The 106,487-nt window shown below is 39.5% G+C and carries 94 protein-coding genes and 8 tRNA genes (1 of these 102 only partly in view); 31 read left to right on the top strand and 71 right to left on the bottom strand.

Annotation, left to right across the window (positions count from 1 at the left end):
• Positions 1–279: 279 nt before the first annotated feature.
• From J4N24_RS11995 to J4N24_RS11975, 5 genes are all read right to left on the bottom strand, one after another.
• Positions 280–354, bottom strand: a tRNA-Val gene (locus J4N24_RS11995).
• 57 nt (positions 355–411) lie between these two features.
• Positions 412–486, bottom strand: a tRNA-Val gene (locus J4N24_RS11990).
• A 107-nt stretch (positions 487–593) separates the two neighbouring features.
• Positions 594–1,106, bottom strand: a complete 513-nt coding sequence (locus J4N24_RS11985; RefSeq protein WP_207533917.1) for a glutathione peroxidase — start codon at positions 1,104–1,106, stop codon at positions 594–596.
• A gap of 138 nt (positions 1,107–1,244) precedes the next feature.
• Complete coding sequence (locus tag J4N24_RS11980) at positions 1,245–2,885, bottom strand: NAD+ synthase (protein ID WP_207533916.1); 1,641 nt, start codon at positions 2,883–2,885, stop codon at positions 1,245–1,247.
• A gap of 24 nt (positions 2,886–2,909) precedes the next feature.
• Positions 2,910–3,572: a porin family protein gene (locus J4N24_RS11975; protein ID WP_207533915.1), complete on the bottom strand. Its 663-nt coding sequence runs from the start codon at positions 3,570–3,572 to the stop codon at positions 2,910–2,912.
• A gap of 113 nt (positions 3,573–3,685) precedes the next feature.
• Here J4N24_RS11975 and gldB point away from each other — a divergent pair, with 113 nt between their 5' ends.
• Positions 3,686–4,714 (top strand): gliding motility lipoprotein GldB, encoded by a 1,029-nt coding sequence (gldB, locus tag J4N24_RS11970; protein ID WP_207533914.1) that lies wholly within the window; start codon positions 3,686–3,688, stop codon positions 4,712–4,714.
• A 27-nt stretch (positions 4,715–4,741) separates the two neighbouring features.
• Here gldB and J4N24_RS11965 read toward each other — a convergent pair whose 3' ends face one another.
• The 10 genes from J4N24_RS11965 to J4N24_RS11920 all read right to left on the bottom strand — a co-directional run bounded on the left by J4N24_RS11965 (position 4,742) and on the right by J4N24_RS11920 (position 12,186).
• Complete coding sequence (locus J4N24_RS11965; RefSeq protein ID WP_207533913.1) at positions 4,742–4,939, bottom strand: hypothetical protein; 198 nt, start codon at positions 4,937–4,939, stop codon at positions 4,742–4,744.
• 99 nt (positions 4,940–5,038) lie between these two features.
• Positions 5,039–6,034 (bottom strand): aldo/keto reductase, encoded by a 996-nt coding sequence (locus tag J4N24_RS11960; RefSeq protein WP_207533912.1) that lies wholly within the window; start codon positions 6,032–6,034, stop codon positions 5,039–5,041.
• Positions 6,035–6,257: 223 nt separating this feature from the next.
• On the bottom strand, positions 6,258–7,142 hold the full coding sequence (gene atpG / locus J4N24_RS11955; RefSeq protein ID WP_207533911.1) for an ATP synthase F1 subunit gamma: 885 nt from the start codon (positions 7,140–7,142) through the stop codon (positions 6,258–6,260).
• A gap of 111 nt (positions 7,143–7,253) precedes the next feature.
• Entirely contained in the window at positions 7,254–8,828 is a 1,575-nt protein-coding gene (atpA, locus tag J4N24_RS11950; RefSeq protein WP_207533910.1) for a F0F1 ATP synthase subunit alpha, read from the bottom strand.
• Positions 8,829–8,928: 100 nt separating this feature from the next.
• Positions 8,929–9,474 (bottom strand): ATP synthase F1 subunit delta, encoded by a 546-nt coding sequence (gene atpH / locus J4N24_RS11945; protein WP_207533909.1) that lies wholly within the window; start codon positions 9,472–9,474, stop codon positions 8,929–8,931.
• Positions 9,475–9,524: 50 nt separating this feature from the next.
• Positions 9,525–10,034: a F0F1 ATP synthase subunit B gene (locus J4N24_RS11940; protein WP_207533908.1), complete on the bottom strand. Its 510-nt coding sequence runs from the start codon at positions 10,032–10,034 to the stop codon at positions 9,525–9,527.
• Between the two features lie 105 nt (positions 10,035–10,139).
• Complete coding sequence (gene atpE, locus J4N24_RS11935) at positions 10,140–10,352, bottom strand: ATP synthase F0 subunit C (protein WP_207422113.1); 213 nt, start codon at positions 10,350–10,352, stop codon at positions 10,140–10,142.
• A gap of 39 nt (positions 10,353–10,391) precedes the next feature.
• Entirely contained in the window at positions 10,392–11,537 is a 1,146-nt protein-coding gene (gene atpB / locus J4N24_RS11930; protein ID WP_207533907.1) for a F0F1 ATP synthase subunit A, read from the bottom strand.
• Between the two features lie 14 nt (positions 11,538–11,551).
• A complete protein-coding gene (locus tag J4N24_RS11925; RefSeq protein ID WP_207533906.1) occupies positions 11,552–11,893 on the bottom strand; it encodes a hypothetical protein in 342 nt (113 codons plus the stop codon).
• Between the two features lie 44 nt (positions 11,894–11,937).
• Positions 11,938–12,186, bottom strand: coding sequence for an AtpZ/AtpI family protein (locus J4N24_RS11920; RefSeq protein ID WP_207533905.1), 249 nt, complete (start codon positions 12,184–12,186; stop codon positions 11,938–11,940).
• A 220-nt stretch (positions 12,187–12,406) separates the two neighbouring features.
• Between J4N24_RS11920 and porW the strand changes: the two genes are divergently transcribed.
• The 3 genes from porW to uvrC are packed head-to-tail and all read left to right on the top strand — an operon-like array spanning position 12,407 to position 19,381.
• Positions 12,407–15,238, top strand: a complete 2,832-nt coding sequence (gene porW, locus J4N24_RS11915; protein ID WP_207533904.1) for a type IX secretion system periplasmic lipoprotein PorW/SprE — start codon at positions 12,407–12,409, stop codon at positions 15,236–15,238.
• A 1-nt stretch (position 15,239) separates the two neighbouring features.
• A complete protein-coding gene (locus tag J4N24_RS11910) occupies positions 15,240–17,501 on the top strand; it encodes a transglycosylase domain-containing protein (RefSeq protein WP_207533903.1) in 2,262 nt (753 codons plus the stop codon).
• A gap of 56 nt (positions 17,502–17,557) precedes the next feature.
• Positions 17,558–19,381 (top strand): excinuclease ABC subunit UvrC, encoded by a 1,824-nt coding sequence (gene uvrC / locus J4N24_RS11905; RefSeq protein ID WP_207533902.1) that lies wholly within the window; start codon positions 17,558–17,560, stop codon positions 19,379–19,381.
• Positions 19,382–19,412: 31 nt separating this feature from the next.
• On the opposite strand, the gene porN is transcribed toward uvrC, so the two are convergent.
• The 8 genes from porN to J4N24_RS11865 form a co-directional block, all read right to left on the bottom strand.
• Positions 19,413–20,417: a type IX secretion system ring subunit PorN/GldN gene (gene porN / locus J4N24_RS11900; RefSeq protein ID WP_207533901.1), complete on the bottom strand. Its 1,005-nt coding sequence runs from the start codon at positions 20,415–20,417 to the stop codon at positions 19,413–19,415.
• A 13-nt stretch (positions 20,418–20,430) separates the two neighbouring features.
• Positions 20,431–21,951, bottom strand: a complete 1,521-nt coding sequence (gene porM / locus J4N24_RS11895; RefSeq protein WP_207533900.1) for a type IX secretion system motor protein PorM/GldM — start codon at positions 21,949–21,951, stop codon at positions 20,431–20,433.
• A gap of 61 nt (positions 21,952–22,012) precedes the next feature.
• On the bottom strand, positions 22,013–22,819 hold the full coding sequence (porL, locus tag J4N24_RS11890) for a type IX secretion system motor protein PorL/GldL (protein WP_207533899.1): 807 nt from the start codon (positions 22,817–22,819) through the stop codon (positions 22,013–22,015).
• 57 nt (positions 22,820–22,876) lie between these two features.
• Positions 22,877–24,202 carry a T9SS ring complex lipoprotein PorK/GldK gene (gene porK, locus J4N24_RS11885; protein ID WP_207533898.1) on the bottom strand — a complete coding sequence of 442 codons (1,326 nt, stop codon included), beginning with the start codon at positions 24,200–24,202 and terminating at the stop codon, positions 22,877–22,879.
• 333 nt (positions 24,203–24,535) lie between these two features.
• Positions 24,536–25,303, bottom strand: a complete 768-nt coding sequence (locus tag J4N24_RS11880) for a uroporphyrinogen-III synthase (protein WP_207533897.1) — start codon at positions 25,301–25,303, stop codon at positions 24,536–24,538.
• Positions 25,304–25,311: 8 nt separating this feature from the next.
• The gene (locus J4N24_RS11875) at positions 25,312–26,328 is read right to left on the bottom strand and encodes a DUF4271 domain-containing protein (RefSeq protein ID WP_207533896.1); all 1,017 of its coding nucleotides are present in this window, start codon (positions 26,326–26,328) and stop codon (positions 25,312–25,314) included.
• On the bottom strand, positions 26,328–27,983 hold the full coding sequence (locus J4N24_RS11870; protein ID WP_207533895.1) for a BamA/TamA family outer membrane protein: 1,656 nt from the start codon (positions 27,981–27,983) through the stop codon (positions 26,328–26,330). Before J4N24_RS11870 ends, J4N24_RS11875 begins: the two co-directional genes overlap by 1 nt.
• A gap of 139 nt (positions 27,984–28,122) precedes the next feature.
• Entirely contained in the window at positions 28,123–29,913 is a 1,791-nt protein-coding gene (locus J4N24_RS11865) for a PAS domain-containing protein (RefSeq protein WP_207533894.1), read from the bottom strand.
• A gap of 203 nt (positions 29,914–30,116) precedes the next feature.
• On the opposite strand from J4N24_RS11865, the gene J4N24_RS11860 reads away from it, so the two are divergent.
• On the top strand, positions 30,117–30,344 hold the full coding sequence (locus tag J4N24_RS11860; protein ID WP_207533893.1) for a hypothetical protein: 228 nt from the start codon (positions 30,117–30,119) through the stop codon (positions 30,342–30,344).
• Between the two features lie 532 nt (positions 30,345–30,876).
• Here the strand turns inward: J4N24_RS11860 and J4N24_RS11855 are convergent.
• The 4 genes from J4N24_RS11855 to J4N24_RS11840 form a co-directional block, all read right to left on the bottom strand.
• The gene (locus J4N24_RS11855; protein WP_369806227.1) at positions 30,877–31,896 is read right to left on the bottom strand and encodes a PorP/SprF family type IX secretion system membrane protein; all 1,020 of its coding nucleotides are present in this window, start codon (positions 31,894–31,896) and stop codon (positions 30,877–30,879) included.
• Positions 31,897–31,912: 16 nt separating this feature from the next.
• Complete coding sequence (locus J4N24_RS11850; protein WP_207533892.1) at positions 31,913–38,515, bottom strand: CLIPPER-2 domain-containing protein; 6,603 nt, start codon at positions 38,513–38,515, stop codon at positions 31,913–31,915.
• 410 nt (positions 38,516–38,925) lie between these two features.
• Complete coding sequence (locus J4N24_RS11845; RefSeq protein ID WP_207533891.1) at positions 38,926–41,469, bottom strand: ABC transporter permease; 2,544 nt, start codon at positions 41,467–41,469, stop codon at positions 38,926–38,928.
• A 2-nt stretch (positions 41,470–41,471) separates the two neighbouring features.
• Positions 41,472–42,161, bottom strand: coding sequence for an ABC transporter ATP-binding protein (locus tag J4N24_RS11840; RefSeq protein ID WP_207533890.1), 690 nt, complete (start codon positions 42,159–42,161; stop codon positions 41,472–41,474).
• A 147-nt stretch (positions 42,162–42,308) separates the two neighbouring features.
• Here J4N24_RS11840 and J4N24_RS11835 point away from each other — a divergent pair, with 147 nt between their 5' ends.
• The 3 genes from J4N24_RS11835 to J4N24_RS11825 all read left to right on the top strand — a co-directional run bounded on the left by J4N24_RS11835 (position 42,309) and on the right by J4N24_RS11825 (position 44,660).
• The gene (locus tag J4N24_RS11835; protein WP_207422095.1) at positions 42,309–42,971 is read left to right on the top strand and encodes an arylesterase; all 663 of its coding nucleotides are present in this window, start codon (positions 42,309–42,311) and stop codon (positions 42,969–42,971) included.
• A 90-nt stretch (positions 42,972–43,061) separates the two neighbouring features.
• A complete protein-coding gene (locus tag J4N24_RS11830) occupies positions 43,062–43,427 on the top strand; it encodes a hypothetical protein (protein WP_207533889.1) in 366 nt (121 codons plus the stop codon).
• 354 nt (positions 43,428–43,781) lie between these two features.
• Complete coding sequence (locus J4N24_RS11825; RefSeq protein ID WP_207533888.1) at positions 43,782–44,660, top strand: DUF4349 domain-containing protein; 879 nt, start codon at positions 43,782–43,784, stop codon at positions 44,658–44,660.
• A gap of 42 nt (positions 44,661–44,702) precedes the next feature.
• Here the strand turns inward: J4N24_RS11825 and J4N24_RS11820 are convergent, their stop codons facing one another.
• From J4N24_RS11820 to J4N24_RS11810, 3 genes are read right to left on the bottom strand one after another with little or no spacing between them, the layout of a single operon-like run.
• Positions 44,703–45,548 (bottom strand): transglutaminase-like domain-containing protein, encoded by an 846-nt coding sequence (locus tag J4N24_RS11820; RefSeq protein ID WP_207533887.1) that lies wholly within the window; start codon positions 45,546–45,548, stop codon positions 44,703–44,705.
• On the bottom strand, positions 45,538–46,287 hold the full coding sequence (locus J4N24_RS11815; protein WP_207533886.1) for a proteasome-type protease: 750 nt from the start codon (positions 46,285–46,287) through the stop codon (positions 45,538–45,540). The genes J4N24_RS11820 and J4N24_RS11815 overlap by 11 nt, the downstream gene beginning before the upstream one ends.
• Positions 46,288–46,346: 59 nt before the next feature.
• Entirely contained in the window at positions 46,347–47,357 is a 1,011-nt protein-coding gene (locus J4N24_RS11810; RefSeq protein ID WP_207533885.1) for an alpha/beta hydrolase, read from the bottom strand.
• 205 nt (positions 47,358–47,562) lie between these two features.
• Between J4N24_RS11810 and J4N24_RS11805 the strand changes: the two genes are divergently transcribed.
• Positions 47,563–47,868: a YgaP family membrane protein gene (locus J4N24_RS11805; RefSeq protein ID WP_207533884.1), complete on the top strand. Its 306-nt coding sequence runs from the start codon at positions 47,563–47,565 to the stop codon at positions 47,866–47,868.
• A 48-nt stretch (positions 47,869–47,916) separates the two neighbouring features.
• Here the strand turns inward: J4N24_RS11805 and J4N24_RS11800 are convergent, their stop codons facing one another.
• Complete coding sequence (locus J4N24_RS11800) at positions 47,917–48,747, bottom strand: alpha/beta hydrolase (protein WP_207533883.1); 831 nt, start codon at positions 48,745–48,747, stop codon at positions 47,917–47,919.
• 229 nt (positions 48,748–48,976) lie between these two features.
• Between J4N24_RS11800 and J4N24_RS11795 the strand changes: the two genes are divergently transcribed.
• On the top strand, positions 48,977–51,172 hold the full coding sequence (locus tag J4N24_RS11795; protein ID WP_207533882.1) for an LruC domain-containing protein: 2,196 nt from the start codon (positions 48,977–48,979) through the stop codon (positions 51,170–51,172).
• Positions 51,173–51,225: 53 nt separating this feature from the next.
• Here J4N24_RS11795 and J4N24_RS11790 read toward each other — a convergent pair whose 3' ends face one another.
• From J4N24_RS11790 to J4N24_RS11775, 4 genes are all read right to left on the bottom strand, one after another.
• Positions 51,226–51,369 (bottom strand): hypothetical protein, encoded by a 144-nt coding sequence (locus J4N24_RS11790; protein ID WP_207533881.1) that lies wholly within the window; start codon positions 51,367–51,369, stop codon positions 51,226–51,228.
• A gap of 113 nt (positions 51,370–51,482) precedes the next feature.
• Positions 51,483–52,337: an HAD-IIA family hydrolase gene (locus tag J4N24_RS11785; RefSeq protein ID WP_207533880.1), complete on the bottom strand. Its 855-nt coding sequence runs from the start codon at positions 52,335–52,337 to the stop codon at positions 51,483–51,485.
• A gap of 24 nt (positions 52,338–52,361) precedes the next feature.
• A complete protein-coding gene (locus J4N24_RS11780) occupies positions 52,362–53,399 on the bottom strand; it encodes an aminoglycoside phosphotransferase/kinase family protein (RefSeq protein ID WP_207533879.1) in 1,038 nt (345 codons plus the stop codon).
• A 28-nt stretch (positions 53,400–53,427) separates the two neighbouring features.
• Positions 53,428–54,786, bottom strand: a complete 1,359-nt coding sequence (locus tag J4N24_RS11775; RefSeq protein ID WP_207533878.1) for a glutamine synthetase family protein — start codon at positions 54,784–54,786, stop codon at positions 53,428–53,430.
• A 53-nt stretch (positions 54,787–54,839) separates the two neighbouring features.
• Here J4N24_RS11775 and J4N24_RS11770 point away from each other — a divergent pair, with 53 nt between their 5' ends.
• Positions 54,840–55,301 carry a gamma-glutamylcyclotransferase family protein gene (locus J4N24_RS11770; RefSeq protein WP_207533877.1) on the top strand — a complete coding sequence of 154 codons (462 nt, stop codon included), beginning with the start codon at positions 54,840–54,842 and terminating at the stop codon, positions 55,299–55,301.
• 56 nt (positions 55,302–55,357) lie between these two features.
• On the opposite strand, the gene J4N24_RS11765 is transcribed toward J4N24_RS11770, so the two are convergent.
• Together J4N24_RS11765 and J4N24_RS11760 are read right to left on the bottom strand one after the other, a co-directional pair.
• Positions 55,358–56,368 (bottom strand): glutamine synthetase beta-grasp domain-containing protein, encoded by a 1,011-nt coding sequence (locus J4N24_RS11765; protein WP_207533876.1) that lies wholly within the window; start codon positions 56,366–56,368, stop codon positions 55,358–55,360.
• Between the two features lie 343 nt (positions 56,369–56,711).
• Positions 56,712–57,434: a hypothetical protein gene (locus J4N24_RS11760; RefSeq protein ID WP_207533875.1), complete on the bottom strand. Its 723-nt coding sequence runs from the start codon at positions 57,432–57,434 to the stop codon at positions 56,712–56,714.
• Between the two features lie 244 nt (positions 57,435–57,678).
• Here J4N24_RS11760 and J4N24_RS11755 point away from each other — a divergent pair, with 244 nt between their 5' ends.
• Positions 57,679–57,933, top strand: a complete 255-nt coding sequence (locus J4N24_RS11755; RefSeq protein ID WP_207533874.1) for a hypothetical protein — start codon at positions 57,679–57,681, stop codon at positions 57,931–57,933.
• Between the two features lie 42 nt (positions 57,934–57,975).
• Here J4N24_RS11755 and J4N24_RS11750 read toward each other — a convergent pair whose 3' ends face one another.
• The 7 genes from J4N24_RS11750 to J4N24_RS11720 form a co-directional block, all read right to left on the bottom strand.
• Positions 57,976–58,284, bottom strand: coding sequence for a hypothetical protein (locus J4N24_RS11750; RefSeq protein ID WP_207533873.1), 309 nt, complete (start codon positions 58,282–58,284; stop codon positions 57,976–57,978).
• A gap of 130 nt (positions 58,285–58,414) precedes the next feature.
• A tRNA-Glu gene (locus tag J4N24_RS11745) sits at positions 58,415–58,486 on the bottom strand.
• A gap of 27 nt (positions 58,487–58,513) precedes the next feature.
• Positions 58,514–58,589: transfer RNA gene (locus J4N24_RS11740), tRNA-Met, on the bottom strand.
• Between the two features lie 43 nt (positions 58,590–58,632).
• Positions 58,633–58,704, bottom strand: a tRNA-Glu gene (locus J4N24_RS11735).
• A gap of 26 nt (positions 58,705–58,730) precedes the next feature.
• A tRNA-Met gene (locus J4N24_RS11730) sits at positions 58,731–58,806 on the bottom strand.
• 43 nt (positions 58,807–58,849) lie between these two features.
• A tRNA-Glu gene (locus J4N24_RS11725) sits at positions 58,850–58,921 on the bottom strand.
• Positions 58,922–58,947: 26 nt separating this feature from the next.
• Positions 58,948–59,023: transfer RNA gene (locus J4N24_RS11720), tRNA-Met, on the bottom strand.
• A gap of 110 nt (positions 59,024–59,133) precedes the next feature.
• Here J4N24_RS11720 and era point away from each other — a divergent pair.
• The 3 genes from era (at position 59,134) to J4N24_RS11705 (ending at position 61,771) form a co-directional block, all read left to right on the top strand.
• Positions 59,134–60,012 (top strand): GTPase Era, encoded by an 879-nt coding sequence (gene era, locus J4N24_RS11715; RefSeq protein WP_207533872.1) that lies wholly within the window; start codon positions 59,134–59,136, stop codon positions 60,010–60,012.
• A gap of 164 nt (positions 60,013–60,176) precedes the next feature.
• Positions 60,177–61,478 (top strand): ribosome biogenesis GTPase Der, encoded by a 1,302-nt coding sequence (gene der, locus J4N24_RS11710; RefSeq protein WP_207533871.1) that lies wholly within the window; start codon positions 60,177–60,179, stop codon positions 61,476–61,478.
• Between the two features lie 65 nt (positions 61,479–61,543).
• Positions 61,544–61,771 (top strand): hypothetical protein, encoded by a 228-nt coding sequence (locus J4N24_RS11705; protein ID WP_207533870.1) that lies wholly within the window; start codon positions 61,544–61,546, stop codon positions 61,769–61,771.
• A gap of 26 nt (positions 61,772–61,797) precedes the next feature.
• On the opposite strand, the gene J4N24_RS11700 is transcribed toward J4N24_RS11705, so the two are convergent.
• On the bottom strand, positions 61,798–63,420 hold the full coding sequence (locus J4N24_RS11700) for a S41 family peptidase (RefSeq protein WP_207533869.1): 1,623 nt from the start codon (positions 63,418–63,420) through the stop codon (positions 61,798–61,800).
• 251 nt (positions 63,421–63,671) lie between these two features.
• On the opposite strand from J4N24_RS11700, the gene J4N24_RS11695 reads away from it, so the two are divergent.
• The 4 genes from J4N24_RS11695 to J4N24_RS11680 all read left to right on the top strand — a co-directional run bounded on the left by J4N24_RS11695 (position 63,672) and on the right by J4N24_RS11680 (position 68,584).
• Complete coding sequence (locus J4N24_RS11695) at positions 63,672–64,772, top strand: vWA domain-containing protein (RefSeq protein WP_207533868.1); 1,101 nt, start codon at positions 63,672–63,674, stop codon at positions 64,770–64,772.
• A gap of 55 nt (positions 64,773–64,827) precedes the next feature.
• Positions 64,828–66,339: a sigma 54-interacting transcriptional regulator gene (locus tag J4N24_RS11690; RefSeq protein ID WP_207533867.1), complete on the top strand. Its 1,512-nt coding sequence runs from the start codon at positions 64,828–64,830 to the stop codon at positions 66,337–66,339.
• Between the two features lie 51 nt (positions 66,340–66,390).
• Positions 66,391–67,653, top strand: coding sequence for a metallophosphoesterase (locus J4N24_RS11685; RefSeq protein ID WP_207533866.1), 1,263 nt, complete (start codon positions 66,391–66,393; stop codon positions 67,651–67,653).
• Between the two features lie 301 nt (positions 67,654–67,954).
• Positions 67,955–68,584 (top strand): UbiA prenyltransferase family protein, encoded by a 630-nt coding sequence (locus tag J4N24_RS11680; RefSeq protein WP_242691596.1) that lies wholly within the window; start codon positions 67,955–67,957, stop codon positions 68,582–68,584.
• Positions 68,585–68,596: 12 nt separating this feature from the next.
• Here J4N24_RS11680 and J4N24_RS11675 read toward each other — a convergent pair whose 3' ends face one another.
• From J4N24_RS11675 to J4N24_RS11665, 3 genes are all read right to left on the bottom strand, one after another.
• On the bottom strand, positions 68,597–69,283 hold the full coding sequence (locus tag J4N24_RS11675; RefSeq protein ID WP_207533864.1) for a response regulator transcription factor: 687 nt from the start codon (positions 69,281–69,283) through the stop codon (positions 68,597–68,599).
• A 73-nt stretch (positions 69,284–69,356) separates the two neighbouring features.
• Positions 69,357–71,030 (bottom strand): sensor histidine kinase, encoded by a 1,674-nt coding sequence (locus J4N24_RS11670; RefSeq protein WP_207533863.1) that lies wholly within the window; start codon positions 71,028–71,030, stop codon positions 69,357–69,359.
• 6 nt (positions 71,031–71,036) lie between these two features.
• Positions 71,037–72,941 carry a S9 family peptidase gene (locus tag J4N24_RS11665; protein WP_242691595.1) on the bottom strand — a complete coding sequence of 635 codons (1,905 nt, stop codon included), beginning with the start codon at positions 72,939–72,941 and terminating at the stop codon, positions 71,037–71,039.
• Positions 72,942–73,099: 158 nt separating this feature from the next.
• Here J4N24_RS11665 and J4N24_RS11660 point away from each other — a divergent pair, with 158 nt between their 5' ends.
• From J4N24_RS11660 to rfbC, 3 genes are read left to right on the top strand one after another with little or no spacing between them, the layout of a single operon-like run.
• Positions 73,100–74,956, top strand: coding sequence for a tetratricopeptide repeat protein (locus J4N24_RS11660; RefSeq protein ID WP_207533862.1), 1,857 nt, complete (start codon positions 73,100–73,102; stop codon positions 74,954–74,956).
• Between the two features lie 27 nt (positions 74,957–74,983).
• Positions 74,984–75,286, top strand: coding sequence for a DUF4286 family protein (locus J4N24_RS11655; RefSeq protein WP_207533861.1), 303 nt, complete (start codon positions 74,984–74,986; stop codon positions 75,284–75,286).
• A gap of 2 nt (positions 75,287–75,288) precedes the next feature.
• Positions 75,289–75,837 carry a dTDP-4-dehydrorhamnose 3,5-epimerase gene (gene rfbC, locus J4N24_RS11650; protein WP_207533860.1) on the top strand — a complete coding sequence of 183 codons (549 nt, stop codon included), beginning with the start codon at positions 75,289–75,291 and terminating at the stop codon, positions 75,835–75,837.
• Positions 75,838–75,909: 72 nt separating this feature from the next.
• Here the strand turns inward: rfbC and J4N24_RS11645 are convergent, their stop codons facing one another.
• The 20 genes from J4N24_RS11645 to J4N24_RS11550 all read right to left on the bottom strand — a co-directional run bounded on the left by J4N24_RS11645 (position 75,910) and on the right by J4N24_RS11550 (position 95,778).
• On the bottom strand, positions 75,910–76,743 hold the full coding sequence (locus J4N24_RS11645) for an OmpA/MotB family protein (protein ID WP_207533859.1): 834 nt from the start codon (positions 76,741–76,743) through the stop codon (positions 75,910–75,912).
• 9 nt (positions 76,744–76,752) lie between these two features.
• On the bottom strand, positions 76,753–77,415 hold the full coding sequence (locus J4N24_RS11640; protein WP_207533858.1) for a DUF2461 domain-containing protein: 663 nt from the start codon (positions 77,413–77,415) through the stop codon (positions 76,753–76,755).
• Positions 77,416–77,799 carry a DUF983 domain-containing protein gene (locus J4N24_RS11635; protein WP_207533857.1) on the bottom strand — a complete coding sequence of 128 codons (384 nt, stop codon included), beginning with the start codon at positions 77,797–77,799 and terminating at the stop codon, positions 77,416–77,418. It abuts the gene before it with no gap.
• 5 nt (positions 77,800–77,804) lie between these two features.
• Positions 77,805–78,080: a hypothetical protein gene (locus J4N24_RS11630; RefSeq protein WP_207533856.1), complete on the bottom strand. Its 276-nt coding sequence runs from the start codon at positions 78,078–78,080 to the stop codon at positions 77,805–77,807.
• Between the two features lie 11 nt (positions 78,081–78,091).
• On the bottom strand, positions 78,092–78,631 hold the full coding sequence (locus tag J4N24_RS11625; RefSeq protein ID WP_207533855.1) for a DUF420 domain-containing protein: 540 nt from the start codon (positions 78,629–78,631) through the stop codon (positions 78,092–78,094).
• A gap of 13 nt (positions 78,632–78,644) precedes the next feature.
• A complete protein-coding gene (locus tag J4N24_RS11620) occupies positions 78,645–79,346 on the bottom strand; it encodes an SCO family protein (RefSeq protein WP_207533854.1) in 702 nt (233 codons plus the stop codon).
• A 3-nt stretch (positions 79,347–79,349) separates the two neighbouring features.
• The gene (locus J4N24_RS11615) at positions 79,350–79,700 is read right to left on the bottom strand and encodes a cytochrome C oxidase subunit IV family protein (RefSeq protein ID WP_207533853.1); all 351 of its coding nucleotides are present in this window, start codon (positions 79,698–79,700) and stop codon (positions 79,350–79,352) included.
• A 19-nt stretch (positions 79,701–79,719) separates the two neighbouring features.
• Positions 79,720–80,424 carry a cytochrome c oxidase subunit 3 gene (locus J4N24_RS11610; RefSeq protein ID WP_207533852.1) on the bottom strand — a complete coding sequence of 235 codons (705 nt, stop codon included), beginning with the start codon at positions 80,422–80,424 and terminating at the stop codon, positions 79,720–79,722.
• Between the two features lie 10 nt (positions 80,425–80,434).
• Positions 80,435–81,010 (bottom strand): cytochrome c oxidase subunit 3, encoded by a 576-nt coding sequence (locus tag J4N24_RS11605; protein ID WP_242691594.1) that lies wholly within the window; start codon positions 81,008–81,010, stop codon positions 80,435–80,437.
• An 11-nt stretch (positions 81,011–81,021) separates the two neighbouring features.
• Positions 81,022–81,903: a heme o synthase gene (gene cyoE / locus J4N24_RS11600; RefSeq protein ID WP_207533850.1), complete on the bottom strand. Its 882-nt coding sequence runs from the start codon at positions 81,901–81,903 to the stop codon at positions 81,022–81,024.
• Positions 81,904–81,907: 4 nt separating this feature from the next.
• On the bottom strand, positions 81,908–82,975 hold the full coding sequence (locus J4N24_RS11595; protein ID WP_207533849.1) for a COX15/CtaA family protein: 1,068 nt from the start codon (positions 82,973–82,975) through the stop codon (positions 81,908–81,910).
• A gap of 75 nt (positions 82,976–83,050) precedes the next feature.
• Positions 83,051–84,934 (bottom strand): cytochrome c oxidase subunit I, encoded by a 1,884-nt coding sequence (locus J4N24_RS11590; protein ID WP_207533848.1) that lies wholly within the window; start codon positions 84,932–84,934, stop codon positions 83,051–83,053.
• Positions 84,935–84,954: 20 nt separating this feature from the next.
• Positions 84,955–86,313: a cytochrome c oxidase subunit II gene (locus J4N24_RS11585; RefSeq protein ID WP_242691593.1), complete on the bottom strand. Its 1,359-nt coding sequence runs from the start codon at positions 86,311–86,313 to the stop codon at positions 84,955–84,957.
• A gap of 11 nt (positions 86,314–86,324) precedes the next feature.
• Positions 86,325–87,551, bottom strand: a complete 1,227-nt coding sequence (locus J4N24_RS11580) for a quinol:cytochrome C oxidoreductase (RefSeq protein ID WP_207533847.1) — start codon at positions 87,549–87,551, stop codon at positions 86,325–86,327.
• Positions 87,552–87,568: 17 nt separating this feature from the next.
• Entirely contained in the window at positions 87,569–88,156 is a 588-nt protein-coding gene (locus J4N24_RS11575) for a c-type cytochrome (RefSeq protein ID WP_369806226.1), read from the bottom strand.
• Positions 88,149–88,685, bottom strand: coding sequence for a DUF3341 domain-containing protein (locus J4N24_RS11570; RefSeq protein ID WP_207533845.1), 537 nt, complete (start codon positions 88,683–88,685; stop codon positions 88,149–88,151). Before J4N24_RS11570 ends, J4N24_RS11575 begins: the two co-directional genes overlap by 8 nt.
• Positions 88,686–88,692: 7 nt before the next feature.
• On the bottom strand, positions 88,693–90,156 hold the full coding sequence (nrfD, locus tag J4N24_RS11565; RefSeq protein WP_207533844.1) for an NrfD/PsrC family molybdoenzyme membrane anchor subunit: 1,464 nt from the start codon (positions 90,154–90,156) through the stop codon (positions 88,693–88,695).
• A 30-nt stretch (positions 90,157–90,186) separates the two neighbouring features.
• The gene (locus J4N24_RS11560) at positions 90,187–93,204 is read right to left on the bottom strand and encodes a TAT-variant-translocated molybdopterin oxidoreductase (RefSeq protein WP_207533843.1); all 3,018 of its coding nucleotides are present in this window, start codon (positions 93,202–93,204) and stop codon (positions 90,187–90,189) included.
• Positions 93,205–93,245: 41 nt separating this feature from the next.
• Positions 93,246–94,568, bottom strand: a complete 1,323-nt coding sequence (locus J4N24_RS11555) for a c-type cytochrome (protein ID WP_207533842.1) — start codon at positions 94,566–94,568, stop codon at positions 93,246–93,248.
• Positions 94,569–94,803: 235 nt separating this feature from the next.
• A complete protein-coding gene (locus tag J4N24_RS11550; protein WP_207533841.1) occupies positions 94,804–95,778 on the bottom strand; it encodes a deoxyhypusine synthase family protein in 975 nt (324 codons plus the stop codon).
• A 106-nt stretch (positions 95,779–95,884) separates the two neighbouring features.
• On the opposite strand from J4N24_RS11550, the gene J4N24_RS11545 reads away from it, so the two are divergent.
• Positions 95,885–97,018, top strand: a complete 1,134-nt coding sequence (locus J4N24_RS11545) for a BamA/TamA family outer membrane protein (protein ID WP_207533840.1) — start codon at positions 95,885–95,887, stop codon at positions 97,016–97,018.
• On the opposite strand, the gene J4N24_RS11540 is transcribed toward J4N24_RS11545, so the two are convergent.
• Positions 97,015–97,800, bottom strand: coding sequence for an O-methyltransferase (locus J4N24_RS11540; RefSeq protein ID WP_207533839.1), 786 nt, complete (start codon positions 97,798–97,800; stop codon positions 97,015–97,017). The genes J4N24_RS11545 and J4N24_RS11540 overlap by 4 nt on opposite strands.
• Positions 97,801–97,989: 189 nt before the next feature.
• On the opposite strand from J4N24_RS11540, the gene J4N24_RS11535 reads away from it, so the two are divergent.
• Positions 97,990–98,853: a transglutaminase-like domain-containing protein gene (locus tag J4N24_RS11535; protein WP_207533838.1), complete on the top strand. Its 864-nt coding sequence runs from the start codon at positions 97,990–97,992 to the stop codon at positions 98,851–98,853.
• A gap of 60 nt (positions 98,854–98,913) precedes the next feature.
• On the opposite strand, the gene prfB is transcribed toward J4N24_RS11535, so the two are convergent.
• Positions 98,914–99,991 (bottom strand): peptide chain release factor 2 gene (gene prfB, locus J4N24_RS11530; RefSeq protein WP_207533837.1). Its coding sequence is split into 2 segments (ribosomal slippage): positions 98,914–99,930 and positions 99,932–99,991, totalling 1,077 coding nucleotides; the frame shifts between segments, so codons are not numbered across the junction.
• A gap of 70 nt (positions 99,992–100,061) precedes the next feature.
• Here prfB and J4N24_RS11525 point away from each other — a divergent pair.
• The 7 genes from J4N24_RS11525 (at position 100,062) to J4N24_RS11495 (ending at position 106,342) form a co-directional block, all read left to right on the top strand.
• Positions 100,062–100,784, top strand: a complete 723-nt coding sequence (locus J4N24_RS11525; protein WP_207533836.1) for a COG3650 family protein — start codon at positions 100,062–100,064, stop codon at positions 100,782–100,784.
• A 73-nt stretch (positions 100,785–100,857) separates the two neighbouring features.
• Entirely contained in the window at positions 100,858–102,504 is a 1,647-nt protein-coding gene (gene pgi, locus J4N24_RS11520) for a glucose-6-phosphate isomerase (protein WP_207533835.1), read from the top strand.
• Between the two features lie 130 nt (positions 102,505–102,634).
• Positions 102,635–103,192: an RNA polymerase sigma factor gene (locus J4N24_RS11515; protein WP_207533834.1), complete on the top strand. Its 558-nt coding sequence runs from the start codon at positions 102,635–102,637 to the stop codon at positions 103,190–103,192.
• Between the two features lie 15 nt (positions 103,193–103,207).
• Positions 103,208–104,425 (top strand): hypothetical protein, encoded by a 1,218-nt coding sequence (locus J4N24_RS11510; RefSeq protein ID WP_207533833.1) that lies wholly within the window; start codon positions 103,208–103,210, stop codon positions 104,423–104,425.
• Positions 104,403–104,966 (top strand): YceI family protein, encoded by a 564-nt coding sequence (locus J4N24_RS11505; RefSeq protein ID WP_207533832.1) that lies wholly within the window; start codon positions 104,403–104,405, stop codon positions 104,964–104,966. Before J4N24_RS11510 ends, J4N24_RS11505 begins: the two co-directional genes overlap by 23 nt.
• A 1-nt stretch (position 104,967) precedes the next feature.
• The gene (locus J4N24_RS11500) at positions 104,968–105,891 is read left to right on the top strand and encodes a DUF5777 family beta-barrel protein (protein ID WP_207533831.1); all 924 of its coding nucleotides are present in this window, start codon (positions 104,968–104,970) and stop codon (positions 105,889–105,891) included.
• A 10-nt stretch (positions 105,892–105,901) separates the two neighbouring features.
• Positions 105,902–106,342: a Rieske 2Fe-2S domain-containing protein gene (locus J4N24_RS11495; RefSeq protein ID WP_207533830.1), complete on the top strand. Its 441-nt coding sequence runs from the start codon at positions 105,902–105,904 to the stop codon at positions 106,340–106,342.
• A gap of 11 nt (positions 106,343–106,353) precedes the next feature.
• Here the strand turns inward: J4N24_RS11495 and J4N24_RS11490 are convergent, their stop codons facing one another.
• Positions 106,354–106,487 carry the final stretch of a glutaminyl-peptide cyclotransferase gene (locus J4N24_RS11490; RefSeq protein ID WP_207533829.1) on the bottom strand. It continues 904 nt past the right edge of the window, so only the last 134 of its 1,038 coding nucleotides appear in the window; its start codon lies beyond the right edge, outside the window; it ends in the stop codon at positions 106,354–106,356.

Below are 106,487 nucleotides of genomic sequence, written 5' to 3'. Positions count from 1 at the left end.
TTCTCCTCTAAATGAATTTCAAGTCCTGACTCTTTCTGTAGGACCTGCTTTAATTCAAAGAAATCTAATAATCCTTTAGGTAATAGAAGGGTAGCTAATTGTAAGTATGGATCTTGCAAGAGAGTACTATTTATGTTTTTACTACTTGCAAAAAAACACTTTTTATTTATTCCCCCCAAGAATTCCGCTTGATCCTTGATCCCTTATAAAAAGACTTGTGTTTTTTCATAATGCCAGAACACTATAAAATGAAAAAAGCCGCATCTCTGCAGCTTTTCGTGGGAGATACTGGGTTCGAACCAGTGACCCCCTGCTTGTAAGGCAGGTGCTCTGAACCAGCTGAGCTAATCTCCCTTCGGGTATGATGTCTTAGAAAGAAAAACCCTTCAATCGCTGAAGGGCTAATTTCGGTGGGAGATACTGGGTTCGAACCAGTGACCCCCTGCTTGTAAGGCAGGTGCTCTGAACCAGCTGAGCTAATCTCCCTTATGAATCCGTAATAGTAGATTTACTATCCCGTTTTCATGCTGCAAATATAGAGTCATAAATTAGTTATCCAAAATTAATTTTAAAATAATCTACAACCCGCTTTTTTACAGATATTTAGTTAATTCCGGAGATGTTGGCTTAACATTAGACCGGAATCTATGGATCAATTTGCCGTTCTCATCGATCAGGAATTTCTCAAAATTCCATTTGATATCACCCGTGAAATCAGGATTTTCAACAGAAGTCAGATATTTGAATAGAGCGTCAATATCATCTCCTTTCACACTTACCTTCTCTGCTAAAGGAAAGGTAACTCCGTAGTTCTTTTGACAAAACTCCTTAATCATAGGATTTGACCCAGGCTCCTGGCCCCCAAAGTTGTTTGCAGGAAAGCCGATCACTACTAATTTACCTTTGTACTGTTGCGACAATTTCTCCAACTCTGCATATTGAGGAGTGTAGCCACATTTAGAAGCTGTGTTAACGATTAATACCTTTTTTCCTTTGAAGCTTTTCAGGTTCAAGTTCTTGCCATCAATGGTCTTAATCTTAAAATCGTAAACTGACTTCAATGGCGCCGCAACCAAAGTAAGCATTAGTACTAAGAGAAATTTCATAGCTTTTTTCTTTCAAAGTTAGCATAAAAAAGCCCCACTCTAGGCGAGGCTTACTTGGTAAACAAAAATTTACAACAAACAGATTTAAAAATTCTTACTTCTCCCCTCGGGAAGTCGTTAGAAAAACATCGGTTAATATCAGGAGAGATACTTTCCGACAATTGGCATTCTTCTACCCATCCCGAAAGCCTTAGGAGACACCCGCAATATCGGCGGTGTCTGGTATCGCTTAAACTCCGCCTTATTTACCATTTTTATTACGCGCTTAACCAATTCTTCATCAAATCCAGCAGCAATAATATCTCTTGAGCTTTTCTTTAACTCAATGTATTGATAAAGCAGCTTATCCAGCACATCATAGTCTGGCAGTGAATCACTATCTTTCTGGTCTGGGCGAAGCTCCGCTGACGGCGGTTTCACAATACTATTTTCGGGAATAATCTCACGCTCTCTATTGATGAATCGGGCAAGTTCATAAACCTGCGTTTTATAAACATCACCTAAAACCGAGATTGCTCCTGCCATATCCCCGTACAAAGTACCATATCCCACGGCCGACTCACTTTTATTAGAAGTATTAAGGAGCACATATCCGAACTTGTTAGAAAAAGCCATCACAATTACTGCCCGACTTCGAGCCTGTATATTCTCCTCTGCAACGTTAAATGGTAAACCTCTGAAAGAGGGCTCAAGCACCTGCTCAAAAGCATCTGTGATTTCCTTTATCGCAACCACCTCATGTTTACAACCCAATGCCTCCACCAAATCCAACGCGTCCTTTATAGAATGATCTGTGGAGTATTTTGATGGCATCAGCACAGCTAAAACATTTTCCGCACCCAATGCTTCCGCTGCTAAGGCACATACTACAGCAGAGTCAATACCACCCGAAAGACCTAAAACTGCTTTATCAAATCCTGACTTATAGAAATAATCTCTAATACCAAGAATAAGAGCATCGTAGATTTGTTTTACGTCAGGCGAAGGGCTATAGTCAATAGGAGCCAATCCCTTAATTTCTTTGTCTTCGAATTCGTAAATCTTAAGATCTTCCCTGAAGTAAGCCAACTGATCCAACATCTCACCCGCTTCATTAAATACAAAAGATCCTCCATCAAAAACAATCTCCGTTTGAGCTCCTACCTGGTTCACATATAATAAGGGCAGCTGATACTTTTTTGAATTATCACTAAGTACTTTAAACCTGTTATCATCGTGATTATAAGAAAAAGGAGAAGCTGCAATATTGATCATCAAATCAGGCTTCTCTTTTATCAGTTCTTCCATAGGAGAAGAAATGTAAAGTGGATTATCATTAATGTTCCAGAGATCTTCGCATATGGTCAAAGCTATTTTAACACCTCTATAATCTACACACCTGAACTCAATATTAGGTTCAAAATAGCGATATTCGTCAAAAACATCGTAAGTGGGCAGCAACGCTTTATTTATAACTTGCTTAACTTCCCCGTCAACAATAAAATAAGCGGAATTGAATAGATCCTTTCCTTGAATTCTAGGATTTTTTGTAGGAGCACCAATAATACAAGCTGTTCCTTTTGTTGCTGAAGCTATTTGAGCAATACTATTTTCGCATAGCTCAATAAATTCTGTAAATTCTAAAAAATCTCGCGGAGGATATCCACAAATAGCAAGTTCTGCAAAAACTACCAATTCTGCACCTTGGGCTTTCGCCTCTTCAATGGCTTTGATAATCTTAGCCGTATTGGACTCGAAATTTCCGATATGGTAGTTTAACTGAGCGAGGGCTATCTTCATAATCTCTTGTTATATTATATCTAATTAGAACAAAACTCCCAGGGTTAAGGCCAGGTAGGAGTTGCGAATTGAAGGCTTCTTCGATAAAATATCTGTAAAACCATTATTAAACGTAACACCAGTAATAAACTTTGAGTTTTCATTATAATCCCATTGCACACCCGCTCCTGCTACTAATCCTAAGCGAACTTTGTTATCATTATCAACACTCTGATTTTTTAAATCATCAGTCACCACCGTAGCCGTCCTTGTTTTCACATCACTTTTAGCTTTAATATTAAAACCGGTGCTCAAACCGAACTGTCCGTAAAAACTTCTTTCAGCAACAGAATTAGTTTTTAACTTAATGGTCAATGGGACCTCTATGTATTGGATGTCGAAGGATCGTGTGGCGGCCGTAGATCCTTCTGTAAATCCGCCGTTCTCTTCAGTTTTTGCATTAATACTTGTTATAGCAAATCCTGTAGAAAAAAAGTAATTACGTGCAAAACCAAAGTCTCCTATCAGGCCATAAGAAAACCCAATCTTACTGGATTTTGATGCATACGTTGAAGGTGCATCATTGAATCTTGCCCAACCAATATTAGGACTTGCTGTAAAGCCCAACTGAAAATTTTTCTCTGTATCCTGGGCTTTAATAACCAGTGGCAATAGCAAGACAAGGAGAGTTAATAATTTATTTTTCATTCTATTTTTCAATATACTTTTAACCATAGTACTAGAACTTTCCCAGATAAATTAAATTATCTGCTGCAAACATAGCTTTTGTTATTTTCGTTCACTAAATTAAATTACAGGAAATGGTAAGAGTAATTCAAATCTGCTTGTTTTTTATCGCTGGCCTTTTTTTAATTTCGGCCTGTAAAAACGAAAGAAAAGTTGATGTTTCAGCTATTAAACTTGACATAAAAGTAGAACGATTTGATAAAGACTTTGCTTCGATTTCCCCGCGCAACCTGGCCACACAAATTCCCCTACTGCAGGAACGTTATGACCCTTTTTTTTCTGATTATATGCAGAACATGCTTAGTGTTGGTAACACGGCAGACACTAATTATTATTCAAACTTACGCACTGTTATTAACAACCCAGATTATAATGCTTTAAAGGCTGAAGTCCTGAAAACATTTCCGGATTTGGGGGATACAGAAAAAAAGCTTACCCAAGCTTTTAAACATGTTAAATATTATTATCCTGAAAAGAAAATTCCAAAGTTTATTAGTTTTCTCTCTGGCTTTGCGGTTCAAGTTCCTATCGGAAATAACTATGTTGGTATTGGTCTTGATATGTTCCTTGGTGCAGACTCAAAATTTTATCCTGCTTTAAGACAAAGTATACCACTCTACATTTCTAGAAAATTCACACCTGAAAATATTACCCCCCGCGTTATGGAAACGTATACACGCGAAGAGTTGTTTCCTGAACCTGACAATCTAAAAACCTTTTTAGACCGGATGATCTACAATGGAAAAATACTTTACTTTATGGATGCTACCATGCCGGAGATCGCTGACTCAAGTAAAATTGGGTATACCTCTGCTCAGATGGAATGGTGCAAGGGATATGAAGCAGGGATATGGGGATTTTTTCTGGAGAATAACTTGTTATACGAGACAGACTACATGAAAATCCAGAAGTATTTAACTGAAGCCCCCTTTACTCCTGGAATTGGAGAGAAAAATGATTCTGCACCGAAGTTGGGAATATTCTCTGGGTGGCAAGTTGTAAAGAATTATATGGATGAGAACAAGGAGGTAACTTTACAGGAGTTGATGGCGGACACAGACTATCAGAAGATCTTAACAAGATCGCGGTATAAGCCAAAGTAGAGGCCTGCTAACAGGCCTTTACTTATTTTATTTCAAGATTTTATTGACTGCACTAAGACAGATAACTACTCCAATAACTAGTATTATATTCGAAATAATATCGATAAATCTGATAGTACCTATAAAGCGAATTAATACACCCGCCATTGTTACAATAATACCCAAAGCAAGTGTAGAGTAATAGCTTGGGTTGTTTGCGTTATTTGTTTCTTTAATATCTGCCATTTTTATCTCTTAGTTGACGCGAAATTACAAAACAGAATCTAATATGTGAAAAATAAAAGCCCCTTTATGTGAACCTGTTGAAATTCCCGGGCTATTAAATTAGATAGCTAATTCAAGGTCAGCCAGGGCCGTAGTAATAAGACTATACTCCTCCTGAGAAAGCGAAAAACTCATCGTCTTAGCATTCTCAACTGCCTGAACCGCGTTCCTTGCTCCAACCAGCGCCACTGTAATTCCTGGTCTCTCCACCGTCCATCGTAATACCAGTTGCCCAAGTGTTACTCCCTTGTCGTCAGCAAGCGGCTGGATCTTATCAAGGAAGATATTTATTCTCTTAATGTTCTCATCTTGGAAGAATTTGTGACTAGCCCTATGATCACCTTCGGAAAACTGGTGCCCTGGCTTGATTTTACCAGTTAACAATCCCCTTTCCAAAGGGCTATAAGCTAAAATAGACTTGTTGTTAGCCAGGCAATAGGGCAACACAACTTCCTCTATTTTACGATTTACCATACTATAAGGAATTTGATTAGAAACGATGTTAAGAACACTATTTGCCAATTTCAATTGTTCGTCGCTATAGTTGCAGACACCTGCATACCTAACTTTTCCTTGTTGAATTAAAGTAGAAATAGCTTCCATTGTCTCCTCAATAGGAGTTGTCGGATCTGGCCAGTGAATTTGATAAAGATCTATATAATCAGTACCTAAAAGTTTTAAACTTGTTTCACATTCTTTAATAATATGATCCTTACCAGCGTACCTATAAATATCGATATCTTGCCCCTGGTTGTTCTTGCTTTTGAAATAAAACTCACCAATAGGTGCATCCCATCTTAAACCATATTTAGTAAGTATCTGCACGCGATCCCGCGGCAGTCCTTTTATTGCCTCACCAACGATTTCTTCACTTAGCCCCTGTCCATAAACTGGTGCTGTATCAATAGAAGTAACTCCCTCGGTGAAAGCCGAACGAATAGCTTCAATTGCCTCAGCCTTTTCTGTTCCTCCCCACATCCATCCCCCTGCTGCCCAGGAGCCGAACGTTATTGCCGATAGCTCTAAATCAGAATTGCTAATTTTCCTATGTTGCATACTCATATTTTTGGTTGAACATGAACAACAATATTAAGTTTAAAAAATAAATATCTTAAAGGATGCGATAAGATATTTCCCATCCATTAAAACTTTTGGAAGCTGAACTCCTACATATAGGATAAAAGTTCTTCGAGGCTCCTTTTGGAGAGTTGAGCAGACATACTCACACAAAAAAAGCCCCTGCATTCGCAAGGGCTCCTAACACCGTAAAAATTTTGTTTTATCCGTTAGATAATGCTGCAGCACCACTTACTATCTCAGTAAGTTCGGTAGTAATAGCAGCCTGACGAGCTTGGTTATAAGAAAGCTTTAAGCTTCTTAATAATTCCCCTGCGTTATCAGTTGCTTTGTCCATAGCTGTCATCCGCGCGCCATGTTCAGAGGCATGAGAATCCAAAATAGCCTTATAAAGCTGAATCTTGATAGATTTGGGAATAAGCTGATTAACAATTTCCTCCTGAGAAGGCTCCAGAATGTAATCAACGTTATTGGAAGATTTCTTCACTTCCTGTTGTGCTTTAGGTATTGGAAGAAGCTGCTCAGTAATTAACTCTTGTACAGCAGCATTTCTGAAGTGATTATAGATCACCTCTACTCTGTCAAAATCTCCTTCTACAAAGCCTTTCATAATTGCTTCAGTAATTTTTGAAGCATTTTCGAAAGTTAAATTGCTATATAATTCATTATTGTTTCCAATAATATTGTATTTACGCTTCTCGTAGAAGTCCTGAACTTTTTTTCCAACAGCAATTATGCTTAAGTTACCCTTTCTGTATTGATCAGCGTATTTGCTTGAAATAAGCTGATTAGCAGTTTTGATAACATTGGCATTGAAAGCTCCCGCTAAACCACGATTTGAAGATACAACTACAATAAGAACTTTATTAGGTTCGCGTTCCTGTATATAAGGAGACGAAGCTGCTTCAAGATTTGCAGAAAGATTTGCCAGAATATCCTTCAACTTATTAGCATAAGGACGTAACTGAACAATTGCATTTGTAGCTCTCTTCAACTTAGCAGCCGACACCATTTTCATAGCTTTGGTGATCTGTTGAGTTGAACTGACCGATACAATCCTGTTTCTTACTTCTTTTAAATTAGCCATTGTTTTTTGAGATGCGAAACGTGTAAAATGAGTCGCCTTTTTGACTTATAAAGTGATAAATTTGAGGAGCCGAATTTCCTATTTTCAAACTCCTCAAATCTCATGTCTATCTTAGTATCTTGCTGAAAGCTCTTTCGCTACAGTTTCAAGAACTCCTGTAATTTGATCATCAAACTTACCAGCTTTTAAAGCTTTCAAAGTTTCTGGATGGCGAAGTTCTAATTGTTGAGTATATTCAGCTTCGAACTCTTTCACTCTATTTACAGGCACAGAACGTAACAAACCTTTGATACCACAATAGATGATTGCAATTTGTTTCTCAACAGTGACAGGTGAAAACTGACCTTGCTTAAGGATCTCCACGTTACGAGCACCTTTGTCAAGAACAAGCTTTGTAGCAGCGTCAAGATCTGAACCGAATTTAGAGAAAGCCTCTAACTCACGGTATTGGGCCTGATCCAGCTTCAATGTACCAGCTACTTTCTTCATCGACTTAATCTGGGCGTTACCACCTACACGAGATACAGAGATACCTACGTTGATCGCTGGACGAACACCGGCGTTGAACAAGTTAGACTCAAGGAAGATCTGACCGTCAGTGATCGAAATTACGTTAGTCGGAATATACGCAGAAACATCACCTGCCTGAGTTTCGATAATAGGAAGTGCTGTTAATGAACCGCCTCCTTTTACCAAATGTTTAATAGAATCAGGAAGGTCGTTCATATTACGGGCAATCTCGTCAGACGCATTGATCTTTGCAGCACGCTCCAATAAACGACTGTGAAGATAGAATACATCTCCAGGATATGCTTCACGTCCAGGAGGACGTTTTAATAATAGGGAAACCTCACGGTAAGCAACAGCCTGTTTAGATAAATCATCATAGATGATTAAAGCAGGACGTCCTGTGTCACGGAAGAATTCACCGATAGCAGCACCAGAGAATGGAGCAAAGAACTGCATTGGAGCAGGATCTGCTGCAGAAGCCGAAACAACTACCGTGTATGGCATAGCGCCATTTTCTTCAAGTGTACGCACGATTTGAGCTACGGTAGAGTTTTTCTGGCCAATAGCAACATATATACAAAATACTGGCTGCCCAGCTTCGTAAAATTCTTTTTGGTTGATGATCGTATCAATACAAACGGCAGTTTTACCGGTTTGACGGTCTCCAATCACAAGCTCACGTTGACCACGACCAATTGGAATCATTGCGTCGATAGCTTTGATACCAGTTTGAAGAGGTTCAGTTACAGGCTGACGGTAGATAACACCAGGAGCTTTGCGCTCGATTGGCATCTCGTATAGTTCTCCCGCTAATGCACCTTTTCCATCGATGGGCTGACCTAATGTGTTAACCACGCGGCCAAGCATACCGTCACCCACTTTAATTGAACCAATACGGTTAGTACGTTTAATAGTATCACCTTCCTTAATTCCGGAATACTCTCCCAGCAATACGACTCCCACGTTATCTTCTTCAAGGTTCAATACGATACCTTGTAAGCCGTTTTCAAATTCAACCAATTCTCCTGATTGAACTTTAGTGAGACCGTAAACACGGGCAATACCATCGCCCACTTGTAGAACAGTTCCCACCTCCTCAAGCTCGGCCTCTGATTTAAATCCCGACAATTGCTGGCGCAGAATAGCCGAAACTTCGTCTGGTCTTACCTCTACCATAGTTTTATTTATAAATTTTAATTTTTAAATCTTGAATACTTTTCTCAATAATAAAATGATCAGGGTCATAACCCGATCAAAACAACTTCCCAGCTGCTACTTAGATCTTACGACCGAATTCTTTCTTAAGCTGATTTAACCGGCTTGAGATCGTTGTATCGATCTGCCTGTCGCCAACTTTAAGAACGAAACCACCAATAAGATCAGGATTGATCTTTGTCTCTAACTCTACAGCCCCACCGTTAGGTAATGATTGCTGAACAACCTGAGTTATTTCCGCTTTAACAGCTTCGGATAAAGGACTTGCCGAGGTAACAGTAGCCCTTACAGTTCCTTTAATTCTGTTATATTCGTTTATAAATTCCTTTGCAGTCGGGAATAAAACGGACGAACGTCCTTTACTAACTACGATTTTAAAGAACGATAATACTACAGGATTGAACCCGCTGAATAATTCGTTTAGAATACCTAACTTCTTATCAGTATTGATAATAGGATTCCTAAGAATCGCCTGTAGCTGACTACTAGAACTAACCACAGAGATAAATGTATTAATATCGAGTTTAATCAGTTCTAATGAATTCTGCTCCTTTGCAAGGTCTATTAAAGATTTCGCGTATCTGGAGGCTACTTGAATTTCAGACATAATTTTATCTTAAATTAGAATATCATAGAATGATACTCCTGCTTTCGCGATTAGTTTAATTTAACCTCTTTTAATAAGTCAGAAACCAAGGCTTCCTGTTTGCTTTGATCGGCAAACTCGCTGCGAAGGATCTTCTCTGCAATCTCAATAGACAAGGATGAAACCTGGTTTTTCACCTCTGCTAATGCAGCAGCCTTTTGACCTTCTATTTCAATTCTTGCCTTTTCAATCATTTTTGCGCCTTCGGCTTGTGCAGTAGCACGAGATTCAGCAATCATTTTTTCTCTTAGTTCTTTGGCTTCCTTAAGAATCAAGTCGCGTTCAGCGCGCGCTTCTTTTAATAAAGACTCGTTCTCACTTGTTAATCTAGCCATTTCTGCTTTTGCATTCTCAGCTGCTTGTAAAGCCGATTCAATGTGGCGCTCTCTCTCATGGATAGCTCCCAGAATTGGCTTCCAGGCTAGCGCTCTTAACAATACAAATAGTATCACAAAAGCAAGTGTTGACCAAACAACAAAACCAATGTGGTGATTTAATAAACCTTCGAATAATTTATCCATTGTTTTCTATCGAAATAAAGTTCTGACTTAGAGAATAAAGAGCCGTTCGCTAACCAACCGTTATCGAACGGCTCTAAAATTGAGTTCTTGCTTCAGAAAACGAAATTATCCGTTTCCTAATAGAGCAACTACCACACCGAATAGCGCAACACCCTCGATAAGAGCAGCAGCGATAATCATAGCAGTTTGAATTTTTGAAGCAGCTTCAGGCTGACGAGCAATACCTTCCATTGCTTTACCACCTAATTGGCCGATACCTAAACCAGCACCTAATACTGCCAAACCTGCGCCAATCGCAGCAATTGAACCACCTACCATAATTGATATATATTTATTTAATTAAAAAATGATTTCAGATTAGTGATGATGCTCATCTACAGCAGTTCCTATAAACAATGCAGTAAGCATTGTAAAAATGAACGCCTGAAGGAAGGCAACCAATAACTCAAGAACATCCATGAACAAAACGAAGGCAACAGATACCGGCGCCAAAGCAATTGATTTGAAAATAAAGATCAAGGCAATTAAGCTCAATACAATAATGTGACCAGCAGAAATATTCGCATACAAACGGATCATCAACGCGAATGGCTTAGAAATAACACCTATGATCTCTACAGGAATCATAATCGGGTATAACCACCAAGGAACATCAGGAAGAAGAATGTGCTTCCAGTAATATTTGTTACCATTTAAATTAACAACAACTAGTACTATAAACGACAGAACAAAGGTCATGAAGATATTTCCAGTTACGTTAGCACCTCCTGGAAAAAGTGGAATCAGACCAAGCAAGTTATTGATCCAGATAAAGAAGAACAACGTTAATAACAAAGGCATGAACTTGTTATACTTATAGCCGATGTTAGGACGGGCAATCTCATCTCTTACAAATAAAATAATTGGCTCGATAAACGACTGCAAACCCTTTGGAGCTTTTCCTTCTCTTTTCTTATAAGAAGATGATACAGATGAAAATATAATAATAAGCAAGGCTACCGAAATCCAGATCGCCAAAATATTTTTGGTAATGGAAAAATCATAAACTTTTGCAGAAGCCTCTTTATCAATAGCTCCACTAGCGTTTACTGCAAAGATCTTGTCTTCAATAAGCTTGTAAGTATAAAACTTTCCTTCGTACGCTTCTTCGCCGTGATGAAATGCAGAAGAGGAAAACGATTCAATCCCTTTATCTGTATATAATATAACAGGAAGACCAATTGAAGTATGACCCCAAAGATGCCATGTATGAGAATCAGCAATGTGTTCCATAATGACAGTAGTCGGATCAAACTTTTCGTCTGCACCGTGTGCGGCTTCATGACCTGCAGCTTCAGCGCCAGCTTCGTGCTCCGCAACGTTCAAGATTGTATCGGGTGCTTTTCCGAGTGATGTATCAGCCTGAGCTTTTACAGCAGTCTGATAGTTAACAAAAATTAAAAAAAGAGCAAAAACAGCACTAAATCTAATTTTTTTTGAGTTCAAAATGCGGCTTAAGGACATTTATTGCGAGTTTTTTATGTTTTGTTTTGGTCGCGCAAGTTACATAACAAGCCATAAACTTCAAAGGCAGTAAACAAGAAATATAAAGAAAAAAACTGAATTGCAAATGAAACGCCGTTTACGTTGATTTTCAGGAGGTAAGCTAATACAAACCCCATACTAAAGAGCATCTTAATAGTAATAGAGCCGATAATGGTAAATGTACCAGTTTCAGGTCCTTTTCGAATACCAATGAGGGATACGGAGTAGGCAATGAGCGTAATAAAAAATTGAAAACCAAAAATCACCCAGAATTTAGGAACAAGAACAGCAGTTTTTCCGCCAATATGCCCGACAGTATAAAAAACAACAGCCAAAACGACGGCTATTATTGAAAAAAATAGAGAAAAACGGAACAAACTCAAGGATTTAACTTCTTAATTGAACGAATCACCAGGTACAAGGAGCAAAAAACCCCTAGCAAACTCAAAAAAGCGGTCCATAAAGGTGTTTTTGCATTTCGACGTTCATCTATTTGATACCCTACGAAGGCAAAGACTCCAATGACGGCAAACATCTGAAATCCCATAGCCGAATATTTTGCATAGGCACTAAAATATTTCCGCTGTTTGCCCAGGCCCTTTTCTTCGTTAGTTTCATCTGTTTGCATAAGCCCGCTGAAATGTCTTCATCAAAAATAACAATTTAACGTACATTTAGTTGTCATTTAATTTCCATTCATACTTAAAACTATCCTTAAACGTACCCTTTTTATTATTTTTCAGTAATAAGAGTATTTGCGTAAATAGTATCTTTAACCACATCTGCTTAGGGATAATATTTTTCACAAAGCTTTGTTATTGTATTAGTTTAGTCAAACCTGAATAATTTTGAAATCTGTCTATTTATCTGTAGCCGTAATTCTTTCTTGGCTGCTTACGCTGAGCGGATGCAGCTCTTCCAGAGACACAACTGCAAGCCGGGGTATGCAAAATCTTACTTCAAGATATAATATCCTCCATAATGCCAATATTTTGCTTGAGGAGAGTGTCCGGAATATGGAGGCTGCTAACCAAGACGACTACAGTCAGCTTATATCGGTCTATAAAGAACCTGACGAAGCAGCAGCTCAGGCTATATCTTCAGATCTTGATTCGGTGATAGGGAAGGGTAAAAATATTGTTGAAGATAAATTGTACAGTCATTATGTAGATGATGCTTATTTTCTGATTGCAAAGGCCAATTATTATAAGGCCCGTTTTTTCTCCGCAGCTGAATTCTTCACCTATGTTTACAATAGCTACCCTGATGAAGCTGAGCTGAGGTTACAGGCCCTTACCTATCAGGCAAGGTCCCTTATTCAACTGGATAAACTGCAGGAAGCGAGAGAATCGTTAGATTCAGCCCTGAAACACATTGACGATTCAAAGAAAACAATGAAACATGGGGCTGACGTTTACGCAACAAGAGCTCAATACCTGATAAAAACAGGTAAAGAAGCAGAAGCAATCGGTATGCTGCAAAAAGCGTTGGATGCTAAAGGTGTTAAACGAAACAAATTACGTTGGACCTATGTATTGGCACAATTGCAGGACCGTAATCAGCAATACGCTGAAGCTTACAAGAACTATACTTCAATTGTAAAAAGCAATGCTCCTTTTAATATGGCATTCAACGCGGGCTTAAATCGCATCGCTATAGAGGACGCCAGGAGTGGTGAGCAAGTAGATAAAGTGGCCAGATTGAAATCGCTTCTTAAAGACGAAAAAAACAGAAATTTCATTGATCAGATCTACTATAGGATTGGCGATGTTTATTTAAGCAGAAATCAAACTAACGAAGCGATAAAAAACTATAATACCGCCATTCGGTTAAGTGCTGCTAATCAAAATCAAAAAGGCCTATCCTACCTCCGTATTGCTGATATTTACTTTAAGAATGGAGACTATGTAAGCGCTAAGAGTTATTACGATAGTACACTTACGGCACTTTCTCCCTCTTTTAAAGGTTATGATCTGATCCGTAGGAAGGCAAATAATCTGCAACTCCTTGCCAGTCGCTTCCGGATTATCGGGAGAGAGGATACGCTGCAGATCCTGGCCAGATTACCAGAAGGTGAAAGAGAGGCGCGGATTGGCGCACTTGTCAGGGAGCAGACTGAAAAGACCCAGTTCCTAAGTAATAATAATTCTGCTCCTGAAACCATGGTTGCCGCGTTGGATCGTCCGGAAATAGCAGGAACTGCTCAGGAAGGAAAGTTTTACTTTAATAATACCTCGGCGATAAGTCAAGGTTTAACTGATTTTAAAAGGCGTTGGGGGAACCGTTCATTAGAAGACAATTGGAGGCGTAGCAGTAAAACAGCTGCTGAACAAATTACAAGCGTTATGGGTGATCCCGACGCAAGCCCATCCAACTCTTCAAGTGCTGCCAACCCAGCCTCTGTTACTCCTGCAACACCTGAAGCAATAAGAAATTCATATGTCGGCAGTTTGCCTTTAACAGAACCGGCCTTGCAGCTGTCTAATCAACGTATTGCTGATGCATACTACGACATTGCGAGTTTCTATCGAGATGAACTTAAGGACAATGCAGAAGCCATAAAAACCTTCGAAGAGCTTCTTAAAAGGGTGCCTGAAAGCAATTATAAACTATCTATCTACTACAATTTGTATCGTCTCTATTCCGATAACAATCAACAGAAATCGGAGGAATACAAGAATCTGCTTCTTACCAAATACCCAGAATCTCCATTTGCAAAAGTTATTGCTGATCCTGACTATAGTAGAAAAACTTCAGAAAAAGAGTTTGCATTGAATGAAGCCTATAATAAGGTATATGCTTTATATTTAGAGAAGAAATATCAGGAAACGCAGTTAAATATTGCAAAAACTGAAGCTGAGTTCGGCAAAAGTGTTCTTTCGCCTCAGCTTTCATATTTGAATGCTTTAACTATTGGCCATCAACAAAGGTTACCAGAGTTTGAGCAAGCTCTAAAAAGCCTTGTTAACGCTTATCCTGACGATAAACTAATAACTCCTTTAGTTAAGCAACACTTATCCTATATAGATAACAACAGGATTTTGTTTGCTAAGCGGCCAACCGCCCTAACAGATTTTAATCCATTTGAGCCGGTAGTAATTGAACCATCTACGCAACAAGCAGCAGTTGTTTCAAATAACCCAGCACCTGTTAATGCTCCGGCAGCTACAACAATAAAGTCGGCCCCTGTAAAAGTAATTGAAGCGAAACCGATGACAGAGCCAGCGCCTGCGGTAAAAGAAAATTCAACAGCTCAACCATCAGCTAAACCTGTTGTAACGACACCTCCGGTAAAAGTTCTAAATGCAAAACCTTTATATGACTTACCCCTCGTTGCAGAATATTATTTTACCATTCACGTTACAGACCCTGCAGCAAATCTTAGCTCCTCTCGATTTGGGATTGGCCAATTCAACAGGTCTAACTTCTCAGATCAGCTCATAAAGCATCAGTTGAAGCTAGTGAACAACGAAGTTCAGTTGATCTTCGTTGGCCCTTTTGACAATCGAGACGCGGTAAAAGCTTATGAAAGAGGTATTCTGCCGCTGATTAAAGATATAATGAAGGTACCTGCTGAAAAATACAATACTTTTGTGATCACAAAAACCGAGTTGGAAAGACTTACCGACAACTCTAAGATTAATGCATATTTAGACTTTTATAAGAACAGCAGCAGATAAAATGCAAAAAAAGACAAACACTTTAGCCAAAGAAGATATAACGCGGTATACTATCACTTTTTGGAAGATAGTTATTGGTTGTATAGCTTTTGGTATCATTCTACTTTTCAGCGTTGGTTTGGGCTTATTCGGAGAACTTCCTTCATTTCGCGATCTTGAAAATCCCAAGAGCAATCTGGCATCGGAAGTAATTTCTGATGATGGTGTGGTTCTTGGAACTTATTTCGTGCAGAACAGATCAAACGTTCGTTACGACCAAATCTCACCTCACGTTATCAATGCCCTGATAGCAACAGAAGATATCCGCTTTTACAGTCATTCTGGTATCGACTTTAGAAGAACCTTCAGCATTCTCTTTTATAACCTTATTGGTAAAAAGCAAGGTGGCAGTACTATTACACAACAGCTTGCCTTGAATATGTTTCAGGAAGAAGGCCGGGCGCGAAATCCTTTTAAACGCTTCATTCAAAAGTTACAGGAATGGATCATTGCCATCAAGCTGGAACGAAACTATACGAAGGAAGAGATCATCACTATGTATTTGAACACAGTGGATTTTGGTTCTTACAACAGTTTTGGAATCAAGGCGGCAGCCAGAACATATTTTGATACAACTCAGGATAAGCTTAGCGCCGACCAGGCTGCTGTATTAGTAGGTATGCTGAAAGGAACATACATCTACTCTCCTATAAGAAACCCTGAGAACGCTCTGAAAAGAAGAAATACCGTCTTGGCGAACATGCATAAAGCGAATTTCTTAAGTGATGCTGAAACTGCAGAGCTTCAGGCCAAACCCTTGATCCTTAAATTGAATCCAACTTCGCATAACGAGGGCTTAGCTGCTTATTTCCGCGGTTTTTTAAAAAAAGACATCCAAAGGATATTTAGAGATCAAAAGATCACCAAAGCAGATGGAACTCCTTATGACCTGGACAGGGACGGTCTAAAAATCTATACTACCATCAATTCGAAAATGCAGCGTTATGCAGAAGAAGCACAACGTCAATACATAAAAGAGTTACAGGTACAGTTTGTTAAGCAATTTAAAGGCAGAAATCCTTTTAAGTTCGAGGAGGCGGACATGGTGATTGAACAAGCTGTGAAGCGCTCAGACCGGTACAGGGTACTAAAAGAAGAAAACCTGACAGAGGGCGAGATTTGGGAGAACTTTAGAAAACCAGTAAAAATGACGGTATTCAGCTGGAATAAAAAAGGATCGAAAGATACAACAATAAGTCCTTTAGATTCCATAAAGTACTATAAGCTCATCCTGCGTAACGCTGTGATGTCTATGGAATCAAGTGGCCAGAACGCCGGCTACATCCGGGCATGGGTAGGTGGTATTAATTACGAATACTTTAAATATGACCAGGTGAAGATGGGAGCGAGACAGGTAGGTTCAACCGCCAAACCATTCACTTATGCGGCAGCTATTAATGCTGGTTATTCTCCATGCTATAAGGAGCCTAATGAGCCCATTACTATTAACGGTTGGACTCCAAGGGCACATAAGCCAATTCCTGGCTATATCACGCTTAAAACAGCCTTGGCACATTCAGAAAATTGGGTAACGGCACGAGTAATGAACCATGTAGGGCCAACAGCAGTTTCTACCCTAACAAAAAAGATGGGAATAACCACTGATGTTCCCAATTTTGAATCTATATGCCTTGGCTCCTTTGATGCCACCCTATACGACATGGTAGGAGCTTACAGCGTTTTTGTAAATCATGGAATATGGAATGAACCTACTTATCTTCTCCGCATAGAAGATAAGAACGGAACTCTGATATATGAACAAAGCAGAAAAGTTGTTGAAGCTTTGAATCCGCAAACGGCATATGTAATGACAGATATGCTAAAAGCAGTTGTTCAACAAGGAACCGGATTGAGATTAAGAGGACCCAGATACAGAATTCTAAATCCAGTGGGAGGAAAAACAGGAACAACACAGAATAACTCGGATGGTTGGTTTATTGGTATTACCCCTCAGCTTGTTACCGGAGTTTGGACAGGAGCAGAAGATAGGGCAATTCACTTCCTTTCTATGAATCAGGGAGAAGGAGCAAACTCAGCTCTTCCTGTTTTCGCTTTGTATATGAAAAAAGTATATGCAGATCCTTCACTTCATTATTCGAAGGGTGACTTTGAACCACCTCCGGGAGGTTTAAACATCACTATAAATTGCGACGCTTATGCTCCGAAGCCAGCTGCAGACTCAACAGCAACCGCTGCACCACCAGCTGAAGATCCAAAACCATAAATTTAAAGGGACAGCCGAACAAAGCTGTCCCTTTACTTGTGTGAATGATAACGTGAATGGAAAAATTTAATCACCGCGAAGCTTTAAAACAAATTCCGCCTCGCCCGGGCGTCTACCAATATTGGGATGCTGCTGGCGAACTTATTTATATTGGAAAAGCTAAGAACCTAAAAAACAGGGTTTCTTCCTATTTCAACAAAGACAATTATAAGATCAATGCGAAAACGAAAGTTCTGGTAAGTAAGATTGCGAACATTACCTTCACTATCGTTGATACCGAAATTGATGCATGGCTATTAGAAAATAGCCTAATTAAAAAGCATCAGCCAAGGTATAATATTATGCTTAAAGATGACAAGACTTATCCATGGATTGTCATAAAGAACGAGCGGTTTCCAAGGATCTACTGGACACGGAGAATTGTTAAGGACGGCTCAAAATACCTTGGTCCGTATGCCTCAGTTAGCATGATGCATACCATACTTGACCTGGTTAAGGAAATTTATCCCTTACGCACCTGTAACCTTGATCTTTCACCAGCAAACGTCGCTGCTGGGAAATATAAAGTATGCCTTGAGTATCAGATCGGAAATTGCAAAGGTCCGTGCCAGGCTTTACAGTCGCCCGAAGACTACGATCAGGGGATAGAGGATATAAAGGATATCCTGAATGGAAAAACAGGACTCGTAATAAGGAAGGTAAAATCTGCTCTGGAAGCAGCTGTTGCTAGCCTGGATTTTGAACTTGCTCACCGGCTGAAGCGCCAGTACGATCTTCTGGAAAAGTATCAAAGCAAGTCTACCATTGTTAACTCATCTATATCTGACCTGGATGTATTCAGCATAGCGTCTGACGAAAAACACGCCTTTGTCAACTTCTTGAAGATCATGAATGGAACCGTTATTCAAACGCAAACGCTGGAAATGAAAAAGCGCCTCGATGAAACGGATGAAGAATTGCTTACTTTCGCTATCTCTGAATTTAGAAGCAGGTTCAACAGTCACTCGAAGGAAATTGTAGTTCCCTTTGAAATCGAAATTGATGATCCAGGTATTAAATTTACAGTACCCAAACTGGGTGAGAAGAAGAAACTCCTTGAGTTGTCTCAGAAGAACGTGACTTTTTTCAAGCGCGAGAAACTGGAACAGTACGAGAAGCTGAATCCTGAACATAGAACAGACCGTCTTCTTAATCTTATGATGAAAGATCTGCGTTTAAATCAGTTGCCTAAGCATATTGAATGCTTCGATAACTCTAATTTCCAGGGTAAATATCCAGTGTCAGCAATAGTTGTCTTTAAAGACGCAAAACCCTCGAAAAAAGATTACAGGCATTTTAATGTAAAGACAGTAGAAGGCCCGAATGACTTTGCAACGATGGAAGAGGCTGTATATCGACGTTATAAGCGAATGCTTGAGGAGGGGGATACTTTGCCTCAGTTAGTTGTTATTGATGGAGGCAAAGGACAGCTTTCAGCTGCCATGAAAAGCTTGAAATTATTGGGTATAGAGAATCAGCTAACAGTTATTGGTATAGCGAAGCGCCTGGAAGAGCTCTTTTACCCAGGTGATCAGTACCCACTTTACCTGGACAAAAAGTCGGAAACCCTGAAGATCATTCAGCAGTTACGCGATGAGGCGCACCGCTTTGGAATTACTTTCCATAGAGCCAAACGAAATAAAGGAACGTTAGTGACAGAACTGGACAGGATACCTGGTATCGGAAAAACTACTTCAGAGAAGCTTCTTAAACAATTTAAATCAGTAAAAAGAGTAAGAGAAGCCACCGAAGAAGAATTACTAACGGTTGTAAATAAAAAACAAGCAGAAGCTTTAAGAAACTATTTTGAGCTAAATAAAAAAGCCCCGGCAGAATCTTAATCTACCAGGGCTTATTCTTATCAGCACTTACTTAGTACGACCACAAATCGTGTTCATAATCCATAAGTTCCTTTTTAACTCTGTCTGATTCGTACAGTCGATCTATGCCTTGCGCATAATCTTTAATCCTTAAATCGTCTACGTTAGATTCTTTAACAATGTAGCTAGAGAATAAACGTTTCATAAACACATCGTCAAAGCTTAGTCCAGTTGCATCGTTCATTCGGCTTACAACTTCCTTAGTAACAAAGATCTGGCGAGCTTCAGGAAAATAGATCCAAAAAGCAGGTTGTTCACCAAGATCCTGTCCTGCCGCTTTAATCTTTACCATCGGAGCAATACCGACGATACGCGGTTCAAAGATAGATCGCTGTCTGTCGAAAACCCAGTCTTCCTTAATCTGGAATTTGGTAACGCTGTCAGGATTAAATTCTCCAGCCTGCATGTGACTTCCAATTTGTTCACCAGTCTTAGGATCCAGGTCAGGTATCACAACACTATCAGCAAACTTCGCCATTGCCTCTTCTGGCTTAAGGATATTACTAAATTCATCACCACCGCGATCCTCTTTAGTCGGAGTTGCACTGTAAGCTGTTAATTCTCCTGCCATTACAGCATTCATAATCACATCGATCAACCTTGCTTTTGGTGATGCATAAATTGCATTCATCTTCTCTCTTAAGTCAATTTCCCTCCAGATACGTTTTTTAAACATAACGTCTGATTCACGGAGATTGGCGTAAGGAGTAACGCTTGCTTTAAATATATTATCCTTTTTGTAATATCCGTCTAACGGCCTTTCTATCTGAACTTTAGAACTTGCCTTAGGAGCTGCACCCTGTTGTGCCGGCTCTGCTGCCAGTACACTGTTCTCTGTCGAGGCAACAGCACGTGTAGAAGCCTTAGCTTTAGACGCCGTTGAACGGGTCTTAGTAGTGGCAGGCTTCTTTTTAGAAGCAGTTCTAGGTTTAGCTTGTTGTGCGAAAACACCAACACTTATCATTACCGAGAGCAAAATCAAGCTTATCCTCTTCATAAAACTTCCTTTTTTAGTTTGCACTTAATGCGATTGAATTTAATTGACGTTGTGAACCATCCGGACCAACTGCAACAATACCATCGAAGATAACTTTAGATCCAGGGGTGATAGTGTTGATAGCAGACTGCATAGCTCCGCTCAAAGTATTTCCAGATGTCTGTAATACGACAGCGTCTGCCCTAGGTTTCACGATTATTAGATTAAATCTGGTTACAGAGAAGTTAGCGTCAAACTCAAATCCTTCTAGTACTGCAAAAACTTTATTTTGAGCTTTAATCGCAACCGTAGGTAAGCTACCACCGGTTTTACCACCAAACTTTGCAACCGGGTCAGGAATACGTTTCACACGGAACCTTGAACTACCGATATTCTGGGTTTTTCCACCAATGTTAGCAGAAACGTTAACTGTAGCCTCTCCAGGAGAACTTACTTTTACAGTATAGCTGCCACCAGATCCTGAGATACTACCACCTGACATCGAAACATTAATGCTTTCTTTAGGAATACCAGGAGCCGATACAGAAACCGGGTTAGGAACTCCAATATAGAAAACGTTCATTTTGTCAGGAGACACAACAGCTGAAGGTCTTGCAACCTGATATTTTTGCTCAGGTGTCTCGTAATATTTGATCGATCCGTCAGTTTGTTTCACTGCAATCTTACCTTTCCAGGTAAACATACCTTCACGACCAGTGTTTACTGAATAAACGCCTCTTCCGTCTTTCACCTGTAAAGATGACCCATTTACAGAGATTGAAGGATTTGCCTTTGAATCATAAGCAGTTAAAAAAACTTCTGCAGTATAAGGCTGTCCCTGGATCAAGTAAGAAGTAGGAGCAACGGCTACGGCTGCGAATTTGTCAAGATTAACTACAGCCTGATCCATCTTACCAAAGATCTTCTTCACAACGTCAGACTCAGCGTTCTTAACGTCAGATTGCAATTTAGTAAGGATAGTCATCGCTGCAGTTAAAGGTGTACCTTCACCAAAATTAACCTCCGCCCAATCTTTGTTACCTTTTTCAGGATTTTTAGCTTCCAATGAAAAAGTAACGCTCTGACGTTCTTTGGCGTCTAACAGCGCCAGAAGCTTTTCTCTTGTCTCATTTACTTTTTTCTGAAGCTCTTCACCTTTTTTCTTATTTACCATAATACCAGGAGCGATATCAAGGTTAGAACGTTCAACCAGGTCTCCTGTCTCAGGGTCGATTCCCTGACCAGCAGTAGTAAACTCCTGTTTTAGTCCTTCAATGTAAGTATTAAGTTCTGCAGCAATGGATTGAGCTTGCTTAGCCTTCTCGTATAATGGTTTTGCACGAACCGGCTCCTCCTTCAACTTTGTTGCTTCAAAAGAGCTAAATAATTGCGTAACGCTTACATCAACGTTCTTCCGCGATGTTTCTAAACTATCGTTAATGTTTTTAAATGCATTTAATATAGTATCGGAAACGTTTAGTGCGAGCATAGCGAGCAATACCAAATACATGATATTGATCATCTTCTGCCTTGCTGTTTCTTTTCCTCCAGCCATTTTTTATTTCAAGCTTGTTTTTCTGAAAATTTAAATTAATAAAACCAATTTAAAATGCGCGTTAAACGCGAGGCTGATTCATTGCAGAAAGCATATTTCCGTAAACAGAGTTCAATGAAGCAAGGTTCTTAGCCAAACGGTTCACTTCATCTTTGAATTGTTTAGAATCGTCTAATGACTCATTGAAGTTTTGCATGGTCAAAGACAAGTTCTGATAGAATTTATTCATTGATTTCAAATGAGCACTTGAATCTTGTAACTCAAGTTCATAAACTGCATTTAATGCTGATAAATTCTTAGCAAGATTGTTTACCTGCTCATGATATGCTTTAGAATCAACATTCGTATTCGCCATTTCAGCCAGATTAGCTGTTGCTTTATCAAAAGCAGAGCTTAATTTATCAAAGCCCGCACCGGCAGTTTTAATTTTGTTAGAAAACTCAACTGTTGCCGCAGCAGCGTCAGCAGTATTAGAAATTGCAGCTACTTTATCACTGAAAGTACGTAAGCCAGTACCAAGGCTATTAATTAATTCAGGACCAATTTTAGCATCAGCTAACATTTTATCAAGAGCAGCAGTGTTTCCTGTTTCAACTTGTTGTTTTGGACGAATTGAAGCCTTAGGCAATTCTCCATCATAATCATCTGCTAATTCAGGATATACTCTGTGCCAAGCAGGATCTGGTTTTGGAGGGAAAAATCCTGTTAAGAAGAATAGAAATGCCTCTACACCAAGACCTGCACCAATCATAATGTTACCCCAAACCCCACCTAAGTGAAGGATTTTAAATAACGCACCAATAATTACAATGGTAGCTCCCCAGGAAATTGCAACGTGCAACCAATCGAATTTTTTCTTTCCAGCCATGTTTTTTTTTAAAAGAATTAAGGATAATATAAGTGTTATTTGTTATATGCTATTTTGCTAATGCTTGTCTCTGATGTCTCTTCCTGTGAACGCAGTTACACAACGGAAGCCGATGTAAGATTTTGCAGTATCTTGGTATTCGTAAGATTTAGTAGAGTTTTGCAGAAAGTATCCGATATCTTTCCAGGATCCGCCTTTAATAACCTTCCTTTTTAAAACCTCTGGATCATTTGCCTTAGCTTCGTAGTAAAAAGTCGGACTTAAATCGTGAGTAAAGGTTGATGATGATTCATCGTATGCTGAAGACGTCCATTCTGCTACGTTACCTGCCATATTGTACAAGCCGAAATCATTAGGAAAGTAAGATTTAACATTTACCGTGTAAGCTCCACCATCATCAATATAGTTACCCCTACCTGGCTTAAAGTTTGCCATCAAACAGCCTTTTGCATTCCTGATATAAGGACCTCCCCATGGATAATCATTTCCGATCCTTCCTCCGCGAGCTGCGTATTCAAATTCTGCTTCTGAGGGCAGTGAAAAAGGTAATCGGCTCAATCTTGGCATACCTTTACTCTGAGCGTAATTAGCATAGAGATTTGTACGCCATACAGTGAACGCTCGTGCTTGTCGCCAGGTAACACCTACAACAGGATACTCTGCAAATGCAGGGTGAGAGAAATAGCCTTCTACCAACGGTTCGTTCTGAGCATAAGAAAAATCTGCCAGCCAAACCAGAGTATCCGGATAGATGGCTACAGTATCTCTATAAATATTATCTGAACGTTTTCTATTCTTATCTCCTCTATGATTAGCAGCTTCTCTTTGAAGCATTATTGCAAAGTCATATTTTAGCAGACGCACATCAACTTCATTTCTACCGAAGATCTTGTCTTCTCCCTGGTAGTACATGTTCTGTAACTTAGAAGCATTAGTATTGCCCTTCTTTTTACTACCCCATATGGTAGCACCGTTACCAACCTTTTTCCAATCAATGTATTTAGTACCATCAGCGTTAGCGGTTGCACCCTTACCTTTTGATTTGATGTAAAATTGATCATCTTTCAGGTAATCGGTGATTGCTATAGAATCTCTTACCCAGTTAACAAACTGATGATACTCACTATTAGTTATCTCAGTTTCGTCCATAAAGAATGCCGGTATTGTAACCTGCTTATTTTGGGCTATCTGAGCAAAAGTTATATCCTGATCGGTTTGACCCATCACAAAAGTTCCTGCTGGTACATAAACCATACCCAAAGGAATTTGTGTTGTAGGAAGCCGCTTTTGACGTACTCCCACCAATTCTCCATTACTTGCTCTCCCGCACCCACTTACTGCCGCCATTATCACAGCAAGAGCTATAAAGTAAATTTTTCTCATTGTCACTTAGATAGTATACCTTGCAAAAAACGTTTCTAATATATTGAAAAAACTTATCTACAACCTAAATTTTTAACTTCAGCGCTAGTAAACACTGTTCTCAATATACTTATCACCGTAATGCACAAGTACCACCTGTTACGAGGTTGTGCGATGCAAAGTTTCTTGAATTTTACTTTTTTTATTAATAACATCTTTATCCTTAAGTGTTAAAGATATAAAACTTGAAATAAGAGCCGAAAAAAAAAGACTATTAAACGTTGAGAATGAGCCTGTAATGCAAATAGCCCTACAAGTAGAGCTATTTGAAATAAGTATTACTTAAAAGAAATTTTATTTATTAACCAACTTAATATACTGCTCAATAGCCATAGTCATGCTAGGAGCATTTGGTGTAGGTGCCGGAATATCAACAATAAGCTCTCTTTCTGCTATTGCCTTTTGAGTGCTGGCCCCAAATGCAGCTATACGAGTATTATTCTGCTCAAAATCAGGAAAGTTCTTATACAGAGACTGAATGCTGGAAGGACTGAAAAAAGCGATGACATCATAAAAGACCTCTCTCAGGTCAGACAGGTCACTACAAACAGTTCTAAATAATACAGCCGGAGTGAAATTGTATCCGTTTTCCTGAAGGAATTTTTGAGTTTCCTCCGCTGCTACATCTGAGCAAGGATACAGGAAACGCTCGGAAGCATGCTTCTTTAGAACTTCAGCTAAATCAGCTGCCGTTTGCTTTCCAAAAAATATCTTTCTCTTACGATATTGGATATACTTCTGAAGATACAGCGCAATTGTTTCAGACAAGCAAAAGTACTTTAGCTCCGAGGGTACCTCATATCTCATTTCTTCGCAAATGCGAAAAAAGTGATCAGCTGCGTTACGGCTAGTGAAAATCACTGCGGTAAAATCAGGAAGATTAATTTTCTCTTTCCTGAACTCTTTTGCCGGCACACCCTCAACGTGTATAAAAGAGCGGAAATCTACCTTCACATTATATTTCTTTGCAAGATCATAATAAGGAGATTTTTCAGTATCCGGTTTAGGAAGGGTTACTAGGATACTTTTTACTTTCTTTTTTCTTGCATCAATTGATTGCATACTGTCCTTTAGAATCTAAGAGCTTTAATTAGTACTAATAATGGGCAAATTTCGAGGGCACAAAGATAGATAAATAAATAGATTAAAGGAAACTTGTAGTTAGATAAAATATTTGTGATAGCCCTGAGAAATTGAAAAAAGTAAATAAGTATCAGCAATATAAGTGATACGTAGATATAAATAATACCGAATCGCCCTGCTGTGAGACTTAAAGCAATAACCACCGGTAAAAAAAGCAGGCCAGCGTTAAAATAAGTCAGAAACAAAATTGAAATATATTCACTTGCGATTTTCTCACCCTTGAATATAAAACCCAGACATTTAATCAGCAATACTTTCAAGGTGTAAAAAGCGATCACCATAACTGATAGCCGCAAGAACCAGTTTACTCCTACATAATCGTACGACAACTGGTAATACCGGCAGCACTGGTATAAGAACATGCCTATGATAAAGCCAAACAATAAATACAGGAATACAAAAGGCCATGAGCTGAAAAATTGCTCTTCCTTATTGATCTGACCAAGGATCCTGTTGCTGTAGAATGCGTGTATAATGGATGTCGACTCTTTTGTAAACCGGCTTTTAAGTATCGCAAAGAATACCAGGAGGATAAATAAGAATCCAATCACCCAGAGATCTCCCTTCTTCTTCAACTTCCCTTCGTCGTATTTCTGTATCTTTTTGGGAAACCTTGAGGCCCACTCCTTAAAGTTAAAGTCTTTAACAAGATATAACTTAAGCAGGCTGTCAACAAACCTGTTTGGTCTCTCCGGGTCAGGCCTTTTGATATTAACCATTGCCAGTGAATCGCCCACTGCCCGTATTGAGTCTTCTACCCTTCTGATCGAGTCTTTACGTTCCAGCCACCGCGCCAGATAGGCAGAATCCCTGAAAACGAACCTTCGACCTGAGGGGGCTTGCGGAGCCTGCTCAGAGGTACGTTGAAGAGAATCAGTTTGAGCTGAGATCTTAAAGACGCTAAGAACAATCAACAGAAACAGTACAATAACCTTTTTAAACATTAGAACAAAGTAACCAGGCCGAAGTGAATTTTTCCGCTTTGCAAATTTAGTGGATTATCTTTTTGATTTCCTAAAGCGTAACTGAGGGAAAATAATCCTGTTTTAACCCGTAGGTTAATACCCGCCCCAAAACCAAGGGGATAATCTTTAGTAGCAGACGAAACAGTCGACCTCCTTAAAATTCCCTGATTGATAAACGCAAACAGATAAGAAGTATTTTCAACCAGTAACCGATATTCGGCATTGAAATAGGAATAAGAGCTAGCCAGTAACGATTGCTCGTTAAATCCCCTCAGGCTGCTAAAACCTCCTATCCTGTAGAGCTCGTTATCAAAAAGATTCTTCCCTATCAGAATACCGGTTTCATTGTTAAACCTGAAAATGCTTCTCACCGAAATAGGGTAATAAGTATCTGTCCTTGAGTTTATTCTATACTGCCTGCTCACCCTATTTACATTATCAAAACCAGTCGACATGCCTGTAACTCTTCGTTTACCTGACTCTAAACTCAAAGTGAAAGACATTCCCCGGGTAGGTGAAATGGTCGAGTTCAGGCTTTGATGTAAGAAACCCAAGCCATAGGTAGTTGAACCAGTATTGCCAAAACTAGAAGAAGAGTTATTTACCGTATCTGCATCTATTGTTGAACCCGACCGATTTTGGAGAAGTAGTGATATACTGCCACCCGGTAGTCTGTAATTGAAAGAGGCCCGTGAATGGATGTTTTGAAAATCAACTCCTTGTTTATACAAATCAAAACCTAAAGCCAGCCCGAAAGGCGTAGAAAACAGCTCGCTGAGATGAAGTCCCAGGTTCAGCTCTTTACTCTTCTGAGGCAATCCTTTATAGTTGAAATCGAATTGCTCTGCTCTTCCGAAAGGATTCTGCAAATAAAGCTTCAAGTCTCCTACAAACTTAAGCCTGCCAGAATTATCATCGGGTAAAAAACCTAACACTCCATCAAATTGATTGGTTGATTGCTTCTCCAAAAATAAAGTAACCCGGGCTTTATTACCTGAAAACTTTAACATAGGAGACTTTACAGACCTTATAAATGGTAAGTTCTTCAGGCGATCTTCCATTCTATCCATAGAGCTTTGACGAAAAGCTTCCCCTTGTTTCACATCTAAAAAAGATTCAAGATACCGTCGTGACACTTTTGAATCTCCCGCTATCTGCAAAGAATCGAAAACAACAAAGTTACCCCTCTCTACCCGCAAAGCGCCTGCAAGTGTTGACACTCCCAATTGTACGCTGTCTAGCCTTAGTATAGCAAAAGGATATCCTCGTTCAGAATAAACCATTACCAGTTTTTGGAACAACTTTTCCAAATCATCAGGAATAAAATTAACCTTCTGAAAGTCCTTGTCAGAATAACCCGCCTGGGTAAGATAATTTGCTGGTATATTACCTCTGGAAATCCTGGTGATCTGAAAAATGTTATTGGGAGTAATCGCAGCAATCACCTTCCTGTTGTTCCATTCAACTTTACTTACCTCTGCCATTAAATATCCCTCTCCTCTCACTTCAGCTAATACCTCCTGGATCTTTCTTACTACTGAAGCACTATCTGATAATGATAACTCTCCAATTTTACTTAAAAGCCGAAACCCGGGATCATTGCTTTTAAAGCTGAGGGAATAGGTTTGAGACATCAGCAAAGGCTGAGAAACGAAGAATAGAAGAAGCAAACATATAAATCGCTTCGATCCTTTAATGGTGTACAATAAGCAGATTTTCAAGTCTTGCCAATTCAAGCCTAATAATAAAGATTTTTGCTATAAATAATAGAAATCAATGATAGGTTTTACGCGCAATCTGACGCGTAATCTCATCGAGCTCGCAGCCGCTTAGCTCCAGAAGTTGAATAAGTTCTTTAAGATCACCATGCTCTGCTGCTTTTATCGTTTCTATTAAAGCCAGAATGTTAGCCAGCGGTTTCCGAATATAGTGTGAGTTGATACGGGCGATCTCCCTCAAAACATTATTTTGTTTAAGGATCTGCTGCTGATGTTCTTTAATCTCCGTATGGTCTTGCATAGCTCCACACATTCTGATAGGCTTACCCGAAGCGTTGCGCAAAATAAAACCAGCCTCCTTGATATGAGCATAAGAACCATCCGCTTTCAAAAAACGGTACTCCGCATTCCATAATCGATTTGTTGGGTTGCTCAGGCAGGTCTCTAATGAAGAAACTACTTCTGACAAGTCTTTAGGATGCACCTTTTCTTCCCACCATTCTAATCCTGTTACCGAATCCCGGTAGCCAAAAATTTTTTCCAGTCCTTCTCCCCAATAAAGTTCATCGCTTAATATATCCCAATCATAGATAGCGTCCTTTGAAGCTTGGGTTACGAGCTTATATCGCTGTATATTCATCTCTAGATACTCACGGGTCTGGTGGCTTTCGATAATTATCTGAGTAAATGTAGCAACACGTCTTATAAGCTCATCTTCTACCTCTGAGGGCGTTTTTTTATTATTATAAAATACCGCAACCGTTGCCAAAACGTCATCCTTCTGATTAACGATAGGATACGACCAGCAAGAAGCTATGCTATTTTCTCTGGCAAAATCTTTAAAGAGTTCGTTAGCATTAGAATAGTTTATATCGGGAATACCAGAACTTTTTTTATAATAAGCAGCTGTCGAACATGTACCCACAAAATCCGGAGCTATGGGAAACCCCTCCTGAAATAAGGCGATAAATCGGGGGACTTTAGGTGAAGACAAAGGAAAAATCAAACTTTGCTTCTTATTCACCAGGCTTACTGATAAACGCATTTCCGGGTAAACCTTCGTTAATTCACTAAGGTAGAAGTCGATGATGTGCTTTAGACTGAAATCAGAGATGGTATTCATCTTTAGTACACTCTTCTCCAGTTTTAGATTGAGCTCCTGTAATTTGCTGTCGCTAATATCTTTGAAGAAAATAGTCAGGTTATTCTCGAAAGGATAAGCCGAAACCTCGAACCAACGATTAATGGACCTGGTAAAACCAGCAACTTTAACATGAGTATTTTCACAAAAAGCTTTCTCGTAAGCTTTGAAAAAAATGCTTGCTTCCAGCCTGAAAAAGAGCTTCCGTAGGGAATGACCCTTAATTACTTTACCTTCCAGCTGAAGGAGCTCTACTGCTCTTTCATTATAATCTAAAATATTATACTCTCTGTCTACCAGTATGAAGCCATCGAGAAAATTTTCGCTAAGGTTCTTTATCCTGGACAAAGCAGCAATTTGAACTTCTGAATTTAATCGCTTTTCCTCTGTAATATCGCGGACGGAGGTATAGAAGAATTTATCTTCAGGATTAAAACTGCGGTGCCATGCTAGCCATCTGTATTTACCATCGGCATACCTAAACCTATTTTCTACTCTGGAAGAGATAGTATTGACATTTGATTGGAGAGCAGCAGGTAGACTATCTTCAGAATGAAGGAACGAAATAATAGGCTGAGAACAAAGTTCTTCTTCTGAATATCCTAATGCCCTTTGAAAAGCAGGATTAACAAGTTTGAAGTATCCGTCCAGGCCTTCTACACACAACATATCATTCGAAAAACGGAAAAACTTGTCTGCTTGCATCGCTAGGGCGTATCTTGGTTGTATTATCCTTTTCGTTTCTGTCCTAATCTGAAGTATAGAATTAGGACAAAGTCTAATTCTGGCAACCCGTGCTTACGCAGCGACCCATTTCAGGTTACAAATATTTGAACGGCAGGCTTTATATTCAATCATCACAGTGGATTATATAAAACAAGGGCACTCTTTGAAGTGTTGTTAGCCATATGGAAATATTCGACATCCAAATAATGCTTAAGGACGGGAGCCTGGCCCCTTATCAAGTTCAAAACGAGCGTGATTCTGATATATTTAAAGTATTTGAACAAGAGAAACATGTTGCAAGCTTTACGGCATCCAGAGATGGAAGCTGGAATTTAAATGAAAATCCGGGAAACATTGACGAAGATCTTGAGCATCGGCTCGTTAATCAATTGAACGGCTTAAGATATTAACTCACGAAGCAGCGTAACTAGCGTAATTGCAAGATACTGGCAGGCTTCCTAAGCTTCAATGGAATTCTTATCAGAGCATGATCTTCTGGGACTTTCTACAAGGATAGGAAGCCGGCGGTCTTCCATTTTTAATTTTAAAGAAACATCCAAAGATAAGAACGCTTCATAGCTTGCCTAAGTTTTAACCCTATCTGAACCATATCTTCACCGTATTTTGACCGACTCTCGTTCGACTCGAGTGGTACAAAATACTAACAAAGAAGCCTTCACATACATTTCGTACAGGTTAAATAAGACCTTATATTATCCATGATGTACTGGGCCTTTCTACTGGCGGACAATCCAACGATGGTTAGAGAGAGCTTCGCGCCTGATTGAGAGACCCAATCGAAAAATTACTAGTTCTCCTGGAAAGATGGAGATGGAAAGTTAGAATATGCGAAAAGCCTATTGAATAAAGTGGCAGTAAAGGCGGCCTTTATCCAATGGGCTCTTTTGAGATTATAAGGCTTTCACCTCGATATGAAGGAGTTTAAAAATACCTGGGACTTAGCGATCGGAAAATCCTTCTTGGGAAAGTAATACCCAGGGTAATTTCATGCGAACCGTTTTGAATTTTACTCAATTCATTTAAGTTGTAATCGTAAGAATATCCCAATCTCAGATTATCAATAAGAAAGAGTTGAGCCACCGCTGAAACAGAGTTCGTCTCACTTAGGCTCTGGTTCTTAGCATAATCTTTTTCCCAAAGTTTTAAACCTTGGCGGTAAGAGCCACCGATCCAGAACCTATCCCGGAAAATAAACATAGAATTTATATCAAGACTTGTAGGTCCTTTAAAGTCCTCCTTAATCAAAACGCTAGGCCGGATCTTAATGTCTTCATTTATCCCTAAAACAGTACCTGCAATAAAATAGAGATGTTTATCATGCTTTATTACAGCCGCGTTGTCGGTCTCGTTACCCATTAATTTGGATGCAAAGTCAAAATCAGCGAAGATATCCATTAAAGATATTCCAACATATGCTTTATTACTGGAATAATAAATTCCAAAGCGAGCATCAGGTATAAAGCTATGAGTAGTTCCCTGCGACACGTATGAATCGGTACCATCAATAGCACTCAACTTGTTGTAATCAAGTCCGTATTGAGACAAACCAACTCCTAAACCGAAAGCAAGACGGCTTGATCCCTCATCATTTAATTGCAGACGGTAAGAGTAATTGACATAAGCAGAGTTAGCACTTTGGGGTCCCAGCTTGTCGGACGTAAGTTGAAGACCTATGCCCATCCTCTTTGTTTCCGGGTCAATCAAACCATCGATGGATACCTGGCCAGTCTTAGGCGCATCTTCAATTCCCATCCACTGAGCCCGCAGTCCCATTTGCCCAAACCACTCCTCCTTGTAACCAGCATAAGCAGGATTTACACTTAAAGAATTAAAAATATATTGAGTAAACTGAATGTTCTGCTGTGCTTTTACATTATCAATGGCAAAAACCAGCACTGCAGCTGCAGTTAAAACAATTCTGACAATAGTTTTATTTATCACCTCTAATTCCTCCCAATTAACGTTTTATTAGAACCCATCCTTTTTTAACATCAGTATTGCTACCCTTTTTCAGCTTAACCACAAAATAGTACGTACCGGCGTTTAGTCCCTCACCTGTCCATGTGCTTTGATAGTTGGGGTTCCTGTACACTTCATTTCCCCAGCGATTGTATATAGTAAGATCAGCGCTGTCATAATCTTCTGCTCCTACGATCACAAAAGTGTCATTCTTACCGTCACCATTCGGCGTAAATACATTTGGAAGAATATATCCAATTACCTTGATGCTGACTAGCGCAACATTAGTGATGTTCCCCATGTCATCCTTTACCTGATAAGTGAATTGATCCCTGCCAATGTACCCTCCTTCAGGCGTATAGGTAACAGAACCGTCAGGATTTACCTTAAGGGTTCCGTGAGTTGGGTTTGCAACAATTACCACTGAGGCAGGGTCAAGCTTAAGACTTTCGTCGCTCGTGTCGTTATCAAGGATCTTAATTATAAGATCTCTCGAGTTCTCTACTTCTCCATGATCAGCTACTGCAACAGGATCATCGATTCCTACTTTAACCTCTGTTGGATCACCAATTACCGGAGTAAGCGGATTATCTGAAGGAACAGGTGCCAGCGAGGGACCTGTTGGAGGGGTACCTGTAGCATAAGCTATATTAGAAACCTTTCTTGCATCAATATCTGCCTGAGTAACAATATGAGCAGCAGTGATAGCCGTGGAAGTAGCTCCCGGAGCTAGCGAGGCAATAACGCCTGGGGATGAAATTGCTGCATTCGGATCTGTCACGGTCACATTTGTTAGAGTAACATTTCCGGTATTGGTAACCTTAATAAGGTAATTAATAGAGGATCCCAGGATATAAGGGCCTTTTCCTGTGATCTCTTTTGTCACACTTATTGATGGAGTTGGATCAATAGTGATATCTGTTGGTTCCGTTGCCGGCGTAGAAAGATCTGAATCAGAAGGCTGAACTACAGGAGGGCCTACCGGAGGTGTACCTGTTGCAACGGCTACATTACTAATCTTACCCGCGTCGATATCCGCCTGAGTAATAGTATAAGTTGTTGTAATCACCGACGTGGCTCCTACTGCCAGACTTGCTATCGTTCCTCCTGAGGAGATCGGTGCCTTTAGGTCCTCTACCTTTACTGGAGAAAGCGTAACATTTCCGGTATTCTTGATCTCAATCTCGTAAGTGATTACGGAACCAAGCTTATTTCCATTAGTCGAGCTTTTAACCTTCTTGAATACCGATAGTTTAGGATCGGCGCTAATGATCGTCTCAGTTGGTTCGAGCACAGGTGTGCTAAGATCTGAATCTGATGCTTGATTAATAGCAGGGCCTGTTGGAGGTGTTGCTACAGCTAAGGCAACATTACTAACCTTCCCAGCGTCTACATCCTCTTGCTTGATGGTATAGGTAGTAGAAAGTATGACTGATGCACCCGGGTCCAGCTTTGCGATGGTGCCTCCCGAAGCGATAGGAGCTTTCGAATCGGTTACGGTAACCTGTGAAAGTGTAACATTTCCAGTATTCTTAACTTCTATTTCGTAGCTAATCACAGAACCAACCTTTGTTCCATTACTTAAACTTTTCACGGTCTTATGCAGGGAAATCTGGGGATCAGAAGGTATTATGGTTTCGGTCGGCTCGAGAACGGACGTAAGAAGATCCGCGTCGGATAGTTGACGAATTGCAGGGCCTGTTGGAGGTGTACCAACTGCAACAGCAACGTTGCTTATTTTACCAGCATCAATATCTGCTTGTGTTATGGTATAGGTGGTGGTGATCAGCGGCATACTTGCTCCAACAGATAGGCTCGCTAGCGTTCCTCCTGATGTTATCGGTGCTTTATCATCGGTTACCTGAACTTGTGTAAGACCCACATTACCGGTATTCTTAACCAATATTTCATAGGTTATTACTGATCCAGCCTTTAACCCATCACTTAAGCCTTTTACCCTCTTTAAGACAGATAACCTGGGATCTGGAGTAATTACCGTTTCGGTAGGTTCAGTTGCAGGGGTAGAAAGATCTGAATCTGAAGGCTGACTAATTGCTGGTCCGCTTGGAGGAGTACCAACTGCCAATGCCACATTACTTACTTTACCGGCATCTATATCAGACTGCGTTATGGTATAAGTGGTTGTAATGAGTGGCATGCTCGCTCCTACAGCCAGCGAGGCAACTGCATCTCCTGATGTTATCGGAGCTTTATCATCAGTAACCTTTACTGAAGAAAGGGTAACATTGCCTACGTTCTTAACGGCAATCTCATAAGTAATTACTGAGCCTAGTGATACACCGTTACTTAAACTCTTTACCCTTTTGTATACCTGTAACTTTGGTTCAGGGGTAATAGTTACGTCTGTCGGCTCGAGAGGAACTGTATTAAGATCTGCATCAGAGAATTGTTCGACAATCGCTCCTACCGGTGGCTTTCCTACGGCTTTTGCTACGTTAGTGATCTTTCCCGCATCTACATCTGCCTGGGTAATAGTATAAGTAGTTGACACAACAACGGTTTCTCCTACTTCAAGGCTTGCAATCGTTCCTCCCGACACTATCGGTGCCTTGCTGTCTGTTACGGTAACAGGAGAAAGGGTAACATTACCGGTATTCTTTACTTCAATATCGTAAGTGATGACAGAGTTTACTTTTGTGCCATCGCTATAGCTCTTTACCTTTTTGAATACAGTTAATTTAGGCTCAGGAGCAATTATAATATCAGTAGGCTCATCAGGAGTAACATTTGAAAGATCTGCATCTGATACTTGTTCTACCGGAGTTCCAACAGGTGGTGTACCAATGGCTTTAGCAACATTGCTGATCTTTCCTGCATCGATATCTGCTTGCGTGATGGTATAAGTAGTTGTAACAATCTCAGTTTTTCCTACTTCCAGCTTTGCAATAGTGCCGCCAGTTGTTATTGGAGCTTTAGGATCTTCTACTTTAACGGGAGCGAGAGTAACATTTCCAGTATTCGTTACTGCAATCTCGTAAGTAATTACAGACCCTAATTGTGTTCCGTTAGTCTGTCCTTTTACTTTCTTTTCTACAGCAAGCTTAGGTTGGGCAGTGATGGTAGTTTCGGTCGGCTCAAATGCTGGCGTTTTTAAGTTCGCATCGGATACCTGTTCAATTGTTTTCAAGTCCGGAAGGGTACCTTTAGCCACTGCCACATTACTTACTTTCCCTGCGTCTACGTCTGTCTGGGTTATGGCATAGCTGGTAGTGATTATACTTGCAGTTGCGCCCGGAGCTAGACTCGCTATCGTTTCACCAGAAGTTATAGGCGCTTTGTCATCTCTTACTACTATAGGAGCAAGCGTTACAGTACCGGTGTTTTTCACCTTAATTTCGTAACTGATCACAGAACCAGCTTTTGTACCGTCGCTTAAGTTTGAAACAGTTTTTTCGACTTGAAGGTCAGCAACACTGATCGTTACAGTTATTTCATCAGATTCGACTCCATCGCTGGTGACCAGTTTGTACCCGTAGGTATCAGTACCAGCATAGTTGGCGTTAGGAGTATATTCAATTGTACCTGTGGAATTACTTATGATCCGAGGCGTGCCATTTAAAGGGTTTTTCGTAATGACAATTGTAGTTCCGGTTCCACTAGGTCCATCGTTCGTTTTTACATTTGTGGTTACGGAAGAGTTCTTTTGTACGTAGTCATTGTCTGCTGTTCCAACTGGTTTAACATTAATGGTTACGGTTATCGGATCTGAAACTACACCATCTTTAGCTAAAGTGTAGGTGTAAGTGTCTTTACCTATGAAGGTTGAAGCTGGAGTGTATATTACTTTTCCCCCTTGGAATTTAGTGGTGCCTTGTTTAGTGGTTGGTGAAACTGCTTGAACAATAATTCCTGCAACACCTTTAGCCACATCATTGTCTAATACCGGAGTGGATTTAGGATTACCTATAGTTGTAATATCAGCATCAGGTGATCCTATCGGTTTCACATTGAGTGTAAAGGTTACAGGAGAAGATTTATCTTTCCCCCCATCAGCGGTTCCTCCATTGTCCTCCAGTACTACAGTTACCACTGCCTTGCCTGCAGCGCCTGGTGCTGGTTCGAAAGTAAGTTGACCTGCTAAAGTGAGCGCTGGCTGAGCGCTAAATAAGCCGGGATTATCATTTGTTAGATTGAACGCAATAAGACTTTGAGTAGATTCGTTCGGACCTGTGCTCATTCCTGTTGCCCATCCAGCTACAGTCTTAACTCCTGTATTCATATCCACAGCTTGGTCCTGACCTTTAGTAAATGCAGGAGGATCATTTACCGGTTTAACGTTGATCTTTACTAATGCGTTTGTTGTAGAATAAGCAGTCCCATCAGATGCTTTCCAGCTAAAGGAGATTTGATTGTCGCCAAAGAAATCTTTTGCAGGCTCAAACGTAAGTTTTACGATATCTGCCACTGCTATTTCCTGGTTTACGGTAATGGCAACTCCATCATACTTAAGAGTACCATTTGAAGGAAGAGAAGTGATCTGGATTTTGTTTAAAGCGTCATTATTGGTGTCTGTGTATTTATTTTGAAAATCAGCAAGAGTGAACGTGTAAGTGTTATCCTCAAGAATCTCTATCTGAAGATCATTAACCGTTGGAACTGTGTTTGAAATGGTTAAACTAACTACGGCATCAGTTGAATATTCAGTCCCATCGGTAGCTTGCCAGTTGAAGCTATCTGGATCGATAGAATTGGTATTAGGCACATAAGCTATTGTAGCAAGGTTTGCTGCAAGAATTTCATCACCGACGACAAGATTTACCATACCTGCACCCTTATCTCCTTTCAGTACTCCCTTTGCTGGCAACTTAGTTATCTTAATTTTGACCAGAGGGTCGTTGTTCGCGTCGCTATATTGAGGTGAAATATTAAATTTCGTATTGGTAAGAGGAGAAAGGGTCTTATTCTTAACGACTGTCTCAGAAGTCTTTTGAACAACAGGTTTGGTGTTAAGAAAGGTAAGGCTTACAGCAGCTACATTATCTGCCCAGTCCGTTCCGTTATATCCGTTCCACTCGAAGTTTACAGGACCAATGTAATTTATGGCAGGGACGAACTCGATACTTCCAACACTAGCCCAGGGAATAACCTGAAGATTGGTAATAGCCACCCCATTTAATCTTAACTCACCTGCTGCAGGAGCAGGGAGTGAACTAAAGCGTACAGAAGTAGGAGTCGCTAGAACATTGTTAACTTTAAATTTGGAACCAAAGTCAGTTTGGCTGAAAGTTATTTTAGTGTTTTTTTGAACTGGAGATTTGGCAATCGGGTCAACTGTTGGTTTAGGAGCAATTACTTTAGCTGTGATTGGTGCCTTATTTGACAACATCCCATAATTATCCTTAAATGTATATTCGGCTGTTACCTCACCAGTGTACCCGAGTGCTGGAGTAAAAGTAACTAAGCCATTAGCGTCAACAGCAAAAGTGCCTTTATTGACCACTTCAAATTTACTGTCAATGATATTAGTTGAAGGATCTAAGTCCACTGACCCTACTAAAAAGTCACCGTTTGTCGAATTTACTTTCGGGTTATCGTTATTTGAAATTATATTAAGTGATTTAGTCGTATTAATAAGTGTATTTATCTCATCCTGAACGGCTAATGGATTTTTCAAGCTACTTGCGGATGGAGTAATTAGCACGTTGCGAATTTCATGATTATTTCGTTGGTCACCCGTGGAGCCGGAAAAACCTCCTTTTAGCTCCAGAGGTATCCGACTATCTTCTATCTGATAAATAACATTATCCAAAACCTTGATCCAACGAGCATTGCTTCCTCCTATAAAAACTTCGGCATTAACATTAAACCCGGTATTGGTTCCTAAAAGCTTTTGAATATCTAAGCGTACTTTGCGATATTCAGGATCATTTTCACTAGTCGTTCTTTTATTGGTGGCAATATTAAAAAAATCTGCTGAAGGTAATCGATAAGTCGGGTTCGGGGTCGGTTGCGTATAATCATCTCCTGTTATTTTTCCACCAATAAAAGGATAAGCACTAGAACCAACTCTTTCCCCATTAGGTCCGACAGCCCCCCTAACGGAAATGCTTCCTCCTCCGTTCAAATTTCTGGTAGAATAGTCATTCCCATTTATATCTTTGAATCCGCCACTCTTATTCTCATTTGTAACACCAAAGTTCCCATACTCATCTATTCCTATAGCAAGAAAGCCACCCTTCATTCCCGGCTTCCCTAGCTTTTGAGAGTATCCTAACCCCCCACCAAACTGTCCTGCTTCAAAATCGCCAGAGGGTGCAAATAGAAAGAATGTGATTCCGTCAGCTTGGTTTCCTCCCCAGGTAAAAAACTCAAATTCGATTTTCAAGCCTTTTGCAACAGGAAAAGTTTGATCTATGTAGCAGTATCCAGTTTGGTTTATTGTATTATCAGTTAGTCGTAATACTCCAGCATTTAATGGGTCTCCGTTGTTACTGGTCAACTTAGCATCCCCGCCTAAGACAATTCCAGCAGTACTCGAAGTTTTAAAAGAATTATAATACGGGAATTCCTGCGCGGGTACGTCTCTATAGACAAATAGCGCAACAATCAATAAAGGCAGAAAAAGTAAACGTTTTTGCATCTGTGGTTTGCTTATGAAAGCTTTTTGCATTCCCGCGGCTATTGAGCCATCCGGGAAGTTAATTGCGTTAGGTGGTAGCTAAACAAAATTAGTTCTAACAAAGAGGAATATGACTACCTTCTTCATTAGAACTAAATTGTAAACCCTAAATTCTATTAACTAAACTCATCTAACAGCACGGCATTTGCGAAATCTATGCCAGCTGTTTTCTGCTATTTCAGCCTCCTGTTCTTCCTGAACTTATAACCGTCTTTATTATCCTAGGGATTATGAAAAATTTAGGATCAGGAGAAATCATTAATTAAAAAAACTTTTTCGCCTTATTACAAACTACTAGTATTTCAAAGCCTTCAACATTTAAGTGTAGAAATTTTTTCCCCATTTTTCACCTAAACATCTCGAAATCGGCACTATAGATCTTTTCTCAACACTTCCAAGGGAGGCCGGTTAAGAATGCCCCGGATATTAAAGAGCCCTATAATGACCGTTAGCATTGAAATAGCAACAAACAAGACCAATGCAGGAGAAAGATCAGGTGCAAAGGCGGTCTTAAAACTAAACTTAGCTAATGCCCAGCTAGCAAGGATAGAGAGCAATATTCCGGTAAAAGAAGCTAAGGCCCCTAGAAAGAAATATTCGAGAGCGGTGATTATGAGTATTTGCCGCCTTTTTGCGCCCATTGTTCGTAACAGGACACTCTCTTGTATCCGCTGGTATTTACTTATAAGAACAGATGCTATTAGCACTACAACACCGGTAACGATACTGAAAGCCGCCATGAACTTTATCACGAAGCCTATTTTAGTCAGGATCTCGTCGAGCACACTCAGCACGAGTGTTAGATCAATAACAGATATATTCGGAAATTTTTGAACCAACTGTTGCTGAAAAGATACTGAAGCTTTGCTATCAGGCACTCTAGTTATCAGCACATGAAATTGAGGAGCATCTTCCAAAACTCCTTTCGGAAACAGCACCCTGAAATTAGTTTGAATACGGTTCCAATCTACCTCTCTAAAGCTTCCAACGATCGTAGGGACCAAGGCTCCCTGCACGTTAAAGGTCAGGGTGTCTCCAACGTTAACACGTATCCGGTTAGCATACTGTTCTTCAAGGGAGACGTAAATCGTACCGTCTTTATCTGTATTTCCACGCCATTTGCCTTCGCTAATTCTTTCGGCCGCAGTTAAGGTATCACGAAAGGTAACACGGAGTTCTGAACCGAATGCTTTTGGGGAAATTTTCGAGCTGCTGTCTTTTTTAACTTCCGCAGCGGTTTTGCCATTTATTTCTTCAATCCTTACTGTAATTATCGGCACCTGTTGAATTATTGGCAGCCTATTCGCCTGTGTAACACGAGCAATTTCTTGCTTTTGTTCCGGCTGAATATCAAAGAGGACTATATTTGGCTGATTCCCGCTTGCGGAAAGGCTTACCCGTTTTATTAAAATGTCTTGAACAAGAAAAAGAGTGCTGATAAAAGCAGTACCAAGACCGATAGTGACAATCAATATAAGTGTTTGATTATTGGGGCGAAAAAGATTGGCCAAACCTTGCCGCAACAGGTAACTACCTGAAGTGGGAAAGAAACGGCGAACCATCCAGACAAGAAGGGAAGCTATACCGGTAAGCACCAGGAAAGAAACGATCACACCTGCCGTAAAGATCAGTGCCTGTTTTATTCCGTCAAGCTGGAAATAACCAAAAGCAACTATAAACAAAAGCACGAGAGCGTAAACAAGCCATTTTAAGGGATCGTTTATTTTGCTGGCCCCTTCATGTACAACGCGAAGGGTATTTAGAGGCGAGATTTTGCGAATAGAAATTAAAGGAAGAAGCCCAAACAGAACTGAAATAACTAAACCAAGGAGAATCCCCTGCCCTATCGCAGCCCAAGAGATATTAGAGCTTATCGCAACCGGTAGGATGTCCTTCAGTACTAGGGGAAGCAACTGTTGTACTAATGTTCCTATTGCGGCTCCAATAATTCCGCCTATGAGTCCGATGCCTGCTATTTGGATCAGATAGATCAGAAAAGCTTCCCATCCCTTCAGACCCAGGCAGCGAAGAACGGCAATAGAATTTATTTTTTCCCTGATATAGATATGAATTGAACTTGCTACACCAATACAACCTAAAAGTAAGGCGATAAATCCTACAAGGGATAGAAACTGGGTGAGATCTTCAAATGACCTTCCTGTATCCTTTTTCTGCGAAGCGATGGTGTCGTAATCCAGACCTTCCTTCTCAAGTTTGCCACTTATATTTTTTAGCGTTTTCTCGACTTGGGTAGCGTTGCCGATCCTATAGAAATATTTATAATTTACCCGGCTCCCCCTTTGCATTAATCCTGTCTTTTGCAGATACCTAAAGGGAATATATACAATGGGAGCAATAGAGGATGAAAGACCTGTTTGTCCGGGTGCCTTGTTTAAGACGCCCGCTATCTCGAATGAAAGCTCGCCTACTTTGATCGAGTCGCCAACTTTCGTGTTAAACTGAAGCATTAAAGTTTTATCAACTAATGCGTCTCTTCCCTGCCTGAAAGTTTTACCTGCAGCGGCCGGCTCTGTCTCGATTTCCCCATAATAAGGGTAATTGCCCTCTAATGCCCTGATTTGAACAAGTCTGGTACCGCCAGCTGTAGGAAAAAGCACCATAGAAGCAAAGCTTTGTTCTTTTGAACGATCGTTTCCAATAGAATCCAATAGAGGAACAATTTTGTCAGATGGCTTTTTATTTGAGGAAACAACGAGATCTGCCCCCAGTAGTGTTGCTGCCTGATCATCAATATCTTCAGCAAGATTATCTCCAAAAGAATAAATGGCTACCAGGGCGGCTATACCAAGGATAATAGATGAAATAAAAAGAAAAAGCCTGGAACGGTTACGGCGACTATCGCGCCATGCCATTTTAAAAAGCCAGGGAAGATTTAAAGGTCTTTTACTTTCCATCTTTAAGCGCTTGTTACAAATTCATCACTGATAATTGCACCGCCCTTAATGCGTATTATCCTCTGAGTTTTTTGAGCGAGATCCATGTCGTGCGTTACCAAAACCAGGGTTGTGCCTTGCTCATGATTCAAATCAAAAAGCAATTTTACTATGCGGGCGCTTGTCTCGGCATCGAGGTTACCGGTTGGCTCATCAGCAAATAGGATCTTAGGACTATTAGAAAAAGCCCTGGCAAGCGACACTCTCTGCTGTTCTCCTCCGGATAGTTGCGATGGGTAATGATGACCTCTTGAAGCCAGACCTACCTTATCAAGCAGATCCAACGCACGGCCTTTTATATTCTTTTCGCCTCTCAATTCTAAGGGAACCATCACGTTCTCAAGAGCTGTAAGGGTAGGTAAGAGCTGAAAATTCTGGAAAATGAATCCCACATGTTCATTACGTACCTGAGCTCTCTTATCCTCGCTCAACTGATCAATTCGTAAACCGTTTAATTCTATGGAGCCAGAAGAACTTCTATCGAGCCCGGCACACAAGCCTAGCAAAGTAGTTTTGCCACTACCGGAAGGGCCAACAATAGAAACGGTGGAGCCTGCCTCTATTGAAAAATTTACCTCATTTAATACCGTTAAATTTTTCCCGGCACTCTGATAGGTTTTACCTAGATTTTCAACTTTTAATATTTTATCCACTAGTTTAGCTTGTGTTTGTTTTATTTGTTTGATTCCTATCTTAGGAGAATATTACAAATCGTATGTAAAACTATTGTAAGAGGGGCATGTTTAAAACTCTTACAAAGATTTAGCACTTGTTGCTTTAAAATTACTTTGATTCCGTTTATGCAAAGATTACCCATTATCCTCCTGGCATTATTACTGATAGTAGCGTCGTGCTCTGGTAACAAGCCTGAGAAAGAGAAGCAAAGTGAGAAAAAAGAAAAAATGACAGAGATAAAAAACCTTGTATTTTTTGGTAATAGTTTAACAGCTGGGTATGGGCTGGAAGATCCGTCAGACGCATTTCCTGCAGTGATACAGAGAAAAATCGACTCTCTAAAACTCCCTTATAAAGTAATCAATGCAGGCTTAAGCGGTGAAACCACAGCAGGTGGCAAAAGCCGTATAGACTGGTTACTAAAACAGAAAGTGGATGTATTTGTGCTCGAGCTGGGCGCGAATGATGGTCTTCGGGGCATCCCTGTCACCGAAACGAAGAAAAACCTTCAAGCTATTTTAGACAAGGTAAAAGCTAAATATCCAGAAGCTCAATTGATCCTATTGGGAATGGAAATACCTCCTAATATGGGAGGCACCTACGTTCAACAATTCCGGTCGATATTTAGACAAGTGGCAGAAGCAAATAAGATTCCGTTCGTCCCATTTTTATTAGAGGGAGTCGCTGGCAATGTAAAGCTTAATTTAAAAGACGGCATACACCCTACAGCAGAAGGATATAAGATCGTAGCTGAAAATGTATGGGAAGTCCTGAAAGAAGAACTTTAATTCGGAACATGCATTTTCATTAAGAATTATCATAACATCTTCGCCTCTTGGCATGATATTTCTGTTCTCATAGAATCTACCTCAAATGCTATGAAAACCTTAATAATAACATTGACTGCTTCGCTAATTTTATCGGTTTCATCTTTTGCTCAAAGCAAAAAAGATAGTTTGAAACTGCGGGCCGACCTTGACGCCATCCGTCAAGGCAAACAAGTAAAGTCAGGTAAAACAAAAAGTGTGGTGCGGGCTAATACACCGGTGGCTAAAGTTGATACTGGTGCTATCAAATCGGGCACTCCAACCCCTATTACGCCTACGCCTAACAACCCTAATCCTCATGACCCACGCCCAAGCGTAATTAACCCTAACTCTTCTACCACCCCTCCGGAAAATCCAACAGTCCCTCCTGGCTCACCTAAAGGACCCGAATTTGATCCGAACAAAAAGAAAGAATAATAATTCTTAAAAAGCTGGGTTACATTTCCACCTACCGCGTATTAATTTAAAAGAAACAAAAAGTATATGACAGCAAAGAATATCCCCTAAGCAAGCAACAACACTTAGCGCAAAACAATCGCTATATATCATCTAAAATTAACAAAACACGATTTTTTCACGAAAAACCAATTGCTGAAATTTCTATTTCAGTATACTTTCAAGCAATCTTAATTTTTTCTTAAAAGTTAATTAAACGAAAAAAAGAACTCGTAATGACATGCTATTGCCTAATTAAGAGCTCAAGCAAAAGTGTGATCAGAAACGCTTACAAATTAAAATAACAGAACAATTTAACCCTATACCCACGCTAAAATGAGAACTATTAATTTTTCATTAGGGATGCTTATTGCCCTAACTTTTGCAGCCTGTAGTTCAAACAAAGGTAACTACGAGTCAGATTCAGCTTCGGCCGACTCCACTTCTATTGAAACTTCCGTATCGGATCTCCCAGCTACTGAGACAAAACTGGTGAAGACTGCTAATATAGAGTTTAAAGTACATGATGTTTATAGAAGCAGCCGTCATATTTCTCTGTCTGTAAGAAGCCTGGGAGGTCTGGTTACTCACCATAATATTGAAAGCACTCCTCAAGGAAGTAAAACTATCCCTCTATCCAATGACTCACTCCTTATTGTTTCATCTTATGATGTTGAAGCAGAAATGACAGTACGAATTCCTTCTAATCACCTGGAAGAGTTTGTTCAGGCAATAGCAGATGACGCCACATTTATAAAACAGGCGAGGTTAGATGTAGACGACCGTAGTATTGATTTTCTCTCTTCGAGCCTAAAACAGCAAAGCAGACAAAAAATCCTGGATGCCCAGAACCTGAAGGAGAAGTTAAAAACTAAAGACGCATTAACTATTGCCGACGAGCAGGATCAGGTAATTGAACAGAAGATGAATAATTTGAGAACCGAGGCGAACACGAGGTACAGTACCATGGAGCTGAGGTTTAATCAAAATACATTGATAAAGAAAGAAGCTATTCCTAATAATGATCTGAGTACTTACCGATCTCCGACAACTCAAAGGTTCGGTGACGCTCTTGCCACAGGTCTGAACTTCACTATGGATCTCATTATCGGCATTACTCATCTCTGGGCTTTTATTCTATTAGGAATAATAGGGTGGCTTGCCTACAGATATTTTTCGAAGCACTGGAAACAGAAAGCTAGTTCTTTACACTAATAGAAATGTGCCAATGCAGAGTAATTAAGTGCTCTGCATTTCTTATGAATAGGATACAGCAACAGTTGAGTCGGGATTATAGAAAATTGGGCTAAATCCCTCCTCTGCCAGATCGCAAGCCACTTCTATCCAACTACAGTTCACGTTTCCGAAAAGATTAGCAATGGCTGTATCTGCAGCATCCCTTCCGGTTGCTATTTTCACTAAGCCGTTTAACGGAGCTAATTTTGTAGCATCAAAAATCACCCACTCTCCTCCAAGATAGGCTTCAAAGCAGGCGTGAAAGTCAGCCGGTTTTAAGAGATAAGAATAGCCTGTAAAGTACCGGGCAGGAATGGATAGAGCGCGACATAAGGCTATACCCAAATGAGCAAAATCACGACAAACGCCAGCCAACTCAGTAACCGTATCATATGCGGAAGTTTGAGAATTAGTAGAACCGCTTAAGTATTCAACATTGTCGTGGATCCAGTCAGAAATCGCCAGCACTTTATTAAACGCAGGTTCAATACTGCCAAACTTATTATTTGCAAAACGATACAATTTATCCGACTGACAATATCGACTGGGATTTAAGAAGGTTAGTATATCTGCGGGCAATTCATCCACAGGAACTTCATTTAAGGAACTTATATTTAAACACTTAAAAGAATTATCAACCAGTGCCTGATATCCAATCTTGATATTCGTTGCTCCATTTACTTTAAATCTAACAAGCCTGCTCTCATAACCGGCACTGTTAATTTCCTCGCTTTTTATATAAGGTTCAATGTTAAAGGCTTCTTCGAGGATAGTCTGCGAGGGTGTTCTTAAAGCATGAACGTTTAAAATTATGGTGGAATCCTCCTGAATGCGATACTCAAGACGACTTGAGACATTAAACTTCATTTTCCTCGGCTTTACAGGTGTCCATCTTATCGAAAGCAGCATGCATCCATTCGTTAGATATATTCTGCAAAGACTTTTTTAATTCAGTAGCCCACTGCGCCGAGATGTTCTCCAAATCATGCTTTTCGTAACGATGCTCAATCAGTTGGAAGCTATTTTTTCTATATAGGACCACATCAATAGGAAAATCAACATCATTAGCGCTGGCCCTGGTGGAATCAAATGACAAGAATCCGGTTTTCAGTGCCAGTTCCATGCTCGAATCATTATGAAGGGTTCTTTGAAGGATGGGCTTTCCGTGCCCCGAATTCCCAATAATTACAAAAGGAGATCCCTCATCCAACTCTACCCAGTTCCCTTCAGAATACAATAAAAACATCTTATGCTCATCATCATCCTGTAATTGTCCTCCAATGATCGTGGTTAAGTTGAATTTAAATCCCGACTGCTCCAAAGCTGCCCTGTCCTCTTTAGCTACTCTTCGTACCTGTTCTCCAAAGGCATTGACAGCTTTATATAACTTGTTAAACTCTGTACCTCCGTCAATCAGCTCTTTGAAATAAATGACCGCCTTATCCCTCACGGAACGAAGCCCGCTGGTCATAATAAAAATGGAATGCTGTTCCCGCTGATCCACATAAACCTTTTTTTTGGAGGTTGTATCCGTTCCCGAAGTAATACGGGTATCGGCAATAGCAACAAGTCCTTCTTTAACTTTAATTCCTAAACAATAAGTCATATAAACAGAGCACAAAAATACAAGGTTGAAATATAAGGATATTAAGCCGCAAGTCCTTTTTAATTTGAAGATCCCTTAAAAACCTTATCTAAAAAATTAACAGTAAATTCAACTGTATCATTAAACCAGGGATGAAATAAAGGAAAAACATGTGGAGCTTCAGGAAAGGTTCTGACCTCTGTGTAGATCCCATATTGGTTCAACTTTGAAATCATATCGTTTCTTCCGGCATGCATTCTTGCAACAGAACTGTTTATAAAAAGTATGGGAGGGGTCTGCGAACTAACATGGTTCAAAGCACCTGCTTCATGCCACAATTCTGGATTCTCAGCTTTAGGCACCCCAAACCATAAGGTTGCTGCCGACTTGCCTTTGCTATCGTCGCCTTCCCCTGATTCTGGATGTATGAAGGCTAGGGTTCCGTCCAGGTCCACTATCGCCTGTACATTACTGGAGTAATTGGAATAACAGGCATTTCCTTCATCAAACTTCTTTACCCCAGTAGTGGTACCAATCAAACTGGCAAGTTGCCCACCAGCAGAAAACCCGAGCACTGCAATTTTGGTAGTATCTATCCTGAATGAACCTGCATTTGCCTTAGCCCAGCGGATAGCCGCCTTCAAATCCTGCACCGCAGCAGGATATAAAGCTTCAGTTGAAAGCCGATACTCCGCATTCACAGCTACATAACCATTCTTTGCAAGTTGCTGAGCGAGGGGAATATTTTGAGAACGCTCTCCAGATCTCCATCCCCCACCGTGAATAAGGATAACAGCAGGATAAGCCTTTTTGGATTTTTTAGCAGGATAAAATACATCCAGGTTTAAATTCCTTGCACTTGAAACCCTGCAATAATTAATATCCTTCTTTGCCTTAACTCCTTTCGGCAAGTCATCCGAAACCATCTGAATATTGGGATAAGCCTTCTTAGTTTTTACATAAGTGCTATATAAAGCGAAAGACGTATCTCTTGAAACTGAAGTGGTTTGACCTTTTGATCTATTAAGAGAAAGTACAGTTAAACCAACTGCAATAAAAAAAGAAAATGAATTCTTTGCTAAGTTCTGCATAAAAAATATCAGTAATGCCTTTAGTTAACAACAACTAAAATACAAGCTTTTAGCGAGGTTATCCGAGGTATATTTATTTGTCAATAAAATCGAATTCTAATAAACACTATAAAAGTCAGATGGTTAAATATAAATCTACCAAGGGTAAAGCAAGTTATAAACAAGCAGAAACCCAAATCAAGAAAACAATAACTAATTGAAAAACATGAACAATTCAATGATCACCAAGGTATCTGAAACCTTAAACAAAAATGTTTTACAGCAAAATCCTGAGGCTAATGTAGAAAAGTCAGAACGCCTGGTTTCTTTAGGTGCCGGAGCTTTTCTCGCTTTAAAAGGTTTAACCAATGTATTTTCACATCCATGGCTTGCAATAGCTGAACTAGGTATTGGAGGATCACTACTATATCGTGGTGTAACTGGATACTGCGCGGTGAAAGAGAAACTTGAGAACGAGATTGACAACTCCGTACGAGTACCACAATCAGCAATGCCAACCGAGGCGTACTAAGATCGGGGTCTTACAAGGCAATATTATCAAAATATATTGCCTTGTATTTTATTTAAACTTGCTAAAATACCTGCTCATAAATAGCAATTGGTAAAGGATTGCATTATCCCAATACGGCCAATTGTGTCCTCCGGGTCTAACTATATAATCATGAGGGATCTTCTTTTCAAGAAGCTTCTGATGAAAATTATTATTTACCTCAAAAAAGAAATCTTCAGTGCCACAATCAATAATCAGGTCTAAACTACCTGGTCTTAATAGATCGATCATATTAATCACCGTGTTTCGATCCCAGCTTTGCGGAACGTCTGAATAGCTGCCCAAACGCTTCGCAATCTCCCAGTTTTTCGGGAATGGTCTAAAATCAACACCACCGCTCATACTTCCCGCTACTCCATAAACGTCCTGATGCTTAAATGAAAGGTACATTGCACCATGCCCTCCCATACTGAACCCTGTTACCCCTCTACCCTTTCTATCTTTTATTGTTCTATAGCGACCATCCACCCAGCTGACCAACTCTTTGGCTGTATAAGTTTCATATTTCCAGGCATTATCGGTTGGACTGTCAAAATACCAGCTTCCAATATTACTATCAGGACAAACCAGAATAACTTTAAATACGTCAGAATAATTCTTAATAGCAGGAATGGCATTAACAAAACTAGAGTAGCGGCCCCCGTAACCGTGCAACAGATACACAACTGGGTATGCGGCAGTTGATGCTTTATAATCTGCGGGAGTAATGATTACTGCCTTTATATTCTTTTTCATAGCCTCACTATAAGTATCTACGGTATCAACTTCAGCCGCATGGCTCGTGGTAATGAGTAAGTTTCCAAAAAAGAAGAAAGCTAAGAACAATTTGAAGTTTCTCATAGTGCAAATATATTGTCTTTAATAGCTACTAACACCTCGATTATGCAATTCCAGTGTGTATGAATGTAGAAATACAACCCCAGATTTTAAAATAAATCCCGGCATGGCCACGAACTAAAAAGTAAACCATAACCTAACAGGTCGCTTCTACGTATAAAAACGCTGTCTTTCACACATTGGCACATATGTTGAAAATACAAAGGACTTATCATTCAAGAAAAGGGACAGTATGAGAAAATATTTACTATGCATGACGGTGCTCGCATCGTTCGTCTTTAATGCCTGTAACAAGGAATCGGATATAGAAAAATCGTTGAACGCGAAGAAATTATCTGATGTGAAAGTACCGGAAGGGTTTACCTGGGAATCATCGAGAAATGTAACCTTCAACATTGATATTACAGACAATAGTTTTGGAAACCTATTAAGTGTTGTTGCTATCTATGGCCCTGACAGTAAATTAATAGCAAAAGGATCCGCAGGTGTAGGAAAGCCTTTTACAACCACTGCTTATCTTCCTAATACAATTACTGAAGCTTATATAATCCGGACAGCTCCTGACAATTCAAATACCTCAGAGAAAGTCACACTTAATAAAACGGACATCAATGTAAGTTTTGCCAAGAGTGCTACAACTGTAAGTAATACAAAATCCGGCAATAAAGTATTAGCTACTAGTCCTAATTGTACATCCGGATGCGATCAAACGGTTGCAATTAATAACAACTATCAAACTATTACTATTTCAGGTGGAAAAACATTTTGTGTAAGTGGATCTAATAAAGTGATTAATGTGTCTTTCACAAATGGAGGTGGAACATTAAGACTTTGCGGATCAAATATTACCATTCAGGATTTAGATGATAATAAGATCAATGATCCAATGAAAATTGTTGTTACGGAAGGCGCTACCATAACCTTTGACGATAAGAACAATAAAGCGACTAACTTCAACCAGAACAATAATACGTTTGAGAACTACGGAACAGTTACTTTTAATGGGGGAATTAACCTTGCAGGTATTTTAACCAATAATGGAATAATGAACGTTGTTGGGGAGTACAGTACGGAAACTCAAACAGATCCTCAGACTATCCACACCAACAATGGAAGTATTACTGTAAATGGATTAATGGATGTTGGTTCCAACAGCCTTTTCTACAATAACGGTTCTATCAAAACCACAGATTTCAGGGTTTTCAATCATGCCACTTTCTTTAACTATTGCAAGCTTTGGGTGACGAATGAATATGATCATAGCACCATAATGAAAAACTATGGTTATATCCGTGTTGATTCTAAAACATTTATCAATGGAACCTCTGAACTTGGACAATACAATGGAGCTCAACTAACAACAAAAGACATAAAGATTAATGGTACAATAAAAGGGTACAACAATACATCCCTGGTTAAAGTAACCAATGAAACTGAGCTTACAGGAGCAGGCACAATCACTGGGGCACTTCAATATTGTGACGCTAATGGTCTTGAAAAAAACCTCGGCACTATTAACGGCGGGGCTACATTAGCTTGCAGCTTACTTGTTCCAATTTCCAGCTGTAATCCTGAAGGAAATGGAACTCCAACGATCATTGATACAGACGGAGATGGAGTTCCAGATAATTTGGATGATTATCCTGCAGACGCTACAAAGGCATTTATTAATTATGCTATTCTTGGTGGTGCGGACGCAGGTGCTACGGTTACTTTCGAAGATATGTGGCCGATTAAGGGTGATTATGACCTTAATGACGTAGTAATGTCTTACCAATTGAAAATCATTAGCAACGCCTCAAATACAGTAGTGCAGGTAGATGGCAATTACACCCTTACAGCAAGGGGAGGAATTTTCCATAACGGATTTGGAATTGAATTCCCGATAACCAGATCTGCAGTTAGTGACGTAACTGGCGCTACGCTGGAGGCTGGCCAAACGAAAGCAGTGATCATTCTATTCAGCGATATGCATAAAGAAATGTACTATATGAATACGAGATTGGAAGATCCTAAGTCTCCATCAGTAGCCTATAGTTTCAGTTTCAAGGTTACTGATGGAACAAAACTGTCTGACTTCGGCTTAAATGAATATAATCCATTCATTTGGAGTCAGGATGCAGGCCGTGGTGCAGAAGTCCATCTTCCGGGTAAAACACCAACCTCTTTAGCTAACACAAGCTTATTTGGAACAGGCGATGATAAATCTTCTCCTTCCCAGAAAAAGTACTATGTAACAGCAGAAGGATACCCATGGGCTATAAGCGTGCCAATTAAATCCTTCACATATCCCATAGAAGGAAAAGATATCATCACAGCCTATCTAAAACTTCCTGAGTGGATTACTTCAGGTGGTACTAAATACAAAGACTGGTATTCAAATACAACTAATGACTACAGGAATAAGGAAAACTTATTTGTTCCTTAAATTCTCTGAATAAAATAAAAAGGGCTTGCCGGATCATCTCCTGCAAGCCCTTTTTATTTTGCCACCAGGGTAGACTTTACAACAGCCTCAACCGGGTTAGATGTATCCCTTCCTGATTCCTTATCTTCAAATGCCTGATTCAATATCACTGCAAGCACTAACAGCGTAACTGTGATAATAACATTTACAGTATTCATAATTTTAAGAATTACAGTAAATGTAGAGCTATAAAGGCCATTACTCAATTGTAATTAGGCAGGCTGCTGATTGTTCTCGGTGAATCGACGATTAAAGGCGGTTATTTCCAACACTACTTATTAACTACTGCGGATTCACAGATATAAGTAGGCACAATTCCTGTTGAATTAATTTTGGTTTCAGCCTCACCAGACAGGGTGTTTCCGCTTAATACAAGCACCGTATCAAAGCCAAACTTATTTCCTCCTAAAATATCTGTATGTAAGGTATCTCCTACCATTACAATATCTTTTTTAGTAATTGGAAGCCTTTCTCTTATCAGATCATAAGCAAACATGAACATCTGGCTATCGGGCTTACCAAATCGTATAAATTTGCGCCCTACGATTGTTTCAATCATACTTGCCACCCCTCCCGCAGCAATAGCAACCTCGTTGCGCGTAACCGGATAAGAAAAATCAGTATTAGCTACAATGACAGGAATCGGCTTTTTTCTAATTAAATTGACAGTTTTATTCAGGTCGCTAAACCAGTCATATCCCTCATCGTCCAGAAATACAAGAGCGCTTACTTCATCAATGTTATTTTCGTTTACAGCACTTACCGGCAAGGTATGCAAACCAGAACTGTCTATGTAATGGGCTGAATTGCTGGTTCCCAGATAAGCTACAATTCCCTCATGAACCTTAAGGTCCAGGTATTCTTTCGCAAGCATCCCAGATGATATGATACATTCCTGAGTAACGGCATCGAGTCCAACACGGTGATATGATTCGGCCAACTGAAGAGGGCTTCGTGAAGCGTCATTTGTTACAATGTAAAACTCTTTATTCTGTTCCCTCAAATATTCAAAGGTTCTTTCTATCCCGGGAACAAGTCCGTTATAATTTTTCAAAACCCCATATGCATCAAAGAAGACGATCTGATATTGATCTATAACAGATTTAAAATTAGATAACTGTATCATTAAGTTATAAAGATATAGGATTTCCTACTTTAATTTAAGACGGTCCAAAATTTTACGGGCATCAAAGGCTGTATCTACAGAAGGCAGATAGATGTCAAAAGCCTCTTTCTGTAATTTCTCAGCATACTGCTCACTAAAGAAGTACTTCCCGTCCTTTATTACATAGTTGAGTATGAAGAACCGGTACACTTCTTTCAGAAAACGCACTTCATTCGATGTCAGAGGATTTACGTTATGATATTCTTCCAAAAATATCAGAAAGCGTTCTTCCATTAAAGTAGTGACTACATAACTAAATACCGTCCTATCTCCAACATCAGAAACTACCCTGCTCAGGAAATAGAAGTCCATCATCCGGGTACTCATGCGAAACCAGTCGTAATCCCATCTTGAAAACAACTTTTGGTTTGAAGTGACAGAAAAGTTACCGATGTTCCAATCGATAAAGACTGGGATAGATTCGAATGCATCAGCCTTACACTTCAACCTGTTGACCAGAAATTTCTCGCAGTGGCTTCGCAATATCTCCTTTTGTGGTTCGTCAAACTGGCGCTGCGTTTTCCTGCTCAATTGCTTAAGTAACACATTGATATCAGTTCGAAGGGTTTTTGAAGATTTTGGCAACACGCTTTTTGCACTGGAACAAGCTTTATGGAAACGGCCCATTTGCTCACCCAGCTTTCGGATCTGCGATTCGTCTAATCTACGTGGTAAGCGCTCCTGAACACGGACGGGATTATAAAAGACTACCCATGCATCTGTTTTCGCTTTGTTATAGCGGTAGGTAAATACCCGATTATTTTTTAAAAGAGATTTAGCAAGGACGTTATCAAACGGATAAAGAAGGTTATTAGCAAGCGTATGAATTATTCTATGATCTTCCTTGAAATGATCATACTTACCAAAATACGATAATTTAGCAATTACAATGTCCTCATCCTCAAAAGTGACTCTAAAAACATGATTTGTGGATACCATTGCACTGATATCTTCAATCTTATGAATAATTTTGAAAGGATTGAACTCCTTCCATGCTTTCTTTATAATGAGAGAATAATCCATTGAGAAAAATGTGTGTGTTTACCTATTATTAAATGATCTCGAAATAGCGCTTTAATTCCCAATCTGTTACCTGACTGGAGAATTGCTTCCATTCCCATAATCTGGAGTTTGTGAAGTGCTCCACAAATGCAGCTCCGAACAATTCTTTTGCAAGATCAGAGCCTTGCATCTTAATGGAAGATTCGTAAAGGTTGGCCGAAAGCCTTTTATAATCCTTATTCGCATAGGCGCTTCCAATAGTTCCAACTTGTTCAAGATTAAGCTTGTTCCTAATGCCATAAAGGCCCGCAGCTAAAGAAGCAGCTATTGCCAAATAGGGATTAGAGTCAGAACCCGGTACTCTCATCTCTAACCTTGTATATGATTCTGTTGTATTAATTACCCTTACCGCTGCAGTTCTATTTTCAATCCCCCAACTCACTGTAGTAGGTGCCCATGCTCCCTCTACAAGCCTTTTATAACTGTTGATTGTTGGAGCAAACATCGGCATTATATCTGGCAAACAGTAGAGCAGACCGGCCAGATACTGTTTCATCAGTTCGCTCATCTTATTCTCGTCACCCTCATTAAAGAAAAGGTTCTGCTGTTTATCCTTAGTCCACAAGCTTTGATGGATGTGCCCGCTGCAACCTGGAAGTTGAGCATTCCATTTAGCCATAAAAGAGGCCATTATGCCATGCCGATACGCAATTTCCTTTACGGCAGTTTTTAACAATACAGCCTTATCTGCTGCTCTTAAAGCCTCATCATGTATGATTGCAGCCTCATACACCCCTGGTCCAGTCTCTGTATGTAATCCTTCCAATTCTACTCCAAAACCACCAAGCAGATCAAAAAGATCATTATTAAAATTGCTGTTTAAAGAAGGCCTCAAAATAGAATAGCCGAACATACCAGGAGTTAAAGGCTCAGGATTAACATACTGCTTCTCACTAAGTGAGTCAGGGGTTTCTTTAAAATTGAACCATTCAAACTCCTGTGCAAATTCGGTATGAAAACCAAGGCTTTCACAATCTGCAATAATCTGTTTAAGCAGACTTCTGGGGCAAGCCGGGTGATCAGATCCTTTTATACCGCTAAAATCAGCAATAAAAAAAGGCATGTTGTTTTCCCAGGGAATAGAGCGGAAGGTATTTAGGTCTATTCTGCAAAGCTTGTCAGGAAAACCAGTATGCCATCCTGTTACATTCACCTTATCGTAAAGCTCATCATTGCTATCCCAGCCAAAAACAACATCACAGAAACCATATCCATTCTCCAGGCCGCTTATAAATTTTTTGCTATTGATTATCTTACCGCGTAATACACCGTCGATATCTGCAAAAGCAAATTTCACTTTAGTCACCCCTTTTTCTCTTAAATAGCTGATGATCTCCTTATTATCCATGGGCATTTCCTTTTAACGCTGAATGAAGCTAAAACACGTTAAATATAAACTATTTGAAGAGCAAATCGGAGATAGCTTTCTGCAAATTATTTGATATCTTCATCAAGATGGAGAACTATCAAACTCAACTTCTATTCGTATATGGGACCCTGTTATTGGCAGACAACAAATACGGTGAATTTCTTTTACAACACGCTGAAATGGTGTGTATTGCGAAGTTTCCAGGAGAGCTATTTGATCTCGGAACTTATCCCGGAGCTATTTATAATTCTAAAAAAAAGGAATTTGTTGAGGGAAGGATCTTTAAAATGGATAATATAGATGAAGTACTTGCAACCCTTGATTATTACGAGGGAATTGGGGAGATAGATTGTGAATATGAACGAAGGATAATTGAAGTAGATACAGATGAAGGCTTGCGGCTTTGCTACTGTTATATCTTTAATCAACCCACTAATGGCAAAAGAAAAATCCTCGGAGGAAATTATCTCAATTACTTGAATCGAAAATGCTAAGCAAAAAAAATCCCCTGGAATTACTCCAGGGGATCAAATATTTGAAGTCTGCCAGACTAAGCCTGAACAGATTTAACAGTTTTGATAATACGAGCAGCTACTTTATATGGATCTGCCGCAGAATTTGGACGACGATCTTCTAAATAACCTTTCCAACCCCACTTCGGAACTTGAACAGGGATGCGGATAGAAGCACCACGGTCAGAAACTCCATAAGAAAAATCATGGATAGAAGCTGTTTCGTGTTTACCAGTTAAACGTTGATCATTGTCAGCACCGTAAACTTCAATGTGCTCTTTAACTACCGGACGGAAGGCTTCACAAACCCTTGTGAAAATTTCCTGGCTACCCGCAGTTCTTAACAGAGTATTAGAGAAGTTAGCGTGCATTCCAGAACCATTCCAGTCTAATTGCCCCAGAGGTTTACAATGCCAGTTAATTGATACTCCGTATTTCTCACCAATTCTTTCTAATAAATAGCGACCGATCCAAATCTGATCACCACAATCTTTAGCTCCTTTAGAGAAGATTTGGAATTCCCACTGTCCTGCAGCAACCTCAGCATTGATTCCTTCAACGTTAAGACCAGCTTCTAAACAAGCATCTAAATGCTCTTCTACGATTTCTCTTCCGAAAGCATTTTTTGCACCTACTGAACAATAGTATGGACCTTGTGGAGCTGGGTAACCACCTGCAGGGAATCCTAAAGGTTTATTAGTTTCATCATCCCATAAGAAGTACTCCTGCTCAAAACCAAACCAGAAGTCATTATCATCATCTTCGATAAGAGCACGGCCATTGCTTTCGTGAGGATTGCCATCTGCGTCTAATACTTCACACATTACTAAATACCCTTCTTTACGCTGAGGATCCGGGCAAATAAAAACTGGTTTTAAAAGACAGTCAGAAGAACCACCTGGTGCTTGCTCAGTTGATGAACCGTCAAAGCTCCACATTGGGCAATCCTCTAACTTCCCGCTGAAATCTTTTTCAATTTTTGTTTTGCTACGAAGGCTTTGAGTCGGTTTGTAACCATCAAGCCAGATGTACTCTAATTTTGCCGCCATTTTTTAGTGTTTGAGAATAATTTTATTAAACTTTTGGTATTGAAATAACAAATTCAATAATCTTCGGCACGAATTTATGTTATTTGTTTTAATTTTTTAAAAAAAAACGCGAAAAATCTTTTTTTCACTTGAATCTCTATCAGAAATAGGATCCAACTTAAATTCGTCTAAAAATCAGGGCCGAGCATTTTTATATTCAGTCCGCTTCACCTAACACAGGAGTCGCAAACACAAGCGATATAATTGATCAAAGAAGACTAATAAGCGTATTTTCTGAAGGAATAAAAATAAAAAAACCGCAAGGACCTGCGGTTTTTTAGTGAAGCGGTTTAGGTAAACGTCTTTAACCAGGTATAAAAGTAGTATCCATTATCTGCAGGTACTGAGAAAAGGATGAACCTAGCGTATTCTTTATATAATTTTTAACTTCTTCGGCCACTGCTACAAGATTATTCTCCTGCCTGTAAAGCAAAGCATCTCTATTATATCTTGCGGTGTTAAGTGCAGCCTCTGCTAGCTTTACATTTATAGTTTTCGATCGGAAGTTCGACTGCAACGCGTTAAGAGATGAGATCAAAAGCTTTCCTCTTTCAGAAGCACCTACTGCACTTTCTGAAACAAGGAGAATTAGCTCCTCAAAACTGTCCAAACGTTTCTCGAAAGAAAGACGCGATAAAAGAGCGTTAAACTTCAAAGTTTGTAACACTGCTACCTGTTCTGCGACTGCCACCCCACCTCCTCTTACTTCGTTTAATAAAGAGGATAAATTCTGCTTTTGAGAGGATTCCTCTTCAGATTTTTCGTAAACATCTAATATTTGCTTAGCCAGAACATCTATGCCCTCCCAAGCCTTTTTCCTTGATTCTACAGCAGCAGCATAAACTCCCAGCGATAAAGCTACACCTTGCATTACACTTTTCGCCTGCCTATGCAGAGTTTTTAAATGCATAAGTTTCAGCCCTTCTTTCTGTGGATTATAAAACTCCCCCAATACCTCTATACTTATAAGCAAACTTCCGAAATTGCTTACATTCTTAGCGTGGCTTGTTTCAGATGGAAATTCCATAAACTTTCGTGCTGATGAATTGTTGTTGAAATTACATTGAAGAAGTAAATGCTACAATTGGGTAAATCACCCTTTTTAGCACAGGTGTTTTATGCAAGAAAAAGGGATTAATAGGAAAAATAATCCGAAATATGACTATTTATTTCTCTATTGTTAATTTTTTTCCAAAATCTATTACTTAAATAGATAAGAGACTTTTTAGAAAATGCTTGTACTCGAAGTTCTTCATCAAAAATTTTAAGAAATGCATATCGAATTATCACCTAAATACGGACCCGGTTTAAACAATTTGATACAAAATTTAAGCCTTGAAGCACATACTACCAATTCATTCAATGCAGGTGGAGAAACAATAATATTATCAGCGTCTAAGGAAGACCTTCATAGGATACTGGAATCCAAGGAGGAAGATTTTATTAATGCGGGACTTGATAGTGGTAGCGCCTCATCCTTCCTATTCGAAGGACTGAAGGCTATAATAAAAGAGCAAATGGACTAAATTTTGCAAGCAGGGGTTCTCTAATAGCAAAAGCAAGGTTGATTAAAGAATGGATACCTCCCATGACCTCACTAATATAACTTCCTGCTCAAACAACTTAGCTAATTTAAATTTGTAACAACTCCACCATTCCCGGTCAAGCGATTGAACCATAAGTTCAAAAATTACAATATCATCTTTAACGGTTTTATCCTCCTTTTCCTTCCATAACCCTGTAGCCGGAGAACGGGTATAGGTAGTTATACCTCCAAACTTGTCAACAAGTTCCTTTCTGACAACAGAATAATAATTGGAGGAAAACTCCTGACCTGAATTATTATAAAGGGGTAAAAGAATCTGCACTAAATACATGCTGAATCAACAATGGAAACGTAAGAAAGTTATAAAGGTGAGTCCGGCTATATCTTTCAAATAAAAAAGCGAAGCACAAAAATAAGGACATAAAAAAAGCGAAACTTAAAGTTTCGCTTTTTAATTTTTGTAGTCCATAGGGGAATCGAACCCCTGTTTCAAGAATGAAAATCTTGCGTCCTAACCCCTAGACGAATGGACCATTTTCAGAGTGTCATTTCAACTCTTTTGGTAGCGGGGACCAGACTCGAACTGATGACCTTCGGGTTATGAGCCCGACGAGCTACCAACTGCTCCACCCCGCACTGTTTTTTCAATGGTGACTTCGATCGCTGAAGTCCTTTCAAGTAGTCCATAGGGGAATCGAACCCCTGTTTCAAGAATGAAAATCTTGCGTCCTAACCCCTAGACGAATGGACCATTTTTAGAGTGTCTCTCAACTCTTTTGGTAGCGGGGACCAGACTCGAACTGATGACCTTCGGGTTATGAGCCCGACGAGCTACCAACTGCTCCACCCCGCACTGTTTTTTCAATAATGACTTCAATCGCTGAAGTCTTTTCAAGTAGTCCATAGGGGAATCGAACCCCTGTTTCAAGAATGAAAATCTTGCGTCCTAACCCCTAGACGAATGGACCATTTTCAGAGTGTCATTTCAACTCTTTGGTAGCGGGGACCAGACTCGAACTGATGACCTTCGGGTTATGAGCCCGACGAGCTACCAACTGCTCCACCCCGCACTCTCTACAATTCGTTTTTTAAGCTTTCTTTTTAAATACTCACCCCCCGAATTGGAGTGCAAAGATATATTTCGTTTCTTTGTACTCCAAATCTTTTTTAAAAATTTTTTATGTCGCATAAAGCCGGTTTTGTGAGTATCGTTGGAAAGCCCAATGCAGGTAAATCAACTTTGATGAATGCATTGGTGGGTGAGAAGATGTCTATAATTACACCGAAAGCACAAACCACACGCCACAGGATATTAGGAATAGTGAATGAAGACGACTATCAAATAGTCTTTTCGGACACTCCAGGGGTAATTAAACCTCACTATGCATTACAGGAGAGTATGATGGGAGTGGTGAATGACTCCATAGTTGACGCTGATATCATCCTCCTTGTTACTGATATAAATGAAAGGCATGATGAAGCAGACGTAATTGAAAAATTAAAAAGCACATTATCCCCGGTCGCTGTTATCATCAATAAAATCGATAAATCAAGCCAGGAATTAGTTTCAGCTAAAGTAGAATTTTGGCAAAGCACCCTAAATCCCAAAGCAGTGTTTGCTGTTTCCGCTTTAAAGGAATACAATGTAAAATCGGTTATGGATTTTATCGTCGACCATCTTCCCGAACACCCGCCCTATTATGAAAAAGACACGTTAACAGACAGGAATGAGCGCTTTTTCGTTTCAGAGATGATACGGGAGAAGATCTTCAAGATCTATGAAAAGGAGATTCCGTATAGTACCGAGGTAATCATTACTTCATTTAAAGAAGAGGCAACGATAAACCGCATAAGCGCGGAGATTATAGTAGAACGTGACTCACAAAAGAATATTCTAATTGGTAAAGCAGGCGAAATGCTCAAAAGGGTAGGAACATATGCCCGTAAAGACATGGAAGAGTTCCTTCAAAAGAAAGTATTTCTGGAGTTATTTGTAAAAGTTATTCCGGACTGGAGAAGTAAAAAGAATTACCTTAAAAGATTCGGTTACGACGATTAATAATAAACTTACGATTTACATTTTTCAGTTTCACGTTTTTTTTAAATGTGAATCAATTTTGTAAATCGGAATAAGAATTGATCATATTTGAAACAGAGGCTTTTGTAAAGCCCAAATTAAAAGCAGAATCAGAAGATTAATATACTCTGATCCAAAAATTTAAAATGAGTAACATAGTAGCAATAGTAGGCCGTCCAAATGTAGGTAAATCGACCTTATTCAATCGTTTAACGGAAACACGCAAAGCGATTGTGGACGATTTCAGTGGCGTAACAAGAGATCGTCATTATGGGGTGGCCGAATGGATAGGGAAGCAATTTACAGTTATAGATACCGGTGGTTACGTAGCAAATTCTGAAGATGTCTTTGAAGCTGCTATCCGCGAGCAAGTATTGATCGCTATAGAAGAAGCTAGCGTTATACTGTTTATGGCAGATGTAACAACTGGTATAACTGACCTGGATGACAGCATAGCAGATATGCTTAGACGTAGCGACAAGCCTGTTTTTGTTGTTGCAAATAAAGTAGACAATAACATGTTGGTTAATGATCTACATGAATTCTACAGCTTTGGACTTGGTGAAATATATGGAATATCATCCATGACAGGTTCAGGTACAGGAGAACTGCTGGATGAAGTTGTAAAACATTTTGAAGATGCTGATTCAGATGAGACTACACTTCCAAAGTATGCTATTGTAGGCCGTCCCAATGTAGGAAAGTCTTCATTAATCAACGCTCTTGTTGGGAAAGAACGCAACATCGTTACTCCTATCGCGGGAACAACACGTGACTCCATTCATATTCACTACAACCAGTTTGGACACGAATTCATGTTAATTGACACCGCAGGCCTTCGTAAAAAAACCAAGGTTAAAGAAAACATTGAATTCTACTCTGTAATGAGGACCATCAAAGCTTTGGAGGAAGCTGATGTGGTGATCCTGATGATTGATGCAGTAGAAGGTCTGGAATCGCAGGACATCAATATTTTTCACTTAGCTGAGAAAAATAAAAAAGGAGCAGTTATCCTTGTAAATAAGTGGGATTTGATCGAGAAGAACCACAAGACTACAAAAGTCTTCGAAGATCAGATAAGGGATAAAATAGCACCTTTTTCTGATGTGCCAATTGTTTTCACATCCGTTCAGGAAAAACAAAGGATTTTTAAAGCAATTGAAGCGGCATCAAAAGTTTATGAAAATAAGCTAAAGAAGATACCTACTTCTAAACTGAATGATGTTATGCTTCCGATTATAGAAGCTTATCCTCCCCCTTCCTTAAAAGGTAAATATGTAAAGATCAAGTATATTACACAGATCAATGGTGCATCGCCCATGTTTGCATTCTTCTGTAATCTTCCTCAATACATCAAAGAGCCCTACAAGCGCTTCCTTGAAAATAAATTGAGAGAACATTTTGATTTTAGTGGTGTTCCTATTCAAATATATTTCAGACAGAAATAGAATAGCAACCATCCGAGCTGTTATTGCAGAACGGGCAATAACAGCTCGAATATCTTAAATCTACTATGAAGAAAACACTTATTGCATTCGCTTTAACAGCAACTGTATTTACCGCTTGTAATATGAGGGGGGATTCAGATCCGGACAGTGATGACAAGGATACCATTAACGCCGGAAAAGCTCATGAGAATATTATTCAAAACGAATTGAATAAAGACACATCTTCGAATAGCCCTGGTGATCAGGATACGGCTTCAACCAGAAGAGATACTGGTATAACAAATAAGCCATAGGCTAAGCTCAAATAAGTGATTTGTCATTATGGCCGATCATTTATTTGAGCTTTATTTAAAACTTCCAAAGCTTTCGCTACAGTTTTGTCACTAAGGTTCTTCACCTTATAAAACCCTTCCTCTCCAAAATAGTAACGTGCCATCAAAGCTTTAATCTGCAGAGATATTGCTGGCTTTGCATGGCTAAACTCTTTTGCATCAATCTCTACCTTTCTTGCTAATGCAAAAGCCCGAAACCTTCCGAGATCATTCTCTGAGACAACAAATTCTTTTAAAAATTCACCTAATGAACCAGAGCTCTTTTCGGGGCCGAAATGCTTATAGGAGAAATCCGTAATGATCCCCTTTGCGCTTAATGAAAAAAACAGATCATTATAAGCCGTAGTATCGATGGGAACGAAAACATCTGGTGTGATTCCTCCCCCGCCATAAATAGGCCTTCCTGCGGATGTTTTAAAAGTTTTATGCTTATCTGTGATGCTATCCGCATGCCGTCCCGCCAACTCCCCATTTTTGAAACGCTGTGTAACTTCTTCGAAGTATTTGTCGCTACCCTCTCCATATGGTTTTTGGATAGACCTTCCAGATGGGGTGAAGTATCTGGCAACAGTTAAGTTTAATGCCGAGCCATCTCCGAAATTAAATTGCTCTTGAACCAAGCCCTTGCCAAAACTACGTCTTCCAATAATGGTCCCGCGGTCAAGGTCCTGGATAGCACCGGCCAGAATCTCACTTGCAGAAGCAGAATTCTCGTCAATCAGTACAACTAATTTGCCTTTCTCAAATATCCCTTTTTCGGTAGCAAAATAATCTGTACGAGGTTCATGTTCTCCCCTTGTATAAACAATCAATTTCTTGTCAGGCAAAAACTCATCGGCAAGACCAGTAGCAGCATTTAAGTATCCACCACCGTTTCCCCGCAGGTCAAGAATTAATCCCTGCATACCAGCTTTCTTTAGTTGCTGCCCCTTCAATATAAAGTCTTCATCTGTATGTGCTCCAAATCGACTAATTTTAATGTAACCAACTTTATCCGACATCATATAACCCGCATCAAGACTGCTAATTGTTATCTTATCTCTTAATACTCCAACGGTCTTTAGCTCTGCACCACGTTTCAAGCTGATCTTTACCTCTGAACCTCTTCGGCCTTTTATGAGTCCAACTACTCGATCCGCTGTTATTTCTGTTCCAGCGATCACTTTATCTGCTACCTTGATTACCTGATCCCCTGGTCTGATTCCTGCCTTATAGGCTGGCCCCTCGGGATGGACAGCAGTTACAAACACTGTATCATTTAAAATCTGATATTCTACACCTATCCCATAGTAATTACCATCCAGATTCTCCGAAAAATGCTGCGCTTCATCAGGGGGTAAATAAGAAGAATGAGGATCAAGTCTTTTTAGAATTTGAGCAATAGCAAGATCTTTAAGGGTATCTACTCTAACAGGATCGACATAATTTTCCTGAATGATGTTTAGTACATGCTCTACCTTATCGGCACGACCGCCTAGAAAAGGAATAAAAGTACCGTTCTTAGAATTGGAACTTTCATTATGAAATTTGGGGCCAATAAGCATTCCCAGAACCACAGTTCCAGCATAACAGGCAGAAATGATCAAATTTTTTTTGGTAGTTGCTTGCATCTAAATCGGATGGCTAAAATTACAATTAAGCAAGGGCTTCAATTGTCATTAAAAGGTGTTTATAAACAGTTGTTAGCTGTTTTTTTTCCACATATTAACAATGCATACGCATTTCGGAAGTTTTTATTTCTATCAGTTGTTCCCCAGCCCATTTCCTCCCTTCGAATAATATTATTTTTACACCATCCTAACAACCTCCCAATAACAAAGCTTTAATTTCGTTTGTAGTTATCAAAATAGAAAGGCACAACATGCGGGGTTATTCATTTTCTCAGTTCCTTCCGAGTGATATCCCGAAAGGAGGATTTGACGAATTATTAAAACTATTCCTCGAATTACTTAACTATACATCCGGTGATGCTAATGAAGCTTTAGCCTGGCTGAACGAGCTTGATAAGCAATATAACCTTACCCAAGATGATTATGGAATAGGTGACTTTATCGATGAGTTGAAGCAAAAAGGTTATATAGATGACGATAATAATAATGCTGGCGGCTTTCAGATTACAGGGAAGACTGAACAGAGTATTAGAAAGTCGGCATTAGAAGAAATTTTCGGTAAACTAAAAAAGTCGGGCAAAGGAAGTCATAATACGAACTTGTCGGGTTTGGGTGAGGAAAAAAATGCAGACAGACGGGAATTTCAGTTCGGGGACAGTCTTGATCAGATTGACATGACCGCATCTATTCATAATGCTCAGATCAATCATGGTATCGGCGACTTTACAATGACTGAGAAGGACCTTGAGGTTGAGGAGAAAGACTTCAAAACTCTCACATCTACCGTCCTGATGATTGATATTTCTCACTCCATGATTCTTTACGGAGAAGACCGAATTACACCTGCCAAAAAGGTAGCCATGGCTTTGGCCGAACTTATCCGGACTAGGTACCCTAAGGATACATTAGATATTGTGGTTTTTGGTAATGACGCCTGGCCCATCCTTTTAAAGGATCTTCCCTACCTGCAAGTAGGCCCATACCATACTAATACTTACGCGGGACTAGAGTTAGCCGTAGACATACTGAGACGCCGAAAAACACACAATAAACAGATCTTTATGATTACAGACGGTAAGCCAACCTGCTTAAAGGAGGGAAACCGCTACTATAAAAACAGCATCGGGCTAGATCGAAAAGTCGTTAACAAAACTTTAAATAAGGCAGCAGAATGTAAAAGGCTCAAAATTCCGATCACCACCTTCATGATTGCCAAAGATCCCTACCTTCAGCAATTTGTAAGGAAGTTTACCGAAATAAATGGAGGCAAAGCTTTCTACAGCTCACTTAAAGGCTTGGGTGAATATATTTTTGAAGACTATATAAAAAATAGACGTAGGACAGTAAGATAGATAATAGCTAAAATGCTATTAAACTTAAATATTGCCTACATAAACAACATTAAGCATGAGTAATTTACTTGATATAACAACTTTTGGAGAATTAAAACAATCGGGCTATACACCCAGAACCATAAAGCAAGAACTAAGAGAGAATCTTATTGCTCAGATCAAAAATAAAGAAAGTGGTTTTGAGGGAATCATAGGCTATGAGGATACAGTAATTCCCGACTTACAAACTGCCATTCTTTCTCAACATAATATTCTTTTACTAGGCTTGAGGGGGCAGGCAAAAACGCGTATAGCAAGGTTGATGGTGAGTTTATTGGATGAGTACATACCCTTTGTCCAAGGATCCGAACTTTATGATGATCCATTTGCTCCAATCTCTTGGTTTGCTCGCCAGCGATTGGAAGAACAGGGAGACGACACTCCAATTGCCTGGTTGCATCGCTCTGAAAGGTATACAGAAAAGCTTGCGACACCTGATGTTACTGTAGCAGATTTAATTGGAGACGTAGATCCCATCAAAGCAGCAACTCTGAAACTTACCTATTCTGACGAACGCGTATTACATTTCGGGCTTATTCCAAGGGCACATAGAAGTATTTTTGTTATTAACGAACTTCCCGATCTTCAGGCGAGAATTCAAGTAGCGTTATTCAACATTTTGCAGGAGAAGGATATTCAGATCAGGGGCTTCAAGCTTAGATTACCACTGGATGTTCAGTTTGTGTTTACTGCCAATCCAGAAGATTATACGAACCGTGGATCAATCGTCACTCCTCTAAAAGACCGAATTGAAAGTCAAATTTTAACGCATTACCCAAAAAGCTTAGAAATTTCAAGAAAAATCACTCAGCAGGAAGCTCAGCTAACAGAAGCTCAGCGGTCGGCTGTTGAGGCGGACGGATTAGTAAAGGACTTGATTGAACAAATTGCATTCGAAGCTCGTAATTCAGAATACATAGACAAGAAGTCGGGGGTGTCGGCTCGACTAACCATCTCTGCTTATGAAAACCTCATTAGTCATGCAGAAAGACGTATGTTGCTTAACGGCGAAGCTAAGACTGCTGTAAGGATCGCAGACTTCCTGGGGGTAATTCCGGCCATAACGGGTAAAATTGAATTAGTATACGAGGGAGAACAGGAAGGCCCAGCCAAAGTGGCTAACATCCTGGTGGGTAAGGCGATAAAAACTCTTATGATCCGTTTCTTCCCTGATCCTGAAAAAATTAAGCGGTCTAAAACAGATAATCCTTATGCTGATATAGTTAATTGGTTCGGAGGGGGGAATAATCTGAACATGCCAGACGATCTATCTGAGGAAGAATATTACGATATCCTTCATTCTGTACCGGGGCTTAAAAATGTAGTAAAGAAATTTCATCCACGTCTTAGTGATGCACAAAACTTACTTTTAATGGAATTTTTACTGCATGGGTTGGCTGAATTTTCACAGATAGGTAAATCGCTTCTGGACAATGGATTCGAGTTTAAAGATATGTTGGGCAGCTTATTCAATGCCAGCTTCGAGGATGACGAAGACGAGGATTACGATGACAAAGGACGATATTAACTTAACCTTAGTCTTAAATCTTTCGTACAAGGAAAATTTCGGATAACATTGATGGCAAACAGGCTTCCTCTTCTACTACTCATTACTATAATACTATTATTAATAGATCTCTATATCTATAAAGCTCTGTTAACATTAAGCAAAGATGAGACCTCAACAAAAACCAGACGATTTAAGTGGATATACTGGGGATATTCATTACTCCTGATCTCAGGAGTTTTTGCAAGTATCTACCTCAATCTTCGGTTAAGCTTCAGGGCCGTAACTATGGTTGCTTTTGTCCTATCTTTTGTTTCAAAAGTTTGTTACCTGCCTTTTATATTCATCGATGACATAAGAAGGTTTTTCCTTTCAAAAAGAAAGCGGAATGAAGCGTTGCAAGAGCAGGCACAGTCGGTAGAACCAGAGATCACGACCGATAAAATTTCTCGTTCAGAATTTATTCTAAAAGCAGGACTCGCTGTTGCTACTATTCCCTTTGCAACTTTAAGTTGGGGTATTGTTTCAGGGGCGTATGATTATCAGGTAAAACGGAGGACTCTTTACCTTAAAAACCTCCCAAAGGCATTTGATGGAATCAAATTAGCCCAGATCTCCGATGTTCATTCAGGGAGCTTCTACAATCACAAAGCAGTTCTTGGAGGTGTTGAAACCCTGCTTGGGGAAAAACCTGACTTCATCTTTTTTACCGGCGATCTGGTGAACGGACAAGCTTCCGAAATGCGGAATTATCAGGACATATTTGCGAAGGTAAAAGCTCCATTGGGGGTGTATTCAGTTTTGGGAAACCACGATTACGGAGACTATCATTTTGGCCCCTACCCAAGTCCTGCCAAAGAAAAAAATCTTTCCGATCTGATTCAAACCCATAAAAACATGGGTTGGAATATTCTCATGAACGAGAATACTTCTTTGAAGGTTGATGGAGAAGAATTAGCTATTGTAGGGGTGGAAAACTGGGGAGCGGGTTCTCGTTTCCCCAAAAAAGCAGACCTGAATAAAGCCTTAACTGGTACCGAGGATAAGGAAGTAAAGTTGCTGCTGTCGCATGATCCAACTCATTGGCGAGCACATGTACTTAACTATCCTGATATCAATGCTATGTTTAGCGGCCATACTCATGGCATGCAGTTCGGCGTACGGACGGAAGAATTTCAATGGAGCCCAGTGCAGTATATCTATAAAGAGTGGGCAGGCTTTTATCATGAAAGCAACCAGCAACTTTATGTAAACGTGGGTTATGGATTCCTTGGTTATCCTGGCAGAGTTGGAATTTTACCAGAAATTACGATATTTGAGTTAAAGCGTGCTTAAGCCGCTTGTAAACAACAGTTTGCAGATGCCCGACCCCGAACAATCATCTTACCTCAAAACTAACATTAGGCACATTCTGGATTTTCTTCTTTTCAGCAATATATTTATTGCCTTATGTGCTGTGGCTCAAGCTTCTTTAACTTATCATCTACTTCGAGCGACTTGTGACAAGTATGTATTAGGACTCCTGTTCTGTTCCACCTTGTCTTTATACAATTTCAGTATGTTTCTGTCTAAGCCTAAGCACCCGGAGAAGTCAAAGTTTCGGCGTGTAAGATGGATATTTGCCAATTACCGCTTCATGACAACGATTACCCTTATCGCTGTTATTTCTATAATTCCCCTCGCTTTTTTTCTATCTCCAGCCTCACAGGTTCTTATGTTCTTCCTGGGAGTAATTGCAGTAGCATATAATCTTCCACTGTTCACCATGAACGATAAGAAGTTTGGATTGCGGAATATTCCAGGACTAAAGCTTTTCCTTATTGCTCTGATCTGGTCTCTTAGTTGTGTATTAGTTCCAATAATTGAAACAGGCATGCCCGTCCGCACAAGTGATACTATTGTGCTAATCGCAAAACGTTTTCTTTTTATCGCTGCAATTACAGTTCCCTTTGATATACGAGATTTATATCAGGACAAAAGTTACGACCTAAAGACCATTCCGGTAATGTTAGGTGAAAAAAAGGCTTACTTGTTCTGTCAATTCTTATTACTGATCTATATAAGCCTCTTGCTTTTATTCACTAAAACAGTAGATGCTGATTTTATAGGGATCTCTTTAACCATCATTCTTACTGGCTGGCTAATTTTTAAATCAAATATTAAGAAAAATGAATACTACTATTTTCTATATCTTGATGGAACCATGATTCTTCAACTAGTCGCAGTTGTCTTAAGCAATTATCTCTTGAACTTATACTCAGCTTAGCAAGCTGGATGACTAGCTTACAAACTTGTAGCCAATACCTCTCACAGTTTGCAGCAATTGCGGCATATCCGGATTAGCTTCTATCTTTTTCCGTAAGCGCACAATATGCATATCTAAGGTGCGGGTATTTACATCAGAATTATATCCCCAAACTACCATCATCAATTCATCCCTATGAATTACCTTATTCTGGTTCTTCAGGAAATACAATAATATTCGGTTTTCAAGAATTGTCAGCTCTATTTTCTTACCATCTTTAACAAGGGAGTGCGTATTTGGAAAATGCTCCATATTGGCAAACTTGTAAGCCTCAGTTTTCTCATTCAAAATCACAAACTTTACTTTGTTTTCAATAAGAGCGATAAGCACATCCATGTTAAAAGGCTTTGTTACATAATCAGTAACACCTGAACTGTAAGCATCGATCTTGTCAACATCCTGAGCCTTCGCTGTCATCATAATGATAACATTTTCAAACCCCTTCGCTCTCACATCCTTACATACCTGATTGCCCTGCTTTCCAGGCAGCATCCAGTCTAACAACACAATATCGGGCCTCTCACTTAAGATCAATTGCTCGCCCTCGTCTCCATTGGTTGCTTCCACTACAGTAAAACCCTCCGATTCTAATCTATGAGCTACTAAGAAGCGTAAATTGTCATCATCTTCTATTATTGCTATTTTAATTTCCTTTTTCATTCGAGTCTATTTAATGTTAATCAGACTATTAACCTGATTTTTGTCCTAAATCCTTTTATAATTGATAATAAACCTACCCTGCATAATTATATGGGAGCGTTATAGTGAACTCAGAACCCTGCCCTAATCTGCTTCTTACTGCAATATCTCCTTCCATAAAGTTCACAAGCTCCTTACAAAATGCAAGTCCTAAACCCACACTTCCCTGTTGGTTATACTCACTCTGGATACGATAAAATTTCTTAAAGATGTTCTTCATCTCATCCTTAGGAATTCCAATGCCCTTATCAGAAAATCTGAAAACAATATCTGTTTTTTCATGAGCTATATCAATAACCAACTCCTTTTTTCCCGGAAGTGAGTACTTATACGCATTATCCATCAAATTCTGGAAAAGACTACCTAGAAGTACCGGATCTGTATAAAAATGTTCCACATTACGGATAGTATACTCCATCTGAAAGTCTTTATACTTAATATTGTAAGTATCCACCATATTTTGCACAAAAACCTCAAGATTAATATTCTCTCGCTTTACCTTAATGGCCTGGTTCTCTATCTGGGTGAACGATAACAGCTTATTCATTAGATCGTTCAATTTATCTGCCTCTTCGTCCAAAATTTTCCCGTAATGCAAGCGCTCTCTATCAGTCAACTGAGTAGCTCTCCTGATATTATTTCCAGCGATTTTAATAACACTTACGGGCGTCTTAAACTCATGAGTTAAATTGTTGACAAAATCATATTGAAGCTTGAATAACTTATTATTGATATTCAAATTCCTGTAAATAAGAAAACCAATAGTCAGTATCACGCCATAAACCATCAAAATTGCTACAGCAAGAGGAAAAAAGCGACGAAGTATCTCATCTGAAAGGAAATCGGAGGAAGAAGTAAAATGAAGCTTATAGCTACTGAAAGCTCCGGTTAAAGGAAACTCAGTGGAAACTTGTTCCGGTTCAATATCGATAATATCAGCTGTCAGCGGGATAATGGCAATTTTCTGATAGAAATGCGGATGAATATTTTTAATCCGAAGTTTAGCTGGATCAAGCAAAAAGGATAAAACGTCCTGCTGATAAACAGGCGATTTTTTAAGGTTATCATCCATTAGCTGTTTGAATGCCTTGATCTCTTCTTCCCTAGGGATATTCATAAACGTAACACGATTATTTGTTACATTATAGAAAGTTCCAAGCGACTCATCAGACAAGGTACTCTTACTTAATTCAAAACTCTGCAGGAAAGCAGCAAGCTTAACTGATACGCGATTGAACTCATTTATATATTTAATGGGTCTGCCACCACTATTAATATTATATAATAAGACAGAGTCATCAGGCTGCTTTCTATAGAATTGGGCAATTGACTTCGGTGCAATGGTAAGATTGTTGACTCTAAAGGCATACTCCGTTTTATGATTACTAACCTCTGTATCATAAAAAATAACACGACTAACGAAAGGAAATTGCTTGAGCACAGTTTTAGAAAACTTCAGGGCAGAAGAAGGATCCAGATATCCCTGGTAAAGTGAGATCTCGGGAATTTTATTCTGGAAAAAATCGTTATATGGTCTTATCGTTTCATCTACAACTTCCGTCTTTTTTTTCTCAAACTCGTCGTACACATATCTAGAAGTAAAATTATAGGCAATAGTTAGAGCAGCTACCAGGGAGGCGGCAATAAGTACAAGAAATACAACATTGAGAACAAAGTTCTTTTTCCCGGAGAACTTCCTGATAATCATATCCTTTTACTTATTAGAAAGGTATTTCTCAAAAAACCTCTCAAGCTTGGTGTAATACTCATATCGGTTTTCCGGGTTACGCAACGTATACTTTTCGGTTTCCTTTACAAGATAGGTTACCGGAATATTCCTTTTGCGAAGTTCTTTAACAAACTGATTAGTTTCATTCACTTTTACCCGCGGGTCTTTCGAGTCCTGTGCTATAAATACTGGAGCCTTGATTTTATCTGCATGAAAAACTGGCGAAGCTTCTCTTAAATAATCAATATCAGTCTCCGGATTACCAATCATTTCATAGTACATTTGAAGAGTCGGTTTATAATATGGAGGTACAGCCTTAAGATAGGTGAATAAGTTGATATAGCCCGACTGAGCGGCTCCGCAAGCATAAAGATCTGGATGCCGTGCTAATCCGTTCAAGGCACTGAATCCCCCAAACCCTGCCCCATAAATGCCCACTCTTTTTGAGTCTGCAATACCTTCTTTAATAAGCCACTGAACACCATCAGTGATATCATCCTGCACCAAAGTTCCCCATTTCTTAAAACCTGAGATCCAGAATTGCTTTCCATACCCTCCTGATCCGCGGAAATTAAGTTGAAAAACTGCAAAACCACGATTAGCCAAAAATTGAATCTCAGAGCTATATCCCCAGGAATTACGATCAGTGGGGCCACCATGAGGAATAACTATTACAGGAAGGTTTACAGGGTCCTTTCGTAAAGGCAGAGTAAGATATCCCCTTATTATATTTCCCTCACGGTTCCTGAATGATATGGCCTGCATTTGACACATCTCCTCGGCCTTAATCGAAGGATTGATCTCTGTTAGTTTATTTAATTTTTTGGCGGATGGCTCATATAAATAGTATGCACCTTGAGTCCGGTCTGTAAAAGTTCTTATCACCAGCTTCGACCCTGCCGTATCCTGATCAGCAATAATAGTTTCGGTATTGGGTAGCAGCTTTTGAAGCTCTTTGTAAATTGAGCTGGCAGCGTTATCTAGATAATACCTTTCCCTTTTCCAGGTTTCATAACCCACAGAAATCAATTTTCTTTTTTTATAAGAATATTCAGCGTCGTTAACATCCACGTCCGCATGACTATATAATTCTTTGGTTTCCTTCCCTAGCGAGCAATCAAATTGCACTAGTGCAGATCTATCCCTTTTAATGTTCGTTATAGCATATATACAGGTTCGATCGTTGTCACAAAAAGCAACAGGCTTGATTTTCGTCTTAAAATTATTAGTAACAACTGGCTTAAATGGGGAATCAGAATACTCGCGAAAAAGCAGGGTTTCATTCACTCCATCACTGGCTAGAGCCATTCTGATATTTCCTTCTCCATCTGTAAACCACTGGAAAATATTGCCTGGATTAACTTCCAATAGTTTGAGTGCACCAGAACTCAAATTTAGTTTATAAGCATCAAAAACAGTTGAGTCCCGTTTATTAAGGCCGAGTACTAACTCATTACTTACAATATTCCTCCAGTTAATAAGCTTAATATTTAACTTTTCATCTGCAAATAATTCCTTTACTGCCTTTCCTTCCTTGTCTACAGAATACAAAAAGGCGCCAGACCGGCTATCGGGCGAAAAGAGTAATGATGAATTGTTGGCCCAGCAATAAAAGCCCACATTTCTGTCGGTTAAATTAGTGAGTTGCCTAACATTTTTTCCCCTTACGTCCTGAACAAATATATTCAATCTGTTCTTGTAGGGCTTTAAATAAGCTATCTGCTGACCGTCGGGAGAAAGTTGAAAATTGGTTTTTTCGGGATTTCTAAAAAAATCCTCAAGGGGAATTTTACGAGCAACCGTCTCCTGCTTGCAATGAGTGAACAGACCTAACACCATTAACAACAAACAGATACCAAAATGTCGCAGCATAAAATTATTTCCCCTCATTCTTCAAATTTGGAATTACTAAATTATTCGTTTTGTAACCAGTCACACGTAACATTTAGAATACAAGTAATGTAATGTTTTCAAGCATAAATCATCATTTATGTCGTTATCTTTAAATCTACGTTCACAATAAAAGTAATAGTACTTTTATTACATATATGAGAATTTTGAGATCCTTTAATATAAAAACATTGTTTTTTTCTCCTTCAGTAATGATAATATTGCTGGTTCTCAATTATTTCAATGCTTCTGCTCAACGAACTGCCGACGATGCTTTAGCTCTGCAGTATTATCAGAACGCTGAATATGACCGGGCCGCTATAATCTATGAAAAACTTTTTACGAGATCCTCTAATCCGGCTCTCTACTACGATCAATACTTAAACTCTTTAATCAAGATCAAAAGGTATGATGATGCCGAGAAGGTGGTAAAAAAGATGGTGAAAGAAATGCCAGAAAATCCCTCTTTCAAAATCGACCTGGGACGGGTGTTGCAAGAACAGGGGCAACAAGCTAAAGCCAACGAGTGGTATAACAATATTATAAAAGATCTTCCTCCAAATGAACATGCTATCCGTGAAATCTCTATTGCCTTCTACCGCGCTACAGCATACGACTATGCTACTAAAGCATTATTACAAGGCCGAAAGCTGCTTAAGGACGAGAATATCTTTTCTTATGATTTGATTTCCCTCTACCGTTACCAGAAAAATAAGCCGATGCTTATTCAGGAATACTTAAGCCTTTTAAGTTCTCCAGACATAGAATCAAATATGGCAAATCAGGCGAAAAACGCTTTTTCAGCAGTTCTTGAGAGTTCCGAGGATTACGATCAGCTCAGGATAGCGCTTTTGCGAAAAATGCAGAAAGAACCTCAAAATGTCATTTACCCTGATCTTCTTGCCTGGCTATTTTATCAGCAAAAAGAGTACAGCTTGGCACTCAAACAGCTTATCTCTTTAGACAAACGTCAGAAAGAGGAGGGTGAAAGGGTTTACGAATTTGCAGGTAACCTTATTGCCAGCAAAGCTTATGAGCCTGCGGTAGAAGCTTTAAATTACCTTGTCTCAAAAGGCAAAGAGCAGCAATACTATATACCCGCGAAAATCCAGTTACTTAATTGCAAGAACCAACTATTGACGAGTGGAAAGTTTACTCAGGACGATCTTTTACAGTTAGAGAAAGACTATAAGGACCTCATCGAGGAATTTGGGAAAACCCATAATACTATTTTTGCAATCAGGCAGTTGGCAAACCTACAGGCCTTTTATCTCCATAAACTTGTTGACGCTGAAAAACTCCTTGAAAATGCATTGAAAATGCCAGCACTTCCTCCTGCCTTAGTTGCTTTAGTAAAGCTAGATCTTGGAGATGTCTATGTTTTAAATAATGAACCATGGGAGGCAGCACTCATTTATGGACAGGTAGAAAAGGAGTTTCCTAACGAACCAAATGGGCAGGAAGCTAAGTTCAAAGGAGCCAGACTATCCTATTACCAGGGAGAGTTTAATTGGGCAAAAGCCCAGCTAGATGTGTTAAAAAGTTCTACCTCTCAACTCACAGCTAATGATGCTCTGAACCTCAGCCTTCTAATTCAGGAAAATACGGCAACGGGAGCAGATACAAATGCATTAAAGAAATTCGCTTATGCAGACCTGCTTGCTTTTAAGAATGATAGCCAAGAGGCATTAGTGGTTTTAGACAGCATTCAAAAGTTGTATCCGGGAAACTCACTCGAGGATGATATCTTGATGACCAAAGCAAAGATATTTTTGAAACAACAAGAAGTCCAAGAGGCCCTAAAGCAATTGCAGCTTATTACCGTTAACCATAGCTTTGATCTTTGGGCCGACGACGCGTGGTTTATGATGGGGGATATTTACGAAAACCAGTTACAGGATAAGGAGAAGGCGAAACAATGCTATCAGAAAATAATTACCGACTTCCCAGGAAGTATATTAGCTTCGGAAGCTCGTAAGCGCTTCCGAAACTTAAGAGGTGATGCTATTGGTTAACAGGGATCTTAGCTTTATCTTCGCAGCATGGTTTTGTTTAATATTACTGTCATCATCGATGACAGTATAAACGATGAGTGGATATCGTGGATTAAAGAAATATTTATTCCCGAAGCAATGTCAAGCAATCTGATTGCTTCCAATCGCCTTCTAAAAGTTCTTGATTCACCCAATGAAGGTGTTACTTATTGTCTGCAATTTATTCTTGATGATATCGGTTCTTACCAATCTTTTCAGCAGAATCAATTCGCTTTGCTCATGGATAAGCAGGCACTGCACTTCACTAACAAGTTTGTTTCCTTTTCCACTTTAATGGAATTTATCGACTAATAATGAATATTATACCAACAGCAATTGAGGGATTAGTAATTATTGAGCCCAAAGTTTGGAAAGATGACCGAGGCTATTTCTACGAGAGTTACAACAAGAAGATCTTTGCTGACGCGGGTATCCATGCAGAATTTGTTCAGGATAACCAGTCGTTCTCTCAAAAAGGCACATTAAGAGGTTTACACGGGCAAGCAGATCCTTTCGCACAGGGAAAACTGGTACGGGTTATTCAGGGAAAAGTAATTGATGTAGCTGTGGATATCAGAAGAAATTCACCAACCTATGGCCAGCATGTAAGTATTGAGCTAAGTGCAGAAAATTTTAGGATGTTCTGGGTCCCCCCGGGATTTCTACACGGCTTTGTTACTCTTGAAGACAATACGATATTCACTTATAAGGTCACTAACCTTTACGATAAAGCTTCCGAAATAGGTGTGATTTGGAATGACACTGACTTGGATATAGACTGGGGCATCAAGCCTGAAGAGGCTATTTTATCAGAAAAAGATAAATTATTACCCGCTTTTAAAGACTTTGTAAGTCCTTTTTAATTCACAGGATTAATTAATAGAAAAGGGCTGTAGCTTCTGTGAAGCTACAGCCCTTTTCTATTATAGCTGCATTTATTTGATTAAATCATATAACTCATCAAGCTTTGGAGAGAGAACGATTTCGATGCGTCTGTTCTTACTCCTATCTTCAGCCGAGTTGCTTAAAGCCAGAGGCTGGTACTGACCCTTTCCGGTAGCCGTTAACCTTTTGCTGTCAATTTTCTCCACGTCCGTTAAAAACCTCACAACTGAAGTAGCTCTGAGAACACTCAAATCCCAGTTGTCTTTTATCTGACCCAGGTTCGCTACCTTCTGATTGTCTGTATGGCCCTCAACAGCAATATTAATCTCAGGTTGAGATTTAAGAACCTTGGCCAGCTCGGTTAATGCTTGTTTACCTTTATCATCTATGACAATGCTGCCCGTATCAAATAGAAGTTTATCTGAAAGCGAAACGTAAACCTTTCCATTTCTAATCTCAACAGTAAGTCCACTCTGTTGAAATCCAAGTAGCGCTTTCTGAAGTTTATCCCGTAACGCATTGGTTGCTTCATCACGCTTTCTTAAAACATCTTCAACTTCTTTCAGGCGAGCTTCCCTTTTCTGCAGGTCGGCTGCTAGCTTATTGATCTCCGAAGAACTATTTGCCCGTAATGTTGCGTAATTTTTATCTAGTCCTGAAAACTTCGCCTCTAGTTCTGAAATTCTTCCATGTAAATCAGCTGTGTCAGCCTTTAACCGAGTAATTTCTTCTTGCAAACTCTCAATCTTCACATTTGCTTTATTCCACCCGGTTGTAAGAGAATCTTTGTCGGCTAAAAGAGATTTATATTTTTTGGTGGACATTACCACACAGGAGCTTAAACAAACAGCAGCTACAAAAGCTGTAAAAAACCATCTCATCATAGTACAATATTAAGCATTAGCGTTTCTCAAAAAAACAATTAGAGGATATAATTTTTCGAAAGTTTCTGTTACTATCGCTGCTGCTGAGGTCGACATAACTTCCTTATCCTTAAGATTTCGAGCAGCAATAAAACTTTTCAGTTTAAGGTATTCAATATCCGGATGGTCAGATGGATAACCTTTAGGAGCTGTTTGAAGCTTGTCTTCTGCACTCAGTTCATTAAATGTTTTCTTAAAGTCTGATGAATCAATGATCTCATGCCAGTCCGAACTGTTATAATCAATTTCCTGCCGGACAGACTTAAGGAGTTCCGTTGTTGGATGCCAGGCACCTCCCCCTACAAAACATTTCCCTGGTTCTATATGCAGGTAATAGCCAGGGCCGTCAAAATTCTTCCCCTTCGCAGAAATACCTATACCGAAATTTAATTTATAAGGCGACTTATCTTTGCTGAATCTGATATCCCTGTATATCCGCATAACACAATCTTTAGGATCAAGCTGATCGGGTATGGTCGAATCAAGTTGGGAAAGAGATTTAATAATTTCCGCTGAAAACTGGTAAACGTTCCTATGAGATTCCTCATAAAGTTGTTTGTTCTGTTTAAACCATTCGCGGTTGTTATTCTCTCTTAGTTTTTCCAGGAAATCTAGTGTCGCAGGTAAGATCATTTACTTATCGTATTCTGAATTGTACTTTACTTTAGGCGAAAGCCAATGTAGCAAAATAACTCTTGAATACCGATAATTGAAAGGAGCAAATAAAAAAATGACAGTAAAAATGGTTCCGATGTAAAGCATAGGATTCTCGCTATTGCCACTAAAATAGTAAGTAAGTATTGCTGTTGAAACGATCTCTGCTACATTTAAAGCATAACTCACATACATAGCCGCATAGAAATAACCTGGCTCAACCTCATACTTCATTCCGCAGTTGGGACAATGTTCATTCATCTTTTGTCCCCGAAAAGAATAGACAGGTCCCAAGAAAATCTTTCCCCTCCTGCATTTCGGACACTTGGCCTGAGCAACTGCTTCAAACTTAGATGTTGCCATCTCCTTCAGTTAAGATTTATTTTCTCGTCCCTGATATGGATGTTCACATTCTTACGCCGGTATTTTTTATACCATAAAAACCCAACAGCTGCTACAGCCAGGTAGGGTGCAGCTAAAAGATATAAGATACCATTATTGAGTCCCTTACCCTGTGTGTTACCATGCTGGACAGAATTTTCTGCATTCATTGTACACATAGCACACTGAGAGTATGCATCTGGTACTATTGCCAATGTTGAAAGGAAAACAAGAACAACTACAAACAATTTCACAACTTTCATTTCAAGATCTATTAAAAGCTATAGTATGGAGATATCATAATGTACACAATTACCCCGGTTACAGTAACGTAAAGCCAGATAGGAAAACTCCAGCGCACCAATTTACGATGACGCTCTACATTCATTAGTAAGCCACTATAAAAGCTCAGTAATACTAACGGAAGAACAACTGCAGCAAGTATAATGTGTGTTATTAATATGAAATAATAAAGATATCTAACCCCTCCTTCTCCACCATAAGTTGTTTTAATTCCGGTAGCATGAAAAATTATATAGGAAACCAGGAATAATGAGGAAAGTACGAATGTTATAACGTTAAGGATTTTATGGGCCCTGATATTTCTCTGGCGGATTTGAAGCAATGAAATGATAAGTAAAACACTACAGGTACCATTTAAGATGGCATTTAACTTTGGAAGAAAGTATACCCAGGAAGGAAACTCCTGTCCCTGAGGAAAAATAGTTAATACCTTAGCCTGAAGAACCAACACAACAAGAAAAACAAATATAGAAATGCCTGTTACGATTCGTAACACTGATTTATCATTCATACTATTAAGTGGATTATTGATATGCTACTTTTCTAAGTTCTTCAGCAATTTGAACTTTGATCTCATCTAAGAGTTTGTCCACCTGCTCTTTATTGGTACCATCATAATACCCCCTGATGCGCTTTTTTGGATCAACCAAAATCAGCATAGAACTATGATTAATATTAACCGGCTTTCCGGTATCAAGAACATCTACCAGAAAGTCTTTCCTGGCAAGTTGGTGTATCATTGCTTTATCTCCCGTTAAAAACATCCATTTACCAACTGAGGCGCCTTGGTTTAACGCGTACTTTGCCAGAACAGAAGGATTATCATACTCCGGATCCACACTAATAGAATAAAACTTAATTAGTGGATTATTTCTATATTCATCAACAACCCGCTTAAGCTGTAGATTTACGACAGGACAAACCGTTTGACAACGGCTGAAGAAGAAATTAACAACAGTGATTTGAGCTGTGTCTGCAGGAAGTCCAATACTGTCACCCTGCTGATCAATAAGCTTGAAATCACTAATCGTATGATAAACCGTGTCCGGGATCTTGACACCCCTCCTTGTATGAAACGTAGAGGCTACATGTTTGGGGCCAAAAAAGCTTAGAGGTCTATATCTGTTTTTGCCCTTTTCCTGAAGTAGAAAATATAAAAATCCTGGTACCGCAAGTATGGATACCAGGATTAATATTTTTTTTATAGAAGATCTATTATTAGCCATTCACTAGTGAGGCATATGGACATTAAGGTAAGAACCTTCTGTAAGTAATAATACTATAAAATAAACTATAAATATTAACGAAATTACTATACTGGTAATGAATGCATACTTCTCAAACTTCAAGTGCATGAAGTATGCAACAATGTAATAAGCCTTAAGAAGAGTTAGTGCAATATAGGTAAAGTTAGTAATTCCATCACTTAAACCCATCTTAGGTTTAAGCACTAACGCGATAACAAATTCAACGATAGTAATACCTAGCAAGTAAAAAAACACTTGCCAAATCTTTCCTTTAGTCATCGACGCATGTTCTTCGTGATGACCTTCTGTATGTGAGTGATGCTCGTGAGCCATTTTGTATTCTAATTAATGATTAAACAAGATAAAAGAATGTAAATACGAATACCCAAACAAGGTCTACGAAGTGCCAGTATAAACCAACTTTCTCTACCATCAGGTAAGTGCCGCGCTTTTCGAACACATTACCAAGGGTCATCAAAAGAATGATAATATTGATAAGAACACCACTGAAAACGTGAAATCCATGAAATCCAGTGATTGTGAAAAATAAGTTAGCAAACTGCAGTACACTTACATGATCACCACCAATTTCTTTCAAAGTTTCTGCATGCGGAACCGATCCCCACCAAAATCCTTCATGATGTAGATGGGTCCATTCTAGAGCTTGACAACCAAGGAACATTAATCCACCAATAATTGTAGCGATCATCCATCCTACCACTTCTTTCTTAGCCCCGCGGTGGCCAGCTTCCACAGCCAATACCATCGTTACAGAACTCATGATAAGAATGAAGGTCATGATACCTACAAACACCAACGGTGCTCCATGATCAGTTACCCCGGGGATTGATTGAAATACTTTATCAGGATCAGGCCATGTTAATTTGCTAAATCTTTGCGCTCCATAATAAATCAAAAATGCAGAGAATGTAAAAGCATCTGATAGTAGAAAAAACCACATCATTATCTTTCCATATTCTACGTTAACAGGCGACGTACCACCGTCCCACGGACCTGTTTTTACTTCGTCTAATTTTGATACAGTAGTAGTATTCATTAATATTACGTTATTGGTTCAAAAGTAAGAAAACATATAAATAAATCCATAGTATATCCAGAAAATGCCAGAAAATAGAGGCTAACTCCATCTTGAACAAGTTTCGGTATTGAACTATATTTTTAACACTTCCTCTGTAGGCGTTAATTAGAACAGCTAAACCTCCTACTATATGAAGAAGGTGAGTTCCAGTAAGTACATACAAGAAAGACTGTGAAGCATTCGGGTTTACAAAATAAACACCAGAAGCTATAAATGACTTCCATGCGCTCACTTGAAGAACAAAAAATATCACTCCAAGAGCCAGCGTCAATAAAAGATATAATCTCTGACTGCTAAATTTTAGTTCTTTGGCAGACTTATAGGCTAAATGCATAGTTATACTACTCAAAATGATTGCTACAGAGCTGTAGTTAAATACAGATGGAAGAAGCATTTTTATTCCCCTCGAAGGGTCGCCAGCAGTATAAACGATAAAGCCACTGGTTAAGGCAGCAAACAACATGAATGATGTGATTATAAACAACCACATTAGAAACTTCTTTGGCCGAAGATTTACTCTGTCTTGTTCAAATGAATTTTTCATTGTAATAGCCGTCATAATATCCTGTTAAAATCAAACAACAACACTAGCTGTACCACCGGAAGATAGAAAAAAGAGCCAAACATTACTTTTTGTGCCGACTTTATGTCTAAATTTCGGTAGAGCATAAAACCGAACCAGCAAAATATTAAGCCCAGGATCAAGGACACTCCACCAATTATCCATCCACCAAACCCCATAATTGTTGGTATCAAGCTTACCGGGATCAAAACAATAGTCGACAGCCATGTCATCAAGCCGCTTACTCTATCCCTTTGAGTTGTCGGTAAAAGTCTGAAGCCTGCCTTCTTATAATCATCGTCCAATACCCAGGCAATTGCCCAGAAGTGTGGAAACTGCCATACAAACTGAATAAGAAATAAGATGATCGGTATCCAAGAAATTTGTGGACGATCAAATGCAGCAAAATATCCAATCAATGGTGGCAAAGCTCCTGGAAATGCTCCTATGAAAACAGCAATTGGAGACTTTCGTTTCGAAGGAGTGTAAAGGAACGCATAAAGTAATATAGAAAACACCGACAAAACGCCGGTAAGAAAGTTAAGACGTACCAGAATTAATGTTCCAGCTATGCCCATAAACAAACTTAAAACTAATGCCTGCCCAGTAGTCATCCTTCCGGATGGGATTGGCCTGTCACTAGTCCTTTTCATCAACTTATCAAGGTCCTTCTCGATAATTTCATTGAAACCATTTGCTGCCCCTGTAACTAAAAAACCGCCAACGGTTAAAATAAGCCAGTTAATCCAGTTAATAGATTCGTCCTGCTGCTTATTCCCTATTAAAAAAGAAATAGAAGCAGAAAAAACCACTAAGAACGTAAGTCTTAATTTAATAAGTTTCTTAAAATCCGAAATAAAACTTTCCTCACTCACCTTACTACACAAAAGATTTCTTATACATTTTATTCTGTTTCAATATCAGAAGCAAATAGAACTGAGCTCCGAAGGTAAGACTTGCAAGCAAAATATGAGCAGCCTGAGCAATCGGAGGCAAAGCAAGATAGGCTAAAGTAATACCAGTTATCAATTGTGCAAGTATCAGAAAAAATATATACACAATGAACTTAAACTGATAACTGTTGCCCAAATACTTCCTTCTCATTAATACCAGCATCACAACGTTTAACCCGAAAATTAGAATGGCCAAATTGCTATGAAAAATATAGATGAGATCTCCCTTTGCAACCCATTCTGATCTGTTAAGGTAATTCATAGATCCTGCTACTTCATCTACAGCCTCCCTCACCTCAGTTCCGAAAGTGATCTGAAGAACAGTAAGCACCAAAGCTCCTATCGCGAAAGACCTCAAATTACCTGCTGCTTTATTTGCCAGCAACATTCTATCCCTAAGAACCCTGGCGTAATAATAAGTGTATATACTGATAGCCAGAATAGCTATGGCTATTAGCATATGCACGGTTACTATCCAGGCCACAAGATTCGTTGACACCACGATAGAACCCAACCACGCTTGAAATACTACGAGGATCAGATTGAAGAAACTTAAGAAAAAGATCCTTTTTTTAACCTTAAGATAGACTAACGAAAGCACTGCACAAGCAAGTAAAAACACACCTGTTAGCGCACCTATTAGTCTGTTAATGTACTCTGTCCAGGTTTTCGAAGCATTAAAAGACTCTGGTTCAAGAATACTCTTATCTGCTCTTAGTCGGTCGGCGAGATCAGAGAAGCCAAAAACATCAAGGGTACGCGCAAACTTTTCATTCTTCTTAATCCGCTGCCCAACATACTTCTCCTGATAGTCTGGAGGTAACTGGGATACATCGGTAGGAGGAACAAGTTTACCGAAGCACTTAGGCCAGTCCGGACAACCCATACCCGAGCCCGAGCTTCTTACTACGCCACCTGCAAGTATCAGAACGAAAAGAGAAATAATAGTAATATGATTAATTATTAAAAACCTTCTCTCGCCGCTTCTATACATGTTTCTGGATAAAAAATTGGGGTATCTGTAAGATTCATCTTACGGCAGATACCCCAATTTATGCTTTTATGTGAATTAAACTTTCTCTGCCTGATGCTGTCTCTCCCACTCTAACTGAATCCGCTCAGCTTCTGCATTTCCCTCAAAATCATGAGGAAGGTTAGAGCTCATTGTTTCAGAGAAAGGAGTAGTTTGAAGAATGAAATCTTCATCATGTCCTGGCTTACTATAATCATATGGCCAACGGTATACTGACGGTATTTCACCTGGCCAGTTTCCGTGAATATGTTCTACAGGAGTAGTCCACTCTAATGTATTTGACTGCCAAGGATTTTGTGTAGCTTTCTTTCCGTTGAAAATTGAATTAAAGAAGTTCCAAAGGAAAGCGATCTGACCTAAAGCAGCAACAATAGCAGCCCATGAAACGAAGGTATTTACAGTTAACCATTCCTTCATGAATTCAAACTCAGTGAATGCATAATAACGACGAGGAACACCATCCAATCCCATAAAGTGCATAGGGAAAAATACTAGATAGGCGCCAATGAAAGTTAACCAGAAATGAAGGTAACCTAACTTATCGTCCATCATTCTTCCAAACATCTTAGGGAACCAGTGATAAACACCACAAAGCATTCCGAAGATAGCTGCAGAACCCATTACCAGGTGGAAGTGAGCAACAACGAAATATGTATCGTGGAGATTGATATCTAACGCGGCATTTCCTAAGAAAATACCTGTTAAACCTCCTGAGATGAAGAACGAAACAAGTCCGATTGCAAACATCATTGCTGGAGTGAAACGGATGTTACCACGCCACAATGTTGCAAGATAATTGAACGTCTTTACCGCTGAAGGAACTGCAATGATCAAAGTAGTGATCATAAACACCCCACCAAGGAAAGGATTCATACCTGTAACGAACATATGGTGTCCCCACACGATAAAAGAAAGGATGGTAATACCAATTAAAGAATAAACCATCGCATGGTAACCGAAGATAGGCTTACGAGAGTTTGTTGCAATTACCTCTGAAGTAATACCTAAAGCAGGCATAATTACGATGTATACCTCAGGGTGACCTAAGAACCAGAACAAATGCTGGAACAAAATTGGACTACCACCTTGCTGAGGCATTACCTGACCCTGAATTACCAGGTCTGAAAGGTAGAAACTTGTACCAAAGCTACGGTCAAATATTAACAGAACTACACCTGCTACAAGAACAGGGAAAGAAAGAACACCAAGGATAGCTGTAAGGAAAAGAGCCCAAATAGTGAGTGGCATTTTCCAAAGGTCCATACCCTTTGTACGCATATTCAATATTGTACTGATATAATTTAGTGCTCCCATTAACGAAGAAGCAATAAAGAATACCATACTGATCAACCATAAAGTCATCCCCAAACCAGAACCTGCTATTGCCTGAGGCACTGCAGATAATGGAGGATAAATTGTCCAACCTGCACTTGCCGGTCCACTTTCAATAAAGAAAGAAGACATCATGATTACACTGGCAATGAAGAAGAACCAATAAGATAACATGTTAAGGAACGGAGATGCCATATCTCTGGCTCCAAGCTGCAAGGGAATAAGAAGGTTACTGAACGTACCACTTAAACCAGCAGTTAATACAAAGAATACCATGATTGTACCATGGATGGTAACTAATGCAAGGTAAAAATCAGGTTTAATCCTTCCTCCCTCAGCCCATTTACCAAGAAAAGTTTCTAACAGCGGAAAGCTTTGATCTGGCCAGCCTAACTGGATACGGAATAAGATTGAAAGAAACATTCCTATCACACCCATAATAATACCGGTGATCAAGAACTGTTTAGCAATCATTTTGTGATCCTGACTAAAAATATACTTAGTCAAGAATGTTTCATGATGATGTCCATGATCATCATGTCCATGCCCAGAATGCTCTAAAGTATGATGAATTGCTGTGCTTGACATATCTTGCTTTATCTCTAATTCTAATTGTTAATAGCTAATTTATTATTTACAGAAGTTCCTGAAGTGCTTTGAGCCGACTGTAATTCCTTTTTCACATCATCAGTAAAGAACAAAGATTGTTTTGCTAACCACTCTTCGTATTCTTTCTGATCCACTACTCTAACTTTATATTGCATATTATAGTGCCCCGCACCACAGATTTTAGCACACAAAAGAATGTAGTTAAATGCCTGATTATTTGTTTTCTCACGCATTTGCTGCGTTGTAATTGTTGGAGTAAACTGGAAATAAGTAGGCATACCAGGTACAGCATTCATTTGAACCCTGAATTCAGGCATATAAAAACTGTGAAGAATATCTTTAGAGTTAATCGTAACCCTTACCGGTTTATTTACGGGAAGTACAATTTCGCTTCCTAATTTATCATCCCAGCTCTTAGGATCTTTAAAATCAATACCAAGTGAGTTGGTAGCAGAAGTTAGCTTATAGTTCCTCTTGCCTAACTGGTTGTCAGAGCCAGCATATCTAACATTCCATTTAAACTGCTCGCCAGTAACCTCAAGGCTCAACGCATTTTTAATCGCGTCTTCAGACGGATTAGTGATCTTTCTCCAGGTGAAAAACCCGAAAACTACCAAACCGGTCAATACTAATGCAGGAATGATTGTCCAAAGACGTTCAATCGCATTATTGTGAGGATAAAAATAAGCTTTACGTTTGTTTGATCCTGTATACTTAAATGCGAATACAAAAAGCAGGATCTGAGTAATAACAAACACAAATGTTGTAATAGCTATAGTAGTATACATCATACTATCAAGAGTAACACCGTGCTCAGAGGCCGCTGCAGCAGTAGATATATTTCCCCAATAGCTATAACTCCAATAAGTGCCATATAACCCTCCTATTAAGAACAGAAGGAACAAAACGCTTTGGAATAAATTCCAGTTCACGCCACCTTTTTTGCCTTGAACTTCACGGCTAAGTTCATATACCCTCAGAACTTTACCAATGATTCCCAGGAATACACATACCAGCACGAACAATAGCACGTAATAGTAGGCAGACTTGTACACACCTGAATTATCTCTCGTCTGCGCTGCTTCCAGATCAGCTAATTCTGTATCATCTTCTACACTAGTTGATATGGTCACATCACTTGGAGTATCACCAATAGAACCAATATTTGAATTGATATTCTTTGAAGTATCAGCAGCAACAGTATCCGCAGGTGCAACATTAGCTCCGGGTTGCTGTGCAGATACAGGCGAACTTAAAGCTAATACACATAGTAAAAGCATTGTAAGTAAAGCCCCGATCTTAAAAAATTTATTAAACCCCATTTTTTTATCTACAAATACGTAATTAGTAAATTTCATTATTAGTTCCGCTATATGTGGTGATGTAAGCTTTCCTCCAGGAATGGATGATTCTTTGCCACCAACGGCCTTTCTGCCAGTCTAGTTAACATCAGGTAAGCAAATAGTCCAGCGAAACCTAAAGCGATACCAATCTCAGTTATTCCGAAAGTATGATGTTCTTCCATAGTTCCAGGCATGATCATCATATAATAGTCCAGCCAGTGTCCGCATAATAGTAGGATACAAACAAACGTAAGAACTGCTGTTTGACGCTTTGCGTCGCGGGTCATTAATATAAGAACCGGAGACAGGAAGTTTATTACTATGTTTAACCAGAACCAAGGTTTATAGCTAGGTTCCCATCTTTTGTAGAAATATACAGTCTCTTCAGGCATGTTAGCGTACCAGATCAATAGGAATTGGGCGAACCATACATAAGTCCAGAAGATAGAGAATGCAAAGATAAACTTACCCAGATCATGTAAGTGATTTTGATTTACCCAGCTTAAATAACCAGACTTTTTCAATAAGATCACTGTTAAGGTAATAGCACATAGACCACTAACCCACATTGCGGCGAAATTATACCAGCCAAACATTGTAGAGAACCAGTGTGCTTCAAGTGACATGATCGTATCAAATGACCATATAGGGGTAGTAAAACCGAAGATCACCAGAAATATAGCAGAATATTTAAAGCTCTTATTATAATTACTTAGGCCTCCTTCTGTATCTTCATTACTTGAAAAACGTGCAAGTAATACGGCGAAAATACTATAGATACCTAAAAATACTACCTGGCGAACTAAAAAGAAAGGTACGCTAAGAAATGTAGCTTTAGATCCGGTTATTCCATGTTCACCTTCGGCTCCTTCATGATGTGAGGGGTGCCACTGCTCGTACAAATTATGAGTAAGTAAGCCTGCAGCTACGATAACTACTAATACTACAGCGGCAATTGGCAACACTCTTGCAAATGCTTGCGGAACGCGTAACAATCCTGCAGACCAGCCAGCCTGTGCCACGAATTGCAATGCTAAAAAGAAGGCACCAGCGGCACAAACGCAGGTAAAATAATATCCCATTAACAACAGGTTCGCAAATGTGCGCTGCGCATGTTCCTCGTGTGGATCAAGTAAAAAACCATAGGCAATTGCAATAACGCCTATGACAATGGCAATTAAACTCCAGGATTTTGCTTTCCCTGCGAATTCAAATTGTTGACTGAAATTATGTGTATGATTATGATTTCCCATTTGGCTATTACAATTTACTATTGCACTTTTTGCAATTCATGAACGTACATTACAATTTTCCATCTTTCAGTAGGTGAAAGCTGCGTACGGTGTGGCCCCATAAGGTTTAATCCGTAAGTGATCGTGTGGAAGATCTTTCCATCAGTAAGATCTTTCATGGCACCACCCCTAGACGAATTACCAGTAGAGTAGGAAGGAGGTGGCGGGAACTTCTCCAATTTAATAATTGATCCGTCACCCTGACCTGTTTTACCATGGCAATGCGAACACATGTGCAAGTACAATGTCTTTCCTTGTTCCAAAGTCTCGGTTGTTCTCGCAACTGGGTTTCTAAGATTTGCACTCGCAGCAAGATAACCTTCGATAGTATTTGGATAATCATCCATTACCTTATCATACCCAACAGGAGCAGTTCCGGCAGGTGGGATCTGTGCTGTCTGACCGTTAGCAAAATTCTTGTTTGGAGAATCGTAATTATACGCGATAGGGTCATACATATTCCTGGCAAACTCTAGTCCAGGTTCCTTATTATCTCCACAGGAAGAAATAACAGATGCTACCGCAGCTGTAAAAAAGGTTATACCTAATATCCTGAGCTTATTCATAACTAACATACTTCCTTTCGTTGTGCAATATTTCGATCGCACCTGCTTCGTTTAACAAACTATTAATCTTATCTGGATATGGATTTGCCTGAGCATCGATAGCAATTATAAAACGATCGTTAGTCGCTCTCAAATCCATAACTCTTGGAGCCCTTCCCGGGAAGAAATGATTTGCATAGAAAAATGTAAACATCATTCCGTATGAAGCGAAAAGGATGGTAAGCTCAAAACAAATTGGAACAAAATCCGGCATTGCAAAGGGTGGTTTACCACCTATATTCATCGGCCAGTCGTAAACCAGCATATAATATATCATTGAAAAACCAACAAGAGTACCAGTGATACCGAAGCAAAATGCTGCAATTGGCAAACGAGAACGTTTGTATCCAAGTTTGTCTTCGATACCGTGGATAGGCATTGGAGTATATACGTCATATATCTTAACGTTATTCTCCTGTAACTTCTCGATCCCGTGCATCATGTCATCAGGATCTTCAAAATGACCTAAAATATATTTTGTGTTGCTCATTATTAACTTAAACTTTTAAGTAATCTACACTATCATATTTCTCCAGAGACTGAAGGTATTCTTCTGCCTGCTCTGGCTTAACTTTTCCTTCACGGATCAGCTTCTGTTTAGACTGATCACTAGCAGATTTAAGGATCAATTTCACCTCTGCCATCGCAATACCAGGAAGTACACGTAAGAACAGAAGGAATAATGTAAAAAATACTCCAATTGAACCTACAAAGAGTAGAACATCTACTGCAGAAGGGTAGAACATTACCCAGCTGGAAGGAATATAGTCACGGTGAAGAGAAGTTACGATAATTACGAAACGCTCAAACCACATACCAATGTTCACTACAATAGATAGTAACCAGGAAGCCCAGATGCTCGTACGGATCTTTTTAAACCAGAATAACTGAGGAGAGATTACGTTACAGGTCATCATGCTCCAGTATGCCCACCAGTAAGGACCACTGATACGATTTAAGAAAGCATATTGCTCATACTCAACTCCTGAATACCAAGCGATGAATAACTCAGTTAGATAAGCCACACCCACAATGGAACCAGTAACCGTAATGATCTTGTTCATTGATTCTATGTGGAACATCGTGATATAATTCTCCCACTTCATCACCTTACGGGCAATAAGCAAAAGTGTTTGTACCATGGCAAACCCTGAGAAGATCGCCCCTGCAACGAAGTATGGAGGGAAGATGGTTGTATGCCAACCTGGTTCTAATGAAGTTGCAAAGTCAAAGGATACGATGGTGTGCACGGAAAGTACAAGGGGAGTAGAAACACCTGCCAGGATTAAAGACACAGCTTCAAATCTCTGCCAGTTTTTCACTGAACCAGCCCATCCGAAAGAAAGGATAGAATAAACACGACGACGTACACCAGTTGCTCTGTCACGGATAGTAGCAATATCCGGTAGTAAACCTGTATACCAGAATACTAATGATACAGAGAAATATGTTGATATTGCAAATACGTCCCATACAAGCGGCGAGTTAAAATTCACCCATAGAGAGCCAAATTGGTTTGGCAAAGGGAAAACCCAATATGCTAACCATGGACGACCCATGTGAGCGAAGATATAAGTGGCCGCACAAATAACAGCAAAGATTGTCATCGCCTCTGCAGAACGGTTGATCGAGTTACGCCAGTTTTGACGGAAGAGTAATAATACTGCAGAAATAAGTGTTCCTGCGTGACCAATACCTACCCACCATACGAAACCGGTGATATCCCAAGCCCAACCTACGGTTTTATTAAGTCCCCATGATCCAAGACCTACCCAGAAAGTGTAGCTGATAGTAACTACCCAAACAAGGGCGAAAAAGACTGCAATACTAAAACCGATCCACCAGGCTTTATTTGGTTTATTTTCAACAGGAGCCAGAATATCTTCAGTGATCTGAGAATAGGTTATATTCTCACCTGTGATTAATGGTTCCCTTAATATTGATTCGTTATGACCTGCCATAATCTTTTATAAATCTTAACTATGATTCAATTAAGCTTCTAATGTATTTCTAACTTTTGTTTGATAACCAACACCTGGCTTTGTATTAATTTCCTCTAATACATAGTACGTACGCTCGTTTCCTAATGCTTTACGAACTTCAGAGTTAGGATCGTTAGCATCCCCGAAAATGATTGCATTTGTAGGGCAGGTTTGCTGACAAGCAGTCTGAATTTCCAAATCGCGTAATGGGCGTTTTTCAATTTTAGCTTGTAATCTTCCAGCTTGGATTCGTTGTAAACACATTGTACATTTCTCCATTACACCACGGAAACGGGTAGTAACATCTGGGTTAAGTACTAATTGCGTAAACTCGTTATTCATGTAGTTATCGAAACGTGAATCGTTCCAATAGTTGAACCAGTTAAAACGACGAACTTTGTATGGACAGTTGTTTGCACAGTAACGAGTACCAACACAACGGTTATAAGCCATATGGTTTAGTCCATCTGAAGAGTGCATCGTAGCGATAACCGGACAAACAGTTTCACAAGGAGCGTGGTCACAATGCTGACAAAGCATTGGTTGGTTAACAACTGTTACATTTTCAAAATCGTCCTCAAGATCCTCAAGTTCTTTTTCTTCTGTAATTGATCTACCTTCAGCCTGAACGCTATAGTAACGGTCGATACGTAACCAGTGCATTTCACGACGACGGCGAACCTCATCCTTACCTACTACAGGAACGTTATTTTCAACATTACAAGCAACAACACAAGCACCACAACCTGTACAAGCATTTAAGTCGATAGCCATAACCCAGCTATGTCCAATTTGCTTATGCTCTGGCCATAGATCGTAATCTTTGTGCTCTCCGTGTTTGCTGCTACCAGCGTGAGGATTATTAACGTAGTCTTTGAATGAAGTCTCCTGAATTACATTACGACCTTCAAAGGTATGGTGTGTCTGAGTTTGTGCTAATTCATTTCTTCCAGAGCCCCTCTCTATTTCTACTGAAGTTGCAGTCTGGAAAGTTCCTCTTTCAAATGTTAAGAAAGGATATGCATTTCTACCTACTTCATTTCCAACTTTACCAGTATGAGTACGCCCATAACCTAATGCGATAGAAATAGTTCCTTTTGCCTGACCAGGTTGGAAAAGTAAAGGAAGTTCAATTGAACGATCTCCTGCTTTAACAACAACATTTTCAAACTCATGGAAACCTAATTCATCTGCGTGCTTAGGATTGATGGCAACATAGTTATCCCAGGTAACCTTTGAAACCGGATCAGGAAGTTCCTGTAACCATGCATTATTTGCATAATTACCATCCCGAAGAGCAACTGATGGATACAAACTAAGTTGAAGAGTTTTCTCTCCCCCCTTGTTTAATGTTCCGCTTGCTGAAACTATTGTTTGAGCTGCACCTGCAACATTACCCGCAAATGCTGCTCCTGCACCTGCAGCAGCTGGTAAAGCAACTACACCTTTTTGCAGAAGTTGTCTCCAGGTTAGACCAGCCTGTGGTAGTATGTTCTTCTCCCATGTTGCCTTAACGTACTGATAATAGTTCTTTGTAGCATTATCAGACCAGATCAATAAGCTTTGCTCTGGCTGGCGGGTATTATATACCGGGTTAATAGTTGGCTGTACTATAGTATAATAACCAGCCACCGGATTATAATCATTCCAGGTCTCCAAATAATTAGGAGAAGGGGCAATTGCATCACACAAACTAGCTGTCTCATCTGCACGATCTGCAAAAGAAACTTTTAATGCTATTTTGCTCAATGCCTCACTAAACTCCTTTGCATTAGGAAAACTATAAGCAGGATTGGAGTTCATAAAGAACACAGCGCCGATCTGACCTGCGTTTGCTTCTTTTACGAACGTTACCAGGTCAGCTTCATTTCCTGAATATTGGTAGGAAGGATTAGCGATGTCTATCGTAGTACCATAACTACCAAGAAGGCTATTAATACCATTTACGATAGTTTGAACAGCTACATCATTTGATCCACTCACAACTAGAGCTCTTCCCTTTGCAGCTGATAGTTCTTTTGCAGCTAAGGCAATTGCCTTTTCCGCTTTAGGACTAGCTAGCTTTTGAGCAGGAACAGCACCACCCAAGGCGTTATATAAATTAATTAAAGCTAAATTCTCATCAGAAGGTCTAACCGGGATACGTGCATCAGCATTCATCCCTGTAAGGGAAAGGCCAGACTCAACCTGAATGTGACGAGACATCTTTTTATTTTTCAAAGACGCCATGTTCCTCTTTTTAACCCATTGACGGTTAAATTCAAGAGGAGAAACCCATGTACCAAGGAAATCAGCACCAAAACTTACGATAACGTCCGCTCTGTCGAAGTAGTAGTGAGGAACTACTGCTTTACCAAAGCTGCTTTGGTTAGCCTGAATAATACCTGAATAAGATACCGCATCGGCCTGAATATGTTTAGTATTAGGGTATTTCGCAATGAAATCAGCTATAACTCCCTTAGCTGAAGGACCGTTGATAGTTGAGGATATGATTCTGATCTGTTTGCCAGACGCCTGATTCAACCCGGCGCGAACAAACTTATCTAGGTCATCCCATGATGTATTGTCCTCTCCTTTTAAACGTGGGCCTTTTAGTTTCGCTACATCGTAAAGATCTAAAAGAGAAGCTTGAGCAACTGCATCTAATTTACCTTCACCTAAAACACATGATGGATTACCTTCAATCTTAATAGGACGACCTTCACGGGTTTTAACTAAGATACCGTAGCCGTTAAAACTTGAAGCGTAGAAATTTGGAACACCAGGAGTTACTTCCTCTGGCTTAACAAGATAAGGAATTGACTTATGTACCGGAGCTTTTTGACAAGCGGCCAAAGAAACTGCACCAACACCAAATCCTAAAGCCTTCAAGAAGTCACGACGAGGAGTAACAGTTTTTAAACCCGCTTCACTCAGTACTTCTTCAATTGGCAATGACTCTGCAAATTCGTTCTTACTACTTTCTACAAATTCAGGAGTTTGTTGCAGTTCTTCTAAACCTTTCCAGTATTTTTTATTGCTTTCCATTTAAGCTATATAAACTGTATACGTAAGTTCTTAAATAATTATTAATAATGACATTTACCACACTCAAGACCACCAAGCACAGCTGGTGTAACCTTCTCACCCTTCTTCAGCTGATCGTGGACCTTTAACACTTTGTCATAATAAGCATTGCCTTTAGAGTTAACTTCTCTTGTACGGTGGCAATTGATACACCATTTCATGGTTAGAGGAGAGTATTGATAAACCTCTGGCATTGTTTGGATAGGACCGTGACATTCCTGGCAACGAACACCAGCTACAGTTACGTGCTGAGAGTGGTTGAAGTATGCAAAATCAGGAAGATTATGAACACGGATCCACTGGATTGGCTTTGGATTGTTACCGTATTTTTTAGTTTGTGGATCGTAATCTAAGGCTTTATAGATCTTAGAAATCTCAGGAGAAATCTCCCCGTTGTACTTGTCGCTTGCTGTTACGTAATTGTGACAGTTCATACAAACGTTCAAAGATGGAATAGCCGCATTTTTAGATTTATACGCACTAAAGTGACAGTATTGACAATCTATCTTCAAAGTACCTGCGTGCAATTGGTGAGAATACTTGATGGGCTGCGTTGGCTGATAACCGGTATGAACACCAGTATTCCACATTGCTTTCCAGCCAAGTGAACCAAATAGCGCAACTAACAAGATGATCACAAAGAAAACGAACTTCTTATTCTTAGCAAGTCTTCTGAAACGAACCGCTGTAGACTCTTCAAGAACTTCACCTTCTGGCAGCACACCTTGTTTCTGAAGGATGATACGGTCCAGCGTTTTGATAACTCTGTTCAATACAACAATTACCAATAGGGCTACTACCACGATAAGGATAAGTCCGCCTAGCATTAAATTGCTGATACCTTCTTTTTTAGCTTCACCTTCGGCTCCTGTACCAGCTGCGGCTCCAGCTTCACCACCAGGTTTAGCTGTTTCTCCAACTTCTACATAAGCTAAGATGTTGTCAACGTCAGCATCAGATAACTCTGGGAACGGAGTCATTACTGTCTTGTTGTATTCATTAAATACCTTAACAGCTTCTGCATCACCTGAAGCAACAAGTGCTTGTGAGTTCTTAATCCACTTGTGTAACCACTCTTTGCTGTGCTTTCCATTTATGCCTTTAAGAGCAGGTCCTACAACCTGACGGTCAAGTGCGTGACATGAGGTACATTTTTGTTTAAACAACGCTGCACCTGCAGCTGCGTCACCGCCACCAGACGAGGCTGCCGGAGCAGCACCCCCTGCAGGAGCCTGTGCGTTAGCTTGCTGGAAACCAAAACTTAGGGTTGAAACTAAAAGTAAAGATTGTGCAATTCTTCTAAAAACCAATGAGATGCTTCTCATATTTATATTTTACGATAAAAAAATTGAGTGTAAACTAAAAATGCTTTACGTCACATTTTCGGATGACAAAAGTATAATTTATTCAGTGACCGATGACACTGGCATGACCTGTATTATCAATTTATAATCATTCTAAACAATAAAAAAAATGCTTTAACTTAGGTGTTAAAGCATTTTTTGCATGGTCGGGGATTTTTTTTTCAAAATTCCATTTTGCAATTTCCTTTATAATTTATTATTGTCTTAATATCCAGGCAAAGATTAGTGGAGCCACTATCGTTGCATCTGATTCTACAATGAATTTAGGCGTTGTAATATCAAGCTTACCCCAGGTGATCTTCTCATTTGGAACAGCTCCAGAATACGAACCATAAGAGGTTGTTGAGTCCGAAATCTGGCAGAAATAGCTCCAGAAAGGTATTTCATGCATCTCCAGATCCTGATATAGCATTGGAACAACACATATTGGGAAATCACCTGCAATACCACCTCCAATTTGGAAGAAGCCTATCCCCTTTCCGCTACTGTTACCACGGTACCAATCTGCAAGCCAGGCCATGTACTCAATACCACTTTTCATAGTACTTGCTTTAAGCTCTCCTTTAATTACATAGGAAGCGAAGATATTACCCATTGTGCTATCCTCCCATCCCGGTACGATGATAGGAAGGTTTCTCTCTGCCGCAGCAATCATCCAGCTATGTTCCTCAGGAATTTCGTAATTCTCCTTCATCACGCCACTTAGCAAAAGCTTATACATGTATTCGTGCGGGAAGTATCTTTCGCCACTGTCCTCTGCATCTTTCCAAATCTTATGGATGTGACGCTGAATACGACGAAACGCTTCCTCTTCAGGAATACAGGTGTCAGTAACACGATTATATCCATTCTCCAATAAGTCCCACTCCTCTTGAGGACTTAGATCTCTGTAGTTAGGAACACGCTTGTAATGAGAATGCGCTACAAGGTTCATGATATCTTCTTCAAGGTTAGCTCCTGTACATGAAATAATATCAACTTTACCCTGACGGATCATTTCAGCTAATGAAATACCCAGTTCTGCAGTACTCATTGCACCAGCAAGAGTAATCATCATTTTACCCCCTTCTTCAAGATGTGCTTCGTATCCTTTAGCTGCATCAACTAAAGCCGCTGCATTGAAGTGGCGGTAATTATGTTCGATAAACTGGGAAATAGGTCCTCTGCTCATAGTTGTATTTTTAAAATTGTTGCAAAAATAATATTTTTAATAAGCTTATCGGTTAAACTGAAAATTAGATGAATAATCTCCCTAATAGCTATCTTCGTGCCGTAAAATGAAAAGCAAAATACTTTTAGCGTTTATACTTTTATTGGTTGTTACAAATTCCTATTCCCAAAGGAAACTGACTGACAAACTTCTTGCTCAAGGAGATAGTAGCGGTAGAAAAGGTTATTCCCTGGCATTACCGGCTGTAGCGTATTCGCAGGAAACAGGCTGGCAGTTCGGACTTGTAACTTTAACTTCTTTCTATACCGATAAGGCAGACACCTTAACACGTAACTCAACAATATCGGGTTTAGCCTCAATAACTACAAAAAAGCAAACCCACTTCGCATTGAAACCGGATATCTGGTCGCCTGGAAATAGATTTCATTACACAGCCGACATCAAATACCGGAACTTTCCTTTCAATTTTTACGGCATTGGAAATAATACACAAAAATCAAACGAAGATGTAATCACACAAAAATTACTTAGAGTTGGCGGAGAAGTAGAGAAAAGATTAAAGCGGGGAATATACACAGGAGCAACCCTCAATTACGAACACTACTCTTATTCTGATAAAGAAGAAGGAGGATTATACTCCACAGACCTGGCCCTGCACGATAAAGATGGAGGGGATGTATTGTTCGCAGGATTATCACAGATAATCGACTCGAGGAACACAAATACCTATACAACAAAAGGTACCTATATAAAGGTGAATTATTCTTTTGCTCCCGACTTTTTTGGGGGAGCTAATTTTACTGGCAGTCTATTTAAAGTAGATTTCAGAACATTCAAAAGCTATAATCCAAAAGCAACCCTCGGTTTTAATCTAAATTATCAAACACTTCAGGGAAGCAGGCCTCCTTTCTATCTTTTACCACAGTTAGGCAATGATCAGGTGATGAGAGGTTACTATACAGGCAGATATCGTGACCAAAACTTACTGGCAGCCCAGAGCGAATTCAGGTACAGATTTATTCCAAGGGTAGGAGCCGCTGCATTTCTTGGTTATGGAACAGTATATGCCATCAATGGACTTTCTTTAGGTGCTCTTAAACCATCCCTCGGTGCAGGATTCAGATACTTCATAAGCCCTAAAGGCGGAACAACGCTAAGGTTTGATTACGCATTCGGTGAAAAACGTGCAAACGAGAAAAGACAGCAAGGTTTTTATTTATCTTTCGGAGAAGCGTTTTAGTACTTAATATAGAAATGCTCTTTCTGCTGACCCTTCTTAAAATAGACTAAGCCTATCCAGAAAAGGTCAACTGTTACTGTTACCTGAGGATGAGCCTTTATCTCTTCCCAGGCTTCCTCCATACCCTTACTCCAGTAAATATCATCAAAAACAAGGAGCGTATTTTCATTAACCTTAGGCAGGCACCACTTAAAGTAATTTAGAGTTGCCTCCTTACGATGATTACCATCAACAAATACAAAGTCCAATTTATCTGCAGCATCAATAACAGTCGGCAGTACTATATCGAAGTTGCCAGTAAGGAGTTGCGTATTGGAGGCATGAAGTTTTTGAAGGTTTTCGGACGCCACTTTTGCTGTTTCCGGACATCCTTCAATACTTATAACTTTCGCATCCGGGGCTGCTTTTGCGAGGTAAGAAGTAGTCAGGCCAAGACAGGTGCCGAGCTCAACAATATTACGAGGCTTTCTTTCCTGAGCAAGCCGGTAAATTAGCTGTGCCAGCTTAGCCGGTTTCAACGCATTCTTTGCAATTTGCCTTACCTGCTTCTGCTTGTTATTATTCACATGAGATCCGGCTCCTAAATCTGTTATCCTGATAAAACGCTCATCTTTCAGCAGTTCCTTGCGCAGAGACTCAACCTCCTTATACGCATCCTGGAAGGAATAATTATAAATTATTTCATCCACCAATTTATACACAAAAGGCGAATGGATGCCATGGCGGGTTTTAGCTTTAAGTCTGTGTTTAATAAAAGATTTAAGTAGCTGGGTATTTATCATTGGCTCAAAAGTAAGATTTTAAGAGCTTCAAACTGCTATTTATACCTAATTCCCTTCAAAATCAGCCTTAAAAACTTTTCAGCCCCGAAATTTATTTATATTTATGTAAGTGGTTGCCAAAACCGCGTTTTATAGCATTAGGCTCTGCTTTAAGCTTAATAAGTGTAGGATCTAAAGCATGCATACACTATGATAAATCCAAAAGAAATAGAATCACTTGTCAAATTATTAGACGACCCTGATAAAGAGATATCCGAACATGTGGAAGACAAGCTCCTGTCTTATGGAACAGAAGTTATAGAATACCTCGAATCTGCATGGGAACAATCATTCGATGCTTTGTTACAAAACCGATTGGAGGATCTCATTCATAAGATTCAATTTACCAATGTTAAAAGAGAACTTGAACTTTGGTACCTCGGAGGGGCGTTCGATTTACTTCAGGGAGTTATTATTATTAACAAATATCAATATCCTGATCTCGATCCACAAAGGATCATCAATCAAATTGAGGATATTAAGCGCGAGATTTGGCTTCAACTTTTATATGAATCAAGTCCTGTAGAGAAAGTAAAGCTCATCAACCACGTTCTCTACGGCATTTACGGGTTCTCCGGGAACACAACTAATCACCAGGATCCACAGAACTCCTATATAAGCCAGGTTTTGGAGAGCAAGAAAGGGAATCAAATCTCACTGGCTGCCATATATTCTATTATCGCTCAAAAGTTGGACATTCCGATCTATGGGGTTAATCTCCCGCAACACTTTATTCTTGGCTATGTAGATGAATCGAACGAATACGGCCAAGATAGTGTACTCTTTTACATAAACGCTTTCAACAAAGGGTTCATTTTTGGCAAGCGTGATGTTGATTCATTTTTGAAGCAACTTAATTTAAAACCGGAAAGCACTTTTTATGAGCCTTGTAGAAATGAAGATATCGTTCGCAGGATCTTAAGGAATCTTATTGCATCTTATACGAAACTTGGCTATGACCAGAAGGTGAAGGAGATCGAGGAGCTTCTTTCTGTTGTGGAGAGAGAAAAGTAGGGTTGATGAATGCAGTGTAGGTCAGAAGCCTGATTCCCTTCTACCTACACTACAAATAATTTAGAATTCCATCAAATATGCTTTCAGGAAGTCATTCAAATCCCCATCGAGCACAGCTTGGGCATTTGAAGTCTCATAATTTGTTCGAAGATCTTTCACCAGCTTATACGGATGAAGTACATAGTTCCGGATCTGAGAACCCCATTCAATCTTCTTTTTGGAGCCTTCAATTGCGGCTACAGTTTCCCGCTTCTTACGCATTTCGGCTTCATATAATTGAGATTTCAACAAGCGAATAGCATTTTCCTTATTCTGTAACTGCGATCTGGATTCCTGATTTTTGATAATAATACCAGAAGGTTTATGATACAAACGTACAGCTGTTTCCACTTTGTTCACATTTTGTCCTCCGGCACCTCCAGATCTGAAAGTTTCAAATTCAATATCAGAAGGGTTAATGTCAATCTCAATAGTATCATCTACCAGGGGATAAACATAAACTGATGCAAAAGAAGTATGACGTTTCGCGTTGGCATCAAAAGGAGAGATCCTTACTAAGCGATGTACCCCGTTCTCTCCCTTCAGATATCCGTAAGAGAACTCACCCTCAAATTGCAAGGTAACTGATTTCACCCCGGCTACATCTCCTTCCTGAAAATCCTGTTCAGTAACCTTATAGCCATTCTTTTCCCCCCACATGATATACATACGCATCAGCATCTGGGCCCAGTCGCAACTTTCTGTTCCTCCTGCACCTGCGGTAATCTGCATTACTGCGTTAAGCTGATCCTCTTCTGAACTGAGCATATTTTTGAACTCAAGTTCTTCAAGCTTCTTTAAGGCTATTTCGTATTGTTCCTTAAGGTCTTCCTGACTAGCTTCTCCTGCTTGATAAAAATCAAACATCACCGCAACATCTTCAATCGCTGAGGTAACGTCTGCATATCCATCAGTCCAAACCTTCTTAGTCTTTATTGCATGAAGAACTTTTTCAGCGTCCTTTGGCTTATCCCAAAATCCCTCAGTAGTAGTAAATTCTTGTTCAAGGCGTAATTCATCGAGCTTCCGTTCGATGTCAAAGATGCCTCCTCAGGGACTCTGCTCTGTCCCTTAAATCCAATAGTTGTTCTTTGGTCATAGCTGCAAAAGTAGTTAAAAGCAATAAAGTTTTTGGAAACCGAATAAGTTTTAAACCTGTTTGAGCTTTAATGAGATATCTAAAGCCCTTCTATTTTTCTATAGCTCTTGCAATTATGGGTTGTAAATCTAACCCCAATCCTCCTGGCACTATTGCCGCCCTCAATATTTCTGAAGATACAACTTATTCAGATACCGCTGGAAGGCCTTCTATTATCAATCAACAATTTGCTGGCAGATACCTTCCTGTTCAGGATAACGAACTTTTAATTGATTGCTCAGGGAAGATCTTTATCCTTAACGACGAGAACGAGCTTCTTAAAAGTAATTATCAAAAGAACCAGGTAGCCCTCTCCTACTCATACGAAAGTTCTATTGCAAAAATATCGGGAATAATAAAACCTGCCATAACAAATGGCAGGGATACCATCATCGTGTCCGAAGTAAAAGAGGTAAAACCGAAGTCGTTCGATTCCGAATGCTATAATTATGAATTTATCGCACTGGGTACCGAGCCCTTCTGGTCCCTTGAGATTATACCTGACGAAAATATTATTGCCATTAAAGATGTTGCAGCCGGCAAAGCGTACAGATTCTCCTACAGAAAGCCGCAAATAAGTGATGGAAACTATTTATATAAAACCAGTAATGACGAGGGAACAGCGGAAATTACCATCAAAAAAGAAAATTGTAATGATGGAATGTCTGACAGGAATTATAAATACTCAGCAATCATTGTCATCGGTGATAAACCTCTAAGTGGCTGTGCAATTAAAAAAGGTGACAAACTATAACATTTTATTATTTAAAAATAATTCCTGTTGTGTTTAATACAGGAATTATATCTTCGCTAAAAAAACTTAAAAAATGCTTCCTACCGTTAACTTCACACAAACTCAAGCTTACAAATATCTGTCAGATCATTTAGTTGAAATTAGTGACAAACATCTGCGTGAACTTTTTGCTGAAGACCCTTCCCGCTTTGAAAAGTTTTCCATTCAGTTCAATGATATCCTTTTAGATTATTCAAAAAATAGGATAAACGACAAAACGGTTGCTCTTCTGGTTCAGCTAGCGAAAGAATGCGGATTGAAAGACGCAATTGAAGCGATGTTTACTGGTGATAAGATTAATGAAACGGAAGGACGTTCTGTATTACATGTTGCCCTTCGTAATCAAAGCAACACTCCAATATTGGTAGATGGAGCTGACGTTATGCCTGATATTAACGCTGTTCTTGAGAAAATTGAAAGGTTTGTTAACTCTGTTCTTTCAGGTGACTGGAAGGGCTATACCGGTAAAACGATCACTGATGTTGTAAACATCGGCATCGGTGGCTCTGACCTCGGACCAGTAATGGTAACAGAGGCTCTTAAGCCGTATAAAACGCATCTTAACCTACACTTCGTTTCTAATGTAGACGGCACCCATATAGCAGAAACATTAAAGAAAGTTAACCCCGAAACAACTCTTTTCCTTGTTGCATCAAAGACCTTCACTACCCAGGAAACCATGGCGAATGCCCATTCAGCAAGGAATTGGTTCTTACAGGAAGGAGCTCAGGAAGAAGATGTTGCGAAACATTTCGCGGCACTTTCTACTAACGCAACAGCCGTTTCTGCTTTCGGTATCGACATAAATAATATGTTCGAGTTCTGGGATTGGGTAGGTGGACGATATTCACTTTGGAGTGCAATTGGCACTTCCATAGCATTGGGTATCGGCTTCGAAAACTTCAAAGCACTTCTTGGCGGAGCACATGCGATGGACAAACATTTCCGGGAAACAGACTTCGAACAAAACATTCCTGTAGTCCTTGCCATGTTAGGCATCTGGTATAATAACTTCTTCGAAGCTGAAAGTCATGCCATTCTTCCTTATGACCAGTACCTTCACCGTTTTGCTGCCTATTTCCAGCAGGGAGATATGGAAAGTAATGGAAAATGTGTAGACAGAGCAGGTGAAGTAATTGAGTATCAAACGGGACCTATTATCTGGGGCGAGCCAGGAACAAATGGACAACATGCCTTCTATCAATTAATTCATCAGGGAACAAAACTTATTCCTTGTGATTTTATCGCACCTGCTCAATCTCATAACAAAATCGGAGCTCATCATACCCTGCTTCTTTCTAATTTCTTTGCTCAAACAGAAGCTTTGATGAATGGAAAAACCTATGAGGAAGTTGTAGCTGAATTGAAAGCGGCAGGAAAATCAGAGGCTGAGATCGAGCGACTAGCTCCTTTCAAGGTTTTTGAAGGAAATCGACCAACCAACTCTTTTCTTCTGAAACAGATAACTCCTGAAAGCCTTGGCGCTTTAATCGCCATGTATGAGCATAAGATTTTTGTTCAAGGGATCATATGGAATGTGTTCAGCTTTGATCAATGGGGTGTCGAGCTGGGTAAACAGCTTGCTAGCACTATTTTACCCGAACTTCAGAGTTCCAATCCAATTTCAAGCCATGATTCATCCACAAACGGTTTGATCAACCAGTACAAAAACTGGAGATAATATTAAAAAAGGGAAGCAGCGCTTCCCTTTTTTATTTACTACCTATCCTATTCTTCCAAAAATAATTTACCCCTCAGGCAACCCCTGCTTCTACATCACCGTACTTCTCGATATATTGGGTAAATAATCAATGGATCCTATTTACTTTCAGAAAATTTTAACAGGCTGTAAAGCAAATGATAGAAAAAGCCAGAAAGAGTTGTACAAGCTCTTCTTCGGTTTTTCTATGAAGATCTGTTTGCGCTATTCTGAAAATAAAGAAGAGGCCATTGAGATGGTCAACGATGGTTTTTTAAAAGTATTCAACAGTATCAGCAAGGTAGATGAAAGTCGCCCATTCCAATCCTGGCTTAGCACCATTATGATTAATACCTCTATTGATCACTACAGGGCAAGAATAAAACGGCTTAAAATGGAAGAGTTAAATAATAATCACGACTCAGAGGACACAGAGAACATATTATCGAAGTTGAATTACAATGATCTTATAAAACTGGTTCAAAGACTGTCAATAAGTTATCGTACCGTGTTCAATCTGTTTGTGATAGACGGCTATAATCACGAGGAGATTTCAAAATTGCTGTCAATCTCGGTAGGAACATCTAAATCAAATTTATTCAAAGCCCGGCAACAATTAAAGGAAATGCTGAAAGAAACAGTAGGAGCACAGATCAAAGAACAATATTAGTAGCTGATGAAAGATATGTCAGATAACGAATTCGACAGGCTCTTCAAAGAAAAGTCGCAAAACTTCGACTATGAATTTGAAGAAGAGGCCTGGGTTCTTATGGAGAAAAAACTCCGTAAGAAGGATCGTATTATCTTTCTAAGGAATTTAAGTATAGCTGCATGTACTCTGTTATTTCTTGCAGGAGGCATATTTTTATATGATGGAAACCAAGATTCTATCACTGCCAGGAAAACGAAACCTGTAGATTCTGTTTCTATAGCTGTTAAACCTAACATTAGCGTCAAGGACAATAGAGCTACTAACCCTGCAAATACTAATAGATCCAGATCTAAAGTATCTCAAAGACAAGGCGAAGATCCGTCTGCAATAGCAGTCCACAGTAAAACACCTACAGACTTAAAAGTTCAAAAGCAGTCTTCACATGGAGGGGATTCTTTCAATAGTGTAGATCCAGCTGATAGTAGATCAATAAATAATACCTATTCAACTACGGGTGGAGACACTTTGCATCATCTTGATCTTCTGGTTATGACAGCAGAGGGTGTCGTTTCCAATTCTGAGTTATCAATTCCTGAAAGGCAAGTTAAAACAACGCGTCCTTTAGATTCTTCCCAACCGCCGAAAAGCAAGCTGTTGAAGCCTTCACTTGGTTTCACTTTTTCAGCCGGACCAGATTTTAGTTCTACACGGTCGCTGGCAGGTAAAAGAGGGGATTTAAACGTTGGCCTTCTGATTAATGTTAATTGGAAAAATTTGACCTTTAGCACTGGCGCTCGTTATGGGGTTAAAAAATACGATGCGGAAGCTCTTGATTATGCTCTTAGAAATCCTGCACGCGCCAGCGAAATATACAATATTGATGCTTCTTGTAATGTTCTTGAGATTCCGCTGCAACTGTCTGTTCCCGTATGGTCCTTAAAGAACAGGAGCATTTCTCTTACTGGAGGCCTTTCATCTTACCTAATGCTTAAAGAGAAATACCTGTTCGAATATACGCCGGAATCTGGAGTGAACGACTTTCTGTTAAAAAAGACTAACGCCAATCAAAGCTATTTTGGAGTAGCAAGCATTTCTGGTAGATACACCTTTAAATCAACTAATCAAAATATTCGCTTTGGACTTGAGCCTTACGTTAAATTACCGCTTGGAGGAGTGGGCGAAGGAAAAGTCAAATTAAAATCGAGCGGTATAAGCTTAACTATGACTTATGGAACAACTAAAAAACATTAAAAGAGCAGCTCTCCTATTCAGTCTGCTATTCCCTTCTTTATTAAAAGCCCAGGTTAACTATAGTACGAGCAATGCTAAGATTAAGTTCTTTTCCTCTACTCCCATCGAGGATATAAAAGCAGTATCGAATAAGGGAGCAGCAGTACTTATATCCAAAACTGGAGAAATTGCGTTTCAGGTTGCGGTAAAAAGTTTTCAGTTTGAGAAGGGTCTTATGCAGGAACACTTCAATGAGAACTATTTGGAAAGTGATAAGTTCCCTATGGCCCGCTTTAAAGGTAAAATAAACCAAGATCTGGACTTCTCCAGGGATGGTGAATATAATGTATCAGCTTCAGGTAACTTGTCTATGCATGGTGTGGATAAACAGAGAACAATAAATGGGAAACTAAGGGTGAAAGATGGAAAAGTGCAGCTGTTATCCAACTTTAACGTCGCATGTGCGGATCATAATATAAAGATTCCCAAACTGGTGATGACCAAAATAGCCGAAGTAATTGCCGTTGATATAGATGCTACCTTAAACCAAGTAACTAAATAATATGATCTCTAGAAATCTTAAGTCACTTTTGGTGTTCCTGACTATTTCATCCTCTGTTGCAGCTCAGGAAACTGATTCCTTACTCAATCAAATGACAGATAAGAGTAGTAATGAGTCTGTAAATGCAACGTTTAAGTCAACTCGCATTGTTCTTTCTCAGTCCACTGAAACACAAAAAAAGTACGATCTGAATTTACTGATCGGACATCGATTTGGCGACATTGGCGGCGACTTTGGTGGTTCTCATACGCTTTATGGACTTGATGTTGCTACGGATCTTTACATTGGGTTTGACTATGGGGTTACCGACCGGTTTACCCTTGGGATAGGCAGAAGCAAGCAGGACGAAACTTATAATCTTTTTCTGAAGCATAAGGTGCTCCAGCAAAGTAAAACCGTTCCTATCAGTGCTACTGCTTTTGCACAAGGAGCATGGGTAACCCGCGAGGATAAAAACAACGAGTTTAAAAATACAGGCGAGAGAAGCTCTTTCATTTTTCAGGCATTAATTGCCCGGAAATTCTCGAATATCCTATCCCTTCAACTGTCTCCCGGCTATCTCGTAAGATCTGTAGTAACGGATCCAGTAGATGAAAAAGGAATGTTTGTTGCAGGTATTGCTGGAAGATTAAAGCTGAATAAAAGGTTTTCCCTCATCGCAGATTATCAATGGTCAACAATATCCCGCTCAGATAAATTAACCAACACCTATTACAACCCTTTAGGCCTCGGCTTAGAGATTGAAACAGGCGGCCATGTCTTTGCTTTAAACTTCATGAATTCTCCATTTATCCTCGAAAACAATTTCCTACCTAACACTCTGAAATCCTGGACCGATGGAGGAGTACGCTTTGGCTTCACCATGTCAAGAAACTTCAGTTTGCACAAATCAAAAAACCCGGACATAAACTCGAAAATCTATTAAACGACAAACTATGGAAAGAGACGAATTTTTAAAATCATTGGGAATAGGTCTTGCATTGGTATGTACAGGATCTTGCTTTACCGCTTGTAGTAAAGGTGGCAGCGAGGATGAACCTGCTCCGGGAGGGAATAATAATAACGGCAATACGTCTAGTGTCGACATTTCTACCCTTGCTAGTGTCGGAAGCCAGAAAACTGTTAATGGTGTGCTATTTATACGAATAGCCGCAGGTTCTGAAACTTCAGCTTTTGTTGCAACAGAAGCAATATGTCCACACCAAGGCGGAAATTTAAACTGGCAATCGAATAAAATTGAATGCGACAATCACAAAGCCACTTTTGGATCAAATGGGACAGTGCTTTCACAGCCATTGGGAGGCGGAACTGTTAGAGCCTTGAAGATCTATTCGACTTCGCTTACCGGCACAACCCTCACAGCAACAAAGAGTTAAATAAAGAAGGCTTAGTCCTTCTTTATTTTTATCTCGAAAAGTTTATCCCACTTCTTGCCTGTTACAAATAATCTCCGGCCTTTTTCATCCCATGCAATGCCGTTAAGAACTGCGTCAGAATTAATATCATCTGCTTCGGGATAAA

The sequence above is a fragment of the Desertivirga arenae genome, from assembly GCF_017355785.1.
Taxonomy (GTDB): Bacteria; Bacteroidota; Bacteroidia; order Sphingobacteriales; family Sphingobacteriaceae; genus Desertivirga; species Desertivirga arenae.
This window is presented reverse-complemented; position numbering and strand designations above follow the sequence as displayed.

Bases quoted from the DNA above. Each gene is read 5' to 3' on its own strand.
- J4N24_RS11985 (WP_207533917.1), bottom strand. From the start codon at position 1,106: ATGAAATTTCTCTTAGTACTAATGCTTACTTTGGTTGCGGCGCCATTG.
- J4N24_RS11980 (WP_207533916.1), bottom strand. From the start codon at position 2,885: ATGAAGATAGCCCTCGCTCAGTTAAACTACCATATCGGAAATTTCGAG.
- J4N24_RS11975 (WP_207533915.1), bottom strand. From the start codon at position 3,572: ATGAAAAATAAATTATTAACTCTCCTTGTCTTGCTATTGCCACTGGTT.
- gldB (WP_207533914.1), top strand. From the start codon at position 3,686: ATGGTAAGAGTAATTCAAATCTGCTTGTTTTTTATCGCTGGCCTTTTT.
- J4N24_RS11965 (WP_207533913.1), bottom strand. From the start codon at position 4,939: ATGGCAGATATTAAAGAAACAAATAACGCAAACAACCCAAGCTATTAC.
- J4N24_RS11960 (WP_207533912.1), bottom strand. From the start codon at position 6,034: ATGCAACATAGGAAAATTAGCAATTCTGATTTAGAGCTATCGGCAATA.
- atpG (WP_207533911.1), bottom strand. From the start codon at position 7,142: ATGGCTAATTTAAAAGAAGTAAGAAACAGGATTGTATCGGTCAGTTCA.
- atpA (WP_207533910.1), bottom strand. From the start codon at position 8,828: ATGGTAGAGGTAAGACCAGACGAAGTTTCGGCTATTCTGCGCCAGCAA.
- atpH (WP_207533909.1), bottom strand. From the start codon at position 9,474: ATGTCTGAAATTCAAGTAGCCTCCAGATACGCGAAATCTTTAATAGAC.
- J4N24_RS11940 (WP_207533908.1), bottom strand. From the start codon at position 10,034: ATGGATAAATTATTCGAAGGTTTATTAAATCACCACATTGGTTTTGTT.
- atpE (WP_207422113.1), bottom strand. From the start codon at position 10,352: ATGGTAGGTGGTTCAATTGCTGCGATTGGCGCAGGTTTGGCAGTATTA.
- atpB (WP_207533907.1), bottom strand. From the start codon at position 11,537: ATGTCCTTAAGCCGCATTTTGAACTCAAAAAAAATTAGATTTAGTGCT.
- J4N24_RS11920 (WP_207533905.1), bottom strand. From the start codon at position 12,186: ATGCAAACAGATGAAACTAACGAAGAAAAGGGCCTGGGCAAACAGCGG.
- J4N24_RS11910 (WP_207533903.1), top strand. From the start codon at position 15,240: ATGCAAAAAAAGACAAACACTTTAGCCAAAGAAGATATAACGCGGTAT.
- uvrC (WP_207533902.1), top strand. From the start codon at position 17,558: ATGGAAAAATTTAATCACCGCGAAGCTTTAAAACAAATTCCGCCTCGC.
- porN (WP_207533901.1), bottom strand. From the start codon at position 20,417: ATGAAGAGGATAAGCTTGATTTTGCTCTCGGTAATGATAAGTGTTGGT.
- porM (WP_207533900.1), bottom strand. From the start codon at position 21,951: ATGGCTGGAGGAAAAGAAACAGCAAGGCAGAAGATGATCAATATCATG.
- porL (WP_207533899.1), bottom strand. From the start codon at position 22,819: ATGGCTGGAAAGAAAAAATTCGATTGGTTGCACGTTGCAATTTCCTGG.
- porK (WP_207533898.1), bottom strand. From the start codon at position 24,202: ATGAGAAAAATTTACTTTATAGCTCTTGCTGTGATAATGGCGGCAGTA.
- J4N24_RS11880 (WP_207533897.1), bottom strand. From the start codon at position 25,303: ATGCAATCAATTGATGCAAGAAAAAAGAAAGTAAAAAGTATCCTAGTA.
- J4N24_RS11875 (WP_207533896.1), bottom strand. From the start codon at position 26,328: ATGTTTAAAAAGGTTATTGTACTGTTTCTGTTGATTGTTCTTAGCGTC.
- J4N24_RS11870 (WP_207533895.1), bottom strand. From the start codon at position 27,983: ATGTCTCAAACCTATTCCCTCAGCTTTAAAAGCAATGATCCCGGGTTT.
- J4N24_RS11865 (WP_207533894.1), bottom strand. From the start codon at position 29,913: ATGCAAGCAGACAAGTTTTTCCGTTTTTCGAATGATATGTTGTGTGTA.
- J4N24_RS11860 (WP_207533893.1), top strand. From the start codon at position 30,117: ATGGAAATATTCGACATCCAAATAATGCTTAAGGACGGGAGCCTGGCC.
- J4N24_RS11850 (WP_207533892.1), bottom strand. From the start codon at position 38,515: ATGCAAAAACGTTTACTTTTTCTGCCTTTATTGATTGTTGCGCTATTT.
- J4N24_RS11845 (WP_207533891.1), bottom strand. From the start codon at position 41,469: ATGGAAAGTAAAAGACCTTTAAATCTTCCCTGGCTTTTTAAAATGGCA.
- J4N24_RS11835 (WP_207422095.1), top strand. From the start codon at position 42,309: ATGCAAAGATTACCCATTATCCTCCTGGCATTATTACTGATAGTAGCG.
- J4N24_RS11830 (WP_207533889.1), top strand. From the start codon at position 43,062: ATGAAAACCTTAATAATAACATTGACTGCTTCGCTAATTTTATCGGTT.
- J4N24_RS11825 (WP_207533888.1), top strand. From the start codon at position 43,782: ATGAGAACTATTAATTTTTCATTAGGGATGCTTATTGCCCTAACTTTT.
- J4N24_RS11820 (WP_207533887.1), bottom strand. From the start codon at position 45,548: ATGAAGTTTAATGTCTCAAGTCGTCTTGAGTATCGCATTCAGGAGGAT.
- J4N24_RS11815 (WP_207533886.1), bottom strand. From the start codon at position 46,287: ATGACTTATTGTTTAGGAATTAAAGTTAAAGAAGGACTTGTTGCTATT.
- J4N24_RS11810 (WP_207533885.1), bottom strand. From the start codon at position 47,357: ATGCAGAACTTAGCAAAGAATTCATTTTCTTTTTTTATTGCAGTTGGT.
- J4N24_RS11805 (WP_207533884.1), top strand. From the start codon at position 47,563: ATGAACAATTCAATGATCACCAAGGTATCTGAAACCTTAAACAAAAAT.
- J4N24_RS11800 (WP_207533883.1), bottom strand. From the start codon at position 48,747: ATGAGAAACTTCAAATTGTTCTTAGCTTTCTTCTTTTTTGGAAACTTA.
- J4N24_RS11795 (WP_207533882.1), top strand. From the start codon at position 48,977: ATGAGAAAATATTTACTATGCATGACGGTGCTCGCATCGTTCGTCTTT.
- J4N24_RS11790 (WP_207533881.1), bottom strand. From the start codon at position 51,369: ATGAATACTGTAAATGTTATTATCACAGTTACGCTGTTAGTGCTTGCA.
- J4N24_RS11785 (WP_207533880.1), bottom strand. From the start codon at position 52,337: ATGATACAGTTATCTAATTTTAAATCTGTTATAGATCAATATCAGATC.
- J4N24_RS11780 (WP_207533879.1), bottom strand. From the start codon at position 53,399: ATGGATTATTCTCTCATTATAAAGAAAGCATGGAAGGAGTTCAATCCT.
- J4N24_RS11775 (WP_207533878.1), bottom strand. From the start codon at position 54,786: ATGGATAATAAGGAGATCATCAGCTATTTAAGAGAAAAAGGGGTGACT.
- J4N24_RS11765 (WP_207533876.1), bottom strand. From the start codon at position 56,368: ATGGCGGCAAAATTAGAGTACATCTGGCTTGATGGTTACAAACCGACT.
- J4N24_RS11760 (WP_207533875.1), bottom strand. From the start codon at position 57,434: ATGGAATTTCCATCTGAAACAAGCCACGCTAAGAATGTAAGCAATTTC.
- J4N24_RS11755 (WP_207533874.1), top strand. From the start codon at position 57,679: ATGCATATCGAATTATCACCTAAATACGGACCCGGTTTAAACAATTTG.
- J4N24_RS11750 (WP_207533873.1), bottom strand. From the start codon at position 58,284: ATGTATTTAGTGCAGATTCTTTTACCCCTTTATAATAATTCAGGTCAG.
- era (WP_207533872.1), top strand. From the start codon at position 59,134: ATGTCGCATAAAGCCGGTTTTGTGAGTATCGTTGGAAAGCCCAATGCA.
- der (WP_207533871.1), top strand. From the start codon at position 60,177: ATGAGTAACATAGTAGCAATAGTAGGCCGTCCAAATGTAGGTAAATCG.
- J4N24_RS11705 (WP_207533870.1), top strand. From the start codon at position 61,544: ATGAAGAAAACACTTATTGCATTCGCTTTAACAGCAACTGTATTTACC.
- J4N24_RS11700 (WP_207533869.1), bottom strand. From the start codon at position 63,420: ATGCAAGCAACTACCAAAAAAAATTTGATCATTTCTGCCTGTTATGCT.
- J4N24_RS11695 (WP_207533868.1), top strand. From the start codon at position 63,672: ATGCGGGGTTATTCATTTTCTCAGTTCCTTCCGAGTGATATCCCGAAA.
- J4N24_RS11690 (WP_207533867.1), top strand. From the start codon at position 64,828: ATGAGTAATTTACTTGATATAACAACTTTTGGAGAATTAAAACAATCG.
- J4N24_RS11685 (WP_207533866.1), top strand. From the start codon at position 66,391: ATGGCAAACAGGCTTCCTCTTCTACTACTCATTACTATAATACTATTA.
- J4N24_RS11680 (WP_242691596.1), top strand. From the start codon at position 67,955: ATGACAACGATTACCCTTATCGCTGTTATTTCTATAATTCCCCTCGCT.
- J4N24_RS11675 (WP_207533864.1), bottom strand. From the start codon at position 69,283: ATGAAAAAGGAAATTAAAATAGCAATAATAGAAGATGATGACAATTTA.
- J4N24_RS11670 (WP_207533863.1), bottom strand. From the start codon at position 71,030: ATGATTATCAGGAAGTTCTCCGGGAAAAAGAACTTTGTTCTCAATGTT.
- J4N24_RS11665 (WP_242691595.1), bottom strand. From the start codon at position 72,941: ATGAGGGGAAATAATTTTATGCTGCGACATTTTGGTATCTGTTTGTTG.
- J4N24_RS11660 (WP_207533862.1), top strand. From the start codon at position 73,100: ATGAGAATTTTGAGATCCTTTAATATAAAAACATTGTTTTTTTCTCCT.
- J4N24_RS11655 (WP_207533861.1), top strand. From the start codon at position 74,984: ATGGTTTTGTTTAATATTACTGTCATCATCGATGACAGTATAAACGAT.
- rfbC (WP_207533860.1), top strand. From the start codon at position 75,289: ATGAATATTATACCAACAGCAATTGAGGGATTAGTAATTATTGAGCCC.
- J4N24_RS11645 (WP_207533859.1), bottom strand. From the start codon at position 76,743: ATGATGAGATGGTTTTTTACAGCTTTTGTAGCTGCTGTTTGTTTAAGC.
- J4N24_RS11640 (WP_207533858.1), bottom strand. From the start codon at position 77,415: ATGATCTTACCTGCGACACTAGATTTCCTGGAAAAACTAAGAGAGAAT.
- J4N24_RS11635 (WP_207533857.1), bottom strand. From the start codon at position 77,799: ATGGCAACATCTAAGTTTGAAGCAGTTGCTCAGGCCAAGTGTCCGAAA.
- J4N24_RS11630 (WP_207533856.1), bottom strand. From the start codon at position 78,080: ATGAAAGTTGTGAAATTGTTTGTAGTTGTTCTTGTTTTCCTTTCAACA.
- J4N24_RS11625 (WP_207533855.1), bottom strand. From the start codon at position 78,631: ATGAATGATAAATCAGTGTTACGAATCGTAACAGGCATTTCTATATTT.
- J4N24_RS11620 (WP_207533854.1), bottom strand. From the start codon at position 79,346: ATGGCTAATAATAGATCTTCTATAAAAAAAATATTAATCCTGGTATCC.
- J4N24_RS11615 (WP_207533853.1), bottom strand. From the start codon at position 79,700: ATGGCTCACGAGCATCACTCACATACAGAAGGTCATCACGAAGAACAT.
- J4N24_RS11610 (WP_207533852.1), bottom strand. From the start codon at position 80,424: ATGAATACTACTACTGTATCAAAATTAGACGAAGTAAAAACAGGTCCG.
- J4N24_RS11605 (WP_242691594.1), bottom strand. From the start codon at position 81,010: ATGAAAAATTCATTTGAACAAGACAGAGTAAATCTTCGGCCAAAGAAG.
- J4N24_RS11595 (WP_207533849.1), bottom strand. From the start codon at position 82,975: ATGTATAGAAGCGGCGAGAGAAGGTTTTTAATAATTAATCATATTACT.
- J4N24_RS11590 (WP_207533848.1), bottom strand. From the start codon at position 84,934: ATGTCAAGCACAGCAATTCATCATACTTTAGAGCATTCTGGGCATGGA.
- J4N24_RS11585 (WP_242691593.1), bottom strand. From the start codon at position 86,313: ATGAAATTTACTAATTACGTATTTGTAGATAAAAAAATGGGGTTTAAT.
- J4N24_RS11580 (WP_207533847.1), bottom strand. From the start codon at position 87,551: ATGGGAAATCATAATCATACACATAATTTCAGTCAACAATTTGAATTC.
- J4N24_RS11575 (WP_369806226.1), bottom strand. From the start codon at position 88,156: ATGAATAAGCTCAGGATATTAGGTATAACCTTTTTTACAGCTGCGGTA.
- J4N24_RS11570 (WP_207533845.1), bottom strand. From the start codon at position 88,685: ATGAGCAACACAAAATATATTTTAGGTCATTTTGAAGATCCTGATGAC.
- nrfD (WP_207533844.1), bottom strand. From the start codon at position 90,156: ATGGCAGGTCATAACGAATCAATATTAAGGGAACCATTAATCACAGGT.
- J4N24_RS11560 (WP_207533843.1), bottom strand. From the start codon at position 93,204: ATGGAAAGCAATAAAAAATACTGGAAAGGTTTAGAAGAACTGCAACAA.
- J4N24_RS11555 (WP_207533842.1), bottom strand. From the start codon at position 94,568: ATGAGAAGCATCTCATTGGTTTTTAGAAGAATTGCACAATCTTTACTT.
- J4N24_RS11550 (WP_207533841.1), bottom strand. From the start codon at position 95,778: ATGAGCAGAGGACCTATTTCCCAGTTTATCGAACATAATTACCGCCAC.
- J4N24_RS11545 (WP_207533840.1), top strand. From the start codon at position 95,885: ATGAAAAGCAAAATACTTTTAGCGTTTATACTTTTATTGGTTGTTACA.
- J4N24_RS11540 (WP_207533839.1), bottom strand. From the start codon at position 97,800: ATGATAAATACCCAGCTACTTAAATCTTTTATTAAACACAGACTTAAA.
- J4N24_RS11535 (WP_207533838.1), top strand. From the start codon at position 97,990: ATGATAAATCCAAAAGAAATAGAATCACTTGTCAAATTATTAGACGAC.
- J4N24_RS11525 (WP_207533836.1), top strand. From the start codon at position 100,062: ATGAGATATCTAAAGCCCTTCTATTTTTCTATAGCTCTTGCAATTATG.
- pgi (WP_207533835.1), top strand. From the start codon at position 100,858: ATGCTTCCTACCGTTAACTTCACACAAACTCAAGCTTACAAATATCTG.
- J4N24_RS11515 (WP_207533834.1), top strand. From the start codon at position 102,635: ATGGATCCTATTTACTTTCAGAAAATTTTAACAGGCTGTAAAGCAAAT.
- J4N24_RS11510 (WP_207533833.1), top strand. From the start codon at position 103,208: ATGTCAGATAACGAATTCGACAGGCTCTTCAAAGAAAAGTCGCAAAAC.
- J4N24_RS11505 (WP_207533832.1), top strand. From the start codon at position 104,403: ATGGAACAACTAAAAAACATTAAAAGAGCAGCTCTCCTATTCAGTCTG.
- J4N24_RS11500 (WP_207533831.1), top strand. From the start codon at position 104,968: ATGATCTCTAGAAATCTTAAGTCACTTTTGGTGTTCCTGACTATTTCA.
- J4N24_RS11495 (WP_207533830.1), top strand. From the start codon at position 105,902: ATGGAAAGAGACGAATTTTTAAAATCATTGGGAATAGGTCTTGCATTG.